110 protein-coding genes (2 of these 110 cut by a window edge) are annotated in these 115,343 nt (G+C 42.2%); 61 read left to right on the forward strand and 49 right to left on the reverse strand.

Going from position 1 to position 115,343, the window contains the following annotated elements; genetic code table 11:
• Nucleotides 1-1,029: the 3' portion of a glutamate--cysteine ligase gene (locus AYR53_RS04185; protein ID WP_068225790.1), read on the forward strand. It extends 336 nt beyond the left edge of the window; 1,029 of the gene's 1,365 nt are visible here — the last part of the coding sequence; its start codon lies beyond the left edge, outside the window; the stop codon is at nucleotides 1,027-1,029.
• A gap of 139 nt (nucleotides 1,030-1,168) precedes the next feature.
• Here the strand turns inward: AYR53_RS04185 and AYR53_RS04190 are convergent, their stop codons facing one another.
• Nucleotides 1,169-1,945: a tyrosine-protein phosphatase gene (locus AYR53_RS04190; RefSeq protein WP_068279113.1), complete on the reverse strand. Its 777-nt coding sequence runs from the start codon at nucleotides 1,943-1,945 to the stop codon at nucleotides 1,169-1,171.
• Nucleotides 1,946-2,004: 59 nt separating this feature from the next.
• Nucleotides 2,005-3,279, reverse strand: coding sequence for an NADP-dependent isocitrate dehydrogenase (gene icd, locus AYR53_RS04195; protein ID WP_068225788.1), 1,275 nt, complete (start codon nucleotides 3,277-3,279; stop codon nucleotides 2,005-2,007).
• A gap of 113 nt (nucleotides 3,280-3,392) precedes the next feature.
• Between icd and AYR53_RS04200 the strand changes: the two genes are divergently transcribed.
• Nucleotides 3,393-4,310 carry an AEC family transporter gene (locus AYR53_RS04200; RefSeq protein ID WP_068225787.1) on the forward strand — a complete coding sequence of 306 codons (918 nt, stop codon included), beginning with the start codon at nucleotides 3,393-3,395 and terminating at the stop codon, nucleotides 4,308-4,310.
• Between the two features lie 186 nt (nucleotides 4,311-4,496).
• Complete coding sequence (locus AYR53_RS04205; RefSeq protein WP_068279064.1) at nucleotides 4,497-5,807, forward strand: IS1380 family transposase; 1,311 nt, start codon at nucleotides 4,497-4,499, stop codon at nucleotides 5,805-5,807.
• A gap of 278 nt (nucleotides 5,808-6,085) precedes the next feature.
• Here AYR53_RS04205 and AYR53_RS04210 read toward each other — a convergent pair whose 3' ends face one another.
• Nucleotides 6,086-6,739 carry an HAD hydrolase-like protein gene (locus AYR53_RS04210; RefSeq protein ID WP_068225786.1) on the reverse strand — a complete coding sequence of 218 codons (654 nt, stop codon included), beginning with the start codon at nucleotides 6,737-6,739 and terminating at the stop codon, nucleotides 6,086-6,088.
• A 290-nt stretch (nucleotides 6,740-7,029) separates the two neighbouring features.
• Between AYR53_RS04210 and AYR53_RS04215 the strand changes: the two genes are divergently transcribed.
• Entirely contained in the window at nucleotides 7,030-8,940 is a 1,911-nt protein-coding gene (locus tag AYR53_RS04215) for an ABC transporter ATP-binding protein/permease (RefSeq protein WP_068225785.1), read from the forward strand.
• Between the two features lie 216 nt (nucleotides 8,941-9,156).
• Here AYR53_RS04215 and AYR53_RS04220 read toward each other — a convergent pair whose 3' ends face one another.
• A complete protein-coding gene (locus AYR53_RS04220) occupies nucleotides 9,157-9,498 on the reverse strand; it encodes a winged helix-turn-helix transcriptional regulator (RefSeq protein WP_068225784.1) in 342 nt (113 codons plus the stop codon).
• A gap of 130 nt (nucleotides 9,499-9,628) precedes the next feature.
• Between AYR53_RS04220 and AYR53_RS04225 the strand changes: the two genes are divergently transcribed.
• The 10 genes from AYR53_RS04225 to AYR53_RS04270 all read left to right on the forward strand — a co-directional run bounded on the left by AYR53_RS04225 (nucleotide 9,629) and on the right by AYR53_RS04270 (nucleotide 17,958).
• On the forward strand, nucleotides 9,629-10,648 hold the full coding sequence (locus tag AYR53_RS04225; RefSeq protein WP_082918584.1) for a zinc-binding alcohol dehydrogenase family protein: 1,020 nt from the start codon (nucleotides 9,629-9,631) through the stop codon (nucleotides 10,646-10,648).
• Nucleotides 10,649-10,907: 259 nt separating this feature from the next.
• Nucleotides 10,908-11,624, forward strand: a complete 717-nt coding sequence (gene larD, locus AYR53_RS04230) for a D/L-lactic acid transporter LarD (RefSeq protein WP_068225782.1) — start codon at nucleotides 10,908-10,910, stop codon at nucleotides 11,622-11,624.
• Between the two features lie 41 nt (nucleotides 11,625-11,665).
• Complete coding sequence (locus tag AYR53_RS04235) at nucleotides 11,666-12,103, forward strand: GNAT family N-acetyltransferase (RefSeq protein ID WP_239691367.1); 438 nt, start codon at nucleotides 11,666-11,668, stop codon at nucleotides 12,101-12,103.
• Nucleotides 12,104-12,359: 256 nt separating this feature from the next.
• Nucleotides 12,360-13,100, forward strand: coding sequence for a 16S rRNA (guanine(527)-N(7))-methyltransferase RsmG (gene rsmG / locus AYR53_RS04240; protein ID WP_068279106.1), 741 nt, complete (start codon nucleotides 12,360-12,362; stop codon nucleotides 13,098-13,100).
• A 26-nt stretch (nucleotides 13,101-13,126) separates the two neighbouring features.
• Complete coding sequence (noc, locus tag AYR53_RS04245; RefSeq protein ID WP_068225780.1) at nucleotides 13,127-13,963, forward strand: nucleoid occlusion protein; 837 nt, start codon at nucleotides 13,127-13,129, stop codon at nucleotides 13,961-13,963.
• A gap of 22 nt (nucleotides 13,964-13,985) precedes the next feature.
• Nucleotides 13,986-14,753, forward strand: a complete 768-nt coding sequence (locus AYR53_RS04250; protein ID WP_068225779.1) for a ParA family protein — start codon at nucleotides 13,986-13,988, stop codon at nucleotides 14,751-14,753.
• Nucleotides 14,743-15,612 (forward strand): ParB/RepB/Spo0J family partition protein, encoded by an 870-nt coding sequence (locus AYR53_RS04255; RefSeq protein WP_068225778.1) that lies wholly within the window; start codon nucleotides 14,743-14,745, stop codon nucleotides 15,610-15,612. Before AYR53_RS04250 ends, AYR53_RS04255 begins: the two co-directional genes overlap by 11 nt.
• Nucleotides 15,613-15,637: 25 nt before the next feature.
• Nucleotides 15,638-15,835 (forward strand): DUF951 domain-containing protein, encoded by a 198-nt coding sequence (locus AYR53_RS04260; protein ID WP_068225777.1) that lies wholly within the window; start codon nucleotides 15,638-15,640, stop codon nucleotides 15,833-15,835.
• Nucleotides 15,836-15,960: 125 nt separating this feature from the next.
• On the forward strand, nucleotides 15,961-17,061 hold the full coding sequence (gene ychF / locus AYR53_RS04265) for a redox-regulated ATPase YchF (protein ID WP_068225776.1): 1,101 nt from the start codon (nucleotides 15,961-15,963) through the stop codon (nucleotides 17,059-17,061).
• 183 nt (nucleotides 17,062-17,244) lie between these two features.
• Complete coding sequence (locus AYR53_RS04270; protein ID WP_068225775.1) at nucleotides 17,245-17,958, forward strand: DUF1129 domain-containing protein; 714 nt, start codon at nucleotides 17,245-17,247, stop codon at nucleotides 17,956-17,958.
• A gap of 116 nt (nucleotides 17,959-18,074) precedes the next feature.
• On the opposite strand, the gene deoC is transcribed toward AYR53_RS04270, so the two are convergent.
• Nucleotides 18,075-18,797: a deoxyribose-phosphate aldolase gene (deoC, locus tag AYR53_RS04275; RefSeq protein ID WP_068279104.1), complete on the reverse strand. Its 723-nt coding sequence runs from the start codon at nucleotides 18,795-18,797 to the stop codon at nucleotides 18,075-18,077.
• Between the two features lie 464 nt (nucleotides 18,798-19,261).
• On the opposite strand from deoC, the gene AYR53_RS04280 reads away from it, so the two are divergent.
• The 8 genes from AYR53_RS04280 (at nucleotide 19,262) to AYR53_RS04315 (ending at nucleotide 28,073) form a co-directional block, all read left to right on the forward strand.
• Nucleotides 19,262-20,455: an MFS transporter gene (locus AYR53_RS04280; RefSeq protein ID WP_068225773.1), complete on the forward strand. Its 1,194-nt coding sequence runs from the start codon at nucleotides 19,262-19,264 to the stop codon at nucleotides 20,453-20,455.
• A gap of 348 nt (nucleotides 20,456-20,803) precedes the next feature.
• Nucleotides 20,804-21,997, forward strand: coding sequence for an ABC transporter substrate-binding protein (locus AYR53_RS04285; protein ID WP_068279098.1), 1,194 nt, complete (start codon nucleotides 20,804-20,806; stop codon nucleotides 21,995-21,997).
• Between the two features lie 105 nt (nucleotides 21,998-22,102).
• Nucleotides 22,103-22,594 carry a QueT transporter family protein gene (locus tag AYR53_RS04290; RefSeq protein ID WP_068225771.1) on the forward strand — a complete coding sequence of 164 codons (492 nt, stop codon included), beginning with the start codon at nucleotides 22,103-22,105 and terminating at the stop codon, nucleotides 22,592-22,594.
• A gap of 280 nt (nucleotides 22,595-22,874) precedes the next feature.
• Nucleotides 22,875-23,813 (forward strand): Dyp-type peroxidase, encoded by a 939-nt coding sequence (locus AYR53_RS04295; RefSeq protein WP_068225770.1) that lies wholly within the window; start codon nucleotides 22,875-22,877, stop codon nucleotides 23,811-23,813.
• Nucleotides 23,814-24,025: 212 nt separating this feature from the next.
• Nucleotides 24,026-25,141 (forward strand): A/G-specific adenine glycosylase, encoded by a 1,116-nt coding sequence (mutY, locus tag AYR53_RS04300; RefSeq protein ID WP_068279096.1) that lies wholly within the window; start codon nucleotides 24,026-24,028, stop codon nucleotides 25,139-25,141.
• A 135-nt stretch (nucleotides 25,142-25,276) separates the two neighbouring features.
• Entirely contained in the window at nucleotides 25,277-25,675 is a 399-nt protein-coding gene (locus AYR53_RS04305; RefSeq protein WP_068225768.1) for a pyridoxamine 5'-phosphate oxidase family protein, read from the forward strand.
• A 96-nt stretch (nucleotides 25,676-25,771) separates the two neighbouring features.
• Nucleotides 25,772-26,563, forward strand: a complete 792-nt coding sequence (locus AYR53_RS04310; protein WP_068225767.1) for an alpha/beta hydrolase family protein — start codon at nucleotides 25,772-25,774, stop codon at nucleotides 26,561-26,563.
• Nucleotides 26,564-27,191: 628 nt separating this feature from the next.
• Nucleotides 27,192-28,073 (forward strand): methylenetetrahydrofolate reductase, encoded by an 882-nt coding sequence (locus AYR53_RS04315; RefSeq protein WP_068225766.1) that lies wholly within the window; start codon nucleotides 27,192-27,194, stop codon nucleotides 28,071-28,073.
• Between the two features lie 345 nt (nucleotides 28,074-28,418).
• Here AYR53_RS04315 and AYR53_RS04320 read toward each other — a convergent pair whose 3' ends face one another.
• The gene (locus tag AYR53_RS04320) at nucleotides 28,419-28,802 is read right to left on the reverse strand and encodes a VOC family protein (RefSeq protein WP_068225765.1); all 384 of its coding nucleotides are present in this window, start codon (nucleotides 28,800-28,802) and stop codon (nucleotides 28,419-28,421) included.
• Nucleotides 28,803-28,941: 139 nt separating this feature from the next.
• Entirely contained in the window at nucleotides 28,942-29,793 is an 852-nt protein-coding gene (locus tag AYR53_RS04325; RefSeq protein ID WP_068225764.1) for an aldo/keto reductase, read from the reverse strand.
• Between the two features lie 160 nt (nucleotides 29,794-29,953).
• Here AYR53_RS04325 and AYR53_RS04330 point away from each other — a divergent pair, with 160 nt between their 5' ends.
• Nucleotides 29,954-30,208: a hypothetical protein gene (locus tag AYR53_RS04330; RefSeq protein ID WP_068225763.1), complete on the forward strand. Its 255-nt coding sequence runs from the start codon at nucleotides 29,954-29,956 to the stop codon at nucleotides 30,206-30,208.
• Between the two features lie 62 nt (nucleotides 30,209-30,270).
• On the opposite strand, the gene uhpT is transcribed toward AYR53_RS04330, so the two are convergent.
• The gene (gene uhpT / locus AYR53_RS04335) at nucleotides 30,271-31,656 is read right to left on the reverse strand and encodes a hexose-6-phosphate:phosphate antiporter (RefSeq protein WP_068225762.1); all 1,386 of its coding nucleotides are present in this window, start codon (nucleotides 31,654-31,656) and stop codon (nucleotides 30,271-30,273) included.
• Between the two features lie 556 nt (nucleotides 31,657-32,212).
• Here uhpT and AYR53_RS04340 point away from each other — a divergent pair.
• Nucleotides 32,213-32,734: a type 1 glutamine amidotransferase domain-containing protein gene (locus tag AYR53_RS04340; protein WP_068225761.1), complete on the forward strand. Its 522-nt coding sequence runs from the start codon at nucleotides 32,213-32,215 to the stop codon at nucleotides 32,732-32,734.
• A 140-nt stretch (nucleotides 32,735-32,874) separates the two neighbouring features.
• Here AYR53_RS04340 and AYR53_RS04345 read toward each other — a convergent pair whose 3' ends face one another.
• From AYR53_RS04345 to AYR53_RS04355, 3 genes are read right to left on the reverse strand one after another with little or no spacing between them, the layout of a single operon-like run.
• The gene (locus AYR53_RS04345) at nucleotides 32,875-33,921 is read right to left on the reverse strand and encodes an ABC transporter substrate-binding protein (RefSeq protein ID WP_068279094.1); all 1,047 of its coding nucleotides are present in this window, start codon (nucleotides 33,919-33,921) and stop codon (nucleotides 32,875-32,877) included.
• A gap of 16 nt (nucleotides 33,922-33,937) precedes the next feature.
• Entirely contained in the window at nucleotides 33,938-34,735 is a 798-nt protein-coding gene (locus tag AYR53_RS04350; protein ID WP_068279091.1) for an ABC transporter ATP-binding protein, read from the reverse strand.
• Nucleotides 34,732-35,709, reverse strand: a complete 978-nt coding sequence (locus AYR53_RS04355) for a FecCD family ABC transporter permease (RefSeq protein ID WP_271289938.1) — start codon at nucleotides 35,707-35,709, stop codon at nucleotides 34,732-34,734. Before AYR53_RS04355 ends, AYR53_RS04350 begins: the two co-directional genes overlap by 4 nt.
• A gap of 375 nt (nucleotides 35,710-36,084) precedes the next feature.
• Here AYR53_RS04355 and AYR53_RS04360 point away from each other — a divergent pair, with 375 nt between their 5' ends.
• The 4 genes from AYR53_RS04360 to AYR53_RS04375 all read left to right on the forward strand — a co-directional run bounded on the left by AYR53_RS04360 (nucleotide 36,085) and on the right by AYR53_RS04375 (nucleotide 39,522).
• Nucleotides 36,085-36,492 carry a molybdenum cofactor biosynthesis protein MoaE gene (locus AYR53_RS04360; RefSeq protein ID WP_068225757.1) on the forward strand — a complete coding sequence of 136 codons (408 nt, stop codon included), beginning with the start codon at nucleotides 36,085-36,087 and terminating at the stop codon, nucleotides 36,490-36,492.
• Nucleotides 36,492-36,731, forward strand: a complete 240-nt coding sequence (locus AYR53_RS04365) for a MoaD/ThiS family protein (RefSeq protein WP_068225756.1) — start codon at nucleotides 36,492-36,494, stop codon at nucleotides 36,729-36,731. Before AYR53_RS04360 ends, AYR53_RS04365 begins: the two co-directional genes overlap by 1 nt.
• Nucleotides 36,732-37,342: 611 nt before the next feature.
• The gene (gene moaA / locus AYR53_RS04370) at nucleotides 37,343-38,338 is read left to right on the forward strand and encodes a GTP 3',8-cyclase MoaA (RefSeq protein WP_068279089.1); all 996 of its coding nucleotides are present in this window, start codon (nucleotides 37,343-37,345) and stop codon (nucleotides 38,336-38,338) included.
• A 5-nt stretch (nucleotides 38,339-38,343) separates the two neighbouring features.
• On the forward strand, nucleotides 38,344-39,522 hold the full coding sequence (locus AYR53_RS04375) for a nitrate/nitrite transporter (protein ID WP_068279087.1): 1,179 nt from the start codon (nucleotides 38,344-38,346) through the stop codon (nucleotides 39,520-39,522).
• A 301-nt stretch (nucleotides 39,523-39,823) separates the two neighbouring features.
• On the opposite strand, the gene AYR53_RS04380 is transcribed toward AYR53_RS04375, so the two are convergent.
• Nucleotides 39,824-40,204 (reverse strand): PaaI family thioesterase, encoded by a 381-nt coding sequence (locus AYR53_RS04380; RefSeq protein ID WP_068279085.1) that lies wholly within the window; start codon nucleotides 40,202-40,204, stop codon nucleotides 39,824-39,826.
• A 42-nt stretch (nucleotides 40,205-40,246) separates the two neighbouring features.
• On the opposite strand from AYR53_RS04380, the gene menB reads away from it, so the two are divergent.
• The gene (gene menB / locus AYR53_RS04385) at nucleotides 40,247-41,068 is read left to right on the forward strand and encodes a 1,4-dihydroxy-2-naphthoyl-CoA synthase (protein ID WP_068279083.1); all 822 of its coding nucleotides are present in this window, start codon (nucleotides 40,247-40,249) and stop codon (nucleotides 41,066-41,068) included.
• Nucleotides 41,069-41,077: 9 nt separating this feature from the next.
• Nucleotides 41,078-42,520: an o-succinylbenzoate--CoA ligase gene (locus tag AYR53_RS04390; protein WP_068279082.1), complete on the forward strand. Its 1,443-nt coding sequence runs from the start codon at nucleotides 41,078-41,080 to the stop codon at nucleotides 42,518-42,520.
• A 58-nt stretch (nucleotides 42,521-42,578) separates the two neighbouring features.
• Here the strand turns inward: AYR53_RS04390 and AYR53_RS04395 are convergent, their stop codons facing one another.
• The 7 genes from AYR53_RS04395 to AYR53_RS04425 form a co-directional block, all read right to left on the reverse strand.
• The gene (locus tag AYR53_RS04395; protein ID WP_068279079.1) at nucleotides 42,579-43,556 is read right to left on the reverse strand and encodes a polyprenyl synthetase family protein; all 978 of its coding nucleotides are present in this window, start codon (nucleotides 43,554-43,556) and stop codon (nucleotides 42,579-42,581) included.
• Nucleotides 43,557-43,594: 38 nt separating this feature from the next.
• Nucleotides 43,595-44,575, reverse strand: coding sequence for a hypothetical protein (locus AYR53_RS04400; RefSeq protein ID WP_068279075.1), 981 nt, complete (start codon nucleotides 44,573-44,575; stop codon nucleotides 43,595-43,597).
• A 5-nt stretch (nucleotides 44,576-44,580) separates the two neighbouring features.
• Nucleotides 44,581-44,844 (reverse strand): hypothetical protein, encoded by a 264-nt coding sequence (locus AYR53_RS04405; protein WP_068279074.1) that lies wholly within the window; start codon nucleotides 44,842-44,844, stop codon nucleotides 44,581-44,583.
• Between the two features lie 107 nt (nucleotides 44,845-44,951).
• A complete protein-coding gene (locus AYR53_RS04410; protein WP_068279067.1) occupies nucleotides 44,952-45,713 on the reverse strand; it encodes a flavodoxin family protein in 762 nt (253 codons plus the stop codon).
• Between the two features lie 821 nt (nucleotides 45,714-46,534).
• Nucleotides 46,535-47,845: an IS1380 family transposase gene (locus AYR53_RS04415; protein WP_068279064.1), complete on the reverse strand. Its 1,311-nt coding sequence runs from the start codon at nucleotides 47,843-47,845 to the stop codon at nucleotides 46,535-46,537.
• A 166-nt stretch (nucleotides 47,846-48,011) separates the two neighbouring features.
• A complete protein-coding gene (locus AYR53_RS04420) occupies nucleotides 48,012-48,665 on the reverse strand; it encodes a response regulator (protein ID WP_068279061.1) in 654 nt (217 codons plus the stop codon).
• 214 nt (nucleotides 48,666-48,879) lie between these two features.
• Nucleotides 48,880-49,908, reverse strand: a complete 1,029-nt coding sequence (locus tag AYR53_RS04425) for a sensor histidine kinase (protein WP_068279058.1) — start codon at nucleotides 49,906-49,908, stop codon at nucleotides 48,880-48,882.
• Nucleotides 49,909-50,141: 233 nt separating this feature from the next.
• On the opposite strand from AYR53_RS04425, the gene AYR53_RS04430 reads away from it, so the two are divergent.
• Entirely contained in the window at nucleotides 50,142-51,413 is a 1,272-nt protein-coding gene (locus AYR53_RS04430; protein ID WP_068279055.1) for an ISL3 family transposase, read from the forward strand.
• On the opposite strand, the gene AYR53_RS04435 is transcribed toward AYR53_RS04430, so the two are convergent.
• The 8 genes from AYR53_RS04435 to AYR53_RS04470 all read right to left on the reverse strand — a co-directional run bounded on the left by AYR53_RS04435 (nucleotide 51,403) and on the right by AYR53_RS04470 (nucleotide 56,449).
• Nucleotides 51,403-51,900: a GAF domain-containing protein gene (locus tag AYR53_RS04435; RefSeq protein WP_239691366.1), complete on the reverse strand. Its 498-nt coding sequence runs from the start codon at nucleotides 51,898-51,900 to the stop codon at nucleotides 51,403-51,405. The genes AYR53_RS04430 and AYR53_RS04435 overlap by 11 nt on opposite strands.
• Nucleotides 51,901-51,971: 71 nt before the next feature.
• Nucleotides 51,972-52,232 carry a hypothetical protein gene (locus AYR53_RS04440; RefSeq protein WP_068279051.1) on the reverse strand — a complete coding sequence of 87 codons (261 nt, stop codon included), beginning with the start codon at nucleotides 52,230-52,232 and terminating at the stop codon, nucleotides 51,972-51,974.
• Between the two features lie 2 nt (nucleotides 52,233-52,234).
• Complete coding sequence (locus tag AYR53_RS04445; RefSeq protein ID WP_167574657.1) at nucleotides 52,235-52,813, reverse strand: molybdenum cofactor guanylyltransferase; 579 nt, start codon at nucleotides 52,811-52,813, stop codon at nucleotides 52,235-52,237.
• The gene (gene moaC, locus AYR53_RS04450; RefSeq protein ID WP_068279045.1) at nucleotides 52,782-53,264 is read right to left on the reverse strand and encodes a cyclic pyranopterin monophosphate synthase MoaC; all 483 of its coding nucleotides are present in this window, start codon (nucleotides 53,262-53,264) and stop codon (nucleotides 52,782-52,784) included. Before moaC ends, AYR53_RS04445 begins: the two co-directional genes overlap by 32 nt.
• Nucleotides 53,252-53,755: a molybdopterin-guanine dinucleotide biosynthesis protein B gene (gene mobB / locus AYR53_RS04455; protein ID WP_068279041.1), complete on the reverse strand. Its 504-nt coding sequence runs from the start codon at nucleotides 53,753-53,755 to the stop codon at nucleotides 53,252-53,254. The genes moaC and mobB overlap by 13 nt, the downstream gene beginning before the upstream one ends.
• Complete coding sequence (locus tag AYR53_RS04460) at nucleotides 53,734-54,957, reverse strand: molybdopterin molybdotransferase MoeA (RefSeq protein WP_068279038.1); 1,224 nt, start codon at nucleotides 54,955-54,957, stop codon at nucleotides 53,734-53,736. Before AYR53_RS04460 ends, mobB begins: the two co-directional genes overlap by 22 nt.
• Nucleotides 54,958-54,965: 8 nt before the next feature.
• Nucleotides 54,966-55,433: a MogA/MoaB family molybdenum cofactor biosynthesis protein gene (locus AYR53_RS04465; protein WP_068279030.1), complete on the reverse strand. Its 468-nt coding sequence runs from the start codon at nucleotides 55,431-55,433 to the stop codon at nucleotides 54,966-54,968.
• Entirely contained in the window at nucleotides 55,430-56,449 is a 1,020-nt protein-coding gene (locus AYR53_RS04470; protein ID WP_068279027.1) for a HesA/MoeB/ThiF family protein, read from the reverse strand. The genes AYR53_RS04465 and AYR53_RS04470 overlap by 4 nt, the downstream gene beginning before the upstream one ends.
• A gap of 623 nt (nucleotides 56,450-57,072) precedes the next feature.
• Here AYR53_RS04470 and AYR53_RS04475 point away from each other — a divergent pair.
• From AYR53_RS04475 to AYR53_RS04505, 7 genes are all read left to right on the forward strand, one after another.
• Nucleotides 57,073-60,741: a nitrate reductase subunit alpha gene (locus tag AYR53_RS04475; protein WP_068279021.1), complete on the forward strand. Its 3,669-nt coding sequence runs from the start codon at nucleotides 57,073-57,075 to the stop codon at nucleotides 60,739-60,741.
• A complete protein-coding gene (narH, locus tag AYR53_RS04480) occupies nucleotides 60,731-62,290 on the forward strand; it encodes a nitrate reductase subunit beta (RefSeq protein WP_068279012.1) in 1,560 nt (519 codons plus the stop codon). Before AYR53_RS04475 ends, narH begins: the two co-directional genes overlap by 11 nt.
• Entirely contained in the window at nucleotides 62,283-62,861 is a 579-nt protein-coding gene (narJ, locus tag AYR53_RS04485) for a nitrate reductase molybdenum cofactor assembly chaperone (RefSeq protein WP_068279009.1), read from the forward strand. Before narH ends, narJ begins: the two co-directional genes overlap by 8 nt.
• Nucleotides 62,861-63,550 (forward strand): respiratory nitrate reductase subunit gamma, encoded by a 690-nt coding sequence (narI, locus tag AYR53_RS04490; protein ID WP_068281242.1) that lies wholly within the window; start codon nucleotides 62,861-62,863, stop codon nucleotides 63,548-63,550. The genes narJ and narI overlap by 1 nt, the downstream gene beginning before the upstream one ends.
• Before the next feature lie 275 nt (nucleotides 63,551-63,825).
• A complete protein-coding gene (locus AYR53_RS04495) occupies nucleotides 63,826-64,344 on the forward strand; it encodes a GNAT family N-acetyltransferase (RefSeq protein WP_068279006.1) in 519 nt (172 codons plus the stop codon).
• 368 nt (nucleotides 64,345-64,712) lie between these two features.
• On the forward strand, nucleotides 64,713-67,169 hold the full coding sequence (locus tag AYR53_RS04500) for a heavy metal translocating P-type ATPase (protein WP_068279002.1): 2,457 nt from the start codon (nucleotides 64,713-64,715) through the stop codon (nucleotides 67,167-67,169).
• A gap of 576 nt (nucleotides 67,170-67,745) precedes the next feature.
• Nucleotides 67,746-67,946, forward strand: a complete 201-nt coding sequence (locus AYR53_RS04505) for a heavy-metal-associated domain-containing protein (protein WP_068279000.1) — start codon at nucleotides 67,746-67,748, stop codon at nucleotides 67,944-67,946.
• Nucleotides 67,947-68,212: 266 nt separating this feature from the next.
• Here AYR53_RS04505 and AYR53_RS04510 read toward each other — a convergent pair whose 3' ends face one another.
• Entirely contained in the window at nucleotides 68,213-69,019 is an 807-nt protein-coding gene (locus AYR53_RS04510) for an alpha/beta hydrolase (protein ID WP_068278998.1), read from the reverse strand.
• A gap of 332 nt (nucleotides 69,020-69,351) precedes the next feature.
• Between AYR53_RS04510 and AYR53_RS04515 the strand changes: the two genes are divergently transcribed.
• The 5 genes from AYR53_RS04515 to AYR53_RS04535 all read left to right on the forward strand — a co-directional run bounded on the left by AYR53_RS04515 (nucleotide 69,352) and on the right by AYR53_RS04535 (nucleotide 74,975).
• Entirely contained in the window at nucleotides 69,352-70,581 is a 1,230-nt protein-coding gene (locus AYR53_RS04515) for an acyltransferase (RefSeq protein WP_068278994.1), read from the forward strand.
• Nucleotides 70,502-72,034: an AMP-binding protein gene (locus tag AYR53_RS04520; RefSeq protein ID WP_068278991.1), complete on the forward strand. Its 1,533-nt coding sequence runs from the start codon at nucleotides 70,502-70,504 to the stop codon at nucleotides 72,032-72,034. Before AYR53_RS04515 ends, AYR53_RS04520 begins: the two co-directional genes overlap by 80 nt.
• Before the next feature lie 8 nt (nucleotides 72,035-72,042).
• The gene (locus tag AYR53_RS04525) at nucleotides 72,043-73,017 is read left to right on the forward strand and encodes an aliphatic sulfonate ABC transporter substrate-binding protein (protein WP_068278988.1); all 975 of its coding nucleotides are present in this window, start codon (nucleotides 72,043-72,045) and stop codon (nucleotides 73,015-73,017) included.
• Nucleotides 73,018-73,420: 403 nt separating this feature from the next.
• On the forward strand, nucleotides 73,421-74,230 hold the full coding sequence (locus tag AYR53_RS04530) for an ABC transporter permease subunit (RefSeq protein WP_416361151.1): 810 nt from the start codon (nucleotides 73,421-73,423) through the stop codon (nucleotides 74,228-74,230).
• Between the two features lie 10 nt (nucleotides 74,231-74,240).
• Complete coding sequence (locus AYR53_RS04535; protein WP_068281241.1) at nucleotides 74,241-74,975, forward strand: ABC transporter ATP-binding protein; 735 nt, start codon at nucleotides 74,241-74,243, stop codon at nucleotides 74,973-74,975.
• A gap of 418 nt (nucleotides 74,976-75,393) precedes the next feature.
• Here the strand turns inward: AYR53_RS04535 and AYR53_RS04540 are convergent, their stop codons facing one another.
• Nucleotides 75,394-76,584 carry an NAD(P)/FAD-dependent oxidoreductase gene (locus AYR53_RS04540; protein ID WP_068278983.1) on the reverse strand — a complete coding sequence of 397 codons (1,191 nt, stop codon included), beginning with the start codon at nucleotides 76,582-76,584 and terminating at the stop codon, nucleotides 75,394-75,396.
• Between the two features lie 229 nt (nucleotides 76,585-76,813).
• On the opposite strand from AYR53_RS04540, the gene AYR53_RS04545 reads away from it, so the two are divergent.
• From AYR53_RS04545 to menC, 4 genes are all read left to right on the forward strand, one after another.
• Nucleotides 76,814-78,133, forward strand: a complete 1,320-nt coding sequence (locus AYR53_RS04545) for an isochorismate synthase (RefSeq protein WP_068278980.1) — start codon at nucleotides 76,814-76,816, stop codon at nucleotides 78,131-78,133.
• Between the two features lie 446 nt (nucleotides 78,134-78,579).
• The gene (menD, locus tag AYR53_RS04550; protein WP_068477243.1) at nucleotides 78,580-80,313 is read left to right on the forward strand and encodes a 2-succinyl-5-enolpyruvyl-6-hydroxy-3-cyclohexene-1-carboxylic-acid synthase; all 1,734 of its coding nucleotides are present in this window, start codon (nucleotides 78,580-78,582) and stop codon (nucleotides 80,311-80,313) included.
• Entirely contained in the window at nucleotides 80,310-81,119 is an 810-nt protein-coding gene (gene menH, locus AYR53_RS04555; protein ID WP_068278977.1) for a 2-succinyl-6-hydroxy-2,4-cyclohexadiene-1-carboxylate synthase, read from the forward strand. Before menD ends, menH begins: the two co-directional genes overlap by 4 nt.
• A gap of 2 nt (nucleotides 81,120-81,121) precedes the next feature.
• Nucleotides 81,122-82,249, forward strand: coding sequence for an o-succinylbenzoate synthase (gene menC / locus AYR53_RS04560; protein ID WP_068278975.1), 1,128 nt, complete (start codon nucleotides 81,122-81,124; stop codon nucleotides 82,247-82,249).
• 543 nt (nucleotides 82,250-82,792) lie between these two features.
• On the opposite strand, the gene mazE is transcribed toward menC, so the two are convergent.
• The 3 genes from mazE to AYR53_RS04575 form a co-directional block, all read right to left on the reverse strand.
• Entirely contained in the window at nucleotides 82,793-82,957 is a 165-nt protein-coding gene (mazE, locus tag AYR53_RS04565; protein ID WP_068278973.1) for a type II toxin-antitoxin system PemI/MazE family antitoxin, read from the reverse strand.
• 185 nt (nucleotides 82,958-83,142) lie between these two features.
• The gene (locus AYR53_RS04570; protein WP_068278966.1) at nucleotides 83,143-83,541 is read right to left on the reverse strand and encodes a hypothetical protein; all 399 of its coding nucleotides are present in this window, start codon (nucleotides 83,539-83,541) and stop codon (nucleotides 83,143-83,145) included.
• 15 nt (nucleotides 83,542-83,556) lie between these two features.
• Nucleotides 83,557-84,549 carry a hypothetical protein gene (locus AYR53_RS04575; RefSeq protein WP_068278963.1) on the reverse strand — a complete coding sequence of 331 codons (993 nt, stop codon included), beginning with the start codon at nucleotides 84,547-84,549 and terminating at the stop codon, nucleotides 83,557-83,559.
• Between the two features lie 805 nt (nucleotides 84,550-85,354).
• Between AYR53_RS04575 and AYR53_RS04580 the strand changes: the two genes are divergently transcribed.
• Together AYR53_RS04580 and AYR53_RS13780 are read left to right on the forward strand one after the other, a co-directional pair.
• Nucleotides 85,355-87,742, forward strand: a complete 2,388-nt coding sequence (locus AYR53_RS04580) for a phosphoketolase family protein (RefSeq protein WP_068278959.1) — start codon at nucleotides 85,355-85,357, stop codon at nucleotides 87,740-87,742.
• A gap of 459 nt (nucleotides 87,743-88,201) precedes the next feature.
• On the forward strand, nucleotides 88,202-88,375 hold the full coding sequence (locus AYR53_RS13780; protein WP_271289937.1) for a DUF6290 family protein: 174 nt from the start codon (nucleotides 88,202-88,204) through the stop codon (nucleotides 88,373-88,375).
• 451 nt (nucleotides 88,376-88,826) lie between these two features.
• Here the strand turns inward: AYR53_RS13780 and AYR53_RS04590 are convergent, their stop codons facing one another.
• From AYR53_RS04590 to AYR53_RS04605, 4 genes are all read right to left on the reverse strand, one after another.
• Nucleotides 88,827-90,335 (reverse strand): sodium:solute symporter family protein, encoded by a 1,509-nt coding sequence (locus AYR53_RS04590; protein WP_068278956.1) that lies wholly within the window; start codon nucleotides 90,333-90,335, stop codon nucleotides 88,827-88,829.
• Nucleotides 90,332-91,525, reverse strand: coding sequence for a cation:proton antiporter (locus AYR53_RS04595; protein WP_068278953.1), 1,194 nt, complete (start codon nucleotides 91,523-91,525; stop codon nucleotides 90,332-90,334). Before AYR53_RS04595 ends, AYR53_RS04590 begins: the two co-directional genes overlap by 4 nt.
• Nucleotides 91,522-92,277: a hypothetical protein gene (locus tag AYR53_RS04600; protein WP_068278949.1), complete on the reverse strand. Its 756-nt coding sequence runs from the start codon at nucleotides 92,275-92,277 to the stop codon at nucleotides 91,522-91,524. Before AYR53_RS04600 ends, AYR53_RS04595 begins: the two co-directional genes overlap by 4 nt.
• A 252-nt stretch (nucleotides 92,278-92,529) precedes the next feature.
• The gene (locus AYR53_RS04605) at nucleotides 92,530-93,390 is read right to left on the reverse strand and encodes an ROK family protein (protein WP_068278943.1); all 861 of its coding nucleotides are present in this window, start codon (nucleotides 93,388-93,390) and stop codon (nucleotides 92,530-92,532) included.
• Between the two features lie 258 nt (nucleotides 93,391-93,648).
• Here AYR53_RS04605 and AYR53_RS04610 point away from each other — a divergent pair, with 258 nt between their 5' ends.
• Nucleotides 93,649-94,518, forward strand: coding sequence for an N-acetylneuraminate lyase (locus AYR53_RS04610; RefSeq protein WP_068278941.1), 870 nt, complete (start codon nucleotides 93,649-93,651; stop codon nucleotides 94,516-94,518).
• Between the two features lie 138 nt (nucleotides 94,519-94,656).
• Complete coding sequence (locus tag AYR53_RS04615; RefSeq protein ID WP_068278939.1) at nucleotides 94,657-95,343, forward strand: N-acetylmannosamine-6-phosphate 2-epimerase; 687 nt, start codon at nucleotides 94,657-94,659, stop codon at nucleotides 95,341-95,343.
• A gap of 182 nt (nucleotides 95,344-95,525) precedes the next feature.
• Here AYR53_RS04615 and AYR53_RS04620 read toward each other — a convergent pair whose 3' ends face one another.
• Entirely contained in the window at nucleotides 95,526-96,287 is a 762-nt protein-coding gene (locus AYR53_RS04620; protein WP_068278935.1) for a DeoR/GlpR family DNA-binding transcription regulator, read from the reverse strand.
• Between the two features lie 284 nt (nucleotides 96,288-96,571).
• On the opposite strand from AYR53_RS04620, the gene AYR53_RS04625 reads away from it, so the two are divergent.
• From AYR53_RS04625 to rpe, 6 genes are read left to right on the forward strand one after another with little or no spacing between them, the layout of a single operon-like run.
• Nucleotides 96,572-97,663: an alcohol dehydrogenase catalytic domain-containing protein gene (locus AYR53_RS04625; protein WP_068278929.1), complete on the forward strand. Its 1,092-nt coding sequence runs from the start codon at nucleotides 96,572-96,574 to the stop codon at nucleotides 97,661-97,663.
• 37 nt (nucleotides 97,664-97,700) lie between these two features.
• Nucleotides 97,701-98,120 (forward strand): PTS sugar transporter subunit IIA, encoded by a 420-nt coding sequence (locus AYR53_RS04630; RefSeq protein ID WP_068278927.1) that lies wholly within the window; start codon nucleotides 97,701-97,703, stop codon nucleotides 98,118-98,120.
• Between the two features lie 23 nt (nucleotides 98,121-98,143).
• Nucleotides 98,144-98,620, forward strand: a complete 477-nt coding sequence (locus AYR53_RS04635; protein WP_068278925.1) for a PTS sugar transporter subunit IIB — start codon at nucleotides 98,144-98,146, stop codon at nucleotides 98,618-98,620.
• Nucleotides 98,621-98,640: 20 nt separating this feature from the next.
• Nucleotides 98,641-99,405 (forward strand): PTS mannose/fructose/sorbose/N-acetylgalactosamine transporter subunit IIC, encoded by a 765-nt coding sequence (locus AYR53_RS04640; protein WP_068278922.1) that lies wholly within the window; start codon nucleotides 98,641-98,643, stop codon nucleotides 99,403-99,405.
• The gene (locus tag AYR53_RS04645) at nucleotides 99,402-100,277 is read left to right on the forward strand and encodes a PTS system mannose/fructose/sorbose family transporter subunit IID (protein ID WP_068278920.1); all 876 of its coding nucleotides are present in this window, start codon (nucleotides 99,402-99,404) and stop codon (nucleotides 100,275-100,277) included. The genes AYR53_RS04640 and AYR53_RS04645 overlap by 4 nt, the downstream gene beginning before the upstream one ends.
• Before the next feature lie 23 nt (nucleotides 100,278-100,300).
• Nucleotides 100,301-100,951, forward strand: coding sequence for a ribulose-phosphate 3-epimerase (gene rpe, locus AYR53_RS04650; RefSeq protein WP_068278919.1), 651 nt, complete (start codon nucleotides 100,301-100,303; stop codon nucleotides 100,949-100,951).
• A gap of 137 nt (nucleotides 100,952-101,088) precedes the next feature.
• On the opposite strand, the gene AYR53_RS04655 is transcribed toward rpe, so the two are convergent.
• The 7 genes from AYR53_RS04655 to AYR53_RS04685 form a co-directional block, all read right to left on the reverse strand.
• Entirely contained in the window at nucleotides 101,089-101,331 is a 243-nt protein-coding gene (locus tag AYR53_RS04655) for a DUF2922 domain-containing protein (RefSeq protein ID WP_068278916.1), read from the reverse strand.
• A 133-nt stretch (nucleotides 101,332-101,464) separates the two neighbouring features.
• Nucleotides 101,465-101,680, reverse strand: coding sequence for a hypothetical protein (locus AYR53_RS04660; RefSeq protein ID WP_068278914.1), 216 nt, complete (start codon nucleotides 101,678-101,680; stop codon nucleotides 101,465-101,467).
• Between the two features lie 242 nt (nucleotides 101,681-101,922).
• Nucleotides 101,923-102,330 carry a hypothetical protein gene (locus tag AYR53_RS04665; protein WP_068278910.1) on the reverse strand — a complete coding sequence of 136 codons (408 nt, stop codon included), beginning with the start codon at nucleotides 102,328-102,330 and terminating at the stop codon, nucleotides 101,923-101,925.
• Nucleotides 102,320-102,517: a type II toxin-antitoxin system Phd/YefM family antitoxin gene (locus AYR53_RS04670; protein ID WP_068278909.1), complete on the reverse strand. Its 198-nt coding sequence runs from the start codon at nucleotides 102,515-102,517 to the stop codon at nucleotides 102,320-102,322. The genes AYR53_RS04665 and AYR53_RS04670 overlap by 11 nt, the downstream gene beginning before the upstream one ends.
• 66 nt (nucleotides 102,518-102,583) lie before the next feature.
• A complete protein-coding gene (locus AYR53_RS04675) occupies nucleotides 102,584-103,882 on the reverse strand; it encodes a DnaB-like helicase C-terminal domain-containing protein (protein WP_068278908.1) in 1,299 nt (432 codons plus the stop codon).
• Nucleotides 103,872-104,732, reverse strand: coding sequence for a conserved phage C-terminal domain-containing protein (locus AYR53_RS04680; protein WP_068278905.1), 861 nt, complete (start codon nucleotides 104,730-104,732; stop codon nucleotides 103,872-103,874). Before AYR53_RS04680 ends, AYR53_RS04675 begins: the two co-directional genes overlap by 11 nt.
• A gap of 337 nt (nucleotides 104,733-105,069) precedes the next feature.
• Nucleotides 105,070-105,897: a competence protein ComK gene (locus tag AYR53_RS04685; protein WP_068278903.1), complete on the reverse strand. Its 828-nt coding sequence runs from the start codon at nucleotides 105,895-105,897 to the stop codon at nucleotides 105,070-105,072.
• Nucleotides 105,898-106,349: 452 nt separating this feature from the next.
• On the opposite strand from AYR53_RS04685, the gene AYR53_RS04690 reads away from it, so the two are divergent.
• A complete protein-coding gene (locus AYR53_RS04690; RefSeq protein ID WP_068278900.1) occupies nucleotides 106,350-106,916 on the forward strand; it encodes an RNA polymerase sigma factor in 567 nt (188 codons plus the stop codon).
• 59 nt (nucleotides 106,917-106,975) lie between these two features.
• Here AYR53_RS04690 and AYR53_RS04695 read toward each other — a convergent pair whose 3' ends face one another.
• A complete protein-coding gene (locus tag AYR53_RS04695) occupies nucleotides 106,976-107,863 on the reverse strand; it encodes an aldose 1-epimerase family protein (protein WP_068278897.1) in 888 nt (295 codons plus the stop codon).
• An 873-nt stretch (nucleotides 107,864-108,736) separates the two neighbouring features.
• On the opposite strand from AYR53_RS04695, the gene AYR53_RS04700 reads away from it, so the two are divergent.
• Nucleotides 108,737-109,165 (forward strand): MarR family winged helix-turn-helix transcriptional regulator, encoded by a 429-nt coding sequence (locus AYR53_RS04700; protein ID WP_082920435.1) that lies wholly within the window; start codon nucleotides 108,737-108,739, stop codon nucleotides 109,163-109,165.
• 239 nt (nucleotides 109,166-109,404) lie between these two features.
• Here AYR53_RS04700 and AYR53_RS04705 read toward each other — a convergent pair whose 3' ends face one another.
• Nucleotides 109,405-110,625 (reverse strand): MFS transporter, encoded by a 1,221-nt coding sequence (locus tag AYR53_RS04705; RefSeq protein ID WP_068278891.1) that lies wholly within the window; start codon nucleotides 110,623-110,625, stop codon nucleotides 109,405-109,407.
• 194 nt (nucleotides 110,626-110,819) lie between these two features.
• Complete coding sequence (locus AYR53_RS04710) at nucleotides 110,820-111,338, reverse strand: transcription repressor NadR (RefSeq protein ID WP_068278885.1); 519 nt, start codon at nucleotides 111,336-111,338, stop codon at nucleotides 110,820-110,822.
• 130 nt (nucleotides 111,339-111,468) lie between these two features.
• On the opposite strand from AYR53_RS04710, the gene AYR53_RS04715 reads away from it, so the two are divergent.
• Nucleotides 111,469-111,825 carry a hypothetical protein gene (locus AYR53_RS04715; protein WP_068278877.1) on the forward strand — a complete coding sequence of 119 codons (357 nt, stop codon included), beginning with the start codon at nucleotides 111,469-111,471 and terminating at the stop codon, nucleotides 111,823-111,825.
• Nucleotides 111,826-112,357: 532 nt separating this feature from the next.
• On the forward strand, nucleotides 112,358-112,525 hold the full coding sequence (locus AYR53_RS13510) for a hypothetical protein (RefSeq protein WP_156520039.1): 168 nt from the start codon (nucleotides 112,358-112,360) through the stop codon (nucleotides 112,523-112,525).
• 638 nt (nucleotides 112,526-113,163) lie between these two features.
• On the opposite strand, the gene AYR53_RS04720 is transcribed toward AYR53_RS13510, so the two are convergent.
• Both AYR53_RS04720 and AYR53_RS04725 read right to left on the reverse strand, forming a co-directional pair.
• A complete protein-coding gene (locus AYR53_RS04720) occupies nucleotides 113,164-113,913 on the reverse strand; it encodes a DUF4811 domain-containing protein (protein ID WP_068225747.1) in 750 nt (249 codons plus the stop codon).
• A 1-nt stretch (nucleotide 113,914) separates the two neighbouring features.
• A protein-coding gene (locus tag AYR53_RS04725; RefSeq protein ID WP_068225746.1) for an MDR family MFS transporter crosses the window boundary here: on the reverse strand, nucleotides 113,915-115,343 show its 3' portion. 11 nt of this gene lie beyond the right edge of the window; only the last 1,429 of its 1,440 coding nucleotides appear in the window; the start codon falls outside the window, past its right edge; it ends in the stop codon at nucleotides 113,915-113,917.

Genomic DNA, 115,343 nt, shown 5'->3' on the forward strand with positions numbered 1-115,343 from the left:
ACAAATATTTCAATAGCGGCCACTGAACCTAAAAAGAAAAAATATTTAGAAGCAGTGGCCAAACGTTACGGCTTTACCAATGGACTACCGAGTGGGGTGCACATCAATCTAAGCATTGATCAACGCATTTTTGATATCGTTTATCCAGAAGTTGCGGATCGATTTAAAAATCGAACGGAAGTTGTTAACGCAATATACGTAAAGGTAGCACAACAATTTATGCGTTATCGGTGGTTACTCATTTACTTATTTGGGGCTAGTCCAATTGCTGAGGCTAATTATTTTAGTGCGGATAAGGCTCAGCCGGAACATCCCGTTCGCAGTTTACGTAGCAGTCATTACGGCTTTTATTATGAGTTTGTTGGTGATTATACATCAGTTGCTAAGTACGTTCAGGTAATTACGGACGCTGTCGCTTCGGATCGCTTACTATCTGAAAGCGAATATCATGGTAGCGTTAGGCTAAAAGGGACTGGCAAATTGGCCGATGTGCCTAAAAAGGGCGTTGATTACTTAGAATTGCGAATGTTAGATTTGGATCCAACCACTTCTGTGGGTATCCGAACGGAAACGGTGCGCTTTATTCGTATTTTAATGAGTTACTTCATGATGTCACCAGGAATTGCTACTGGTCAAGTAAATAAAGTTATGAAAAAATCGGCCGAAATGCTTGAAACGGTTGCTTTGGAAATACCAAACGAACCAACAGTTTATCAAGCGCAGGCCCAAGAATTTTTAGATCAATTACAATTGTTTGGTGATCAAGTTCAGTGGGGTCCTGAATACCAGGAAGTTATGGATGTAATGCGGGATCGTTTAGATAACCCGGAGCATACGCCGGCGGCTAACTTAGTTGGGCAAATGCATAACGGCTCTTTGACGGAGTATGCATTAAAAATGGCTCAGCGTTATCAAAAACGAGCGTTACGCAATATTGAGCCATTTAACGGCTTTAAGCAAAAACCAACTTTGGACGAAAGTGAACTACGTCGTGATTTGTTTAAAGGTAATTGGGAACCGCGAAATTAAGGTTAGGTAAATGCGCGGAATCTGATCGTTCTTCCAAATACTCCCTAGTTTAAAGCTAAATAGACAGTAACCATGTGTAAAGTGGTTACTGTCTATTTAGATGCTGTCAATTTTAGGGTAAGTACACTCCCTAAAAATGCTAGTCAGTTAAATAAAGGCGCCGCAAATCTTTAATGTCCTGCCTAGAGAATTTCAATTCATTTTGCAAGTAGTGTTCAGTGTCTCCCGAAAGGGCCTTAATCGTAGCAAAAACTGCATCAAAGTTAGCGTCTTCTACGGTTAATACTTGGTTCATTCGGTTGGTCATATCTTCACTGGCGTTTTTGGCGACAATTTGGTCGATGCTATTGACATTGTCAGTACTAAAAATCATGTTGGTCAGCAAATAATCGCGCTTAATGATTTCCGGCTTAACTTGTAAAGCGGCCAAAACAAGCATGGCACCGGCACCAGTACGATCTTTACCGGCTGCACAGTGGAAGACCACGCTCTTTTTATCGGTTGGTGTGGCCAGCATCGCCGCAAATAATTTACGCCAGGCCAGCTGAGCGTGGGGGTCAACGATCATTTGCTGATAAGTTTGGGAAAAAAAGCCAAAGGACGAATCTGCTAACTCAACATTTAATCCTTGCAAGCTGTTTTGATCGGTAAAAGGGTAAACTGGTGCTGCTTCATAGTTGGTTGTGTCCGGTAAACGATCAGGAAACATGTCAATTTCGCCAGCCGAACGTAAATCAATATCATAGTGTAGACCGTACTGTTTGAGGAAAGCAAGATCCTTAGCTGTAAGGTCCCTTAAACTACCTGATCGTAAAATCTTCTGCCATTTGACCTGGCACCGGTTGATTGTTTCATAACCACCAAGCTCGCGAAAATTAACGCCACCGTCTAACTGTAAAACACGCTGTTGCTGCATAGCTACACTTCCTTTGCTTTTAATTCATTATAGCCGCTTTTAGAGCAAAGGGCATGTAACTAGCAGTTGATTAAGTGAACTAAATACGCACCAAATTCTTGCGTGCCTAAAGTTGTTGCAGTGGTGAGGTTCTGGGCAAAATCGCTAGTAACGTGTTTAGTTTGAATTGCGGTTGCGATTGCTTGCCGAATTGTAGTCGCAACATCCGTCCAACCAAGGTAGTCAAAGAGCATTGCCCCGGATAATAGCAAGGAACTAGGGTTTAACTTATTTTGCCCGGCAAACTCAGGGGCCGTTCCGTGAGTTGCCTCAAAAACGGCGGTGCCAGTATCGTAGTTAATGTTACCGCCCGGGGCAATACCGATTCCACCAACTTGAGCGGCCAGTGCGTCCGATAAATAATCACCATTTAAATTTAACGTTGCAATGACACTATAATCTTCCGGGTGTAATAAAATTTGTTGTAAAAAGTTATCGGGTAATTTGTCGTTGATAATCACCTTGCCTGTCTTTTTTGCTGTTTTAAGAGCTTCATTTGCTGCTTCTTTTCCCGAAATTTTAGCCAACTTATCGTACTGTTTTTGGGTAAAAACTTGTTCTGGAAAGGCGGACTCGATAGCGGCGTAACCCCAATTTTTAAAGCCACCTTCCGTGTATTTCATAATGTTGCCCTTATGAACTAGCGTCACGGTGGGCAGCTTGTGTGCTAAGGCGTAGTTGACCGCCGCAATAACTAAACGTGCCGTTCCTTCCTGTGATACTGGTTTGATGCCAAATGCCGAGGTTGTTGGAAAGCGAACTTTCGCCAACTCATCATGTGCAGCGAGAAAGGCCTTTAGCTCTTGTGCTGCAGTGGAGTCCGCCTTGAATTCAATACCGGCGTAGATGTCTTCGGTGTTTTCCCGAAAAACTGTCATCGCCACTTTTTCAGGGGTCTTAACCGGTGATGGTGTTCCTGAAAAATAATGAATTGGTCGGACACAGGCAAATAAATCTAAGGTGTGACGAATTTGAACGTTAAGTGAACGAAAGCCTTTACCGATTGGGGTTGTCAGTGGGCCTTTAATGCTGACCAACCCTTTTTTCATTGTGGCCAGTGTTTCTTTTGGTAGGTAATTACCCGTTTTTTGGTAGGCCTTGCCACCCGCAAGGACTTCTTGCCAAACGATCTTTTTTGTTGTGCCGTAATTTTTTCTGACGGCCGTATCAAACACTGGTTGTGCTGCGTGCCAGATTTCGGGACCAATACCGTCTCCTTGAATGAAAGGAATAATTGGATCTTTCGGAACTACTAATTCTTTTGTTGTGGCGTTAAAGGTTAGCCAAGTTGCCATAATAAATCCCCCTAAAATGAGAAAATGATTTTAAAATTAGCTTGTTTTTAATCATATTTTAATGTAACATCTTTTTACATAAGAAACAAGTTTAATTATTAAGGGGTGGTTAAATGTTTCAAACACTTATTTTGGCACTAATACCCATTATTTTTACGTTAGGTTTAGGTTATTTTGCTGCGTGGCGTGGCACTTTTGATGAGCAAGCTAGTAGTATTTTTGTTACGCTGATTATGTCCTACGCGTTACCGCTAAGTGTTTTTTCAGGAATTTGGGGGACACCACGCCAACTTATTATCAAAGATAGATCCGTTGTGCTCTGGTTGTTGTTGGCAATGGTAATTTGTTATCTCATTTTGTTCTTGGGCTATTATTTTATTGGTCATCAATCACGTTCGCTGGCTGCATTACGAGCAATGGCAGTGGCCGATCCCTCAGTTCCCTTTGTTGGTTCGGCGGTCTTACCGTTACTATTTGGCAGTAATTTGAGTGCCATCGATATTGGTATTTGTAGTTTAATTATTAATCTCTTGGCGCTACCGGTGACGATTTACTTATTAGAAAGTGATCAACTTGCAGAGTCACATGAGCAAGGCCTTCTTCGTACATTTAAGAAGCCATTAGTGTGGGCCTCGTTGCTTGGCTTTATTTTGGTTCTGGCTGGTTCAACAATGCCAGCTAGTCTAGCAAACAACTTCACGCTGTTAGGTAAGGCCGCGGGCGGGGTTGCTATCTTTGCGGCCGGAATCGTTTTACAAACTAGAAAAATTCACTTGACCCTACCTGTGATCGGCAATGTTTTTTTGAAAAATATTTTATTTCCACTGATTGTCTGGGGCGTTCTAATCTTATTACAGGTTCCCGTTCAGGCTCGACGACTAGTGGTAGTGACGCTGGCAATCCCAATGGCAACCATGCCAACCGTTTTGGCCATTCAATACCAAGTTGCTGCATCAGAAATGGCCTCAACACAGTTTTTAAGCACGGTTGTTTCCTTTGTGACGATGGGATTTTTCATGATTGCAGTTTAAAAATAAAAAAATACGACCTAACCTGAATTATTCACCATAAGTTCTCCAAGTACAGTGTCACCCCGGTATCATGGGCGGTACTGTGTTTTTTATTTTTCACCTTTTTAGTGCAGAAAAAGAACCTCCGATTTGGTATAGTTGATTCACCACAAGTCAGCTATCCACCCAAAGAAAGAGGTCCTTCTCATGGCAACTTTACCGGGAAAACGAGTTAATTTCAATCCTAAATTACATATTTCGCACACTGGTGGTGAACTTTCCACTGATGCTGGGCTAGTGTTGGTCAAAGAATTAATGGCGCAACTCAATTTCACGACCTTAGCGTATCAATTAGTCCATTTTGATGACCAGCGCCATTACGCTCGTTACAGCAACGTTAGTCTACTAGAACAGGTCGTGCTGCAGTTGATCGCCGGTTACCCGGCCGATCTAGCTGCCACCAGTTTGCGCAATGACCCCACATTTAAATTACTATTGGCACAACCGCAATTGGCCTCACAACCGTCATTATCCCGTTTTTGGCAACGCTGTGACGAGCAGACCATCACCTCATTACAAACGTTGAATCAAGCATTGCTTGACCAAGCGTGGACTGGCGCCAAGCAACAACAGCTGATCCTCGATATTGACTCGACTCACGCCGATACTCATGGTCATCAGGAAAAAACGGCCTTTAATGCGCATTACGGTACCACGGGTTACCATCCGCTGGTCGCTTTTGACGGGCAAACGGGCCACTGTTTAAAGGCTCAATTGCGCCCAGGTAATGTTTATACCAGTACGGATATTGCCCCCTTTATCACACCACTACTACAGCACTATCATCAAGTCAAACCGAACGCTGATATCTTGGTCCGCGGGGATAGTGGCTTTGCGACTCCAGAATTATACGAAACTTGTGAAGCCAACGACACTTTTTACTTGATCCGCCTGAAAGCCAATCGGCGGCTGAACCAACTGGCTGAACGTTTTGTTCAGATCAGTGATGAGCAGAATTGGACTGAGACCGAGGTCCATTATTATCGCGCGTCTTATCAAGCCCGATCATGGTCTAAGCCGCGCCAGATCTATATTAAATCAACTCGACCAGCTGGTGAATTGTTATTTCAACATGAATACCTCGTGTCCAATTTAACGAGTTTTGTCGCCGAAGATGCATTTCACGCCTATCACCAACGGGGTCAAATGGAAAACTATATCAAGGAAGCCAAGGCTGGCTTTTACCTGGATAAAATGACTAGCTCGCAATTTATACCAAATTATGCCCGCATGATGCTCAGTGTCCTCGCTTATAATTTAGTCAGCTTGATGCGCCAATTGTTGCCTGTACAACATCAGCGATTACAGGTTACAACCTTGCGCTTATGGCTGTTTAAAGTAGCGGGTAAGCTGGTGACCAGCGGCCGGCAACTTTATCTAAAATTAAGCCGCCACCACGTCTATCAGGATTTGTTTTATCAACTGTTAGCTCGAATCCAAGCGCTACAGTGGGGCTAAACTGGTGCAAAAAATCAAAAAAAGTCGGTTCGGCCAAGGGGCAAGTATGCTCAAAATTGAGGATCAAAAATTTATCCAGCCCCATAATTTGGTAGCCTTTAGCAAAAACAGTACATCTTGGTTTGACTACGCCATAGCAGCACGAGAATTGGTCCAAAATTGTGCGGTATGCCGATATTAAACCTCGTATGAATAATTCGGGCCTAAGCTTAACGCTATAAAAATTCCACTTCTTTTGAAATCAGATTTATAGCGTTGATTTTGTCGTATTTTTATATTTAAGCCAATTTTTTTAGCAATTCATCTAGATGATTGATTACTTGGATTGATGAGCGATTTTTAGGCATTTCCTGTGAATTACGATTAAGCCAAATCGTTTGCCAATTTTCTGGTAGAGTTGGTAAATAGTTACCCGTTATATGAATATGATCGGCTGCACCAACACCTAATTGTTGCAGTTGCCTCGTTACCTGATCGAAGAACGCTGCCTGAGGTTGGTAACAGTGCAGATTTTCAGCTAACCAGAATTGATCAAAGGAAACCTTAAAGTTTGCCAAATTATGCTCTAGAATTGGGCGCGGTAAATTGGATAAAAGTCCTAACTGGTAACCATTTTCTTTAAGTTGCGTTAAGGTCTTAGAAACCTCGCGGAAACTTGGTAAATTATGGTAAACTTTCATTAAATCAGTGACGTGTGTCGTTAAGTTGTTAACCTCAAATACGGTTTCGCAGGCTTTCAAGGCCTGGCGAACTATTTCTGAATAGGGGATAAACGTTGTCCGCATTAATAATTGATATTCATTTTGAAGATAGACTTTTTCTAATTCCTTGGAACTTTTACCACTTAAAACAGCGAGATCACCAATTGCTGCGTAAAAGGGGTCCGTATTAATGAGTACATCCTGGTCGGTAAAGGTAATTATTTTTGCCATATTCGGTTAAACTCCTTTTTTTGTAAGCAAGAGTGCGTTAAAAAATGCCTGTATTCAAACATTATAACGTAGTCGGTGCTAATCATTGGTTATTGCCGCATGGAATTGGGTACTTTTTCCGCCACGCTTCAAACTAATTCTAGCGCGTGGGTTAGAGGTCGTAAAGTTGGGCCATCAGTTGGGCAATTTAATCCGACCAACGACTGATGTTCTAGCGCCGACCAACGCATAGAATGAAAAAGCTTTGTAAATAAGCGAATTACATAAAAAATGAAAAAGGAGGCCGTATTGTGAGCTTTTTAGAATTAAAGGATGTCCACAAGGCCTATCAATTAGCGGATAAAACTAAGTTTCCAGTTTTAAAGGGAATCAATTTAAGTTTTGAACGCGGAGAATTTGTTTCAATTCTTGGTGAATCTGGGGGTGGGAAGACCACCCTAATGAATATTATTGGTGGTTTAGACCACCAATACACCGGGGATGTTTTGGTTAATGGAAAGTCAACTAGAACCATGTCGGAGAAAGAGTTGGATAATTACCGCCGCCAAACAATCGGTTTTGTTTTCCAAAACTTTAATTTGATCAGTCATTTATCAATTTTAGATAACGTGATGGTCAGCCTGGAAATGACCAAGTTAACGCACAAAGAGCAAGTGCAAACGGCGACTGATCTGTTAAAACGAGTCGGTTTAGGTGAGCACATCAAAAAATACCCTAATCAATTATCAGGGGGTCAAAAACAGCGAGTGGCGATTGCCCGTGCTTTAGCCAGTGATCCGGATATCATTATTGCTGATGAGCCAACGGGGGCACTTGATTCAGGCAATTCACACGAAATCATGGATTTGCTAAATGGAATTGCCACGGACGGCAAGCTCGTTATTTGTGTGACGCACTCGCAAGAAGTTGCCAATTACGGAACGCGAATTGTTCACATGGTTGATGGATTAATCGACCAGGATCAACATTTAAAGGACGCGTTTCCTGTAAAGGGGACTAAAGCAAGCACGGCCACGCACCATTTGAGCTTTCGGGCTAACTTCAATATGGCGATGAAGCATATGCGCTATAATTTAAAACGTAATGTTTTGATTGTGTTTGGTGGTGCCATCGGAATTCTGAGTGTGCTGTTAATGCTATCGTTGGGACGTGGTGTTCAAGGCTACATGAACCACGAAATCTCCGGGCAAATTAATCCCCAAAGTATCCAGGTAACGCAAAAGACTAAGTCAACGGACCCTAATTCGGTTAAGATGACGCAAACTGATTACGCAAAAATGACAAAGATGGCCAATGTTTCTTCAGTTGAACGTGGTTTCTTTGCCCAGGGTGCTCAAGTTCAGTATGCTGGTAAAACTGATTCAATTTCGCTTTTCCAAACTTATAATAAAACGATCTTGGATAAGAGTTTGTCAATTGGCCACCAACCAACTGGATTAAATGAAGTAACAATTACTAAAGATCTGGCCAAAAAGTACGATAAGGCCGACTATAAAAAAATGGTGGGTAAGAAGATTACTTTCTTTGTTAATACCTACGATGCACAAAAGAAGCCAATTGTTTTATCCCGCCAAGTAACTGTTAGCGGAATTACAACTGGCCAAAGTGGTGCGACAATTAGTTACAATACATTGCAAGCTATGTTTAAAGAAAAGAATTTAACGCTAAAGCCTAATTTCTTAACGGTTAACGTTAAGGGATTGACTAACGTTAAGCCGGTTCAGGATAAAATTAAAGCGGATAAATATCAGATTACCGGTGCTGGGGCCATTTTAGATTCAGTTAATACGTACGTTAAGCTGGCCTTCTACGTGTTAGCCGGAATTGCTGGTATCTCGCTGTTGGTATCTGCGATTATGATCATTGTGGTCCTTTACATCAGTGTTTCTGAGCGGACCAAGGAAATTGGCATTTTGCGGGCATTAGGTGTTCGCAAGACCGATATCCGGACCCTTTTCTTCGCGGAGTCGTTTTTGATTGGGTTGTTTTCAAGTATTATTGGGGTGATCGTGGTGTGGTTGGCACAACTTGGTATCAACCACGCAACGGAAAGCTTCATCCACTATAATATTATTCAGTTAACACCTGGTTACATTGCTTTTGGGATCATTGTTAGTGTTGTGATCAGTATCTTAGCGGCAATCGCACCGGCCGGCAACGCAGCAAAATTAGACCCAGTTGAGGCCTTATCCCACGATTAAATTAGTACCAATATAATCATTTGAAACTAGAAACAGTAAGAGGCTAGGATAAAAGTCCTAGCCTCTTACTGTTTCTAAATGCTGCTATAGTACGTGTGCCAACAGTCCGGGTTCACGTACCTAACTACAGCTAATCCAATAATCATGGTACGGTTGTTGGATTGGCTTATGCTACGCAGTAAATCTAGAATCGCCTTTTGGCCCACCCCTGCCTATTTATTTTGCGCCGCTGTGATTATAATGATTTCCCCAAGTGGCCATTGCTTCAATCACTGGTTGTAGCGTTGCACCTAAAGGAGTCAAACGATAGTAAATATTTTTGCTAGGTGTTTCTTGAATAACTATTCGATTGATTAGCCTATCTTTCTGTAATTCTTTTAGTTGTAACGCCAACATTCGCCGCCCAATACTGGGAATAGCCCTTAATAACTCACCAAAATGAGTTGCGTCTTGATAAATTAGATGATAAAGAATAACCCCTTTCCATTTACCGGCAATAAACTGTAAGGTTGAAGCAACTGGACACCCAGGAGCGCAATCGTAAATTTGTTGTTTCATAGTTAGCTTTAAAACTCCTTTTACGGGTACAATTAGAGTAGTATCAAAAATTACCCTTATTGTATTCCTTATTTTTTGTTAGTACAATTGAGCCATAAATAATGAAGAGAGGTTGAATTTAATGACAAAAATGAAAGCAGTTGGTTATTACAAAGGTTTACCGATTACTGATTCCGCCAGTTTTCAAGACGTATTGGTTGAAAAACCGCAACCGCAGGCTAATGATTTATTGGTTAAAGTGCTTGCTGTCTCGGTTAATCCTGTGGATACTAAAATTCGGCAGAGCACGCCAGAACAGACCCAGGTTAAGATTATTGGTTATGATGCTGTCGCCGAAGTCGTGGCAGTTGGTACTGCCGTAGAGGATTATCAGGTTGGTCAGCGCGTTTACTATGCTGGAACAACTCAGCGACCTGGTAGTGATGCTGAATTTCAGTTAATTGATGCCCGTTTAGTGGCGTTAGCACCGGAGAAGTTAACTGTTAGTCAGGCCGCAGCGTTACCTTTAACAGCCCTGACGGCCTACGAGTTACTTTTTGAAAAAATGGGCCTAATCCCGGCTAAGAACGCAAATAATGGTAAAAGCCTATTGGTTATTAATGGTGCTGGTGGGGTTGGTTCATTGGCAATTCAATTGGCAAAGTGGGCTGGTCTAACCGTCATCGCAACCGCCAGCCCTAAAAACCATGCTTGGTTAAAGGAGTTAGGGGCTGACTATGCAGTTGATTACCATCAAGATCTACAGCAACAAATCACTGCTTTAGGTTTTGATCTACTCGATAATATTGTTATTTTACATTCTACGGCACGTTATTTTGATTTGGCCGCCGATTTAGTGGGACCTTTTGGCCACGTAGGTTCAATTGTCGGGACAACTGAAAAGCTTGATTTGGCTAGGCTAAAGAATAAAGCGGCCAGTTTTGATTGGGAGTATATGTTTGCCAAATCTGACTATAATTATCAATTGGCCTCACAAGGCGCCATCTTGAAACAGATCTCAAAATTGTTAGATCAAGGCGTGTTGCGGACAACACTAACTCAAACAATCACTACGGGTATCAACGCAACTACCATGAAAAAGGCGCACGCAATCGTTGAAGCAAATGCAATGGTAGGAAAATTAGTTGTTACAGGACCATTTAACGGTTAACTTAAAAAAGATTGGATGTTTTTCTAAAAGGCACGTGAAGCCGAACTTTTGGTGCACGTTCAGAGTAACGCTCGAGAACAGCAGGAGGCCAGGATTTTTGTCCTGACCTCCTCTTTTTGATTAATATAATAGATTAATTATCGAAAACTTTTCAATCCATAAAATTTTCATGCAAATTCAGTAGTGCCCCGTGGTATACTAATTACTTGTGTGCAACATTCAAGTGCATAAACTTACATATACCTGAGGAGGAGAAGTTGTGGTTCATCAGTTGTTAGCAGAGTTCATGGGTACGGCACTCATGATTATTTTTGGTGTCGGCGTTCATTGTAGTGAAGTTTTGAAGGGAACCAAGTATCGTGGTTCAGGACATATTTTTGCGATTACTACTTGGGGATTTGGTATTACAATTTCATTATTTATTTTCGGAAATGTTTGTATTAATCCGGCAATGGTATTAGCACAATGTCTATTGGGTAACCTCAAGTGGTCGCTATTTTTACCGTATTCAATCGCCGAGGTCCTCGGTGGTGTTGTCGGTGCGGTAATTGTTTGGATTATGTATGCTGATCACTTTAAGGCCTCAGAAGATGAAATTTCACCAATTACGATTCGTAATTTATTTGCAACGGCGCCTGCTGTCCGCAATCTACCCCGTAACTTCTTCGTGGAATTTTTTGATACATTTTTATTTATTTCTGGTATTTTGGCCATTTCACAAATTAAAACGCCGGGAATTGTACCGATTGGTGTTGGTTTGCTGGTTTGGGCGATTGGTATGGGCTTAGGCGGACCAACAGGATTCGCCATGAATCTGGCTCGTGACATGGGTCCCCGAATTGCCCACGCAATACTACCAATTAAAAATAAGGCGGATAGCGATTGGCAGTACGGTATTTTAGTTCCAGGGATTGCGCCTTTTGTTGGAGCTGCCTGTGCTGCGTTATTTATGCACGGATTTTTCCATATTGTTTAATAACCGGATAATTTTAAAGTGAAACTGGTGTGGTGACGATAGTGAGTAGAATTGAAGTACGAGTGGCGACAAAAAGGGATTTGCCAGTGATGGCACAAATCTATTTGGAAGATCGCCAACGTTATTTTAGTTGGGTACTTAATCCACAATTAACGGATTTAGTGGCAGAAACGAAACGTGAACGATTAATTGTTGCGCTAATTGATGATCAAGTGGTTGGTTTTGCGGCCTTATATGAGCTCATCAGTTTTGTGCATCTTTTATTTGTGGCGCCGCAATCTCAACAGCAAGGCGTTGGATTAGTTTTAATTAAAGCACTCAGACGGATGGCACGTGAACCGCTGACACTTAAATGTGTCCAGCGTAATAGTTCTGCATTAGCTTTTTACCAGCAAATTGGTTTTGTGATCACTAAGGATAATCAATATGCGACACCACCGAACTTCACCTTAAAACTAGTTCATCCTGATTGGAATTAGCCAGTAATATTTAAACACTTTTTTGTTAAACGCTTATCAAATTAAAAAATAATTGAATATTTTGAAACGTGAATGATCGGCTATCTTGCTGTGTGGTATAACTTTAAATCGTACATTAAAGATAGACGATTAGCTCACGTTTTTTTGTGGAAAGGATTTGCCGGAATTCCTTGCGTCCGTAGTAATTTTACGTTACAGTAGACAGAGTACGTGAAACATTAAATGTTTCACGAAGCTTAGGAAAAGGTGGATGTAAATGACTCCAACAGCATTTAAAGCTGCATTGGCTGAACACGATATTCAGCTGAGTGACCAACAAATGGCTCAGTTTGCAACTTATTTTAAATTATTGGTTGCAACTAACGAAAAGATGAATTTAACTAGTATTACCGATGAAGCAGGGGTTTATTTAAAACATTTCTATGACTCACTAACACCAAGTTTTTACGTAGAATCATTGCGCCACGAAGCATTAACAATCTGTGATGTTGGTGCCGGTGCTGGCTTTCCATCGTTACCCTTGAAAATTGCTTTTCCACAATTGAAGATCACAATTGTAGATTCACTGAATAAACGAATTAAATTTTTAAATGAGCTTGCTGCCGCGCTTAATTTAAGTGACGTTGCTTTTTATCATGATCGGGCAGAGCTTTTTGGTAGCAAGCGTAGTGAGCACCGCGAAAGCTTTGACTTGGTCACTGCACGGGCAGTAGCTAGGTTAAACGTTTTAAGCGAGCTCTGTTTACCGCTTGTTAAAAAGGGGGGCCAATTTATCGCCTTGAAAGGCCAGTTACCTGCTGCCGAATTAACCGAGGCCAAATACGCAATTCATTTGTTAGGTGGTAATCTAGCAACTAACGAGGCCTTTGAGCTACCTGATAATGGTGGCGCGCGGCAGTTATTGACTATTGTTAAGCGCCGCCAAACACCTAAGCGCTATCCAAGGCGGGCAGGTGTCCCCAATAAGGAGCCGCTAGTTGAGAAACCACTGAATTAAATCACAAAAATGAAGGAGTATTAATCATGGCGCTTTCGTCATTTTTTGGCAATAATCACCATAAAACTGAAGTTACCAATAAAGTTGTCTTAATTCCAACTGCACAAATTGTCCCTAATCGATTTCAACCACGTCAAGTTTTCAACGCCGCTAAAATTTCTGAATTGGCGGACACAATTCGGCAACATGGATTACTACAACCGATTGTTTTACGTAAATACCATCAAGATCACTATGAAATTGTCGCCGGTGAACGTCGTTTTCGGGCAATTGCTGAATTAGGCTGGGAAAAAGTGTCGGCAATTGTTACGCCCCTTGACGATCAAGAGACTGCATCAATGGCCCTGATTGAAAATTTACAACGGGAAGAATTAACGGTTATTGAAGAGGCGCGGGCTTACCAAAAGCTAATGACGTTGAATGAACTCACCCAGGAAGCGCTGGCAAGGCGAATCGGTAAGAGTCAATCGTTTGTCGCAAATAAATTACGTTTGTTAAAATTGGCACAGCCAGTTCAAGATGCGTTGCTGGCCCAAGAAATAACTGAACGGCACGGTCGTAGTTTGTTATCCTTGAATACAAGGTTTCAAATAAAAATGCTAGCTAAAATTAAAACTGAACACTTAACCGTTAAACAAACAGATGAACTAATCAAAACCGTTTTACAGACGGCAAAATTACCTAAACAAACTGGTAGTACAAAACAAGCAAAGAAGCCGCTGACTAAGCGGCAAACTAAGTCTGCGATTGCGGCAATTAGGCGGTCCCTACAGTATTATCAGGACGCTGGGATGGCCGTTAAGGAAAATGAAGAGAATTTGGCGGATGTGTACCGAATTACAATTGAGTTGCCAAAAAAATAGTTGAAAGAGGTGAGGACCACTCATGACACAAATTATTGCCGTAGCGAACCAAAAAGGTGGTGTTGGTAAAACAACTACCACAATTAATTTGGGCGCTTGCTTGGCAGATTTGGGACAGAAAGTTTTACTAATTGACGCTGATGCTCAAGGAAACGCCACAAGTGGGGTTGGAATTGAGAAGGGTACAATTGATAAAGATATCTATGATGTCTTAATTGATGAGTATCCGCTGGCGAAAGTCATTCAACCAACGCAACGTGAAAATTTAGATATTGTGCCCGCAACGATTCAGTTGGCCGGGGCAGAAATTGAATTAACAACGCGAATGGCCCGGGAATCACGTTTGAAAACAAGTCTCAAGGCGATTGAAGGACAGTATGATTTCATTTTGATTGATTGTCCACCGTCGCTAGGTAATTTAACGATTAATGCTTTTACGGCCAGTCATTCGATTTTAATCCCTGTACAAAGTGAGTATTATGCACTGGAAGGGCTAAGCCAGCTTTTAAATACGATTCACCTAGTTCAAAAACATTTCAATCCCCAACTCAAAATTGAAGGTGTCTTGTTAACCATGTATGATGCGCGAACTAATTTAGGTGCTGAAGTGGTGGCGGAAGTTCGCAAATATTTCCCGGAAAATGTTTACCAAACCATTATTCCGCGTAATGTTCGGCTATCGGAGGCACCCAGTCACGGGTTACCAATCATTGATTACGATCCCCGATCAAAGGGTGCAGAAGTCTACCAAAAATTGGCAAAGGAAGTGCTAACAGCCAATGGCAAATAAACAACATAAAAGTTTGGGCCGGGGAATGGACGCACTATTCGCGGACATCGATAATTTTGACGAAAAAAAAGCAACCGAAACGGTCGTTGAAATAGCGTTGCCGGATATTCGTCCCAATCCTTATCAGCCTAGGAAAATGTTTGATCAAACTGCGTTAAATGAACTCGCAGATTCAATTAAGAAGAATGGTGTTTTTCAACCAATTATTGTGCGCCAAAGTATTAACGGGTACGAAATTATTGCTGGTGAACGGCGTTTCCGTGCTTCAAAATTAGCCAATAAAACGATGATTCCGGCGATTGTGCGTGAAGCCGACGAAACACTTATGCTGGAAGTTGCCGTTTTAGAAAATTTACAGCGGGAAGACTTAACACCAATCGAAGAAGCCGAAGCCTACGCAACTTTGATGAAAAAGTTAAAGCTGACGCAAGCCCAAGTTTCCGCTCGTTTGGGTAAAAGTCGACCGTATATTGCCAATTATTTACGTTTGCAAACTTTGCCGACGGAAGTGAAGTTGTTACTTCAAGACCAGAAGCTGTCAATGGGGCAGGCCCGGACACTACTTGGCCTGCATGATAAGCATAAAATGGTAGCACTGGCCAAACGCACAGTAAAAGAAAGTTTGACTGTCCGCCAATTAGAGAAAATCGTAAACGAACTCAATGCCGAAAAGCCAGCAACAAAGGTAGCATTAGAGAAATCACCTTATCTGCGGGCTAGCGAAACACGCCTGCAGGATAAGTTTGGAACTAAAGTTAATATTGCAGCTCACGGTGAAAAAGGTAAAATTGAGATTGGTTATCTATCGACCGACGACCTTAATCGAATCTTAGAAATATTGGGTGTTATCGACGATTAAATGTAACCATTGAGGAGGCCGTTTAATGTTTGATTTAAATGACATTGTGGAAATGAAAAAGCCCCATGCGTGTGGAACAAACCGTTGGAAGATTATTCGGATGGGCGCCGATATTAAGATTCAATGTACAGGCTGTCAACACATTGTGCTCATGTCGCGCCGTGATTTTACCAAAAAAATGAAAAAAGTTTTGGAAAAAGCACCTAAAGATGAAAAAGATTAGCAAATGTTTTGTTTTATGCGAAAATGCAGTACAATCCTGATTTTTAGGCGGCTACGGTGAGCCTTTCTGCGTGGCTGGGAATATTATTTTAAATTAGAAAACTTAAAGAAGAGAGTGACATAAAAATGGCTTTAACAGCAGGTATCGTTGGGCTACCCAACGTTGGTAAGTCAACATTATTTAACGCAATTACAAAGGCCGGTGCCGAAATGGCGAATTATCCATTTGCAACAATCGACCCTAACGTTGGAATGGTGGAAGTTCCTGACAAGCGTCTGGATCGAATTCAGGAAATTATTCCGGCTAAAAAAGTTGTTCCAACTACTTTTGAATTTACAGATATCGCCGGAATCGTTAAGGGTGCTAGTAAAGGTGAAGGCCTTGGAAATAAATTCTTAGAGAATATTCGCCGTGTAGATGCGATCGTGCACGTTGTTCGGGCATTTGACGATGATAATATTACCTCAGTTACTGGAACTGTTGATCCGCTGGATGATATTGATACAATTAACTTGGAACTTGGTTTGGCCGATTTAGATAGTGTTAATAAACGATTGGTCAAAGTTGAACGTGATGCTAAGTCACGTGACAAGGACATACTTGCTGAGCTGGCTGTTCTGCAAAAAATTAAACCAGTACTTGAAAACGGCGATTCGGTTCGTTCAATTGAGTTTGATGAAGATGAACAAAGGATCGTCAAGGGGTTATTTTTATTAACTGCTAAGCCGGTTTTATACGTTGCTAATATCGCCGAAGATGATATGGCGGCGCCAGAAGAATCAAAGTACGTTAAGCAAATTGAAGATTACGCAAAAAAAGAAGGCGCCAAAACAATTGGTGTTTCAGCGAAAACCGAAGAGGAAATTGCAGAATTAGATGACGCTGACAAAGCAGATTTTCTTGAAGCGGAAGGGGTCGCGGAGTCTGGGCTAGATCGTTTAATCCGTGCTTCTTATCATTTATTAGGCCTAGGGACCTTCTTTACTGCTGGTGGCAAGGAAACCCGGGCTTGGACGTTTAAGCGTGGTATCAAGGCACCACAAGCAGCAGGTATTATTCATTCTGACTTTGAACGTGGCTTTATTCGTGCCGAAACCTTCTCATTTAGTGATTTGGATGAATTAGGTAGTATGGCGGCAGTTCGTGAGGCCGGCAAATTACGGCTTGAGGGAAAAGATTACGTTGTTCAAGATGGCGATATTATTGAATTCCGCTTTAACGTCTAACGGAAAAGCGGTATAAAGCACGGTTACACTAAATTAGCATGGAAAATACTAATAAAGGTATTTTCCAAACGCGACCTAAATAGAAAAAGACCAGTTTTGGCACGTCCAAGCTAATTTAAAAAATGCCTTTATAAAATAAATTTCTACAGCTGAAATAATCATCAAAAATAGGAGCGTGACAACGTGAGCGAAGAAGATGAATCAAAACGTAATGAAGGTGTACAAAAACACGATAAGCCGGCACCAAAAACGCCAACTGAAATGGTTGATCGTTTAACCAAACGGAATGCGGAATACATGTTTCGTTTGAAAAAGGCGTTAACGGAGACCAAGTTAACTGCGGAACAACAGACGCAAGCCTACAGTGAAATGTTACCCCAACTAATTGAAGGCCAAAAGAAGGGGCAAACGGCGCGCCAACAATTTGGTACGGTTACTGAACGTGTCCAAGCGATAGTTGATGGTCCCAAAAAGGGCCGCGAAGCCAATACTAATCGTTGGTTAGTGATGTTGGATAACACACTGATGATTTTCATGATTTTTACGTTAATGTATGGGATCACCGGAATGCTTTCAAAACAGCCGCAAAAAGAAGCAGCGATGGGTATCTTATCTCTAGTAATTGTTTCGCTTGCGGCTGGCTTTGGTTCCGAAGAATTAATGCGATTAATCGGACCACGCGATAAAAAGAAAAAGCGCATGGCTTGGTGGAAACTGTTATTAATGGGTGTTGGTGGCTTTATTGTTTTGATGTTGGTTTATATAGTAACATCAATGATTCCAGGTCCACTTAATGCCGTCTTACCAGGTGTTGTTTACTTAGTACTTGGTGCCTTAACCTTTGTGGTACGTTTGTACTTGAAGCGTCGGTTTAATATTCAAGGGACAATGTTTTAATACTTTTTAAATAAAAGATAGAAAATGCAAAAGGTGGCAGGACAAAATTCAATTTTGTCCTACCACCTTTTTATTGACCTCAAATATTTTTATTGATAACTGAACGTTACTGCTCTTTAGTTATCCCGTGGGACTTGAATGGTAGTTAGGTGATCTAACGTCATTCGTTGTTTAAGTGCATCGATAATTTTTATGCCGGAGCTAGTACCAATTCGTTCAGCACCTGCCGCCAACATAGCCAAAAAATCATCGGAGTTGCGAATGCCACCGGCGGCCTTGACCTTGACGTGTTCGCCAACAGTCTGTTTCATTAACCGAACGTCGGCCAAATTAGCGCCGCTTGGGCCGAATCCAGTTGCCGTTTTAATAAAATCGGGTTGAACATCACGGGCAATCTCAGCCATTTTTTGAATTTCGGCCTTAGTTAGGTAAGAATTTTCAAAAATCACTTTACACAAAATATTTTTTGAGTGACAGGCAGTGACAATTGTCTGCATTTCTTTTTCAAGGTAGGCGTAATTTTTGTTTCTTAATTCAGTAATGTTAATGACGTAGTCAATCTCGTCAGCACCGTTTTCAATAGCATCTTTAGTTTCAAAAAGTTTTGCGGCGATCGTTGTTTGGCCAAAGGGAAAACTAATTGCGGCACCGGTATGGATATCAGTACCTTGTAATAAATTAGCACAAAATTTAGTTTGAACTTGGTTGATTGCCACCATTTTGAAATGGTACTGGCGGGCTTCAGCGCAAAGCTTTCCCATATCACTAGGTGTTGCGTCAGCGTGTAGATTGGTGTGGTCAATGAATCGGGCGAATTGATCAAGTGTATATTCTGACATAATAAACCTCCAATTTAGTGTATATGAAAACCATAACCTTTCTAAGCAAGCGCTGTCAAATTAATATTAGGTGGCGGCCGAGCATGTTTGAAAAGGCCATTATCGCAAGTATAGTTAGGCCAAATATTAGTAAAAGTCATTTCCGAACACGACCTAAGTTAGTTTTTAAAAGAGTCACTTGTGATGTAGGCGGTATTCAAAATTAAATGTGTTTGCTATACTTAAACGACTAATAAAGAAATACCATAACAGCAAGAAAATATTTGTTTGGGACACTTTAACGCTGCAAAATTCAACTAAATCAGGCTTTAAGCGCGTTATCTAGCGCGCTTAAAAAAAGGAGGACACTTAGATGGCTACTATCTTATTTTTTGTAAAGATTCGAAAAAATGAATCAGTAAACGTTTACTAGAATGGTCGATTAGACAATGTTTTGATCGGCCATTAATAAAGGAGATCAAAATATGAAAGACAACTGGCAACACCGAGCATACCTATTTCTATTTAGCCAAAACATATCATTATTTGGTTCAATGGTGACTGGATTCGCAATTACTTGGTATATTTCGCTTAAAACTAATTCAGGTATCTGGCTTTCACTAGCAACAGTCTGTACACTTTTACCACAAATCATTGTGGCTCTGATAGGTGGAAGCCTAGCGGATCGCCATTCACGTAAGTGGTTAATTATTTTCTCTGACGGTGGGATTGCGTTGGCAACATTGGTTTTACTAATCCTGTTTAGTTTAGGCCAGCAAGCAATGTGGCTATTATTAGTTTTTGCAGCCATTCGCTCGATTGGCCAAGGATTACAGCAGCCTGCGGTCAGTTCGGCTTACCCGCAACTGGTGCCCAAAAGTAACCTCACGCAAATTAATGGTTTGAACCAAACCTTGATGTCACTATCGAACATACTGGCGCCGGTTATTGGGGGCCTAATTCTTGCAAATTTTAATCTAAAGTTTGCGTTTTTAATCGATATTGTTACAGCCATGGTCGAAATCGTTTGCTTATTAAGTCTTAAATTTCCACAGTTTATCCAAGTGGAAAATGAGCGGCCAACTATTCGTCAAACGCTGTTCGGTGGTCTGCGTTACGTTCAGCAGACAACCGTTTTAAAACATTTGTTATTTATTTATACAAGTACCTTTTTATTTATGGTGCCGGTCATGGTTTTAAGTTTACTGCTAATTCAACGGCGGTATGGTGCCACCGTTACTAATCTAACGTGGCAGGAAGTTATTTGGGCAAGTGGCTCGATTATTGGTGGATTGGTCATCACCAAACAAAAGAAATTTAAAAATAATCAACAAGTGTTAACTATCTCGGTCGCTCTTTTTGGCGTAATCATGGCAGCCATGGGAATTGTGCCAAACTTTATTGGTTATCTATTTTTGGCCTTTGGTTGTGGATTAATGATGCCTTATATGATGACCGCGCAAACAGTGATTATTCAAAATACAACGACGGAACAATGGATGGGGCGTATCTTTGCAGTTTTTCAGGTCGCCAGTAATCTGATGATTTTGGTTGGGACGCTCCTGTTTGGCCCACTTGCTGATTATTTACCAGTCCAATGGCTATTTATTCTCTGTGGTAGTTTGATGCTATTGTGTGCTTTGATTTATCGGCAAGTTACTAAGGTTGTTAAGCCGTAGATTAAAAAGCGATTAAAAATAATTGTTGACAGCTCATTGATATTACATTATTCTATTATCATTATCTTAATTTGAAGGGAGGTCATCATAGTGAATCAATTAAATAATCAATTAGTTCAGGTGGCCTCCGTAAATCAAAATACAGCCCTCCTACTCAAAAGCAAGGACCTAACAAAGTAATCTAACTTGTTTAGATGAAAAATGTTAAGCCCTTATTCTGCTTTTTAGTAATGAGGGCCCACGACTGTTTACCTCATTCCTAATCGAATGAGGTTTTTTTATTAGAAAAATGAGGGGGATAGCGATTATCGACTAGGTATAACAAACAACTAAAAAGGGAGATTGATTATGATGAAAAAAGGGACAAAACGAATTATGGGGATTATGGCGGCCATTTTATTAAGTGGTACTTTGGCGGGTTGTGGCAATGCAAGTTCCAGCAATAAAGGCAATGAGGCCGGCAAGACAATCAAAATTGGGGTCAATATGGAGTTGTCTGGGTCGGCCGCTGCCTACGGTAATGCGCAAAAACAAGGGATTCAGTTAGCCGTTGATCAGATTAACCAAAAGGGTGGTATTAAAGTTGACGGTAAAAAGAAAAAGGTTCAATTAGTAGTTCGTGATAATAAAACAAATAGTTCGGAAGCAACTTCAGTCGCGGCAAAGTTAGTTAATAATGATAAGGTGGTTGCTGTTGTTGGGCCCGCGACAACTAACGCTGGTACCGCCGCAATTCCAAATATGACCAAGGCAGCCGTGCCACAAGTTAGTCCTTCCGCAACCGATCCAAATTATACCTTAGACAAAGATGGTAAGGTGCAACCGTATGTATTCCGGGCTTGTTATCAAAATAATTTCCAAGGTAAAACGGGTGCCAGTTTCACCGAAAATAATTTACACGCTAAGCGGGCCGTTATACTGGCTGATAAATCTAGTGATTACGGCACAGGTTTAACTGAGGCTTTTAAGAAAAATTATAAAGGCAAAGTTGTGATGACGCAGTATTTCCAGGAAGGTGATAAGGATTTTAATGCGGCCTTGACTCAATTAAAATCAAAGAAATTTGATGCTATTTACGTTCCAGGTTACTATTCTGAGATTGGCCTGATTATTAAACAAGCGCGGCAGATGGGAATTAAACAGCCAATCGTTGGAACTGATGGGATGGCCGATCCTAAATTAGCCCAGATCGCTGGTAACAAGAATGCAAATAATGTTTACTACACAACACCATTCTCCGCCAAAACGGCTACCGATGATACTCAAGTTCAGAACTTTATGCTGGCCTTCAAAAATAAATTTCACACAACGGCCCCAACTTTTTCGGCTTTAAGCTATGATTCGGTTTATATGATCAAACAGGCCATTGAAAAAGAAAATTCAACTAACTCAGTCAAAATTGCAACTGGTTTGGCCCATTTGAAAAACTTTAATGGCGTGACTGGTAAAACAACAATTGATAAGGAGCATAATCCGCAAAAGCCGATTGCCGTTGAACAATTAACTGACGGAAAAGTGACTAAGGCCTACGCAATTAAGTAGGTTTAACTGCTTGGCCAAGATTTATTAAGTGGCACCGGTATGTTAAACTTAATGTGGTGGTTCGAAAAATGCCCACCTAAAAAAACTAGAATCGAGGTTAGATTCATGGAAAAAACACAGATAAAGACGGCGACCTTAACGAAGGCTGGCTTAATTGCTGGACTGTACGTTGCAATTTCACTTGTAATTGCGCCTTATAGTTTTGGTGCCGTTCAGTTTCGTTTTGCAGAAATGTTCAATCATTTGGCCGTTTTTAATAAACGCTATATTTGGGCTTTGACGCTAGGCTGTTTAATTACTAATTTCTTTTCTCCGCTAGGTGTTATTGACGTTGTTTGTGGAACGTTGGGCACCTTAGTGATGACAACGATTAGTTATTTTGTCAGCCGTTACGTTAAATCTGTTGCGCTAAAACTGACGATTAGTACTGTAGTTTGCACGTTAGCAATGTGGAGCGTTGCCTTGGAATTACACGTTATTAATCACCTACCATTTTGGCCAACTTATTTGACGGTGGCTATTGGAGAATTGGTTTCAATGGTCGTTGGTGGTTTCTTGATTTATGCCGTTTCACGCCAAATTGATTTAACTAAATAAGATTTTAAACGGACAGATCAAAAATATTGGTTCTTGTAGATTAACTTAATTTATTGGTTAATTAAGTTGAATGCAGGCTGGTATTTTTGACCTGTTTTTTTGTGTCATTACAGGTGCCAATAAATAAGTTTCCTGATCTATTTTTAAGACTGCTAAAAAAATACGGGAAAGCTTTTATTGGGCCTCCTTTTCTGGTATATTAAGTTTATACGTAAATTAGAATGAATCTAATAAACTAGTGAGTATCATTAGTCTTAATTTTAGTAAGGAGAGGAACAAAATGCCAATTGATATTAATAATGCACAGGATGTCTATAAGGATGCCGGTGACAACATTAATTTTACAACATTATTATTAAAGCGTACGAACCAAGGCGCTGAACTGGAGGCAGTTCAAGAGCTGGCAGAACGAATTCCGGCCGTGATTCGTAGCATGAATGTGCGTTACCCGAAGGCCTATTTAAAGGTTACTTTTGGAATTGGCTCTAGTGCTTGGGATTACCTCTTTCCTGCAGCGGCTAAGCCCAAAGAGTTGGTTGATTTTGAGCAAATTGAAGGTCCTAAGTATACTGCTGTTGCCACACCGGGCGATCTTTTTTTCCACGTTCGTGCACATGAAATGGCGGTTGTTTATGAAGTGATGGACCAATTGATGCAATTTATCCGGCCGGTAACAACAGTGGCCGATGAAACGCACGGTTTTCGCTATTTTGAGGGTCGGGCCGTCATCGGTTTTATTGACGGAAGTGAAAATCCAGATCCAGGTGAAGCGGCTGAGTATGCATTAGTCGGTGATGAGGACCCAGAATTTATTGATGGTTCTTACGCCTTTGCCCAAAAATACATTCATAATATGAAGGCTTGGAATAAAACCACTACTGAGGATCAAGAAAAGACAATTGGGCGGAAAAAATATTCTGATTTAGAATTATCTGATGAAGAGAAAGCAAAGAACGCCCACAATGTTGTTTCGCAGGATAACGATGGTGGGGTAGAACATAAGATTGTTCGCATGAACGTTCCTTTTTCTAACCCCGGTAAGGAAGTTACGGGAACTTATTTTATTGGCTACGGTCATTACACAGTAACGCGGCGGATGTTAGAGAGCATGTTTACTAACAGCGACCGACTACTTGATTTCAGTACACCAATTACTGGCGCGGTATATTTTGTTCCTTCAAAATCCATTTTAGATAAGATTAGCGCTGGGGAACTTTAAGCTTGATTGAAACATACTGTTCACTTACATGGTTCGCAAAAGTAAAAAAGGCCACTTGATAGGAGGGCCTTTTTTGCTGCCCAAAATATACTTGTGGCTAAATGTGGCATACTAGATCGTAGTTTAAAATAATGTTACTAATAGCTTTCTAACCAATATCGAGAATTTAAACGGTTACTTTCCAGATAGAAAAATTTAAAGGAGCAAATAGCATGGAGAAGTGGTCACCACAAAAAATTAAATTGTTTCAGGAAAAATTATTAGATTGGTATGATCAAGAAGGTCGTGATTTACCTTGGCGTAAGGATCATGATCCCTATCATGTATGGGTTTCAGAAATCATGTTACAGCAAACGCAAGTTAAGACGGTGATTCCCTATTATCAACGATTCATGACGCTATTTCCAACGGTTAGTGCGCTGGCAGCGGCACCGGAGGATCAATTATTAAAGGCCTGGGAGGGGTTAGGCTATTACTCCCGGGTGCGAAATATGCAAAAGGCAGCTCAACAAATTATGGCCGATTATGGAGGACAGTGGCCGAATACTGCAGCTGAATTGCAAAAATTAAGTGGTATCGGGCCATATACGGCTGGCGCAATTGCTAGTATTGCCTTTGATGAAAAGGTTCCTGCAATTGACGGTAATGCATTTCGCGTTTTTTCACGATTATTTGAAGTTGATGTGGATATTACGAAACCACAAGCCCAGCCGGTTTTTTATTCACTTATTGAAGAAGTTATGCCGGCAGAACGGCCCGGAGACTTCAACCAAGCCATTATGGATCTAGGCTCAAGTTATATGACGGCCAAGAATCCAGATAGTGAGCACTCACCCGTGAAGGAATTTAATCAAGCTTATTTAGACGGTAAAGAATTGGCTTACCCAGTTCGGACAAAAAAGCCCCGCCCAGTGCCAGTTAATTACGTTGCGTTAGTTATTAAAACGCCGCAGGGCTATTTGTTAGAGCAACGTTCAAGTAAAGGAATGTTAGCCAACTTATGGACCTTCCCACTGGTGAAGTGGCAGGATTTAAGTGACGACGAGGATCTAAAAACGGTGGCACTTCCCCAGCTAGCGACAGATTATTTGGTTAGTACCAGCAATTTACGCTTGAAGTTCCGTTTATTACCGGCAAAAATAGTTACGCATACTTTTACCCACCAGAAATGGTCACTAACTTTATTATTTGCAGAAACAACCACCAAACAGGACCTAAGTTTCTTCCCCGGTCGTTTAATTAAGGCCAGCGATTTTGCCAGCGTAACTTGGCCCAAGGTACAACAAAAGCTATGGGATGAGTACCAGAAAAGTTTGTCCGTTGATTAAATGAAGTTGTTAAGTACAAATAATTGTGCTTTAGGTTGACCACCGCTATAATGATTTTATTTCCAAAAACTTTGGCATAATCTACCAAATAGATAACAATAAGTAATACTAAAGAATCTAGGAGGATCATTTAAAATGGCAAAATTAACTCAGGCGATGAAGGACATGCTAACCAATAATTTGGCTTATATTGCAACAGTAGATGATGATGGAAATCCGGATATTGGACCGAAAATGTCATTACGAGTGCTTGATGATTCGCATTTAATCTATAATGAAATGACGGCCAAGCAAACGATGCGCAACATTGCGACTAATGGTAAGGCAATTGTTGCTGCGGCGAGCCTAGATAATATGAAAGGTTTTCGTTTTGCCGGAACTGCCAAACTATATACGACTGGCCCGTACTTTGATAATGCTATGGAATGGGCGAAAGTAGGGCATCCAGCCCCTAAGTCTGCCGGAGTCATCACCATCGACAGAATTTATACATTGGATGCCGGACCATTAGCAGGCGAATTAGTTCAAGAATAATAAAGTGCGCGACTGGTTAAGATTATTGGCCGGTCGTGCTTTTTTTATGCCTTTTAGGACTTAAAGCAGGTACTGTTCCAAGATGGAGGGGTAAAAATGGCTAAAATAATACAGAGCACGGATGTTATTTACCAAGATAAATTAGGACTTACTTTGGATGTTTATCGAAATCAGGAGCAACAAAATGGTGGTGCTCTAATCGATTTACATGGTGGTGGCTGGTTTCGTGGTGATAAGGCTAAGGATCGTGACTTGGCCATGCAGTTGGCGCAACTGGGTTACCTAGTTGTGGTTCCTAACTATCGCTTAACGCCGCTTGCCTATTTTCCCGAACCAATTGCAGATGTAGCTGCCGTGGTGGAATGGCTTCGACAAAGTAAGGAGATTTTTGATCGGCAACGCATTGGTGCAATTGGATCTTCAGCGGGTGGTAATCTGGCCATCGAGTTAGCAATTCGTTATGGTATTCCCGCCGTTTCATGGTCAGGCATTATTGAAATCGATGACTGGCTAGAGAACCATAAGGACGTTGTTGCAGCTGCCGATACAAAACAAGATTTTGTGAAAACTGCCAGTGCAAAGATTAATCAAAGTGGCGCTAATGATTCGTTTTATAAATGGTTTGTTTTAAATTATTTAAAAAATAATGTTAAACAGGCCGGTGCAGCATCGCTAGTTCACCGTTTAAGTGTGACTACTGGCCCGTTATTTTTGGCAAATTCACTGAATGAGTTTGTGCCAACCGCTGGTGTTCTAAATCTACAACGCCGGTTAGTTGAATTAGGGGTGCCAACAATGACCAAATTATTGGCCGGTAGCGAACATGCTAAAGGCTATTTAGAACGGGTAATGCCCGCAACACAGGCATTTTTGGCTGAGTTTGTTTAGTCGGCGAGTGGTTAAAGGTTTATAAGGTAGGCAAAAATTTTTCTAGCGGCCGCTAGTAGTGGCAAGTTAGGCAACCGTTTCTTTTCCAAACACGACTTAAATTCAGGATTATTTTAATCAATATTTAACAATGAATTTAGTCTTGAAACACTAATTAAATACCGCTTTGAGCATGTCGAAACGTAGGTAGTCTTTAAAAACAGACTTGACAGATTAAAAAATAGCTACTATAGTTTTATTAAACTTTAATTTAAATATCATAATGTACTGACGAGAAGAGTAGCAATTGACCGAATTAAAAGAGACCTTCTGCTTGCTGCAAGGAAGGAATTGGGTGGTTGTGAAAATGAACTTTGAGTATGTAATTAGGTTCACGCTTAATTACCGTCTGGCCAACGATAAGTGGTCACTACTTTCGCGAATAGTGGGGTAGTTGAGGCGCTTTTTGCGTAAAAATAGGTGGTACCACGATTAATAATCGTCCTTGGATTCTTTGGAATCCAAGGACTTTTTTGTTGGTCTTGATCATATTTCAAAATATTTCTGTTAGTAATTCTGATCGATTTAATAAAAAATGAGCGCCTTTTAGGCACACTTTAATTTGTAAATTAATAAAGGAGATTTTTTCATGTCATTAACTGATTTGTTCCAAAAGAAAACGGTTTTCTCGTTCGAGGTTTTTCCACCCAAGGCAACAACACCGGCGGAAAAATTACAGGCAACCTTACATAACCTTCAAGCGATTCACCCCGATTTTATTTCGGTTACCTTGGGTGCGGGCGGCACTGGTCGCTATGGGGCAACGGTGGATATTGCCGATATGATTCAAAATCAATTAGGTATTACGGCTGTTTCGCATATTCCTGGTCTTTATTTGAGCGAGGATGATGTGCTAAATTTACTGCAAAAACTTGCCGAACGGAATGTTCACAACGTATTGGCTTTACGCGGTGATCGAGTTCCCGGCCGCGAACCACTAGGCGTATTTAAGCACGCGGATCAGTTAACCACCTTTATTAAACAAAATAGTGATTTCGACGTCATGGGTGCATGTTACCCTTATACGCATAAGGATGCGACGTCGGGCGTTGCTGACATTCAACATTTGGCCAATAAAGTAGCAGCCGGCGCAGACCATTTAATTTCGCAGATTTTCTTTGACAATAATCAATTTTATAATTTCCGTGAAAAGGCCGAACTGGCCGGAATTAATGTGCCGATTGAAGCTGGTATTATGCCAGTCACTAATAAACGGCAGATTGAAAATATCACCTCTGTTGCGGGTGTTCCTTTACCAGAAAAGTTCACCTGCATGATGGAACGTTACGCAGACAATAAAGAGGCGTTACGGGATGCTGGAATTGCCTACGCAATCGATCAGATCGTTGATTTAGTTGCTCAGGGGGTTGATGGTGTTCATCTATACACGATGAATAACAGTTACGTTGCGCAACGAATTTGGGACGCAACGGCCTCACTATTTCAGGCTTCGGCAACAACGACAAAGTAGCACTTTAACTTTACCCCCGGTATTGGACCGAAATTCAATACCGGGGGTTTTACTATGACCAAATATATTACGCAATTCAAGCTTTATGTTATTAAGGCCTAGCTGGCTTCTTCACTGGGCAGCAAATTGAATGCCGGCAAGTTCTAGTTGTTCTAAATAATGACTTAGGCCTGCCAATGGTCGACCTGAATAAAGGACAATTTTTGCTTTCTAGGTAATAGCAGTTTGGATCGCATGAATTGTAGTCGTTGTCAGCTCATTTTGTGAATTCAGTAAAATTCTACCAACTCCGATTGCAATCATTTTTATTGGCAGATGCGTTTTCTCCTTTTATCCTTGGTAGGATTAAACGGTTAATTCAATTTGATTGCCTTCAGGATCACAGACGACGCTTTCGTAATAGTTATCGCCAGTGACACGTGGCCCGCTCAAATGTTGATAGCCGGCTTCGGTAATTTTGGCTGATAATGTGTCAACGGCTTGTCTAGAACCTAAAGCAAAGGCCAAATGCTGATAACCCAGCGGATATCCAGTTAAGCGACTTGAATTGAGATCAGCCCGGGTGCAGACTTCTAAACGCGCACCATCTGAAAAAGTTAAAAACTGTGAAGTAAACGTTGTTCGCGGATTGTGATATTTTGCCGATGCCACAGCACCGAAGTATTTTTCGTAAAAAGAAACGGTTTGTTCAAGTTTTGATACAAATAATCCAACATGTTCAATTTTCATTATTTTCACCTCAAATAATTACTTTTGTAATAGCAGATTGTAAGAACCTAGAAGTTGGTGAAAAAGGTAATCCAAAAACGATTTTTAGGGATGAAAAAGAGGTCTAACGGTAATCTTTCACGCCTTTAGACCTCTTTGCTTATTCCTTTGCCGTTTTTTCTAACCATTCGGTATCGTCAGGGCTGCGGCTACCACGTTGATTTTTATCAATTGCAGCGATTTTGGCCATTTCTTCATCGGATAGGCTAAAATCAAAAATGTCGCGATTTTGTTGGATTCGATTTTCATGGATTGATTTTGGAATGACAATTTCACCACGTTGTACGTGCCAACGTAAAATGATTTGTGCCGTTGACTTGGCATGCTTTTTAGCCAATTCAGTTAAGGTAGGGTCATTAAGAACGTTGCCCTTTCCTTGACCTAACGGGCCCCAAGCCTCGTGGGCAATATTATGTTTTGCCATGAAGTCGTGTAGTTCTTTTTGCTGGAAGTAAGGGTGCGTTTCAATTTGGTTAACAACTGGAACAACCTCAGTGTGAGCCATTAGGTCTTCTAGATGGTGAATCTGGAAGTTAGAGACCCCAATTGCCCGAATTTTACCGGCGTGATACAGTTCTTCCATAGCTTTCCAACTCTCAATGTAGTTAGGACTTGGCCAGTGAATTAAATACATGTCCAGATAATCAACGCCTAATCGTTTCAAAGAAGCATTGAAGGCAGCCTTTGTTTCTTCATAGCCGTGATCGCTGTTCCATAGTTTAGAAGTAATGAACAAATCTTTGCGGTCAAGCTTGCTTTCTTTGATCGCCTCACCAACGGTCGTTTCATTTTCGTAAATCATTGCCGTATCAATGTGGCGGTAATCGGCGGCAAGCGCCCATTTAATCGATTGTTTGAGTTCGTTAGCGTCTTTGACTAAGAACACACCAAGACCGAGCTGGGGAATCTTAACACCGTTATTTAAAGTTACGTTAGGAATCTGATTATTCAAGTTGTGCCACTCCCTTTGTTAGTATTTGCTGGCTCATTTGCGTAAATTTGTTTGGAAAAAATAGAATCTAAGCGCCTTTCTAAACACTCTTTAGTTTAGCAGACTGGCCTTAAGCTTCAAACCTTTTCGTTTTATGGTAAGCTAATATTTGGGGGTTCAAATGGATAAAGAAAAAGATATGGCGCTAATCAATGCGGTTGTTGAAGCAGTATTAGCACCAGAATTTACTAAAATTCGGCGCTGGCTTGCCCAGCACCCTGAACCAGTGGGTGATCATTTAAAGTGGCAAGTATGGGTTGGCCACCGGCGGCAAGCAATTGGGCGTTATGAGGATAAAGTAACGAATACCACCGCAATTGCAATTCAGTCGGTTAATCAATTAGAAAAACAGCGCTCAATAAAAAAAGACAAGTAACTTCTGTTTTTCAGAAATTACTCGTCTTTTTTATTATGAAATTAAGTTATTTCGCTGATCCTTTAGTCAGCTAATTGTTGGCGAATGCGGCGTTCTTCACCAACCGCGACAACTGCTAGGACGATGATACTGAGAACTAATGCAATGTAAAAGACAATAAAGGTATCATCCCAGCCGTGTAATAATTGGCCAAAGAGGTGTAAACCATTTGCTTTTGGATCGGCGATGGCCGCAAAACCAACTTGGGCCATTAAGTCACCAAAGATATAAGCAAAGGTACCAGTTAGGCCATCCGAAACGTTTAGCGCGCTTTTTGGCACAAAACTGATGACGGAAACACCGATCAATAATTGCGGACCGTAAATCAACATACCTAAGAAGAATAATGATGTGTTGATTAATAACGGTGTATTGCCATAACGGTAGCCGAGAACGACAAAGGCCGTTAAGAAAAGGCAGATAATTGAGACGATTGCGCGGCGACCTTTTAATAGATCAGAAACAAGGCCCCAAACAACACTGCCAATGATGCCGCCTAGTTGGAAAAGCAATAACGTGTTGGCGCCTTGGGCAACAGTAAAATGCAGCTGTTGAACGGTGTATAAAGGTGCCCAGTTAACAATCCCAATACGAACAACGTAGACGAAGACGTTAGCAATACAGAGTAGCCAAACCCAAGGACTTTTCATGACGAAAGTCTTAAAGATTGTCCACTTGCTCATTTTGGCAGCGGTGGTGTCAGCTACGGCAACTTTTTCATCAAAAATAACTTCACTTGGATCCCAACCTAATTCTTGGGGATCGTCGGCGCCGTAAAAAAGCCCCCAAAAGCCAATAATTAAACCAATAATAGCGGGAAAAATAAACATACCACCAACGTTACCACCAAATAAATGATTGGCACCCCAAAGTGCAATAATTCCGGCAACGGCACCACCAAATTCGTGGGAAATATTCCAAATTCCAATGTAGCGGCCACGAGTTTTAATGGTCGTCCAGCGGGAAATAGTTGACAGCGAAGCCGATCCACCTGGAGATTGGAATAGGCCATTAAGTGACCAAAGGACCAAAATTAATCCAACTGGTGCTTGGTTCATCAGTAATAAAACACCAATGATCATAGTCATAAGGGCAGCAAGAATAAGTAAGAAGGACATAAACTTCTTGGTATTTTTACCGTCCACAACGTAGCCAAGTAAGGTTTTACCGATACCATAAGCCAGAGAAAAGCCGTACCCAATCCAGCCTAATTCAGTCGTGGTAATACCATTATTTTTAACTAATAATGGTTGCGCGGCGGATAGGTTATTGCGGATCAAATACATACAGAAATAAACAAAGAAAACGACCAGAAATGATTTTAAAAACTCACCAAACCAGCGTTTCCGTTCTTGCGCGACCGATAACCCAAGCTTTTGCGGTCGCTTTAAATCAAAGTAACGTAACATTTAGAACCCTCCAAAGTAACTAAACTTAGGCCAAATAACGGCCTACACTCTATTATAAGCACTGAAGTGTGCTTTTTTGCAAAAAAATTTATAGATCGTTAACTTTTTTATGTTGATTTAGGTGAAATAATTAGTGAAACTTGTGCTTTAAAAGTCAGGTCAAGAGCTCATATATTTAGGAAGGTTAAATGATGAATACAGAAAAAGTATTTTTGAAACAATACACACAAAAAACTGGATTAGGTCAGCGGCTGGGATAAAAATTCTGACCGCTGACTATTCCTTCCGTGCATTACGCTACTCTAGAATGTGCGCCAAAAGTCTGGGTTCACGTGCCTAACTACAGCCAATCCAATAACCATAGTGCGGTTATTAGATTAGCTTACGTTACGCAGTAAACCCAAAACCAACTTTTGGCCCACTCCTCAATCTTTTTGAACTGCGCGCATATTTCTTGAACCAACGCAAACTGACTTGTTACGCTGGAGTTAAGCCTGGAGAAATAGCAGGTGGGCTTTAAATTACGCAACCAATAAAGACAAGGGAGGCAACAATAATGGCAGTTAAGCACATTGCGGTATTAGTTACTAATGGGGTTGAAGATGTCGAACTCACTTCACCGCAGGAAGCACTGGTCAACGCTGGCTACGGCTTAATTTTAATTGGCGATCGTGCCGGTGAAATTATTCGTGGAAAAAAGGGCACGCCGTTTCGAATTACAGCTTCAATTGATAGCGTTAGTCCAAATGATTTTGTCGCTTTATTAATTCCCGGTGGTTTTTCACCGGATCAATTGCGTGGCGATGAACGTTTCGTTAATTTTGTTAAGGCGTTTCTCACTGCTAAACGGCCACTATTCGCAATTTGTCACGGGCCGCAATTATTTATTCAAACAGGTTTGGCCGCTTCGCTGACTTTGACAGCGTATAAAACCGTTCAGCCTGATCTGGCCTATGCTGGAGCAAAAGTTAAAGATCAGGCAGTTGTGATTGATGGGCCATTAATTACTAGTCGTAATCCAGCTGACTTGCCTGAATTTAATCAAGCAATCGTGGCGGCATTACCAAAATTAACCTAGAGCGTGTTTGGAAAAGTGCTCAAAAATTTGTTTTTTTTCAACACGGTCTAATAAATTCGGTAAATAAAAAGAAGCATCCTAGACTAATTACGGAGTGTTACTCCTAAATTAGCTAGGGTGCCTCTTTTTAACCGGTAAAATTATTTAGCTGGTTTTTCACCTGCTAAGATTCGGTTAGCATCTGCTTTAGATAAATCATAATTGTAATATTGTTGATAGAATTGCTGTGTCTTTTTAGTCATATTTAATTGCTTAAATTGGCTAGGGTTCAACTTCTTTGCGGCCCAAAGAACTTGCAAGGATTCTTCGGCACTATAGCGATCCCACGGGAAGGTGCCTTGCGGATTGCCGTAAACGCGACCAGCTTTAACGGCCTTTAAATCGGCAAAGCGAGAATCTTTGCGTAAGGCGGCTAAAGCTTCTTTAGAGCTTGTACTACCAACGATGATCACGTCAGGATTGGCCTTAACAATCTGTTCGGCGGTTACTTGAATCATGTTACCTTTAGTTTTAATGGCGTTTTGACCACCACTTAATTTGATCCATTCGTTAACAATAGTACCTGTACCATCAACCTTGAGTAAGTCAGTCGGATTTACAATATGTAAAACCTTTTGTTTTGTAGCGTTCTTCTTTTGGTGTTTTTTAACGTAGCTAATATTACTATCTAATTGTTTAACATAAGTGTTGGCCACTTTTGGTGCTGAGCCACCTAAAACCGTAGCCGTGGTCTTAACTGATTTCTTTAGGCCAGCGAAATTCTGATACATAACGTTTACGGATGGAATGCCAGCTTTAGTTGCTGCTTCGGCCTGCTTTGGGTCCGAGGTTAGCACAACATCAGGTTTGACTTTAAGAAGTTCTTCAGTTTGTAAATCATCACCACTAAATGGTGAAGTTACTTTGGAAATTTGTGGGTAAACTTTAACAAACCAAGGCATTTGTTTAATCGTATCAGTGGTGGCAACTAATTTATGTTGGCCGCCTAATAGTAAAACAACTTGATTATTGGCGTGCCAAAGATCGGCGACGCGGTTAATCTTTTTAGGAATTGTGACCTTTTTACCAGTGAGATCGGTAACTTGGCGTGTTGCGGCGGCCTGGCTGGCAGTAGTAGTCGTTCCGCTAAACAGCATGAAGGCCCCCAGTAAACTAGCGATTAGGCCAATTTTTTTAAATCGTAACATATAGTTAAATTCCCTTCTAATTTTCAATTTGTTGTTGATCAACGACACAGGTGCGCTGATTTGTTTCTGGAATAGTAACAACGCGCAGGGGTAATTGGTAAACGGCGCTTAAGGTTTCGTTCGTTAAAATTTCAGTGGTTGAGCCGGTTTGAAAATGGCCAGCTTTATCCAAAGTACTAACGACAGCGTTTAATAGCAGTGCTTGATTTGGATCGTGTGTGGTCAACAGGATCCCGTAACCTGTTGTGGCCAATTGTTGGATCAAATGTAGGACGCGAACTTGATTGGCAACATCTAAGGCAGAAGTTGGTTCGTCAAAAATAATCAACGCTGGCTCTTGCAGTAATGCTCGGGCAATACTGGCCAATTGTTGTTGACCACCACTCACGGCCGGGTAAGGTTGGTCGCCTAATTCGGCGATTCCTAATTTGGCTAGGGCGGCGTCTGCTTTAGCATAATCGGCAGCAGATGGTGTTGTCAGTAATTTAAGGTAGGGTGCCCGGCCAAGTAATACATAGTCCCGTAATGAGAAATTAACCATCGTTCGGTCAGTACTCATTTGGGGAACGTAGGCTATTTTTTTTGCTCGTTTTTGCGCCGCTATCTGGTGGAGATCAACATCATCTAGTAACACTTGGCCAGAAGTTGGTTGGTAAACGCCGGTTAAACAGTTTAGAAGGGTCGACTTACCAACGCCATTTGGCCCTAAAATGCAGTTAATTTGGCCACTTTTTAGATTCAGATTGAGCTCTTGAAATAAGGGCCGTTGCGAACGGTAGCCAAAAGCTAGGTGTTGTGCTGTCAAAGTTGTCATGATAAATTCACCCGTTTCTTCAATAACAACCAAACAAATAATGGCGTGCCAATAAAGCCAGTTAGGATGCCCAGCGGAATTTCGCCTGCACTAATGGTTCGTGCGATGGTATCCAAAATAAGTAAAAAGGCGGCGCCTAAAATTGCGGAAAGCGGCAGTGCCCGGGCGTTATTTTGCCCACCGACTAAGCGGGCCGCATGAGGGATGACAAGGCCAATCCAGCCAACGGTACCACTTAGGCAAACAGAGCCAGCCGTCAAAATAGTTGCACATAAAATAACGATTCCTTGTTCGATGCGCAGATTAACGCCTAAGGTAGTCGCTTCAGCAGCATTTAAAGTTAGGACGTTTAGCCGCCAACGAAACAGAAACAAAATGATACCAGCAATCAATAGTGATGGTGCTACCAGCAAGAGATTGTGCGGCGTAACCTTCTCTAAACTGCCAAGTTGCCAGTAAGTGATGTCCGGTAGTTGCTGTTCAGGATCGGCTAAGTATTTAAGCAGGCCAATAACGGCTTGCATGAAGCCACTGATAATAATTCCGGCAAGGACCAAAGTGATTGTCGTTTTTGAATTTAACAGTGATTGCAGTAGTAGTGCTAACAAAACGGCGGTTAAACCAACAAGGAAGGCCATCATTTGGATACCGGCAGTTCTAAAACCGAGTAAAATTGCAATGGCTGCACCAGCTGCCGCGCCGTTGGAAACACCCAGTAAATCAGGTGAAACAAGTGGATTCTTAAAAATACTTTGAAAAGCAGTTCCGGAAATTGCCAAGGCAGCACCAATTAACATTGCGGCGATAATTCGCGGTAAGCGCAAATTCAAAATAATATTTTGCGTTGTTACATCGACTGGTCGACCAAAGTGTAATAAATGCAAGAAAAAATGCCAAACCTCACCAATTGAAAGCGGATAGCGGCCCAAACAAAGCGCGCTCAAAACAGCTAACAGTAAGACAAATAGACTGATTACTAACAGACCACTATAAGGTAAGGCATGCTTTTTGGTGATAGGATTAACCTCCTTTGATCGATTTTACTGAATGTTGTGACTAAGTTTTGCGCCATTCTAGTCCGATCATATTGATATAAACGTACCTTGAAAAGTTGAATTCTTGCGTTGATTCACAGAATCTGCAGTACTTCTCAAAATATGTTTTAAACCAAGAACGATTTTAAACCGAATTAACTGGAGTAATGTCATTAACACTGGACCGTACTTAATTGTAGGTTCAGTATAGCATGATGCCGGATTCTCGATTATTAGGGAATTGACTAATTTCAATTTAATAACTTGTCTGACATACTTTAGACAATCAATGAAACCGGATAGGTGGTGGCAAATGTGCATTATATTGCAATCTCAAAAGAGCCGTTAGACGTTAATGCGCTTTATGAAAAAGTAAAAGATCCACAGTTTGGTGGAATCGTTGTTTTTTCTGGTACAGTTCGTCAGTGGACCGGGGATGTTGAAACCCAAGAGATTGAGTACACTGCCTACGAATCAATGGCAATCAAGGAGCTCACAAAGCTAGCAGTTAATATTGAACAAAAGGGCGCCAACGTTGTAATTGTTCATCGGATTGGCCGGCTAAAGTTAGCCGACGAGGCCGTTTTTGTTGGTGTAGCAGCGGCGCACCGTGCTGAAGCTTTCACGTGGTGCGAATCATTGATCGACGAATTAAAGCAGCACGTTCCAATTTGGAAGAAGGAGTTTGATACTGATCAAATTAGGTGGGGAGGTCCAGCATAATGGAAGTTAAACTATTCGCCATGCTCGCTGAACAATTGGGCGCCCAGGTCCACTTAAAGGTTAGTGAGCCAATTACGGCTGATAAAATCAAACAGGCGATGGTGGCCCAATTTCCCCAAACAATGGGCGTGATCAAGGATTCAATGGTCGCGGTTAACCAAACCTTCGTGACAACCGAACAATTTGCGGCACAACAGGTTAATGAAATTGCACTGATTCCACCAGTTAGTGGGGGCTAACTAGAGAGTGTTTGAAAAAGCGCTTAGATTCTGAGGATTAGCCTAAACAGACGAATTACCTTTGAAAAAGGTGATTTGGCTGTTGTAGCTAACCGCAGGAATCTGCTTTTTCAAACACGTTTAAACTAGAGTGCCTGAAAAGGCCCTTAGATTCTACTCCGCAATTGAGGATTATTACTAGCTTCGCGTACGTTGTCGATCGGACTAGGATAAACCGAAGTCCGAATCGCAGCCTAAACAGACGAATTACCTTTGAAAAAGGTGATTTGGCTGTTGTAGCTACTATTCCGCAATTGAGGATTATTAGCCCGGAACGCTAATAATCCTGATGCTCCATCCGTTGTCCATTCAACTACTACTTCGCAATTACGGTTAGTTATTTGCAAGAAGCACAAATAACTCATGATGCTACGAATGTTGTCTATTCTTGTGGCAAAGTACGTGCCGCAAGAACTAGCACGGCGAAAACCGCCAAGGAGCACAGTTACAAAGTCCATAACTGCTCGCGACTCAATTCGTCTCGGTCACCGCAGGAATCTGCTTTTTCAAACACGTTTACATCGAATCTGTTCCCAACGCTCACTAAAAACTTTAGAAAGTAGGCTTTTAATATGAAACAACTTTATGATCGTTACGATCGTTTACATAATTACATCCGGGTTTCAATTACGGATCGCTGTCCTTTGCGCTGTGTTTATTGCATGCCTAAAGAGGGGTTGCCATTTTTCCCATCGGATCGTGTTTTATCGCAAGACGAAATCGTTCAAATGGTTCAGAACTTTGCTGAAATGGGTGTTTCAAAAGTTCGTTTTACTGGTGGGGAACCACTTTTGCGGACGGACGTTGCCGAAATCATTAGCCGGGTGCACGATATTCCAGAAATTGACGATATCTCTGTGACCACCAATGGGCTATACTTAGCACGTAAGGCGGAAGCGCTTAAAGAGGCTGGTTTAGATCGGCTTAATATCAGTTTGGACACCTTTAAGGCGGATCGTTATAAGAAAATCACGCGTGGTGGTAACATTAAACAAGTTCTAAAAGGAATTGAAGTCGCCAGCAAGCTTGGTTTTATGATCAAACTGAACGTGGTAGTGATCAAGAACCAAAATGATGACGAGATTTTAGATTTTCTGAATTATACCCGCGACCACAACGTTAATATTCGCTTTATTGAATTTATGCCAATTGGAAATTCAAAAGAAGTTTGGAAAAAAGAATACGTTGGGTTAAAGAGTGTATTTGACGTTTGTCAGGAGAATGGCATTGAGTATCAGCCGATTACGCTGCGCGGCAATGGCCCTTCTGAAAACTTTAAGATTAAGGACGCTACGGGGAGCTTTGGTTTAATTCACCCGATTAGTAATAAATTTTGTGAAACATGTAATCGTCTGCGGATCACCCCGGATGGTTATGTAAAAGCTTGCTTGTACTGGGGGGAAGAAATTAATATTCGTAAAGCGATTCCGGATAAGCCGGAGTTCCAGCGGCTAATTCAACAAGCATTGGATAACAAGCCATTGAATCATGAAATGGCCTTAACTGATGCGGATAAGGTGATCAACAAAGCCCCTACTTGGCGTCATATGAGTCAAATTGGAGGATAATACTTATGCAAAAAGCAAGCAAATTTAATGCCGTAATGGCACTAACCATGGGGACTTTGGCCATGGTGGGTTGCTTTATGGCTTGGTCAAGTTTCGCACCATTAGCAGGGCAAATTGCTAAGACATTTTCATTATCGGTGTCGCAACGGACATTGCTGTTAGCAACACCAGTATTGCTGGGATCAATTATGCGAATTCCAGTTGGGATTTTAAGTGATCGTTATGGTGGTAAAAAAGTTTACATTATTTTAATGATTTTTGTTTTAATTCCGTTATTCTTAGTTCCACGAGTTCACTCATTTGGAATGCTATTATTTGTTGCACTATTACTGGGGATGAGCGGTACTTCATTTGCTGTAGGAATCTCGTACGTTTCAGTTTGGTTTCCACCGGAACGCCAAGGCTTAGTGCTAGGAATTGCTAGCTTGGGTAATATCGGTAATGCCGTAGCGGCTTTAACGTTGCCGCGAATTGCGGCTAGATGGAATTTTACGTCGGTTTACAATTTTCTGATCGGCGTTTTGGTTGTTTTAATTGTTCTTTTTGCAGTTTTATGTAAAGAAATGCCAGTTGATAAGAGTAAGACTTTAAAGGATTCTCTGTCAGTGGCTAAAGATGCGAATACCTGGTACTTATCCTTATTCTACGCGTTAACATTTGGGTTATTCATGTCTTTCAGTAATCTCACACCAACACTTTTAGGCGGCCTTTTCAAAATGAATGCCGTTGACGCTGGACTCTGGGCGGCCGTTTTTTCAGGCTTTTGTACGATCGTTCGCCCAGTCGGGGGTGTTTTATCCGATCATTTTCGACCGATGGCACTATTACAGTGGGTATTGATTGGAATTGCGATCTTTGCAGTTGAAATGGGCTTAACTTTAAGCACAATGATGCTGTTCTTGATTGGTTTAGTCTTAATTGGTTTAACGGCTGGACTTGGTAATGGGATTATTTTCAAAATGGTTCCTTACGTCTCCAAAGGTAACACAGGTGCTGTAACAGGCTTTGTTGGTGCCATTGGCGGCTTAGGCGGCTATTTTCCACCAATTCTACTAGGAACATTAAAACAGGCAACTGGTAGCTATACGTGGGGCTTTTGGTTATTAGCATTATTCGCCGTTGTCTGCTGGTACGTTTTATGGCAGAAATTTATTCGTGGCGGATCGTTTATTGTTAAAAGCTAGAAAAGAGTGGTTCAAGGAGTGCCGAAGTTTTGCGGGTTAGCTTAATAAATTGATTAGCTTAGTGGGCGAAAGATTTAGGTGGCTAAGCGCAAAAAGGCTACTTCTTGGGCCATATTTTATTTGGTTGAGGTTGCTTTTTTGAAACAGCATTCGGCTTTTATTCTGATCTAGGTTTGGTGTAGACTTAATTTTGCTGGCACGTTCCGGACTAAACACGGTTACACTAAATTAGTCAGGTAAATACTAGTAAAGGTATTTTCCAAACACGACTTAGACTAATGCTCGGAACCGGGGCGTTTTTTCAAACACGCGCTTGTTTTTGAAGCAGCAAGGTAACTGTAGCGCTGGCGGTTACAACTTGTTTGGTTGTTTCGGTTAGTTCAACTTGCCAGGCTTGCACTGTTTTACCAGCATGAATTGGTGTTGCAGTAGCTTCTAGGACGCCGGCCTGAACTGCACGCAAATGGTGGACTTCTAGATCCACGCCAACAGCAATTTTGTGCCACGCCCGGGCACTTTCGTTAGCACCCAGACTCGCAGCGGTTTCAGCAAGAACGGCGTTAATGCCACCGTGAACGAGGCCAAAAGGCTGTTTCAATTGGTCAGTCACCGGTAAACGCAAGACAACTTGTTCGGCGGTTTGTTTAACTGTTTCAATACCCAAAAATTCAATTAGATTCATAATGGTGTCCTCACAATCGATTAGAAATGGAGTGGATAATATATGACCACAGTAACATGGGAAAAGGTAAAAGACTACTCAGAAATCATTTTTGAACGGGCGGATAGTATTGCCAAGATAACGATGAACCGACCGAAGCGGATGAACGCTTTTACACCAGTGACGGTGGAGGAAATGATCGATGCTTTCACCACCTGCCGAGACGATTCATCAATTGGCGTGGTTATTTTAACTGGTGCCGGTGATAAGGCATTTTCTTCTGGTGGCGATCAGGGGGTTCGTGGCAACGGCGGCTACGTTGGTCCGGACAAAATTGCCCGGTTGAATGTACTTGATTTACAACGCTTAATTCGGATTATTCCTAAACCAGTAATTGCGATGGTTAAAGGTTGGTCCGTTGGCGGGGGTAACATTTTGCAGTTAGTTTGTGATTTGACCATTGCTGCCGATAATGCTCAATTCGGCCAAACTGGCCCTAAAGTGGGTAGTTTTGACGCCGGTTATGGTTCTGGCTATTTAGCGCGAGTAATTGGGCATAAACGGGCCAAGGAAGTTTGGTTCTTAAATCATTTTTACAGCGCCGAAGAGGCCTACCAGATGAATTGGATTAATAAAGTGGTACCACTGGCCGAAGTTGAATCCGTTACGCTAGATTGGTGTAACGAAATTTTGCAGAAATCACCAACAGCCTTGCGCTTTATCAAAGCAGCAATGAATGCTGATACTGATGGTTTGGCTGGCCTACAACAATTAGGTGGCGACGCAACAATGTTGTTTTATACGACTGATGAAGGCAAGGAAGGCCGCGATGCTTTCAATGAAAAACGCAAGCCTGATTTTAAGCAATTTCCAAAGTTTCCTTAGGCCGGGCAGATGGAGAATTGGTTAACTAAGCGTGTCTTGCTTTCACCAAAACAAACGGCGGTAGTATTTGAGGGGCAAGAACGAACTTTTCAGGAATTAGAGCAAGACGTCCAAAAGTGGGCAAAGCATTTAGCTGGTCTGGAACATTTACCGAAACGAGTTGCAGTTTTAACCGAGAATAATTTGACTGGCTACGAGATTATTTTGGCCTTACAGCAACTTGGCTGTACGCTGGTGTTGCTAAATAGTCGTTTGGCCAGCGACGAGTTACAGTTTCAGTTGGATGATGCGGAGATTCAGCTGTGTTTAGTTAGCGATGAGTTAGGGGCACAGTATCAATTAAAAGTCGAACAACAGCTCACTTTCACCGATTTGCGCCAAATAAAGGCGGCCAGGGCACAAATAATTAGTGACTTTGCTGAGGATCAAGTGACGACGATTATGTATACTTCAGGAACAACTGGTCGACCCAAGGGTGTTCAGCAAACGTTTAAAAATCATTTTTACTCTGCGGTTGGTTCAGCCTTAAATCTTGGTTTAGGAACTGATGATAACTGGTTATGTGCAGTGCCTATTTTTCACATCAGTGGTTTTTCGATCATGATGCGCGGCTTGATTTACGGGATGACCGTTACGCTATTTGATCAATTTAACGCCGGAAAAGTTGCGCAGGCCTTGGTCCAGCAGCCAGTGACAACAATGTCAGTGGTGCCGTATATGTTGAAACAATTATTGGCGCTGCAACCTATGGTACCGTACAATTCACACTTTCGCTGTTTACTGCTTGGCGGTGGACCAATTGATCGAGAAACGCTAGAAGTGTGCCAACAACGACAAATTCCGGTGATTCAATCTTATGGCATGACCGAAACAGCTTCCCAGGTAGTCGCACTGAGTTTTAAAGATGCGCCACGCAAGATTGGCTCGGCTGGCAAGCCTTTATTCCCAGTTAGCGTTCGAATCCAGGGAGCAAGCCAGCCAGGCCAAGTTGGTGAAATATATTTGCAGTCGCCTACATTAACGCCCGGTTATTTAAAGCGGCCGGCTAAAAATAAGCAATTGTTGGCGGCTAGCTGGTTTAAAACGGGTGATCTAGGTTATCTAGATGCAGAAGGATTTCTGTTTGTTAAGGGTCGAGAAGGCGACATGATTAGCTCTGGTGGTGAAAATATTTTCCCTAACGAAGTTGAAGCGGCCTACGTTAATTTTCCAGAATTAAGCCAAATAGTGGTTGTTGGTGTGGCGGATGAAAAATGGGGCGCACGGCCAGTTGCCTTTGTGGCTGGAACTAGGCTGACAGCTACGGCGTTACGTGAATATGGGCGGGCACATTTGGCCCACTATAAAGTACCAGTGGCATTTTACCAAGTGGAAGATTTTCCGCGAACGGCAAGCGGTAAAATTCAGCGGCGGCGACTACTAAACGCACGTTATCAGCAAAACAAGTTATAAAAATAGCGCCAGCTAAGCTGAAAAATTAATTTTGGCTTAGCTGGCGCTATTTTGTTGGTTACTGTTCACGTTGTAATAATCGGCGCGTTAATGTTTCCAGCGCCTGGCGGGCAGGCGTTTCCGGTAACATTTTAATATCCAATAAGGCTTGGTCAGTTAATTCATTGGCCATGGTGCGTGCTTGAGCAACGCCATCACTCTTTGTGACCAAGGCTTGGATTGTTTGTAAATCGGTCTCGGTTAGCTGGATACCTCGTTTTAAGTAAGGGCGTAATTTTTCTGGTTGCGCCTCAAGGGCAAACAATAATGGTAATGTGTAAATTCCTTGTTGAATGTCTTGAAGGATTGGTTTACGAATATCTTGTTGTTCACCAGTGTAATCCAAAACGTCATCTAAAATTTGGAAGGCCAAGCCAATCGAACGGCCAATTTGTTCTGCCGATTCCACAATAATCATGTCTGCGTGGGCCAATTTAGCACCTTGGGCACAGGCTAAAGCAAAGAGCTTTGCCGTTTTGCCTTCAATCTCTTTTAAGTATTGATCCACCGTTTCCTTTAAGTGATAGTTCAGATCGTATTGATCTAACTCGCCGTCTAAAATACCGTGCATGGCGTGGGTATTAACCGCGATGTCATTAAAAGTTTCCGCTGATTTTAAGACTTGGTCAAAATATAGTGTGAATAATAGATCACCGGCGTAGATCGCGTTTCGATTACCAACGCGCGTATGAACCGTCTGCGTTCCCCGGCGTTCAGGTGCCTGATCAATGACATCGTCGTGAATCAGGGTTGCCAAATGTAATAATTCAATTGCGGCGGCACCAGCTTGTAGTCTTTCCTCATTTTGGTCAGGCCCAAATTCACTGAACAAGTAAAATAGTCCAGCGCGGATTAGCTTACCACCATGACGCAACAAAGACTGTACCCGCTCATTCACTGCTGGTTGTTTGATTCGTGCAGCTTCAATCAAGTAAGGTGTCAAAGCTGTTAATTTAGTTTGAATGGTGGGAAAATCATCCCAGATTTGAAGCGCCATAGGGAAATACCTCTGTTTTCTTAATATCTAGTTACTTATTATACGTTAAATTTAGCAATTTCAGCAGTTAAATGCTCAGAAATTGGCATAAAAATGTCAGTAAAGTACTTATTAAAGTCAACTTTTGCCTTTGGATTTTGCGTTTGCTTATTGGCTTTTTGCATAGCATCGTTACGCATCATTGAAATTAAGCTATCTTTAATGTGATACAAGTGCTTTTCAAGTTTACCATTACTTTTACTATATTTGATTAAATAGTAATAAAAAACTTCATAAAAAGTATTGTCTAGGTCCCAAAAGAAAGTATTACGCAAAACACGATCATTCATTGCTTGCGCAAATAGTTGGTCAGCAACAATCTCATTTTGCGCAAATGAAGCGGCAGAACTTGCGATTGCCTTGATTTCTTGGTTGTCGGACATGTAACGGGAAAATTGTTCGACGTCACTGTCAGGCAATTCGAAACCGACTGTTTTCTTACGTTCGGCAAGTGAAAGCTTCTGGATCTGTTCCGCAAATTTGGGCTGAATCTTTTGACTATCGATAATTAAATCATTTTCGACATCGTCTAATAATTTCTGATTGGCCTCCAAAAAAAGGTTAACCTGGTCCCAAATTTTAGGGAAAGCTTGGTTAAAGTTTTTAAATAGGTCATCAGTTGTGGTGACAATTTCACGTTGAACCTTTGCGTTTTCGGTGTGTGGTTCAAATTGTACGACTAAAGGCAGTGCCAGAGTTTCATCACTAGCAATTGTGCCTTCTTCTTTGCGCTTTTTAGCGGTGTAGTCTCGTAATTCCTGTAAATCTAATAAGCCGAGCGGCGCGATGGTTAACTCGGAATTGGTTGTCATAATTTGTAGCGCAAAAGGTGACCCTGCATCCTGATTTTTAATGAAGGCTTTTAAGGCAGTCATTAATTTGGATTGGTTTTGCAACGTATTTTCAGGATCGGCATAAAAGCCAGAAGTGTAAATTGGTACATTTTCATATTTTGCGTTTAATTTATCTTGAATATCCATAATTATCAGTCCTTTTGTGGCAGATGTTCAGCTAAAAAAGTTTCGCCAGTTTCAGTTAGTTCGGCGTTATGTAAATCAACGCTGGCAACTGGTTTGTCAGTGCCGTCTTCAATTATGGCATTACGCAAAAATTTTTCAGCGACCGCATCCTGAGCCGTTTGGTAAAGCATTGACGCCGGATTGATACTGCGAGCGCTGCGAAAACGGTGCCGCTTAACGTCATTTAAGATGCCAGTAAGTTCTTCGGTTCGGCTAACATTGTGTGCCATGCTGCGTCCTCCTTAATTTGGGTTCACGTTTTAGAGTAAGGCTCTGGAATAAGTAAGCAGTTAAGATATTTATTCCCACTTCCTATTTAGGGGTCAACTGTAACGGCTTAACGTCTTCTGTGGCGGAGAAAAGTGAAGAAGTGTAGTAATGAGGCTAATAAAATAAAGAAAATTAGCACAAATGAAACGTAGGTTGCCCAGAACTTGCCAGTGGCGAAAACGCCAAAAATTAGTTGTTGTAGTCCCATTGTAACCAGTGCCATTGCGGCAATCATGCAGAACAATTCTAGATATCGTTTCAAAGTGTTATCATCCTTTTTCTTTTTAGCGGTTATTTTTGCACCCCAACGTTGACATAACGCCAATTTTTGAGGATCGGCCTCTTCTTGGCCCCAAGTGCCAGTGCCAACAATTTCGGTAACTTTGATTAAACCAGCGCCAGTAAGGGCACGATCAATTGTTTTGAAAGTGTCATCCGTAATTCCGGTGAAGAAATTTTCAAAACTGGAAATAAAACAAGTCGTAATCGACAAATAATGTTTATCTTTAAACTGAGCGGGTAAGGTGTCCGCTTTTTTAGTCATGCGTACCATTCGCGGTCGCATACAATCAAAGAAGTTTTTCATGATCCCGGATAACGCGCCCCAATAGGTTGGTGCGGCGATAATCCAAAAATCACTTTCCTGCAACTTTGTTTCTAATTTATCTAAAACAGGATTTTCCTGGCCCATATCAGGTTTGATATCATAGTCGGCAAGGTACAACAGCTCATAACTGTCTGCGTCGGGGATCCCCTTAGCCGTTGCGGCCAAATACTGCGCCGTGATACCATCCTTTTTATGAGAACCTAGAATACCTAAAACTTTCACAATTGATCACTCCAACTTTATGTAACAATCTTCACCTAATAGCATAACGATTATTGAGCCGCACGACTATTAGGGTTTTACCCAAAAGAGTGTTTGGAAAAGTGGGTAGATTCTGAGGATTAGCCTAAACAGACGAATCACCTTTGAAAAAGGTGATTTGGCTGTTGTAGCTACTATTACGCAATTGAGGATTATTAGCACAAAACGCTAATAATCTTGATGCTTCATACGTTGTCCATTCAACTAAGGCGAAAACCGTCAAGTTGAAACATGGCAACCGCAGGAATCTGCTTTTCCAAACACGTTTCCATCAAACTAGGCCGGAAATACCAAATTTCAAACACTGCCTAGTTTGCCAGATTATTTGCGCAGTGAATGATCTGACAAACGTAGCTACTATTCCGCAATTGAGGATTATTAGCACAGCTCGCTAATAATCTTGATGCTTCATACGTTGTCCATTCAACTAAGGCGAAAACCGCCAAGTTGAAACATGGCAACCGCAGGAATCTAGTCCTTTTAGCGCGTTTAGAATAGAAAACTTTTCACTAGGCTATTTCGCCTAGATAATCAAAAAAAGTCTGGAACAACTACCCAGACTTAATATTGTCATTTTAAACCCGAATTATTCATACGAGGTTTAATATCGGCATACCGCACAATTTTGGACCAATTCTCGTGCTGCTATGGCGTAGTCAAACCAAGATGTACTGTTTTTGCTAAAGGCTACCAAATTATGGGGCTGGATAAATTTTTGATCCTCAATTTTGAGCATACTTGCCCCTTGGCCGAACCGACTTTTTTTGATTTTTTGCACCAGTTTAGCCCCACTGTAGCGCTTGGATTCGAGCTAACAGTTGATAAAACAAATCCTGATAGACGTGGTGGCGGCTTAATTTTAGATAAAGTTGCCGGCCGCTGGTCACCAGCTTACCCGCTACTTTAAACAGCCATAAGCGCAAGGTTGTAACCTGTAATCGCTGATGTTGTACAGGCAACAATTGGCGCATCAAGCTGACTAAATTATAAGCGAGGACACTGAGCATCATGCGGGCATAATTTGGTATAAATTGCGAGCTAGTCATTTTATCCAGGTAAAAGCCAGCCTTGGCTTCCTTGATATAGTTTTCCATTTGACCCCGTTGGTGATAGGCGTGAAATGCATCTTCGGCGACAAAACTCGTTAAATTGGACACGAGGTATTCATGTTGAAATAACAATTCACCAGCTGGTCGAGTTGATTTAATATAGATCTGGCGCGGCTTAGACCATGATCGGGCTTGATAAGACGCGCGATAATAATGGACCTCGGTCTCAGTCCAATTCTGCTCATCACTGATCTGAACAAAACGTTCAGCCAGTTGGTTCAGCCGCCGATTGGCTTTCAGGCGGATCAAGTAAAAAGTGTCGTTGGCTTCACAAGTTTCGTATAATTCTGGAGTCGCAAAGCCACTATCCCCGCGGACCAAGATATCAGCGTTCGGTTTGACTTGATGATAGTGCTGTAGTAGTGGTGTGATAAAGGGGGCAATATCCGTACTGGTATAAACATTACCTGGGCGCAATTGAGCCTTTAAACAGTGGCCCGTTTGCCCGTCAAAAGCGACCAGCGGATGGTAACCCGTGGTACCGTAATGCGCATTAAAGGCCGTTTTTTCCTGATGACCATGAGTATCGGCGTGAGTCGAGTCAATATCGAGGATCAGCTGTTGTTGCTTGGCGCCAGTCCACGCTTGGTCAAGCAATGCTTGATTCAACGTTTGTAATGAGGTGATGGTCTGCTCGTCACAGCGTTGCCAAAAACGGGATAATGACGGTTGTGAGGCCAATTGCGGTTGTGCCAATAGTAATTTAAATGTGGGGTCATTGCGCAAACTGGTGGCAGCTAGATCGGCCGGGTAACCGGCGATCAACTGCAGCACGACCTGTTCTAGTAGACTAACGTTGCTGTAACGAGCGTAATGGCGCTGGTCATCAAAATGGACTAATTGATACGCTAAGGTCGTGAAATTGAGTTGCGCCATTAATTCTTTGACCAACACTAGCCCAGCATCAGTGGAAAGTTCACCACCAGTGTGCGAAATATGTAATTTAGGATTGAAATTAACTCGTTTTCCCGGTAAAGTTGCCATGAGAAGGACCTCTTTCTTTGGGTGGATAGCTGACTTGTGGTGAATCAACTATACCAAATCGGAGGTTCTTTTTCTGCACTAAAAAGGTGAAAAATAAAAAACACAGTACCGCCCATGATACCGGGGTGACACTGTACTTGGAGAACTTATGGTGAATAATTCAGGTTTAAAAATCAATCAGTCCGTGGTGCAAAGCGTAATGGACCAATTCTACCCGGTTCTTAAAGCCTAATTTACGGTTGATGCTGGCTTTGTGGGCCTCAACGGTTTTGGTTGAGATAAATAATTTTTTTGCGATTTCTTTATTTGAATAGCCAAGCGCAATTAAGGGAAGAACTTCCTTTTCGCGACTAGAGAGATCTGCGTATCCTTTCATTTTGACATTAACTTTTTGTGAATTAATTTCGGCCAAGTCCGTTTTGGTCAAAATAATGTTTTGATCAACGTAGGTTTGGTGATTAGCCACAGATTTAAGCGCGCTTAATAACTCATCATCGGACGAGCTTTTTAGAACGTACGAATTAGCGCCGTTTTGCATCGCCTTATCAATGTATTCCTGTTCTTCGTGCATTGATAAAATGACAATCCCCATCTTGGGGTAACGTTCACGGATTCGTTGAGTTGTAATTAGCCCACTTTCACCAGGCGGCATGTTTAAATCAAGAACAATAATATCAACGTCAGCGCGCTCAATTTGAAGAAAGGCCTCATTGCCGTTTGCTGCCTGGGCAACAACTTGAAAATTGGTTTGCTGATTAATAAGAAATGACAGACCACTGCGAACAATTGCGTGGTCATCGGCGATTAATACCTTATGCAAGTGCGTGGCCTCCATAGTAACAAATTAAAAATGAGCCAAATCTAAGTTTTGGTTAGGTTGATCCAGTGGTCAACTGGAAAGGCATCCGCTAGGCCATGTTTGGAAATTACTTCTGGCAGTGTTTTCCTGACCTAGCAAGTGTATACGTATTTAAAAAACGGTTTCCAGTACCTAATTACTTAAAACCGATTTGGCACACAATTATACTGTAAGATTAGGCGATGGGAAATTCAGCTTTGACAGTTGTACCTTCACCAATTTTAGAGTTGATCTGAAAAACACCATTTAGAGCTTTGACACGTTCATTCATATTCATTAAGCCGAGTGAATGCCCATTAAAACTAAGGTGTTTTTGAACATCAAACCCTGATCCATCATCAATTATTTCTAAGCTAATTCGGTGGTCGTGAGCGACTAGCATGAGGTTGATTTCATTAGCCGAAGCGTGTTTGATGGCGTTGGTCATGGATTCTTGTGCAATGCGGTAGAGGACCGTTTGGACATCTTCCACCAAATTAAGCTGATCGGCGTTATGTGAAACTACCATAATAGCAATTCCGGTGTTTTCTTCTAAACGCTTTGCTAGGGCCTTTAACGCGGATTCTAAGCCAAAGCTGTCAAGGACGGAGGGCCGAATATCTAAGGCCATTCCTTTAACTTCTTGCAGCGTTTCGTATAACTGCTTTTCAATCAACTTGGTTTGGTGATTAAAGGCGGCATCGTTGGTGTGACTAGTTGCGGGATCTAAATGACGGACCCCCATAATGGCAGAGTAGACGCCCTGAGCAATACTATCGTGCAAGTCCTGCGACAGACGCTTTCGTTCTTCCTCATGGGCACGATTGACGTACTGGACTAACTTTCGTTGTTGGGCCAATTGATCCATTCGTTGCATTAAGGCCTCACTTTTTAGCGTTAATGAGTAGACTTTTTTGGCGTGATCTAGCTCAGAATAAACCACAAAGAAGGAGAAAGATTGGCCGTCCTTTGACTTTAAGGTAAGCGGAACCAAAGTTTTAGCCATTCCTTTGACAACACAGTTGAAACAGTCATCAGTTTTTGTTCGTTGTTGTTTGACGACGGCTTGCATAAGTTCAGTAATGTAAGTGGTGCTCAAATCATAATCAGCCTGTAGTGTCTGAGCTGCTTGGTTAGAAACTAGTAGTTGATCGTCTTGAAAAATGAAAATAGCATCGGCCGTCTCGCTGAAGTTTTTCTCAACCCAATTGGCAGATTCTAACAAGTTTTTCACCTCCAAGGTAAAAATAAAATAGCGAAAAAAAACGTGACAAGGTAAGCCTCATCACGTGAATAGTTAAAAATTATGGTTCTACAATATCTGTTGTTGGTAATAGATTTTCATCTATTACTGATGACAGATTTTTTATTTATGGCTAGAATAAAAAAGCGGACATTTCCTGTCCGTTCATCCAAGTCAACCACCACGAAGATTTTTCAGAAAGAAGGAAATGCCCTATGTGTCATGATACTACAAAATTATTATTAGGAATAGCTGACGAGAACCTAAAAATTACTGACGGTGAAACTGGAGAAGACGGGGTTATTCGCTTAACTGGCCACTTGGATTACACGCCGAAGGCTTGTCCCAAGTGCGGGATTATCAATGATCAAAAGATTATTAACTACGGCTGGCGCAATACCACTATCAGATTCTCGAAGGTTCTGAGCAACACCGTCATCTTAGCCTTAAAGCGCCGCTATTTCCACTGTAAAGAATGTCACGGCAACTTTCTTGCACAAACATTGGCAGTTCCGAAACACTGTACAATTTCAAACACCAGCCGCAAAGAATGCCTAGAGAAGCTCGGTGAACCGGTCTCTTTGAAGCACATTGCCAATGAAGTATCGGCATCAGATTCATTTGTGGGCCGCCAGTTAATGCGCGCTGAACGAGACTTTCAAACCAATTGGCACTATTTACCAGAGATCATCTTAATGGATGAGGTGAAGAGTACCAAGAGCGCTACTGGTGCCATGAGCTTTGAGTTCATGAATGGCGAAACCCATGAATTAATCGACTTACTCCCTTATCGAACCATCAATAAACTAGAGAAGTATTTTTACCGCTTCGATCAAGCTGCCCGAGAAAACGTCAAAATTATTGTGACTGATATGAATTATACCTACCCCAAGCTTGTGCAGACCGTGTTCCCCAATGCCATGGTGGTCATGGACAAGTTTCATATTATCAACGCCCTAAATCGGGCGTTTAACAAAACCAGAATCAAGGTGATGAAGAAGTTTACCCCGTCTTCTCGCGAATTTCACGCCCTTAAGCGCTACTGGAAGCTGTTGTTAGTACCAACTGAACAGCTTAACTTTGAACAATTCAAAAAGTGGACTAATTTTCCTTACTGGATGGCTGCCACCGATGTTGTCCATCAGCTGTTATCGTTGGATTCAGAACTAGAACAAACTTATCAAGTCTTAAACAGCGTCCGGTCAGCTGTCCAACATCAAGATTGGCATAACTACAATGCGGCATTTTGGAATAACAAAACGTATTCTGAAGAAATGAAGAACACGATTAAAACACTTGAAAGCCATCATGATGAGATTCGTAACACCTTTACCACACACTATTCAAATGGTCCTTTGGAAGGTTCTAATAATAAAATCAAGGCGATCAAACGAGCCAGTTTTGGCTATCGCAGCTTCTGGAGGTTTAGAACTCGAGTACTATACGTTTTCAAAATCAAAACAAAAAGAGCCCTAATCACGAAGTGATTAGAACTCGAAATATGGATTCACCAACAACAGTTGACGAAGAGCCAAAATTATTGGAATGCGCTAAGTATTCCTGCAACACGTGACTGGAGTGAGCAGTGACACGTTGGTGATTACGATAACCAGCAAGCAAAACACCGCTGACTAACTGATCGCTATCCAAAATTGGAATTGCGACGGCATTGGTCAGGTGTTCGACCATTGTGATTGGGCAGGAAATATAATCGGCATATTGATGGTGTTCAAGATCATTTTCAATAAACGGCTCGCCAGTTCGAACAACCAAGCCAGCAATGCCGATACCACTTCGTAAAACGATTCGGCGAAAACGTTCGTTAGTGTTACCAGCGGCAAAGCGCCAACGAATTTTTCGTAGGCCCGTTACTTCTTGCAACGCTATGCCGACGAAATCGAAATCTTCTTGGTGGTAGATAGTCTGAACAAGATTATTGAAGACGCTCTCTTTTGCGATCTCTTCATCACCCATATCATTGTCACTCCTTCCTGAGTATAGCATATTTGAGTTCTTTTTTCGGGACATTTCTATTTTTCGACCGGCTAGTCCGCAGAAAAATAACTGTCTTTAGCTGGTTTTACTTCGGGATCAATAAATTGGTGGTAATGATCGTAATCCCGCCGAATTGGTTGAATTTGCTGTTCTAATTTTTCAATGGCCTCGTCTTGTTCCAAAGTTCGGAGGTCGGCGCGTTGATCCGCAATATCATTTTCCAGTAAGGTTCGCCGAATTCGCAAATCCATTAAGGTGATTTGGAGTAATTTTTGAAAATCAGCGTCGCTCATATCTTCTTTAGTTAACATAGTTATCGCTCCCAAGTATTTAAATTTGTAAAGGCCTGACTAGTTGAAAAGATTAGTGGTCGACAGCGTTGTTTGATGAATACTTGCAAGCGCCGTTGATCTTGGGCCAAGGCTGCTGCCACTTCCTGATGACTAGTTTTAAAGTGGGCCAACGTATAGTGATTGTGTTCGGCCGTTTGGACAAAGCTATCATTTACCGCCAGTAGCCGCTGTAAAATCTGAGGTGTCAACCAGGGGTAGTCGGTGGGCAGAAGTATGTAATTTTGTTCACCGGAGATCTGCTTCGTGGCCGCAAACAAGCCACCTAAAGGACCAGCGGCTAAGTAGGGTTGCTGATCCGGGATGATTTCAACCGTGGCCGGTAATAACTGCCGGATTGCGGTACTGTTGGTTGAGTTTGCGGCAACAATGATTTGACTAACAAATGGTTGCAGTAAATTGGTGGTGACTTGAATATTGGGCCGGCCAATTTCAGGAACGGTAAACAGAGCCTTGTCTTGACCAAAACGTTGTGATTTACCACCGGCCAAAATAAGGCCGATTGTTTTTTTAGGCCTCGTCATTAAATTCAAAGTGGCCACTTTTACCACCATCTTTTTCAACAAGGTGAATGTTAGAAATTATCATACCGCGATCAATTGCCTTACACATATCGTAAATGGTCAATAGGGCAATCTGACAAGCAGTTAGGGCTTCAATTTCAACGCCAGTAACGTGTTTCGTTTTAACGGTAGTAACTGCTGTGATGGTAGTTTTGTCGTCGTCACTAAAATGAATATCGACGCCGGTTAAAGGAATTAAGTGGCACATGGGAATTAAGTCGCTGGTTTTTTTAGCGGCCATAATTCCCGCAACTTGGGCGACAGCCAAAACGTCGCCTTTTTTCATAGTACCAGCGTGAATGCGTTCTAAAGTTGCCGGCTGCATTATGATTTGGCCAGTTGCTTTGGCAATGCGAAAGGTGACGTCTTTTTGCGTGACGTCCACCATTTTAGCACGATTTTGGTCGTTGAAGTGGGTTAATTCGGCCATGTTTGTCCTCCTTGTAAAAAATGATTAAACCAAGCTTCGCGCTTAGTTGTTGTTGAAAAATCAATACAGTCTGAAAATTCAGGCTGGGTGAGACTGGCAAAGGCCAAAACGTGGCTTAATTGCGTAAAATCACGTGCTTTTTCGCCTGGTCGTACCAGTACTAATTTTGGATAATTAGCTTCTTTAAAACCTTCAAGCAAACAGAATTGATCGGCTTGGCGGTACTGCGCCACTAGGTCGGCCGCCTTTGGTTGTTCGGTTATTTTCTGATGGAGCATGATGCCTTGAGCGGTTGCCAAAATGGTGGTTGCCGCGCCGGCCTGACTAAACTTAGCGGTATCCGTCTGTGGTTGATCCACGCTGGCGTTGTGGGCATCATGCTTTAACACAATAACTGATTGATCATATTGTTTTAACACGGCCAAAAAGCTTTGAATCGTTGTTGTTTTGCCACTTTTTTTAAAGCCGACTACTTGAAGGGGAGCAACCATGTTTCCACCTCGGCGTTTAACGCGATTGGTTCGTGACTGTGGGGGATTTTGAATAAACAAGTGGTTGATTGTAAATTGCCCAGATCGCCGGAACGATCGCTGCCGTTAAGTTGAACGTAGTAGCGACCATCCGCTGCCAAGCGGTAAGTTCCCCGTAATACCTTGTCGTAGCCGTTTGTTTTGTGATACGGCTTTTCCAAAATGGCGGTGACTTTTTGTGACTTAGAGGCTTGGTCAACGTACCGGCGTAAAACTGGTTCAGTAAATAAATAAAAGCCAGTAAAGCAAGCGCCAGGATTACCTGATAAGGCCATGACCAAAGTATTTTGGTCAACAAAAGCAGTTGTGACACTACCTGGTCGTAATTTTAATTTATTGAATAAAAGTTCGTCCGAATTGCGAGCGGCCTCGGCCAAGTAGTCGAAGTCGCCAACAGAAACGCCGCCATCAGTAATGACAACATCGTTGCTGGCACGCAATCTTTTCAGATTGGATTTTAGTAATTCATAGTCATCCTGTAGCTGAATTTCTTCGGTTAAAATGGCGCCACTTTCTTTGACTAAATTAGCGATCATTGGACCGTTACTATTAAAAATCTTACCAGGTTGTGGTTGCTCACATTGATGGAGTAATTCAGTTCCCGTTGTGATTAGTGCCACGCGCGGTTGGCGGTAAACTAACACTTTAGACTGGCCAAAGGCACTTAATAGACTTAAACCACCAGGATTTAATTCCGTGCCAGCAGCGATTAAAAGATCACCTTGTTTAAATTCGGAGCCGGCTGGGGTGATATTGTCATTTTTGCCAGTCACCATAATTTTGACCTGCTCTGGCTGATCTGGTACGGCGCGGGTTTGTTCAAGCATAATCACTTTGCCAGCGTTGTCTGGAACAAAGGCGCCAGTCATGATGCGTGCCGTTTCATTTTCGCCAAGATCACCATCGAAAGTTGCGCCGGCTTGAATTTCGCCGCGAACTTTGAAAATCTTTGGGTAGTCCTGATCGTCTTCACTGCGAATTGCGTAGCCATCGTAGCCAGAACGACGAAAATTTGGGTAATCATAAGTTGCGTGAACATCCTCCGCTAAAATACGGTGATTAGCCTGGTCAATCGAAATTTCCTCAGTTCGGCGGTAAACGGGAAGTGCCGCTAATTTGGCCTGTGCTTCTTCAAGTGTAATTGGATTTCTACGATCTAACATTTAATAACCTACTTTCGTCTTTCAAATAATAAATGACTAAATTCCGGTAAAATTAATTGATTCAGCGCCGTTTTGCAAGCGTTAGTTGAACCAGGTAAAACAAAACAAAGTTGCTCCCGGGTGTTAAAACCAGCCATTGCCCGGGAAGCTAGCGCGTGTGAGCCGATTTCGTCGTAGCTTAGACTACGAAAGGCCTCGCCGAAACCTGGAATTGGAACGGGCAGTAAAGGCTCAAGGGCCGGAAAAGTAACATCGCGCTTAGCAATGCCCGTTCCCCCGTTTGTAATTAATAAATCAATTTTTAGCTGTTCTAATTGTAAAAAGGCACTTTGAATTTCAACAACGTCGTCCTTCACAACTAAACGTTTGGCCACTTTAACTTCTTGTTCGGCCAAAGCCTGGCTGATGTACTGACCACTTTTATCGCTGGCCAGACTTCGGGTATCACTGATTGTTAAAATTGCGGCGGTTGTCATAATTGAATTGCTCCTTTGAATAAATGCCACAGATCGCGGTAAACGAGTTCTGCCGCGTTTTTGTTGGCTAAATCATATAAGTGTAGCTTGCCCGTTTTAAAGTAACTAACAGTTGCACCGTGCCACTGAAAATTGATGAAGGCCTTAGCAGCCTGAAAAGTGACGTGCTCCTTTTTTAATAAGTTACTGATTGCGGCCAGTGGTACCGTCGTCGGCAAATAAACGGAATAGGCCTGACTACCACACATAGTTCGCAGTAATGTGCGATCGGTTACTGGAACCGCCACTTTTTCCTGGCTACAAATTGGACAAGTAGACTGTTTTTTGATTTGAAATTGGTGCTGACTTGCTGGCCAACAGCTGATCGTCATTAACTGATTATTGGCAACGTGGCCCTCAACAATGTAGCGCAGGGCCAGGGCAATTTGTTGCGCTGAAACTAATGGAATTAGCGGGGTTGCAACGCCTAAAACATCGCAATCACGCTCTTTTAACTGGGCCAAATTGGGAAAGGCACAGTTGAGGCAAGGACCATGACTGGGGTCAATGAACATTAAATTGCCGGAAACACCAGCGCAGCCAGCGAAGATGTAAGGAAAGTGTTGGTTTAGCGCCAATCGATTAAGTGTGTCGCGCACGCTAAAGTTGTCGGTACAATCTAAAGCCAAGGTTAGCTTGTCCATTTGGGCCAGCAATTCCGGTCGAAGTCCAACTGGAAAAGTGGTGACGGCCACTTCATGGTTAATTTGCCGAAGCACACGGGCGGCTGCCTCAACCTTGAAATTGGCTTGAGCGGCGTCAATTTCAGTAAAAAGCGTTTGTCGTTGGAGGTTGGTTTCACTAACAGTGTCCGGGTCAACCAAGTAAAGTTGTTTAACGCCAGCGCGAACTAGCTGTTCGGCTGCATAGCTGCCTAAAGCGCCGCACCCAACGATTAAAATGGTACTGGCACTAATTTTAGCTTGCCCAGCCGCGCCAATTTGTTTGACGCGCGCTTGCCGATCGTAACGATCCATTAGTGGATGTCCTCCTTTCAATTTAGAAGAGTGCCGCAAAAGGCGTCTAGGCTCCGAGCATTAGCCTAGAGAGTGTTTGGAAAAGCGTTTAGATTCTGAGGATTACTAACGATGTCGATCGGACTAGGATAAACCGAAGTCCGAGTCGCAGCCTAGATTGACGAATCATCTGTGAAACAGATGATTTGGCGATCGTAGCTAAGCGCAGGAAGCTGCCTTTTGCGGCACGTTTAAACAAATTAGCGTTAACACGTCTTAGACCAAAGGCTACCTTTACGGTTAATTAGCCTCTAACGGTCCCAGACGTAAAAAGTCTTCTTAATAATCAACTACAGCTAAGTTAATTCTGCTTTAACGGCTATTAGAAAATAGGTTAGCTCCATCAATAAAATGAAATCTCTTACATTCCAACTAAAATTAGCACAAAAAAGGACTAAAATTCCCTGTTTTTGCGAAAGATCGGGCAATTCCCTAATCGAAGTATAGCATCACACATGATATTGTGAACATTAGGGAAAAGTCTTACTTTTACGAATGAATTTTATCGGAAAAGCAGTCCTTTTTCGAACTAAAAACATGTCTACATAATTAAAAACTAAGATTTGGAAAGGACGTGAGGGATTGTGAAATCTCGTTTTTTCAAGCGGGTCGAAAAATTTAACGGTAATTTTACGCAACTAGAAGAAAACAACCGCCGTTGGGAGAAACTCTACAAGCAGCGTTGGTCCCATGACAAAGTTGTGCGAACAACACACGGGGTTAACTGTACTGGCTCGTGTAGTTGGAACGTTTACGTTAAGCAAGGCATCATTACTTGGGAGCACCAATCGACGGATTACCCGTCGTGTGGTCCGAATATGCCAGAGTTTGAACCACGTGGTTGTCCTCGTGGCGCCAGCTTTTCTTGGTATGAATACAGTCCAGTTCGGATTAAATATCCGTACGTTCGGGGTAAATTATGGGAGCTTTGGGACAAGGCTAATTCTGAGACCGGCGATCCAGTAGCCGCTTGGACAAGCATTGTTGAAGATCCTGAAAAAACTAAGTACTACAAGAGTGCCCGTGGTCATGGTGGTTTGGTTCGAGTTCACTGGGATGAAGCCTTGGAATTAATTTCGGCAATGTTGATTTATACGTTGAAGAAATATGGTCCAGACCGAATTGCTGGTTTTTCACCAATTCCTGCAATGTCAATGATTAGCTACGCGTCCGGTGCACGTTTCCTTTCCTTATTAGGTAGCGAAATGTTGAGCTTTTATGATTGGTACGCTGATTTGCCGCCGGCATCACCACAGGTTTGGGGCGAACAAACTGATGTCCCTGAATCTAGTGATTGGTATAACAGTCAGTACATCGTGATGTGGGGCTCAAATGTACCGTTAACGCGGACACCAGATGCTCATTTCATGACCGAGGCTCGTTACCACGGTGCTAAAATTGTTTCCGTCAGCCCAGATTACGCTGAAAACGTTAAGTTTGCGGATAACTGGTTAGCACCACATCCTGGAACTGACGCTGCGTTAGCGCAAGGTATGACCCACGTTATTTTAAATGACTACTATAATAAGCGCGATGAACCGCAATTTACTAATTACGTTAAACAATATACAGATCTACCATTCCTCGTCTTTCTTGATCCTAGTGCGGCCGATGCCAGTCACTATACGTCTGGCCGTTTTGTCCGCATTAGTGATTTAAGCGATCAGCCAATTGTCAATGGCGATTGGAAGACCGTTGTTTGGGACAAGAATACCAATCAGCCAGTCGTACCAAACGGCACAATTGGACAACGCTGGGAAGATAACCGTAAGTGGAATCTGACGTTGAAAGACGCTGCTGGCAATCCAGTTGAACCTGTATTAAGTGCAGGAACAGAAGGCGCCAACGTCGTGGTTGATTTTCCAGTCTTCAATCAAAGCGGTAACACCGTTTTAAACCGTCACTTACCAGTTCGTTCGGTTCAATTAAAAGATGGCAGTAGTAAATTAGTAACAACGGTTTTTGATTTGATGATGAGTCAGTACGGCGTTAAACGCCAGGCCGACGATGATTTGGCGGCCAAGGGTTACGATGACGCTGACAGTTTGTATACACCAGCTTGGCAAGAAAAGGTTACTGGTGTTAAAGCTAGTCTAGTGATTCAAATCGCCCGTGAATTTGCGCAAAATGCCTTAGATACTGGCGGTAAAACAATGGTTATTATGGGCGCCGGCATTAATCACTGGTTTAACAGCGATATGACTTACCGAGCAATCATTAATATGCTAATGCTTTGCGGCTGTGAAGGTGTCTCTGGCGGCGGCTGGGCCCATTATGTTGGTCAGGAAAAATTACGACCTCAGGAAGGTTGGAGTACGATTGCCTTTGCTAATGACTGGCAAAAAGGTGGCGCGCGCCAGCAAAATGGGACGTCTTTCTTCTACTTTGCTAGTGATCAGTGGAAGTACGATGAATTAGATAATCGCGCGCTGAAATCACCAGTTAAACACACTAAACACGGCTACGATCACCCAGCTGATTATAACCAGTTGGCGATTCGTTTAGGCTGGTTACCTGGCTACCCGCAATTTGATCGTAACTCACTTGATTTTGCGAAGGATTACGGCACAACTGATATTGGTGAAATTAGTAAAAAAGTGGTTAGCGAATTAAAACAAGGCAGTTTGAACTTTGCAGCTGAAGATCCAGATGCTAACGAAAACCAGCCCAAAGGAATGTTCGTTTGGCGGTCCAACTTGTTTGCTTCTTCCGGTAAGGGCCAAGAGTATTTCATGAAACATTTACTTGGTGCCGAAAATGGCTTGTTAGCTAAATCAAACGATAACTTTAAACCAACCGAAATGAAGTGGAACGATAAAACAATTGAAGGCAAGCTTGATTTGTTAGTTTCAATGGATTTCCGGATGGTTACGACGCCACTTTATTCCGACGTTGTTCTGCCAGCAGCAACTTGGTATGAAAAAGAAGATTTGTCATCAACTGATATGCACCCATTTATTCACCCATTCAATGCCGCAGTTAATCCACTTTGGGAATCAAAGAGTGATTGGCAGACGTTTGCTGATTTAGCGAAGAAATTCTCTGAAATGGCGAAAAAATACATGCCTGATCCAGTTTATGATTTGAAGACGCAACCGCTAGGCCATGATTCCAAGGCCGAGATTGCCCAACCATTTGGTGAAATCAAAGATTGGAAGAAAGGCGAGATTGAGGCAATTCCTGGGCAAACGATGCCAAGTCTATCCTTAATCAAACGTGATTACAGCCAAGTTTACGACAAATACGTTGCCTTAGGCCCGAATGCTAACGGCAACGAAGGCGGCCTTGGTTATTCCTACAATGTTGAGGATCAATACAAAGAATTGTGCGATCGGAATTCCGTTTTTGATGAAGGCTTAAACGCTGGTTGTCCAAAATTGGATCAAGATAAAAAAGTTGCTGAGGCAGTTTTGGTACTTTCCAGTGCCTCTAATGGTCACGTTGCCATGAAAGCTTGGAAGAGTGCTGAAGAAAAGACTGGCATGAAGTTAACTGATATCAGTGCTGGCCGGGCGGAAGATGAAATGACCTTTAAGGACATTACGATTCAACCCCGAGAGGCCATTCCGACGCCAGTCTTCAGTAGTTCAAAGCACGATGGCGATCGTTATTCACCATTTACCGTTAATATTGAGCGGTTAGTTCCGTTTAGAACGCTAACTGGTCGGCAACAATTTTACCTAGACCACGAAGTTTTCCAAGAATATGGTGAAGAATTGGCCGCTTACAAGCCAACTTTGCCGCCAATGGTTATGGGTCCAAAGGATACTAAAATTGAGCCCGATGATAATGAGTTGACGCTGCGTTACATGACACCGCATGGTAAGTGGAATATTCATACCACCTACTACGATAATCTGGAAATGCTGACCCTGTTCCGTGGTGGGCCTAACGTTTGGATTAGTACGGTGGATGCAGACAAGACGGGGATTAAAGATAATGATTGGCTAGAGTTGTACAACCGAAATGGTGTTGTTACCGCCCGGGCCGTTGTCAGTCACCGGATGCCTGAAGGTTCCATGTACATGTACCACGCACAGGATATGGAAATTCAGGAACCATTATCGACAATTACTGGTAACCGTGGTGGTAGTCATAATGCACCAACGCAAATTCACATTAAGCCAACGCAAATGGTTGGTGGCTACGCGCAGTTAAGTTACGGCTTTAACTACTACGGACCAATTGGGAACCAGCGTGATTTATACGTCAAAGTAAGAAAGCTTAAGAAGGTGAAATGGAATGAAGATTAAAGCGCAAATCGGCATGGTTCTGAACCTGGATAAGTGTATCGGTTGTCATACTTGTTCCGTTACATGTAAAAATACTTGGACAAACCGTCCTGGGGCAGAGTACATGTGGTTTAATAACGTTGAAACTAAACCTGGCGTTGGTTATCCCAAACGCTGGGAAGATGAAAGCCATTATCATGGTGGCTGGGAATTAAATAGCAAAGGCAAATTACAGCTAAAAGCAGGGAATAAGCTTAACAAGATTGCTTTAGGTAAGATCTTTTACCAACCAGATATGCCTGAATTAGATGACTACTATGAACCTTGGACCTACGATTACCAAACACTTTTTGGTCCAGAAAAGAAACATCAGCCCGTTGCCCGGGCAAAATCACAAATTACCGGTGACTACATGGACCTTAAAGGCGGTCCTAACTGGGATGATGATTTAGCTGGATCAACCAATACGTTTGATCAAGATCCTAACATGCAAAAAATTGAAACTGACATTAAGGCTAATTTTGAGCAGGCCTTTATGATGTACCTCCCACGTTTATGTGAGCATTGTTTAAACGCACCTTGTGTGGCTTCTTGCCCTTCAGGTGCCATGTATAAACGTGATGAAGATGGGATTGTTTTAGTTGACCAGGAACGCTGTCGTGGTTGGCGTTTCTGTATGACTGGCTGTCCTTACAAGAAGGTTTACTTTAACTGGCGGACAAATAAGGCCGAAAAATGTACCTTCTGTTATCCGCGGATTGAAGAAGGCATGCCAACTGTTTGTGCCGAAACTTGTGTCGGCCGAATTCGCTACATTGGTGCTATTTTATATGACGCTGATCGGGTGGCTGAAGCCGCTGAAGAACCTGATGACACTAAATTATACGAATCACAATTAAGTTTATTCTTAGATCCAAATGATCCTGAAGTCATCAAACAGGCACGCAAAGACGGTGTTAACGATGAAATGATCAAGGCTGCGCAAAATTCACCGATTTACCGGATGGCCGTCAAAGAAAAGATTGCCTTCCCGTTACACCCTGAATACCGCACAATGCCAATGGTTTGGTACATTCCACCGTTGTCACCAATTATGAATTACTTTGAAGGCCGCGATTCGATCAATGATCCTGAAATGATTTTCCCAGGAATTGACGAAATGCGGATTCCCGTTGATTATTTAGCTAGCTTATTGTCCGGCGGTAATAAGGAAGTTATCAAGGCTGCGTTGTACAAATTAGCAATGATGCGTTTGTATATGCGGGCGCGGACAAGTGGTAAGGACTTTGACGTCAGCAAGTTAGGCCGCGTTAATTTGAACGAGCGGACAGCAACGTCACTTTACCGCTTATTGGCCATTGCGAAATACGAAGATCGCTTCGTTATTCCGCAAAACCACAAGGAACAAGTGGAAGATGGCTACGCAGAACAAGGCGAATTAGGCTACGACGAATGCCAAGGCTGTTCCTTAGCACCACAACATAGCAGTATGTTCAAGAAGGCGGAAGCAGGAAAATCGACTGCCGAAATTTACTCAGAAACATTCTATGGGGGGATCTGGCGTGATTAATATTCAACGAGTTGACGAATTACGGCCGGGTTTTGTTTATTTTTCACATTTGCTAGATTACCCGGATGATGAAGTCATGTTACCGACATTTTTGAGTGATTTTCAGCGGGATTATCCCGAAACTGAAAACAAGGTGGCTTTTGTTAAATGGATTGAAAAAATGCAGTCGAAGTCGTTATTTAATCTGCAAAAAGAATACTCGAATTTATTTGAGCTAAATAAACGGTTTACGCTTTATCTGAGTTATTATCGTTACCAGGATTCCCGTGAGCGCGGCCAGTTACTGGCTAAGCTTAAAATGTTGTACGAGATGTTTGGGGTGTCCGTTGATGGCGATGAATTGGCCGATTACTTTCCATTGATGCTGGAGTTTTTATCCTACGGTGAGTGGGATCAGGATGAACGCCAGCAGGATATTGGCCTAGTTTTCCAGGTTATTGAGGATGGCACTTATAACATTATCCAAAATGAAGTTGAGTACGCCGACGAGGATTACCTTGAGTTGGTTCGACTTTTGCGTCAGGAATTTAAATCATGCATTGTTCCGCAACAGGAGGTGGCTCGCTCATGATGGCGCACCCGTTTCAGTTCCTTTTATGGACTTTTTACCCGTACCTCATGCTAGGCTCGTTTTTCTTCGGTACCATTATTCGGTTTGCCTTTTTCCACCCAACGGTTACGGCAAAGTCTAGCGAAATTTTAGAAAAAAAGACTTTAATGATTGGTAGTATTTTATTTCACGTTGGGATTATTGGTGTGTTCTTTGGCCACATTGCTGGGATTTTCATTCCTAAGGCTTGGACCGATGCGTTAGGGATTAGCAATGAAATGTACCATATGTTTGCGTTGGGCGCTGGTGGCGTCTTTGGTATTATGGCAACCGTGGGCGTTTACGTTCTGTGTTTCCGCCGCTACCATAATCACCGGGTTTTTCACGCCAGCTCAATTGGTGACCTTGTGATCATCACTGCTTTGACGATTGAAATCACGTTGGGGATGTCGTCCTCATTTATTGCCGGTCCAATGAATCCGTCGTTTAATTACCGGACTTCATTAGCAATTTGGGTACGTCAATTATTCATGTTCCACCCCGATTTTCGATTAATGTTGAACGTGCCATTGCTCTATAAATGCCACGTTGTCTTCGGTCTCATGATTTTCGGCGCCTTCCCGTATACACGCCTAGTCCACGCTTTAGCGTTGCCATGGCAGTATATTTTCCGCCGTTTCATCGTTTACCGAAAAAAACCACAAATCTAAAAGAAGCGAAAAAAAGAAGCGAAAAAAAGAGCGAAAGATTCTGAGGATTAGCCTAAGAAGGCGAGTTTGACTGCGAAGCAGGCAAATCGACTTCTGTAGCTAACCGCAGGAATCTGCTCTTTTTTTCGTGATCAAGAAAACATATTTAGTCGATATTTAAGGTCGGTTGGTCCTTTTCGCAAAACAGAATCACTGCACCGCACAAAATTCAGTTTGACTTGCGTAATTATTCGTATAAAGTAAAGCGTATCAATGATAAAAAGGAAGTTGTCAGTATGATTAAATTGGTCCAACCAAGTGAGCTTCAGCAAGTTATTACGTTTTACGAAAATCTTATTGATGGCATGCAAAACGCCAAATTTCCCACAGATTGGAAGAAGGGCATCTACCCTAGCGCTACTTATCTTAGCGATGCCCTGCGGCGGCAAGAATTGTTTGTTGATTGGCAAGATGATGTGATTGTTAGCGCGATGGTGCTTAATAGTGCCGCTAATGCTGGCTATGAGCAGGCAAATTGGTCGCTGGATGTTGCCGACTCTGAGGTATTGTTGATTCACACTTTAGGTGTGGCACCACAACAACAGGGTCACGGTATCGCCCAGCAAATGGTCAAATTCGCAGTGGATTATGCCCGGCAACAGCATAAACAAACCATTCATTTGGATGCGATTGGGACTAATTTACCAGCGCAAAAGTTGTATTCAGCTTGCGGGTTCACCTGTGTTGGGACCTTTAAGCTTTTTTATGAAGATACTGGTGTGACTGATTTTTTACTGTATGAATTGAATTTGTAGGAATTGAGTTGGTGTCGGTCTGATTAACTTGGCCGAAACTGGCTCTTTTTTTATGGATTGTGGGGGAAGCCGGTGGTTGCTTTTGTAGATGCCTTTTTGGGCACTCTTAGTTTAAACGTGTTTGAAAAAGCAGATTATTGCGTATAGCTACGCTAGTCGAACGATCCGCTGCGCGTCTCTTTTCGCCTAGCTAGGCTATACTCCATAATCTAGACGCTTTTTCAAACACTCTCTAGTTAGGGAATTCCCCATAAATTGAATTAGGGGGTTCACAGTTTGGGGTAAACGTGATAAGTTTACATTAGTAAATGTTTACAGACGTAAACTAATAAATCACGCAGGTGGTTAATATAAAGGGGGCGCCCAGAATGACTGAGGGGCACTTTTCAATTGAGGGAATGGTTTGTGCAAGCTGTGTTCAGGCAGTAACCGACGCAACGCAGGCAGTTCCTGGGGTCAAACAGGCAATTGTAAATTTGGCAACCGAGAAAATGAAGGTTGCTTTTGAACCAAAGAGTGTTGACGTTACGGCGGTGGAACAGGCCGTCAAGGAAGCAGGCTACGAGGCTCGTTTACAGGCGGCCGCGCAAACTTACAATATCGAAGGCATGGTTTGTGCCAGTTGCGTTGCTGCTGTCGAGCAGGCTGCTGCCGCAACGGCTGGCGTTTTAAAGGCTAGTGTTAATTTGGCAACTGAAAAATTGCACATCAATGTCGATACGCAGCAACTGCCAACTGGTGGGATTGAACAGGCTGTTGCAGCGGCAGGGTATCAGGCCAAGCTAATTGATCAGGAAGAAGATCGTGCCAAGGTTGAGGCTGATCAAAGGCAGCGTAAGCAAGAGCAATTGCAGCAGATGTGGCGGCGATTTGTTGCTTCGGCGTGTCTGACAATTCCGTTGCTGTATTTAGCAATGGGTGGCATGTTAGGTGCGCCACTACCACGGTGGTTGCAGCAGCCACTTGCCAGCGCCTTAGTGGAATTGGTTTTGACGGTGCCAGTTATGTGGCTGAACCGCGATTATTACCGCATCGGTTTTAGTACCTGGTTTAAACGGCACCCGAACATGGATACCTTGGTTGCAGTTGGAACTAGTGCCGCTTTTATTTATAGTTTTGTCCAAACGATTCAATTGATCGTGATTCAACACCCGGCAGAATTTTATTATGAGGCTGTGGCCACCGTTTTAACCTTGATTACTTTAGGCAAATACTTTGAAACTCGCGCCAAAACAAAAACGGCGCATTCGCTAACGGCGTTACTAAATTTGGCGCCAAAAACGGCCGTAATTTTACAACAGGGACAACAGGTAACCGTTAACGCCAGTGACGTTAAAACTGGTGACACCTTGATTGTTAAGCCCGGCGCCAGTATTCCAGTGGACGGTAAAATTTTAAGCGGACAAAGTAGTGTCGATGAGTCAATGTTGACTGGCGAAAGTCAACCCGTTAGCAAACAACCTGGTGATCAGGTTATTGGTGCTAGTTTAAATCAAACTGGTGAATTGACCTACAAGGCGACTAAAGTTGGTGCAGAAACTGTCTTAGCGCAAATTGTTAAGTTGGTTGAAACCGCGCAAGAAAGTAAGGCGCCCATCGCTAAATTGGCCGACGTTATTTCCGGAATTTTTGTGCCCGTTATTATGGCTTTAGCAACGTTGGCTGCTGCTGGCTGGTTTTTTACCGGGCACTCACTGGCCTTTAGCCTGACTATTTTCGTCGCGGTCCTTGTAATTGCTTGCCCTTGTGCGTTAGGTTTAGCAACGCCAACTGCCATTATGGTCGGCACTGGCAAGGGTGCGGAAAACGGTATTTTGATCAAAGATGGCGCCGCTTTAGAGGCTATGGCCGGATTGGATACACTCGTTTTAGACAAAACAGGCACAATTACTAAGGGGCGGCCGGCTGTAACGGCAATCCAAACCTTTAATGGCTATTCCCGGGAAACTGCCTTGCAATTGGCTGCCAGCTTGGAACAATATTCGGAACATCCTTTGGGTAAAGCAGTTTTAAGGGCCGCTGATCAATTGACGTTAAATCCAGTTACGGCATTTAAAGCAGTACCTGGTTACGGGATCCAAGGCCAAATCGCTGGCACGGACGTTTATTTGGGCAATCAGGCTTGGTTGGCCAAACAACAGCTTGAGGTGGCGACTTCAGTTGCACAGTTTACCGCGGCCGGCCAAACACCGCTTTATTTGGCCAAGGACAATCAGTTGGTTGCAATTTTAGCAGTAGCTGACCCAGTTAAGGCCACTAGTGCCGCCGCAATTGCCGCTTTACGGAAACATGGCCGCCAAGTTGTGATGTTGACCGGGGACAATGAACAAACAGCTCAAGCAGTCGCTAAGCAAGTTGGGGTGAGCCAAGTCATTAGCCAGGTTTTACCAGCAGATAAGGCCCAGGTAGTTGCCAAATTACAGCAGCAGGGCAAAAAGGTTGGCATGGTCGGTGACGGCATTAATGACGCCCCCGCGTTGGCTCAGGCTGAAGTTGGTTTTGCCATGGGTAGCGGCACCGATGTCGCAGTTGATTCCGCCGACGTCGTGCTTTTAAACAGCGATTTGGCAACCGTTGTGACTGCACTAAATTTATCCCAGCGAACCGTACGCAACATTAAAGAAAATCTATTTTGGGCCTTTGCCTACAATTTGATTGGCGTACCAATTGCCATGGGCCTGTTGTACCTCTTCGGCGGACCACTGCTTAACCCAATGATTGCCGGAGCGGCAATGAGTTTTAGTTCCGTTTCTGTGTTATTGAATGCATTGCGGTTGAAACGATTTAAAGCACCAAGATTGGAAGAAAGACGGAGTGTGGTATAAGGCGGTCAGCTTCTGAGCATTGGCCTAGGGAGTGTTTGAAAAAGCGCCCAGGTTCTGAGCATTAGTCTAGATTGACGAATAATTCACGTAGTGGATTATTTGGCGATCGTAACTAAGCGCAGGAACCTGCTTTTTCAAACACGTTTACACCAGATTAGTCGAGAAAATACTAATAAAAGTATTTTTCAAACACTCTCTAGATCACCGAATGATTCGCATAGCGGATCGTTTGGTGATCGTAGCCAAGCGGAAGAAGTTGCCTTATGGAACACGTTTTGACTTGTATGACAGTACTCATAGAAATTTTATTTGGAATTATTCTGTAGCTGAATTTGCTTAAACGTGCCTAAAAAGGCAGATTCCCGCGCCTGCCATGTTTCAACTTGGCGATTTTCGCCTTAGTTGAATGGACAACGTATGAAGCATCAAAATTATTAGCGTACTTAGCTAATAATTCTCAATCGCGGAATAGTGGCTACGATCACCAAATTATCTGTTTCACAGATAATTCGGTGATCTAGGCCAAGCACAGGAATCTAATCGCCTTTTTAGGCACTCTCGAAAGGATGATAAATTATGACCCAAGTTGTTAAAATTGAAGGTATGAAGTGTGATGGGTGTGTAAAAGCTGTTACGGAGGCTTTTAAAAATGTTGCTGGCGTCAAATCTGTGCAAGTTGATTTAGCTAAGAAACAAGCAACGGTTGAAGGTAATGTTGATTCGGCAGCTTTAGCGGCTAGTCTGAAGGAAACCAGTTACCGGGTTGTTGAAGCCTAAATAAGAAGTGTGAAATCTGAAGCAGACGGTTTAAATTAAAAATATTTCTAGTCAAAAAAGAAGCTAGGGCAAAATTAATTTTTTGCTCTGGCTTCTTTTTTATACGCAATTTTTCTGAATGTTAATTAAATAACAAACTTTTCTTATCGTTTTCTTAATTACTATCTGTTCAAAACTTGCTAAATCAACAATCTTCACTGAGCACTCATTCAATATTAGATTAATGTTCATAAACTCTTCGTAATTTAACTTTAGTGTTATCACTATCAGCTAGGCCAAATGAAATCAATCGTCGTTTGTTGAACGGACTGATTGAAACGAGGTAACTGACTATGTTCGGTATTTTTACCGTAGAAAATTTTCTGGCGGTATTCCTTAACTTGTTTGCTCAAAGCATAACGTAATGAAAGGGCGGAAACTAATGAAACGACACCATCGGAATTGGTACCATCCAAGCGATTACCAGCAATTGCAAGTACGCGCGTTTGTTTCGGAAATTGGGTTCGATGGTTCAATATTTCCTGATATTCAGGGTGAATAATTGCCGGGCGGCCACTTGCTAGAAAATGATTTTCATTAACGTGATCATCCCGCCAAAGAGCACCGTCAAAGGAGCCCGCAATGACAACCAAGCGTTTTAGTTTCAAAGCGGGTTGGTGTTCGTTGGCGATAACCAAGGCAAGGCTGCCACGTGAGTGACCAACGGCATTGTAATTTTTTAGATGATATTTTTCCTTCAAAATGGTTAACAAACGATTTAGCCACTGGGCATCCAGATTCCAATTTGCCTGATTGTTTTGGAAAATAACTTGAATGATTGGGTGCTTAACGGATTTTGACCAGCGACCGATGAATTGGATTCTTTGCGGTGTTATTTCAGCAATTAAAACACGCTGGCCTTTTCGTTCTAACTCGGCTCGATCAATTAACGGCCCTAATGAATTCAGGCCGCCGTGGTAGCCATGAACAAACAGGGTCGGCGTTGCGTAGCTGGATTTCACTGCTGCGTGGCTAGTAGTGGCCGGCAGCAAAAGAAGTATGACTAATAGAAGAAACCAACGTAAATGGCGCATGATTAGACCTTCCTTGAAACTTATTTCATTGTAGTAGGTGTTTGCAAAAATGCTAAGATCCGCTTTTCCAAACACGTTTACGCTAGATTATCAGTTTGAAAAAAATTTGCAACTAAAACAGATTAATTTAAGACGAATCTTAAAGAGTGTAGCTAGGCGTGAAAAGTCCTTTAGCACAGGTTTTAAATAGATGAAGATTAAAAATAGATATTAACACTGAGGAGGTGCCATGTTTCGAGTACGCGAACTTCGCGTTAGGAGAATGGACATCATCCGAAAATAGGATTTTGTGCACGGCACAAAATAGACACTAACACTGAGGAGGTGGGGTAATGGCAACTAAGCGGCGGTATCTTTACGAAGTTGATTTTATGCGCGTCTTTTTTATTTTCGGGGTATTAACGGTTCATACCTTTTCATTGTATGTTCTGCAATTAAGTGGTTCGGCGGCCGACATTACCAATGCTGTTCACGCAAGCCTTCATTTTACCCGAATGGGCTTCATGTTTATGACCGGGATGGTTTTATTCATTACACACTACAATCGGCCGTTGCAGCCCGTTAAATTTTGGCTAAAACGTTATATTGCAGTTGGAATTCCGTATTTATTTTGGAATGCCTTATACGTTAGCCAGCTCGTCAAGAGTCATTTCATCAGGCAAGAGCAGATTCACAGTCTGGCCGAATTTGGTTCAGCGTACTGGGATGCTTTGATTCACGGTAATGTGAGCTTTATGTATTACGTGTTAGTCACTTTCCAGCTGTACTTGGTATTTCCACTACTACGCTGGTTTTTACGCCGCTTTTCAACGCAACATTTGAAAATTCTTATTGGTGGTGTGGTATTTCAGCTAATCATGTTGGTGGGCATTAAGTACGGGCTGCCCCACGTTGACACTAGTCGCTGGCCGTTTTTATTACGTAATTACGGCAGTTTTGTTTTAACTTACCAGATTTACTTTCTAGCTGGTGGGCTCCTAGCCATTCATTATGACAAGATCGGCCAATTAATTGATCAGCACGCGCGCCTGATTTGGCGAACCTTGATTGGCGCGGTGCTGCTTAGTCCAATTTATTATTTATACAACACACGGATTCTTGGGCTAAGCGCCAGTGCCGCCAAATCAGTTCACCAACCACTGATGATGGTTTATGCCTTTATTGTAATTATGGCCGTGTTATTACTTGGCCGGCGTTACGCAAACTTCCGCGCCCGAACACCAAATGCTTGGCAAGTTCGCTTTATTAGCCTAGGTGCTAAATTGAGTTTTGGCATTTATTTAAGCCAAACCTTAGCTCTATGGTTGGCCGAAGCTCTGCTGCCAAATCTTGCCAAACAGCCGGGGTGGTTAATTATTGCCCTTCCAATCACCAGCATCGGTGTTTTTGCCACAGCCTTTGTTATTGCTTACTGTTTTTACCGCACGCCAGTCCTTTGTCACCTCATCGGCCGGCCATCAATTAAGAAAGGGGCACGAAATCATGTCACAACTTACCGAACAAATCAATCAAACCTTAAAGAACCATTACAACCAGAAATTAATCAAGGAGGTCGTCACTAACGAATGGTTCACTGGCCGTCAAATCGCCGCTGACCGTGATCAGTTAGTCGCTCGTTTGCGGGAACAAGGAATTGTCGCTGGCGATCTGGTGCTGGTTAGCCTACCAAATTCCGTTGGCTACGTCACAGTCCTACTGGCGCTACTAGATTTAGGCGCGATCAGCTACACGATTGATCCGGCAATGCCCCGCCAAGAATTGACGACAGTTTTGGCAAAAGAACATTACGCGGCCGCATTTTTCAGCCCACAGCACGTTGCTATGTTGGCCGAGCTGCAAAGTGAAGGCCTCGAATTTCAGGAAAACAGTTACTCACTGTTAACGGCACCGGCGCTAACAGGTTACTTAGTTAAACAACAAGATTTTGTTCACGGTGAAAAATTAAAACAGTACCGCCAAAAACAAACCCAGACGTTAGGCGTGCTACTTTACACCTCTGGGACAACCGGCGCTCCTAAAGCCGTTGTCTTAAATCACGAACAATTACTTGCGGCGGCTGAAGATGTTGCTAAATCACAAGAATTGACAATGGCCGATCGGACCTTGTTAGTTTTGCCGTTATTCCACATTAATGCCCAAGTTATTTCCCTTTTGGCGACGCTGATTTCTGGAGGAACAATTGTGATGGTGCGCAAATTCAGCGCCTCACATTTCTGGCCGTTGTTGGCACAAGAAGGCATTACTTGGGTATCGGCGGCACCAGCAGTTATCGCTATTTTACTTAAACGCCAACAGACACCAATTTTAGCGTTACCACATTTACGTTTCATTCGTTCAGCTTCAGCGCCACTAGCGGCCGATTTACAAAGTGAATTTCAAACTGCTTTTCAAGTGCCGGTTATCCAAGGCTACGGCATGACGGAAGCCGCCAGTCAAATTACCGTCAACCCACTGCGCCACACCAAACTTGGTTCGGTCGGTAAAGCAACGGAAACGCAAGTTCGAATTACCGATTCAAACGGCACTGCGGTTGCACCACTTGGCGTTGGCGAAGTTCTTTTGAAGGGCAAGCATGTCATTCACCATTACGTTGACCGCCAGCACGACACTGATTTTGAAAATGGTTGGTTTAAAACGGGTGACCTGGGCTACTTGGATCAAGATGGCTACTTATTCTTGGTTGGTCGGAAGAAAGAGATGATCAATCGCAGTGGGGACAAGATTAACCCCAATGAAGTTGAATCAGTTCTGCTTCAGTTACCGCAAATCGATCAGGCGGCTGTCATCGGGTTACCCGACGCAATTTACGGTGAGAAAGTAGTCGCTGCAGTTGTTTTAAGCCAGCCGGTAGGAATCGAACCGGCAGAACTGGCCCAACGAATCATTGCCTACACTAAGGAACAATTATCCCGTTTTAAATGTCCCAGTGAAATTATATTTTTGGCTCAGCTACCTTTAGGCCCAACTGGTAAGGTCAAACGGCGGCAACTAAAGCAAAGTTTATTGAAGGTCTAGGTGAGTAAATGCGCAAACGAAAAAAACTAATTTTATTTCTAGCTTTTATCCTGATCTGGGCCGTTGTCGCGATTTTTGGTTACTCTAAAACCCAGGCCAATCAGTCAGCGTCAAGCAATCTGACAACGATTCGCGTTGGTTATCAAAAGGGTGATATTTTTGATATTGCCCGAACCCAGGGCGATTTGGCCACGGACATGAAGAAGAAAGGCTACAAAATTGTTTGGAAACAATTTCAGAGTGGTAGTGCCTTACTTCAGGCTTTGTCCGCCGGCGAGTTGGATTATGGCCGAACTGGGGATACGCCGCCAGTAACGGCCCAGGCCTCGGGAACCAAACTGGTCTACATTGGCGCCGCCTATTCTAAGGCCGCCGGTAGTGGAATCTTGGTGCCAAAAGGTTCATCAATTACTAGTTTAGCCCAACTTAAGGGCAAAAAAGTTGCGTATTCCAAAGGCTCAAGCTCACATTATTTACTCCTGAAAGCTTTGAAAAAGGCCGGCTTAAAAGCAAGTGATATTGATTGGGTGGACCTCGATCCAGCCGCGGCAAATATTGCTTTTTCGAAAGGAAAGGTTGATGCGTGGGCTATCTGGGATCCATACACGGCCGCCGCGCAAGTTCAACAAAACGCAACGCTATTGACCAACGCCAAAGGATTGACAACTGACCGCGACTTCATTTTGGGCACTCAGGCATTTGCCACCGGCCACCGCAATGTTTCTAAATTGCTCTTAAAAGAGATGCAAAAGAGCATGAAGTGGGCAAACGGACATCACACTGAGTTAATTAACGAAATGAGTAAATCATTATCCCTACCAAAATCGGCAATTAAAAAGATGGTAGAACGCCGGAACTACGGTATCCAGGCAATCAATAATCAAATCATTAAAGAACAACAAGATATCGCCGATTTGTTCTACCAGGAGGGTCTGATTAGTAAGAAGGTTGAAGTTAAAAAGATAGTGCTGAGTAAAGAATAGAGGGAGTGCGATAAAAGGCGTTCATATTCTGAGGATTAGCCTAGATTGACGAATAATTTATGAAATAAATTGTTTGGCGATCGTAGCTAACCGCAGGAATATGCCTTTTAACGCACGTTCTAGAAAAGAGGAGTGCGATAAAAGGCGCTCAGGCTCCGAGCATTACTGGCGATGTCGATCGGACTAGGATGAACCAAAGTCCGAATCGCAGCCTAGCTTGCCGAATGATTCGCGCAGCGGATCATTTGGTGAGCGTAGCTAAGCACAGGGGGCTGCCTTTTAGCGCACGTTCCAGAAAAGAAGGAGTGTTCGGAAAGGCGCCCAGGCCCCGAGCACTAACCAAGAAGATACTACTAAAAGTATTCCCAGGCCCTAGCGTCAAATAACCCCCAAAAGCAAGGAGATGATGAGTATGCAAACATTAACAGCAACGGAACACGCACCAGTTAAAAAAGTACACTTCACCGGTCGAAAATTATTACCGTGGTTAGTGCCAGGCCTACTAATTATCGGTTGGCAGGTTGCCAGCATGTTAAACGTTTTACCGGCAACGATTCTGCCTTCACCGGTGGATGTTTTGAAGCAAGGTGTGAAACTTTGGCAAACAGGTGACTTGCAGACTAACTTAAGTATTAGCCTGTACCGGGCCAGTATTGGATTTCTGATTGGCGGTAGCCTTGGTTTTGGTTTGGCGTTACTCACAGCTTTATCGAAAACTGCCCGGGCACTTTTGGATTCTTCAATTCAAATGTTGCGGAATATTCCCCATTTATCGTTAATTCCGTTAATTATTATCTGGTTTGGCATTGGTGAGACAGCTAAAATTTCGTTGGTCGCAATTGGTGTGCTATTTCCAATCTACATCAATACTTACCAAGGATTAACCACTGGCGATAAATCACTGCTAGAGATGGGCCGTTCTTATGGTTTATCGAAAACGAAGCTGTTTACCCGAATTATTTTCCCCGGGGCACTACCGAGCATCTTAAACGGGGTACGGTATGCGCTGGGTGTGATGTGGACGACGTTGATTGTTGCCGAAACAATTGCTTCAAGTTCGGGGATTGGCTACATGTCAACGAACGCGCAGGATTTTCTCGATATGAAAACAATTTTGCTCTGTATAGCGATTTACGCGCTACTTGGCAAATTGTCCGATTTGATGGCCAAATGGTTGGAAAATATCTTACTTGATTGGCAACAGAAGGGATAGTGAGTTAATGTTGCAAAAAAATTTAATTGAAGTGCGCCACATTCAAAAAGTTTACAATGAGCGCCTCGTCTTGAATAACATTGATTTCACCATTGCGGCCGGTGATTTTGTTGCTCTGGTCGGGATGAGTGGTGGGGGTAAAAGTACCTTGCTGCGCTTGTTGGCAGGCCTAGAAGCGCCAACTAGTGGTGAAATTTTGCAAAACGACGTTGCCGTAACTGGCCTTAATACGAAGTGCCGCGTGATGTTTCAGGAGGATCGTTTGCTGCCGTGGTTCAACGTTTTAAAGAACGTTACGCTAGGTGATAAACAACCTGAACAAATTGCCAAAGCCACTGAATTATTGGATTTGGTTGAGCTGGCTGATTTTTCGGCGGCCTACCCACAAAGCCTTTCTGGTGGTCAAAAGCAACGAGTGGCCTTAGCCCGTGCATTAATGGCCGATCCAGAACTACTTCTTTTAGACGAGCCACTGGGGGCCCTAGATGCACTAACCCGCCAGAAAATGCAGAAATTAATTCTAAAAATTTGGCAGAAACGGCAAGTGACAATTGTTTTAGTTACCCACGATGTCACCGAAGCAGTCAGAATGGCCACCAAAGTACTGGTCATTAAAGATCAAAAAATTGCTTGGCAGACGGCGATTGATCTCACTTATCCAAGAAAAAATCTGGTTGAAGTTGATCAGGCCGCTCAGCAGATAACCCAAGTGATTTTGGACGAGCATCAGGAAAAAGAAGCTTAGATAAAAAATTAAAACTGAAACTCACACAAAAGGAGCAACTAATTGATGATTAGCTGCTCCTTTTGATGTTTGGAGATTTACTATATATAAGATTAGGTAGTTTTGTTTTTGATGGCGCCTTTAGCTAGTTTGGTTTAAACGTGTTTGAAAAAGCAGATTATTGCGTATAGCTACGCCGGTCGAACGATCCGCTGCGCGTCTCTTTTCGACCGGCTGCCATGTTTCTTGCGGTGACCGAGATGAACTGAGTCGAGGAAACACAGTTGTGGACTTTATAACTGTGCTCCTTGGCCTTTCGCCACAAGAATGGTCAACGTCCGTAGCATCAAAGAATATTAGCGTTCTTTGCTAATATTCCTCCTCTATCGCGGAGCAGTAGGCTATACTCCATAATCTAAGCGCTTTTTCAAACACTCTTCTAAATTCGCAAGAAGTTAAAGCGTCCGTGTTTCATTACTGTTGAAACTGTGCCTTCTTCAAGTAATGAACGATCGTAAATAAGAACCTTCATCACTGAAGCTGGGTAGCCGCGTAATTCAATGTTGCCAAAGACTGCCGCTGCTCCGGTTCGTTTGCCAAGGCCAAGGACACTGCCAAGATCTTTAAATTCGAAGTCTAAGCGTTGATTACCAGTTAAATCAGCAGCAATGTTTTTGGCCGCCGCAGTACCCATTTCCATGGCTAGCTGGCCAGTGTTGGCAAAAGGCCATGATTTACCAGGTTGCATAACGGTTGCGACATCTCCGACCATGAAGATATTCTTATCTTCCTTGATGCTAACATCGCTTTGAACGACCATCCGGTTACGACGGTTTTCAAAACCAGAATCACTGATAACTTGGCTGCCGCTCAAACCAGTGGTTAATACAATTGTATTAGCCATGAAGACTTTATCGCCGCTAATCACACGGTCGGCCTTAACTTCATCAATTGACATTCCAAGGTGTAAGTTGGCGCCTTTTTTCTTCAAGGTTGCTTTAATGTAGCCGGTTAACTTATCACTGTACATGGGCAAAATTTTATCTTTAGCTTCAATACAATCAATTTTCATTTGATCAAGTGGTAGGTTGTATTTTTTTGCAAGTACAGGTAAATGCTCGGCTAATTCGCCAAGAAATTCAAATGCTGACCACCAAGCACCACAAACAACAACGTGAAGATCGTTAGGGTCTTTGCTAGTATTGTAATTGGCCATTGTTTTTTCAATATGGTCTTTAAGTGCCACAGCAGTATCAACACTGACGATTGGCATCCCGAATTCCTTAGCACCTTTAATGCCGTAATCCTCGGATTTAATACCGAGGGCCACGATTAAGTAGTCAAAATGTAGATCAGCATGATCTTCTAACTCAACAGTGTGAGCTTCACGATTGATCTTGGTCACTGTTGCTTTAATGAATTGGACACCCTTGGGAAGAGAAGCTGGTAAAGGCAGCATAATTTGCTCCACCTTTGCTGTGCCGGCAGCAACACCAGCGAGGGATGTTGTTTCGTAATGATAATCGTTTTGATTGACAACAGTAATTGTTGCGTCTAAATTTTGTTTAGCAAGAACCTTAGCAGCACGAATACCCGCAATACCTGCTCCTAAAATTAAAATTTCAGTCATATAGGCCACCTCCAAAAATAATTTTGAATAATAAGTGAAAACGCTTTACCCCTTTAGGCTACCACAAACATTAAAGGGTTAAAAGAAAGCGAATTACTGAACTAGTGTTTCAACTTAAATATTAGCGGATTTATTTAATTTTTTATTGGAAATCCTAGATATTACGCGTTTTAGATTAATATGCTGTAAACTATAAAAAGATGAAAATAAATGAGAGGAAGCGTAGATAGTGAGTTTGCAAACAAGGGTGATTGCCTTAAATGAATCGCCCCAATTGGCCCAGTTAATTGCTCTAGGCCAGCAAAGTGATCCTTACTTTGCTTACGAAACACCTGAACAAGATTTTTGTTTATTTGGTTTTTCAAGTTGCCAAACTTGGTGGCCAATTGCATTTGGTAATGAGGTTGGCCGACTTCAGGATTGGACAACAAAATTAAAGCAACAATTTCAAACGGACATAACCGGTTACGACCGGGGTCTGGGTCCGCAGTTGTTAGGTGGGTTACCCTTTGCGGCAACAGCCAAACAACAATCGCGCTGGGGCATTTTTAGGCACGGCTATTTTTTCTTGCCCCGTTTTTTAATAACTAAGCGCGATAAAAAGTGGTGGTTAACTGTGACCGCGCCACTGGCTGAGGATTTGGCCAAATTGGCTGAAGATTTTTTGCACCGTTTACAAACAATTGAACCCTTAGTAACGGCCGAAAATCAGGTACTTAATGAAACGGCGTTATACGCGGAGCAATGGCAGCAAGGCGTGCGGGACACGGTTGCTCGTATTCAGCGATCTGACTTGGACAAGGTCGTTTTAGCCCGACCGTTAGTGATTGAAATGGCACAATCCATTCAGGCGGCTGGCTTGTGGCAACAATTACGCCAAAGGCAACCGGCAACTTACCACATTTGTCTCCAAGCTCAGGGGCAAGCGTTTGTGAGCGCCACGCCCGAACGTTTGCTGAAATTCGAACCAAACCAGTTTGCGACTGCGGCCGTAGCGGGAACTGTCCGCCGGGGGAAAAACGCAGCTGAGGACGAGCAGTTAGGCCAGGCGTTGTTGGCTGACCCGAAGAATCGTGGGGAGCAAGCTTTTGTGGTGGCAACAATTAGCCAAAACCTCGAACAACTAGGCCTGCAGGTCAGTCATCCGGCACAGCCGCAATTATTGCGCAATCCTAACGTCCAACATTTATTTACGCCAATTACGGCACGTGGTTTGGACAAAGTAACACCATTGACGGTACTAGCGGCACTGCACCCAACGCCGGCCTTAGGTGGTGTGCCGCGAAGGGCCGCCTTAGCGCAAATTGCCCACGTTGAGCCAGAAGCCCGGGGACTATTTGGCGCGCCAATTGGCTACCTGGGGTTAAACGAGTTAGGCGAGTTTGCGGTGGGCATTCGTTCAGTATTACTCCAAGGCCAGCAAGCAACACTATTTGCCGGCGCAGGAATCGTGGCGGCCTCGCAAGCCGAAAATGAATTTAAAGAAACAGCCCTGAAATTTGAACCAATTAGAGAGTGTTTGAAAAAGCGGTTAGATTCTGAGGATTAGCCTAAGTAGGCGCTTTGGCCGTGCAACGGCCGAAGTGACTGCTGTAGCTAACCGCAGGAATCTGCTTTTTCAAACACGTTTCCAAGAAATGAGTCAGGGAAGGCCAAGTAAAGGCACTATACAATCATGGCCTAAACAGACGAATTATCTGTGCAACGGCCGAAGTGACTGCTGTAGCTACTATTCCGCAATTGAGGATTATTAGCCAAGTACGCTAATAATCTTGATGCTTCATACGTTGTCCATTCAACTAAGGCGAAATACGCCAAGTTGAAACATGGCAACCGCAGGAATCTGCTTTTTCAAACACGTTTCCACGAAATCAGTCAGGCAAGTACTAAATAGCTGTATTTTTCAAACAAAGCTAAGATAAATTTAATTTAATCGTAGAATCCACCCCAAAAGTAATTGTACTTTCTGCATTTTATACATATAGGAGAAAAATAATGGCAAACGAAATTTTAACAACTTACGTCACCAAATTATTACAGGCGCTGGTTAGCCAGGGGGTCACGGCCGCCGTGATTGCGCCTGGCTCCCGGTCAACGCCGGTAGCTTTGTTATTAGCAAAGTGGGCGCCAAAATGGCAGTTGAAACTTTATGTGGACGTTGATGAGCGCTCGGCCGGCTTTTTTGCGTTAGGAATTGCCAAGTCTAGCCACAAGCCAGTTTTGTTGGTGTGCACATCAGGAACGGCGGCGGCCAATTTTTACCCAGCTGTTTGCGAGGCCAATTTGGCGGCCGTTCCCTTAATTGTACTGACGACTGATCGGCCGCCTGAATTAACCAACGTGGGCGCACCACAAGCACTGGATCAGGATCATTTTTACGGGCAGCAAGTGCGTGATTTTGTTCAATTACCGCTGCCAACTGCCCAAGAGGATGCGTTGCGCTACTTAACTTTTGTGGCCCAGCGAGCTGTGCTGACGGCAATGCAGGCGCCGGCCGGGCCAGTGCAACTTAATTTGCCGTTGCGCAAGCCGTTACTACCAGATATGATGCCGGAAAATTTAAACGCAATACCAGTTTTGCAGCCAAAGGAAAGCCAGCGCACCTTAGCACCGGCAGCCTTAGTAACATTGAAACAAAAGTGGGCCCAACAACGCGGGCTTATTTTGGCGGGACCAATGGAAAATACCGATGCCCGTCAAGCCTTGGTTGATTTTGCCGCTAGCGTTCACTGGCCAATTTTGGCCGATCCATTGAGTGGGTTGCGGGGATTTGAAACTGAAGCAACAATTGTTGAAAGCTATGATTTGTTGTTAAAAGCACAGCCCAAACTGGCGACTTCATTACAACCTGATTTAATTTTACGCTGTGGTGGCACCTTTGTTGCGGCTAGTTTGGCGGATTGGTTGAAGCAGGTTACTGTGCCAATCTATTATTTAGATGAAACGCAACGGCTAGCGGATTACACCAAAACGGCGACGGTTCAATTGGCAGTGACACCAAGACCATTTTTTGAACAACTCACGGGCCACGTTATTGCTGGGCCGAAATCATTTGCAACGGCTTGGCAAGGAGTTAACCAACAAATTAAGCGAATCTTACAGGCAACTTGGCGGCGTAAGCAAGACCAATTAGATGAACCGCAAGTTGCTGCACTTCTAGCTACTGCGTTACCAGCAACCGCCCAGTTATTTAGCAGCAATTCAATGCCAATTCGTGATTTGGATAGTTTTTATTGGCCAACGAAGGCAAGTGGGCAACTTTATTGCAATCGCGGAGCAAACGGCATTGACGGTGTTACTTCAACTGCCTTAGGGGTGGCCAGTCAAACGGCGATGCCACATTATTTGTTAACCGGGGATTTGGCCTTTTTTCACGATATGAACGGGCTGATGTTAACCCGGCGCTATCCATTACAATTGACCGTCATTGTGATTAATAATAATGGTGGTGGAATTTTTTCGTTTTTACCCCAGGCTAATGCGGCCGATTACTTCGAAACTTTGTTTGGAACGCCCCAGGACTTAGAACTTGAACAAGTGGCCAAGCTTTACCACGGCGCTTACCAATTAGTGACCCAGGCCGAGCAATTAACGACCTTACTGCAGCGGCCGCAAGTTGGGTTGCAAATTATTGAAGTACGAACGGAGCGCGAGGCCAATGTGGCGCAGCATCAGGCATTGGTAGGCCTAGCTAAAGGAGCACTCGCAGAAATGGGTGGCAAGCAATGACAATGTTGAATGGACTTAATTATTTTGTGGCGCAACAGGGCAGTGGTGCGCCGGTTTGGCTGCTTTTACATGGCTTTATGGGGAGTCACACCGACTTTGCAAAAATTGCGCCAAAATTGGCGGGCACAGTTCTCATGCCCGATTTGTTAGGCCACGGCGCAACCACCAGTCATGCCGCAGCTGAGCGGTACCAAATTGAACGGCAGGTTGCTGACCTGGCAAGTTTGCTGGCAAAACGGCAAGTTAAACAGGTGAATTTATTAGGTTACTCCATGGGCGGTCGTTTAGCACTGGCCTTTGCACTCAGCCACCCCGAATTAGTCCACTGCCTAATCCTTGAAAGCAGTTCGCCGGGCTTGGCGACGGAAACTGAACGACAAAAGCGGCGCCAGCACGATCAAATTTTGGTGGAAAGACTCCAAAAAAATGGTCTCGCGCAATTCGTAACGGAGTGGACGGCCTTGCCACTATTTGCCAGCCAACGCAAACTACCAGCGGCGACGCAACAATTTATTCGGCAGCAACGCCTGCAACAAAATCCGGCAGGGTTAGCCCTAAGCCTGCAGCAAATGGGAACTGGTAGCCAACCGAATTATTGGCCGGCGTTGGCGAATTTTGAGTTACCCGTTCATTTAATTGTTGGGGCGGCCGACGCGAAATTTCAGGCAACAACAGAAAAAATGCTGGCTAGGTTGCCTAACGCCAGTCGAACGGTCATTTCCAATGCTGGGCACAACGTCCATTTGGAGCAATCAGCTGCTTATTTGGCCACCGTTAACCAATTTGTGCAGAGGGAGGGTAGTTAACTTTGCAAATTAAAAAAATTCGTTTGTTACCAGTTACGTTACCGTTAATTAGTTCGTTTAAAACCAGTGAGGACAACTTGAATACGCGGGAAGTGACGCTTGTTCAAGTCAGTACCACCACTGGCTTAAGCGGCCTTGGCGAACTAGAAGCCTTCGCCCACCCAACTTACACGGCAGAAACGCAAGCGACTGCCCGGCAAATGATTCAACAAGAAATTGTACCGTTACTGACTGATTTCCAGTTTGCGCTGCCAGAAGAATTGAGCCAACATTTGGCAGTCATTCAAGGTAACCAAATGGCCAAGGCGGCTGTTGAAACCGCCGTTTGGGACCTTTACGCCCAAAGCCAGCAGAAATCTTTGGCTGCGGTATTGGCCCAGCGTTTGCAAGTTAGGCCACGGCGACAAATTGCGGTTGGCGTCAGTATTGGGCAGCAGCCTTCAGTTGACCAATTACTGCAAAAAATCCAATTGTACTTAAACCAAGGCTACCAACGAATTAAATTGAAAATTACCGGTGTGGCCGAGATAGCCATGGTTGAGCACGTTCGGCAACAGTTTCCGAAATTAAATTTAATGGTGGATGCCAACTCGGCGTTTACTTTGACCGAATTACCAGCCTTAAGACGATTGGATAAATTGAATTTGGCTATGATTGAGCAACCACTGGCCACCGACGACTTTGTCCAGCACGCCCATTTACAAAAGCAGTTAACGACCAGCCTCTGTTTAGATGAAAATATTTTTGGTTTAGCTGATGTTGCGACGGCAGTTACGTTAAAAAGCGCCCGGGCGATTAATTTGAAATTGGCCCGGGTCGGTGGCTTAACTAACACCTTGGCGATTGTACAGTATTGCCAAAAACAACGGATAGAAGTTTGGTGCGGCGGGATGCTGGAGACCGGGGTCGGCCGTGCCGCTAATTTGGCCCTGGACAGTTTGCCTTTGTTCACTTTTCCAGGGGATATTTCGGCTAGTGATCGTTATTTTAGCGAAGATGTCATTCAGAAACCATTTGAATTGGCGCAGGGCGGGCGACTTACCGTGCCGGATCAGGCTGGACTTGGTGTTAATTTGACCGCGAAATATTTGGGGAAGATGGCGGAGCAGACTTGGATTGGGGTTAATTAGAAAAAGAGTGTTCGAAAAAGCGGTTAGATTATGGAGTATAGCCTAGGCGGGCGAAAAGAGACGCGCAGCGGATCGTTCGACCGGCGTAGCTATACGTAATAATCTGCTTTTTCAAACACGTTTCCACAAATTAGTTAGGGAAAGACAGGTAAAGGCACTTTCCAAACGCGGCCTAAACAGACGAATTATCGTGCAACGGCCGAAGTGACTGCTGTAGCTACTAGTCCACTTTAAACACACTGTTTGGTCCGTTTGCTACTTAAACCAATGTTAAACACTATTGACTTAAACATTTTCTGCAAGTAAAAAGACTAGCCTAAAACTAGTCTTTAAAGTAGCAGTCAATTAATTCACGTCGTCTGCATTTACAATATCGTTAATAATCATGCGGGTCTTTGCTAAGACTTGATTGATCTTTTCGACAAAATATTTACTAGAATTAAAATTAATTAAAACGAGATCGTCCTTTGGAGAAAATCGTTGCTATGACCATTCATTAGCTGTTTCTTCCATAGCGCTACTAATATCGGTTTGCTTGAGTTCCTAATTAAACCAATTGCCCACAAAAGGATTACGATGTTTTGGTTTAAATATGATTGATCCATCATTACGTTGTTTAACCTCAAATTCTGTGCCTTTTTTAACATTGAATTCTTTTGGAATTGTTAAAACAGTTAAATTACCAACCTTTCTGGCTTTAATTGTCATCGCAGTTCGTTCCTTCTGCGTATTTATAGTAGTCATTGAGTAATACTTAAAATATGCTTAAAAAGCACCCACTTGCGATTGTCATGTTTCAACTTGGCACTTTTCGCCACAGTTGAATGGACAATGTTTGGAGGGTAATATCTTTAGCTGCGGAGTAGAATCTAAACGCCTTTAAACGCTCTTTTCTAATGGCCCATCTCCCAATGGCCCACGCCGTTACCGGCCAGAGTTTCAAAGTAGGCCAGTAATTCAATTGAAGCGTGGCGATCCACGTGGGCCACGGCGTTGAAGCCTGTGCCGGTGGGAACCACGTTGGTCATGCTAGTGATTTCATTGCCGTTTTCGATGGTGACTTGGGCAAAAGTGACCGTCCAATTACTGCCCATGTTTTGCGCAAAAATGAAGAAGAGGTTGAAGCCCTCGCTGAGATAAGCCGGCATGGCCCAAGCTTCTTCGTTCATTGCTTCCGGAAGAACGTCATCGTGGAAAGCCAGTTGCTCCAAATTATGTTTAGTGACTGGATTTTCAAGAATAAAAATGACGTTTTCAAATTCATCACTACCAGGTTCTGCAGGTAAATCCATGTGTAAAGACCTCCATTAAAAGTTTTCTTCGTAAAATTTAAATTTGTTGTTGATTTCGGTGGTGGGTGCTTCCATGACGTGCTCAAAGCCGGCAGCATCAATTAAAAAATGTTTCCGGACTGCGGACTGCAGCTGAATTCGCAGCTTGGCGTTTTGCTGCAATTTTTCCGGTAATGGGGTTGTCTGAATTTCAAAACGCTCTAAGTAAGTGGGGACTAAAAGATTGAGAAAATCCTGATAAGTGTCGGCGAAAACTTGTGCGTAGGCCTTATCTGCGTATTTTAGCTCCACATTTTTAGATTTTTCATAATAATCAAAATCACTGAGATTCCGCTCATTTTTAACTAAGTGCTGGGCGTCGTATTCGTGAGTTAGATAAGCGTCCCAGTCACGAAAAGCGTAGGCGGTCATCCGTGCCACTAGGTGTTGGCCTTTTTTGGTCACGTTTTTTCGTTTCATTTCGTGGTCGGCCGTCAAAAAGTAGGGTTGCGCCAATTGACGAATAACCAGGTCGTAGAATGTGTCCGGAATAATCTCCCGGGCACTGTCGGCATCATATAACGGCCCAGTACCAGTGTGTGTTGGCAACTTTTGCAGATCGCGGCGGGTTGAATTAACCGCGAAAATTAAATCTTCAATATCAGTATCAATCGCCGTCGTCCGACTGATTACTTGCAAAACGTGCGTGTAAAGGCGAATTAAGTCGTTAACCTCAGTTTTTTGGTTAGCGTAAACAAACGTTTGTTGTTCATATTTTCGCGTTTCTCGTTCCATTTGTTCCTCTAAAGCGACCGCCATTCGCTCAATTTTAACGGGCAGTACTGGTTGATCAAAGGACTCCGCCGCAACGGTGTGAACGGCGCTGCGCAATTGGGGCCGCATTTCAACAAAATCTGGGAAATCAAAGACATTTTGAAATTCAGCTTTTGGTGGTGTTTGTTCTGCTGCTTTAGTTTTATCAGGTGATTCACCCACTAACGCTGAATGATCAATGTGAAAATGTGCCATGGTATACCTCCTAAAAATATCGAGTGTCTAAAAAGGCGTTCAGGCTAACTAATTATATGTGAAATACGCATAAAAGTTCTGAACCATTTACGAATAGTCTTACATATAATATACAAGTTTAATTGCCAGAAGAGTATGGGTGAAAGACCTAATTATTAAGAGTGCTTGAAAAGGCGGTTAGATTCTGAGGATTAGCCTAAGTAGGCGCTTTGGCCGTGTAACGGCCGAAGTGACTGCTGTAGCTAACCGCAGGAATCTGCCTTTTCAATCACGTTTCCACAAATTAGAGTGTCTCAAAAAGCGGTCAGGTTCCGAGCATTAGCCTAGCTCACTGAATTATTCGCGTAGCGGATGATTCGGTGAGCGTAGCTAAGCACAGGAATCTGCTTTTTTAGACACGTTTCCGTCAAATTAGTTAAGGAAAGACAAGTAAGGACATTTTCCAAACGCGGCCTAAACAGACGAATTATCCGTGCAACGGCCGAAGTGACTGCTGTAGCTAACCGCAGAAATCTGCCTTTTCAATCACGTTTTGACCAAATCAGATAAAAAACGATCCATAAAAAGCAATCCAAAGCACCTCAACCCAATAAAGCCGCAAAACTCAACTAAAATAAACATAATTCTTTGCATTTATTTGCAAATATAAATTAGTGCAAAACTTGATTTTTAGCTGTTCTAAGGCGGTTGGCACTAAATGCTGGCCTAAATAATCGAAAAAGTCGCTTGACTTGCCAATAGAAAACGGTATCATAGGGAGTGTAAAAAAGATATAAGCATATAAATGCAAAGGGGAATGCCAATTATGGATCAAACAGTAGAAAAGACAACAGACTATTCATCTAAAGACTATTTGGCAAAAGTTGACGCTTACTGGCGTGCCGCTGATTATTTATCAGTTGGCCAGTTATATTTAAAGGATAATCCGTTATTAAAACGTACGTTGAAGGCATCAGACGTTAAAGTTCATCCAATCGGCCATTGGGGCACCATCGCTGGCCAGAACTTTATTTATGCTCATTTAAACCGGGTCATTAATAAGTACAACTTAAATATGTTCTACATTGAAGGCCCCGGTCATGGTGGCCAAGTCATGGTTTCTAATTCCTACTTAGATGGTAGCTATACTGAAACTTATCCAAAAATCACGCAAGATGAATCTGGGATGCAAAAATTGTTCAAACAATTTTCATTCCCAGGTGGTGTTGCTTCTCACGCTGATCCTAAGACACCTGGCTCAATCCATGAAGGTGGCGAACTTGGCTACTCAATCTTACATGGTGCCGGTGCTATTCTCGACAACCCTGGTTTGATTTCAGCCGTTGTTGTTGGTGATGGTGAATCTGAAACTGGCCCATTAGCAACTTCTTGGCAAGTTAATAAGTTTATCAACCCAATCACTGACGGAACTGTTTTACCAATCTTGAACTTAAATGGTTTCAAGATTTCTAACCCAACCATTCTTTCACGTGAATCACACGAAGAATTAGAAGATTACTTTAAGGGCTTAGGCTGGGATCCTCATTTTGTTGAAGGTGACGATCCTGCCAAAATGCACCCATTAATGGCTAAAACTTTGGACGCCGTTGTTGAAGAAATCGCAGCTATTCGCAAGAACGCTAAAGACAACAACGATACAACTCGTCCAGCTTGGCCAATGATCGTTTTCCGTGCACCAAAAGGCTGGGGCGGACCTAAAGAATGGGACGGCGAACCAATTGAAGGCTCATTCCGTGCCCATCAGATTCCGATTCCGGTTGACCAATTACACATGGAACACGCTGACGATTTAGTTGCTTGGTTAAAATCATACAAGCCTGATGAATTATTTGATGAAAACGGCGACTTAAAGCCAGAAATCAAAGAAATTATCCCTAAGGGCCAGCACCGAATGGCGATGAACCCCGTAACTAACGGTGGTGCTTTAACCAAAGACCTTATTTTGCCAAACATTCAAGACTATGCGTTAGATAACACTGAACATGGTGGTGCAATGGCACAAGATATGACCGAACTTGGCAAATATATCCGCGACGTTGTCAAATTAAACGATAAGAATAAGAACTTCCGTGGCTTTGGCCCAGATGAAACCTTATCAAATCGTTTGAACTCAGTCTTTGAAGCTACTAAACGTCAATGGTTAGAACCAATCAACGAACCTAATGATGCTTTATTAGCACCAAATGGTCGAATCATCGACTCAATGCTTTCTGAACATATGGATGAAGGCTTGTTAGAAGCTTATACGTTAACTGGTCGGCATGGTTTCTTTGCCAGCTACGAATCCTTCTTACGAGTTGTCGATTCAATGTTGACGCAGCACTTCAAATGGTTGCGTAATGCCCACGAAGAAGCTGAATGGCGTCGTGATGTTCCTTCATTGAACATCATTGCTTCATCAACTGCCTTCCAGCAAGACCACAATGGTTATTCACATCAGGACCCTGGTGTCATTACTCATTTGGCTGAAAAGAAGACTAAGTACATCCGTGAGTATTTGCCAGCTGATGCTAATACCTTAATTGCGACTTTCGACAAAGTTTTGCAAAGCCGTCAGGTCATTAATTTGATCGTTGCCAGCAAGCACCCACGGCCACAATGGTTTACAATGGCTGAAGCTAAGCAATTGGTTAAAAACGGCTTGAGCATTATCGACTGGGCAAGCACTGATGACGGCGTTGAACCAGACGTTGTTTTCGCCGCTGCTGGCTCAGAACCAACCCTTGAAAGCTTAGCTGCAATTTCAATTCTCCATGATCGTTTACCAGACCTTAAAGTTCGCTTCGTTAACGTTGTTGATCTTTTACGTTTGAAGAAAGACGATCCACGTGGCCTTAGCGATAAAGAATTCGATATGTACTTCACCAAAGACAAACCAGTTATCTTTGCTTATCATGGCTACGATGACTTAATCAAAGATATCTTCTTCGATCGCCACAACCACAATCTTCATGTGCATGGCTACCGTGAAGAAGGGGACATCACAACGCCATTTGACATGCGTGTTCGTAATGGCCTTGATCGTTTTGACATTGCCAAAGAAGCTATTCTTGATGCACCAGCCTTCACTGAAAAAGGTGCTGAAGTTGTTCAAGAAATGGACGACGAAATTCAGAAACACAACGTATTTATCCGTGAAGAAGGTACTGATTTACCAGAAGTTGACGATTGGGAATGGAAACCTTTGAAATAAAAGACGAAGTACGATTTAAAAAGGCGTTTAGATTCTATTCCGCAATTGGGGGTTATTACTAGCTTCGCTGACGATGTCGATCGGACTAGGATGACCCAAAGTCTGAATCGCAGCTAAAATCACTAATAATCTTAATGCTTTGTACGTTGTCCATTCAACTACGGCGAAATTCGCCAAGTTGAAACATGGCAAGAGCAGGAATCTGCCTTTTTAAACATAACTACAATGAACAGATGCCGCCAAAACTGGAAACAGCTTTGGCGGTATTTTTGTGTTGTTTGGGATGATTAGCTACCCACCGAATCGGCAGGAATGAGCGCTGGATTGGCCCTACCTGGCCGCAAAACGTTTTGCTTTACTTTTACCAATCGGCGACAGCTAATCACTGACAAAGAGGTGTTCACAATGGTGGTAATTAAGCTTCAGGTCGGCAACGCCAAAAGACAATGACTGCAACAGCTGGCGACTTTTTACGATATTAGCCTTTCAAATTTGGTATTAACTTATTCAATTGACCAGCTTGAAGATGAATACGATGAACAATCGGCTGCTATTGCGCTTAAACACTGGCGGATGGATGGTAAGAGAACTGTTTCCATGAAAGACAGCTTAGCTGAATTGGCTGGACTTTAGTCGACTGAAAGGGCTAATTTACCACTATCTAAGCTTGGCAGCCTGCAGTGATTAGGCAGAGCTGTTGTGCGCTTTTAGGCCTCAGATAGAATTATATATAGACCACTAAAAAACAACCAGCTAACGGCGTAAACCGTAAGCTGGTTGTTTCATTTAATAAACTAAGTTAGCTGGTCTTCGTACAATCAACGTTGAAGATCGCGTGTGTTGGTAGATTATCGAGGTCACTTAACCGATGTAAGCAAACTGTGTAGCAACGGCTAGAGCTTTCAAATATTCGGATAGTTACCTCAGTGAATTCGCCTAGAGCGGTTAGGTAATGTTTGAGACCGACATAGCTAAAACTGCGCATTTTAAGGATTCTCCTTTATATGTTTGAAAGTGACTTCATAAGGCATTTTTTAAATTTAACTTATTCGAGTGTGTCTGAATAGATTCTAACATGGAAGGCTTATTTTTCACCAGTATATTCTTCGTTTTTCGTTGAAACAGTTAAACCAACAATATTTTTGTGTGATTTAGGTGTGCATAAGCTGACCACATAACTAATAACGAAAGATGAGATAAAGGAAACACAGCTAACGATAAATGGTGATGAAGCAGTAGTTTGGACAAAGTAGGTAATGATTGCACTTGAAATTAAACCAGTTAAGACGCCAGGTGTGTTTGCTTTTTCAGTAAAGATACCAACGGCGAAGATCCCGGCAATTGGAACACCGAAGATCCCGGTGATTGATAAGAATAAATTCCAAGTATGTGAAGTATTACCTAACATTAAGTAAATTGCTAATCCCAAGCTGAGTAAGCCAGCGAGGATAATGATGATTCGTGCTAACGTAACGTCACTAATCTTTTTAAATTTGTCGTTGAAGAAACGTTGTTTAAAATCAGTTACGGCACAAGATGAAATGGCGTTTAAACTAGAAGCAACTGTCGATTGAGCTGCTGCGAAGATTGCCGCAATAACTAATCCGGCAATACCAGAAGGCAATACATTAATGATAAAGTAAGGAACAATTGCTGAGGTATTGAAGTTCTTTGGTAAGGCAACCGTGTGCTTGTAATAACTGAATAAAACAGTACCCATGCCGTAGAAAATTGGAATTGTGATAAACGCTAAGAAACCATTTGTCCATAACGACTTAGCAGCTTCTTTAAGAGAACTTGTTGATTGATAACGTTGGACAACATCTTGGCTACCAGTGTATTGATATAAACCATTAAAGATTTGGCCAGCGAAGATCAAAGGTACAAAGCGCGAAAGGTTGCTGAAATGGAAATCGTAGCCAGAAATTAATTTATGGTTAGTAATAGCATCATGGGCAACAGTTCCCCAACCACCTGAAATGTAGTGAGCACCTAAGATACAAACCAGAACGGCACCGCTTAAAAGTAAGATACCTTGGATAACGTCACTCCAGATAACTCCTTCGATACCACCTAAGAAGGTATAAACGATACATAGACCACCAACCATCACAGCGATGAGGATTGGATTAATATTGGAAACTGACGTAATGGCGATGATTGGTAGGTAAATGACGATGGCGATTCGGCCAAGATGGTAAAGCATGAATAGGAGACTACCTAAAATCCGCATTACGGGGTGGAAACGTTCTTCAAGATATTCGTACGCACTGGTTACTTTTAACTTTCTAAAGAAGGGCACGTAGAACTTGATCAGGAACGGCACCATTAAGACAATGCTGAGATTACCAAATGCATACGACCAATCTTGCAAAAAGGCTTGCTCAGGCGTTGACATAAACGTAATTGCACTTAAAGTTGTGGCATAAATACTAAAACCAGCCGCCCAAGCAGGAACACTACCTTCTGCTTTAAAGAATGAGTCGGTATTTTTACTGGCCTTCCTTGTAAAATATGCACCAACGCCAAGCATTGCAAGTAAATAAACGATTAAAACGATCCAATTAAGAGTACCAAATCCAGTTTTACTCATTGTTTCACCTCATTAAGTTTCATAGAATTAGCTTTTTGTTTATCTGACTGCTGAATAAATATTTTTAGTACAAATGGGGCAATAATCGTTGTGACAACGGTTACAATTATCATTGCCGTATAGTGATTTTGATCAATTAAATGGCTGCTTAAGGCCACGTTAGCGACAACTAAGGCCATTTCACCACGGGAGATCATGCCGGCGCCGACAATGTTGGCAGCGGGCCAATCTAAGTGGAACAAGCGTGCACCCAGCGCGCCACCGATTTGTTTGCCAAGCACGGCGATGACGATCAAGGCGATAATGAAAGCCAAGTCACCTTGCATGCCGGCAAAGCTAATATTTAGGCCGATACTGACAAAGAATACCGGAATGAAAACGGCATAACCAATTGGTTCAATTTTCAATGCTAGCTTATCTTTAAATTTAGTTTCTGAAATTGCCAAACCGGCAAAGTAAGCACCAAGCACATCGCTCATGCCTAAGGCCACGGCAAGGGCCGCAAAGCCAAAACATAAAATCAGAGCGGCGGTTGTTTCGTTCTCACTAGCGGTTAGCTTACTGAAAAATTGCAGGAATCGAGGTACAAACCATTTGCCTAAAACAAACATTGCTGCGAAGAACAATAGTTTAGTGAATAACATTAAGGGCAATGATTGATTGCTGGCGGAGGCGCCACTACCAAAGAGGCCAACACAGACGCCTAACAAAATCACACACATAATGTCATCGGCTACGGCGGCACCTAGTATAATTGCACCTTCACGACTGTTTAAACGATGCATCTCTTTTAGAACTTGGACGGAGATGCTAACGGAAGTTGCACTAAGGACTAAGCCGATAAAAATTGCGGTAGTCCACTGAAAGTTGAAGACAAAGATACATAAGGCGGCGGCACTAGCAGTGGGGAAGATAACCCCCAAGGTTGCAACGGTGAGTGCTGGGCGCCAGTAACGCATCAATAGCCCGAGATCACCTTCCAAGCCGGCGATGAACATCAAGATGATCACGCCAAATTCGGAAAAATACTGAATAAAGGTGGTGGGTGCCAATAAATGCAAAACTGCCGGACCGGCCAAAACGCCAACTAGTAGTTCACCAATTACACTGGGAAATTTCAGTAGATTGGAGACGTGCGCACCTAATTTCGTTAGCAGTAAGATAATGACTAACTGCACCAGGTAAGTCATAGTGCAGCCTGGCGTTGTTGTAATTGCTGATTAACTAAGTCGATTTGCTCGGTTAGTTGATCAGTAGGGATGGCGTATTCCAAAAAGACGGGGATAGTCGACTGTAATTGCGCCAGCATCTTCTGCCAGTTTGCTGGGTTTGCAGTCAACACAACAGTATCTTTATTTTGAATTGCTTTAAGATGGAATACAGTGATTGCTGATTGCACTTTGGTAAATGCTGTCAGTGGTTCGGTGTCAACCCAGCACCAATTACCAGCATCAAACGTATAGCCAAGATCTGATTGAGCAGCCTTAAGCCAAGCTAAGCGTTGTTCCATGTTGATTAGGGTACCGTTTTCATTTGGTTGGTTTTCAATGGTTACTTGGACTGAGGTTGCGCTTAATTGCTGCTGCAACTCAGCTAAGGTTTCTGTTGAAATATTTTCGCAATCGCCAAGACTAAACTTCAGAGACTTAATGTGGTTCACTTGGGCCATCTTTAAATAGGTGGCGAGCTGTGCATTAATCGTTGAACCTTGAAAAAGTTCTTCTGGAACTGAATAGTAGAACTGCCAATTTTGTTGTTGGCATAATTGATCAATTTTATGTAACTCTGTCGTTTTAGTCTCTGACTTAAAAAATTCACCACGGACCTCAATAGCGTCAATTGCCGAAGCAGTCAATCGTTGTAATCGTTGTAAACAGGTTAACTGGGAAACCTCTGCTTGTAGATCATCTAAAAATACTGCTGTATTGATTGAAACTTTCATGGTTGTGCCACCTTTCTACTACAACTAGAGCGTGTTTGGAAAATACTTTTATTAGTATTTTCCTGACCAATCTTTTCCAAACACTCCCTAGGTTAATGCTCGGGATCGGAACACTTTTCCAAGCACTCTTCAGAAAACAAAAAGCCGCTAGCAATAACCCACGTAAAAATACGAGGTTATTACTAGCGGTTGAATTTTTGAGCTGATCATTACAACCAGTACCTTAGCATATTAAATTTATTTTGTAAACGCTTAATTATAAAAATCTGCTACTGCTCCGAACAATTGAGCACGATCAGCTAGCTGTGTGACGCGCAATTCAGTTTGACATAAATCTGGTGGCAATAGGGGCTTTAATGCCCGATTTAACAAGGCTAAAAGAAAGTCACCTTGCTGCGAAACAGCGCCGCCAATGAGGAGAATTTCGGGATCAAATAATAAGATAATATTTGCTAGGCCAGTTGCAACTTCGGCCGCCCAGTTATTAATTATCGTCGTAAATGGTGCCTCTTGCTGGCGTGCTTTATCGAAAGCAACGGGGACACTTGTTTTCAGATCAACTAATTGGTGTTCCAGGGTTAAGGTTGAAGCGCGTTGTTCGTAATTTGTTTTTGATTGTTGATCATAAAGTGTATAGCCAAGGGAGTTAGCCGTGGCGTGGGCGCCATTGAGTAATTGCCCGTGATCCAAATAAGCACCACCGATGTCTGTGCCTAAAGCGACACAGTAAACGGCGCTTTTTCCTTGAGCTGCACCGGCTAATTGTTCACCTAATAAGGCGGCATCAACATCGTTCACAACTATTACCGGTAGCCCACTTTGCTGGACTAATACTTTTTTTAGTTCAGTTCCTTGGTAACCTGGAATCGTGGGACCAGCATACTGAATCTGGCCTTCGTCACCGACAATACCGGCCGTACTGATTCCAATCCCATTTAAGGTATATTTTTTCTGGTAGTCGGCGGTAATTGACTGTAGTTGCTTGAGAATATGGCCATCGCGATTATGCTCGGTTGAACAACGATCGCCCGCACTGAAGTGAAGTTCCGCGTCAACTAAGCTGTACTTGATCGTCGTACCACCAATATCAAAAGCTAAATATAGTTTATTCATTAGATCATCTCATTTTCTTTTAGATGCGGTTTTGCTTGGATGAATCGCTTTCATAGTAGCATGTAATAATTATTTTCTCAAACTAAAAAAATAATAATTTGTATTTTACCAGGTATGACAATGCTAGTGAAGCGTTATGGTAATAATTATCGTAATGCACTATTGAAATAATTTTTATCCTGCGGTATTGTTCTTGGTGAGCGGTTGGATGATTTGAGATGTTCATTACAAAATTTAAGAAGAATGAGGCTATCCACTATGAAAAAATTATATTCTGCACTAATGACAGCGTTTAACGGAGACGACACAATTAACGAACAAGGTATCCGTGAAATGGTTCGTTACAACATTGATGTAAACAAAATCGACGGTTTGTACGTCGGTGGCAGCACTGGTGAAAGTTTCATGTTAAGTACTGAAGAACGTAAATTAGTTTATAAGATTGCTTATGAAGAAACTGCTGGTAAAGTCGATTTAATCGCGCAAGTTGGCTCCGTTAATTTAACCGAAGCAAAGGAATTAGCTAAATATGCCGCTGATCTTGGCTACAAGACAATTTCAGCAGTACCGCCATTCTACTATCACTTCACATTTGAGCAGATTAAAGACTATTACGATCAAATTCTTGCTGGCGTGGACGTACAATTGATTATCTACTCAATTCCAGCCCTATCTGGTGTTTCACTTTCATTGGATGAATTTGGTAAATTATTCGAAAATCCTAAGATCATTGGGGTTAAATATACTAATAACGACTTCCTACTATTACAACGTCTCCGTTCAGCCTTCCCGGATAAGAAAATTTACTTTGGTACTGATGAAATGTTAATCTCCGCATTACCACTTGGTATTGACGGTGCAATCGGCTCAACCTTCAACTTAAATGCTAAACGCGCTAAAGCTGAAATTGCTGCTTATGAAGCCGGCGACATGAAGAAAGTCTTCGAATTACAAGATGTCAGTAACAAATTAATCCTAGCCTTGATTGATAACGATATTTATCCAAGTCTTAAGTTAGTCTTTGAAGAAATGGGTGTTCACGCAGGTTACAGCAAAGCACCAATGAGCAAACCATCAGCAGAAATGAAGGCCGGCGCGAAAAAGATTTACGAAACATATTTCAAATAAAGGCTAGTGAAAAAACGTTGTGATTATGGTGTTCAACCAGTGTGGCTAAACACTATAATTTTTTAAAGCGTTTATTCTAAGCTGCAAGAAATACTGATTTTTTAGGGATAAATTCTAGTACGCAAAGGAGTCGTCATGATGGCAAATACATTTTTAGATTCAGTAAAAGGGAAACTAATCATTTCTTGTCAGGCGTTACCTGATGAACCATTGCATAGCTCGTTTATTATGGCGCGCATGGCTCGAGCTGCCAAGGAGGCCGGTGCAGCTGGTATTCGCGCAAACTCGGTCGTTGATATTCAAGCCATTCAAGATGAAGCTGGCTTACCAATGATTGGGATTGCCAAAACAAACTATCCAAATTCACCAGTTTATATTACGCCAACCATGAAAGAAATGCGGGCAGTTGCCGCGACTGGCGTCGAAGTTGTCGCTTGTCAGGCAACTGGTGAACCACGGCCAAACGGTGAAAAATTAGCCGATATCGTGGCGCAATTCAGACAAGAATTTCCCGATACGTTATTAATGGCGGATACAGATACGCTCGAAAACGCCCTAGTTGCGGATGAACTTGGCTTCGATATTATTGGCACAACGATGCGCGGTTACACACCTAGTTCAAAAGGGACTAACGTTGCCGATAACGACTTCGAATACCTGAAAGAACTATTAAAGCGGGTTAACCATCCAGTCGTTGCGGAAGGTAAGATTGATTCACCAGAAAAAATGAAGCGTTGCTTAGATCTTGGCTGCCAAGCAGTTGTCGTTGGTGGCGCAATTACCCGACCATTGGAAATTGCTAGCCGGTTTATTGCAGCACTTTAAATTAAAGCGTATTATAAAAAATACCGTAGTCTTTCTTGGGGGAACTTTAAGACTACGGTGTTTTTGTGTTCATTTTTTTCAATAGAAGTACTGATTAAAGCATTAAAGAAAACCAAAGCCATTTTTAAGCATAAAAATAGTTTAAAAGGTATGTTAAATCCTTTTAAACTATTTTGTGATTATTAATGTTCAATGTTAATGCCATGACCTTGAAATTCAGTAACAATTTCTGCAGGAATTTTATTATCAGTAATGATAACGTTAAGTTCAGAAAAGTCGGCTGTTTTATAAAGCGCTGTCAATTTGAACTTATCGCTATCTGCAACAGCTATTGTTTTCTGACAGTGCTTCATTACACGTTTAGAAACCTCAACTTCATCTAAATAATGATTTGTAATGCCAATATCAATATTAATACCACCACATCCAAAGAAACCAATGTCAGCATAGATGTCATTGATTGCTTGTAATGTCAATGGACCAGAGAGCGAGCTTTCCGATTGTCTTAAATTACCACCTAGCAAAATAATCTGGTTTGCAGGCTCACCAATCAAATTTGCAGCGATTGCCAAGGAATTAGTAATTAGGGTCAGATCACGAAGGCCACTTTGTTTAATTTCTTGAGAAATTGCAAAAGTGGTTGTTCCATAATCAAGAAATACAGAATTTCCAGGTTGAATAAATTGGATTGCTTTTTTTGCAACTGCAAGTTTATTTTGGCTATTTTGTTGCAAACGTTGGTCATACTTTGTTTCCTTATCCAGCGAGATTGTTGTGGCACCACCACGAACCGTTTTAATTAAGCCCTTACTTTCAAGTGTGTAAAGATCTTTTCTGATCGTTTCACGGGTAACATTAAGCTCAGAACTTAGTTGAGATATTTTTGCGAAGCTATATTCTTTTACCTTACTAAGGATGAGAGCTTGTCTTTGATAGGGATTCAATTGGATTCACCGCCTTTTTATAATGGAACATAATAACTATATTGGCAATTATAGCATTATTTTTGCAATTTAGTTGGCAATATTATGCATTTAAAATGTTTAAAATTTATTAATTATGAAATAAATGATGTAAGTACTGATAGAACAGGTAATTGGCCATACTTTTGCAATAAAACTCTTTTTGTGAAAAAAATAACTTAAATAGTGTACTTGCAAATTAAATGCAAAATGCTATACTTAATTTGTTGAAAACGATTACACAAAAATATATGGGGGCAATAAGAATGTCAGAAACAAAAGATGAAACAAAACAGATTACGTCAAAGACTTACCGCTTGGTTAAACCCGGCGATATTGAGGAGCAACAAATTCCCCGAACACTCAAAAAAGGTTGGGTTGATGTTCAACCAATAATGGCTAGTGTGTGCCACGCCGATGATCGTTATTTTGCAGGCCAACGCCGTCCAGAAGCATTAGCCAAGAAATTGCCAATGGCCTTATTACATGAAGGTATTGGTACCGTTAAAGAGAGCATGAGTGATGAATTTAAAGCTGGTCAACGTGTCGCCATTGCGCCTAACGTTCCTGGCTATGTATTAAGAGGAGAAAAGAAGACTGATACTTTACCAGATAATTACAGTGCAGATGCTGCCTTTATCAGCAGTGGTCATGATGGTATTGCCCAAAGCGACCTAGTTCATCCAGAAAGTTGCTTAGTTCCAATTCCAGAAAATATTCCTGATGAAATTGCAATTTTAGCCGAAGTTAGTACAGTTGGTTATCACGCATCTAGTCATGTTAAACATATTTTATCAAAGCCAAATGTCAAAGTTGCATTATTTGGCGATGGTCCCGTAGGCTATATGGCAGCAGCAGTACTTCACTTTGTTTGGGGTATCAGTAAAGAAAACTTAACTGTCTTTGGTGCCATGGAAGATCGTATTAGCAAGTTTGATTTTGCAACAAGAGAAATGGTTAATGACTACGACTTCGATAATGCAGAAGAACAATTTGATGTTATTTTTGAAGCTACTGGTGGCCATTTCAGTTCAAGTGCAATCAACGAAGGTATTAAAGTTATTAAGCGAACTGGTAGTTTTGTACTGATGGGCGTTACCGAAGAATTAGTTCCAATTGATACTCGTGACGTACTTGAGAAAGGCTTAACACTTTATGGTACTAGCCGTTCAACTCCTGATGATTTCAAAGTGGTTATTAAGACAATGAGCGAAAAACCAGAATATCGCGAAGCTTTGCAAAAATTGTTACCAGAAAAAGAAACCGTTATCAAAAATGCTGACGATTTAACAGCAGCATTCAATAAAATTGTTGCCGATAAAGCTTGGAAAAAGGCAGTTTTGAAGTTTGAATGGTAATTAAGGTAAATTAAACCAGAAGTGGAGGCGATTAGTAATGGTAGGTTTTGTTATAGCGACTCATGGTAAATTTGCTGAAGGATTAATGGATGCAGTTGATTTAATAATGGGTGAACAAGAGAATACGGAAATGATCGGATTACATCATGGTGATGATGTCAGTCAATTCGGTGATAACCTGGCAGACAAGGTCAAGAAAGTCAGTACAGGCGATGGTGTTATCGTATTTGCAGACCTGTTCGGTGCAAGCCCGTATAATCAAGCAGCACTGTGTTCACGAAAGATTGATGAGATTCCATATAAACTAATTACCGGTGTTAGCTTACCAATGCTAGTTCAGGCATTTAATGATCGCATGTTAGGTAAGAATATAGAAGAAATTAAAACTTCTTCTATGGATGCTGGTAAAAAAGGAATTGTTGAATTCTTTGATGAAATGCAAACACAAAATAAATAATTAGATATTAAGGAGATGCTACTATGTCAGAAATTGTACTAGCTCGAGTTGATGATCGCTTAATCCATGGTCAGGTTATGACGGCGTGGCTTCAATATACAGATGGCAATCATATTGTGATTGTTGATGACGCTACAGCTAAGGATGATTTCTTGAAGACGGTTATGAAAATGTCAGTTCCTCAAGGGGTTAAGCTAGATGTACTTACTGTTGAAGATGGCTCTGACTTCTTACAAAAAGATCAGGGTAGCGATAAGATTCTAGTCTTAGCTAAAACACCAGAAGTTTATTTGCAACTAGTTGAAGCTGGCGTACCTTTGAAAGAAGTAATCGTTGGTGGTATGGGTGCAAACAGTGACCGAACAAAGTTTTATAAAAATATTTCGGCAACTGATGGTGAACGTGAAACTTTCAAAAAGATTATTGATAAAGGTGTAAATGTAACAATCCAGATTGTACCTAGTGATAAGGCTACAGATGCAGCTGGTTTATTAAAGTAAGTTTATAAAGGAGAATGGCTATGACAATTCATTTGTGGCAGGCTTTCCTCATAGGGGTCGTATATTATCTCGGCCAAATGGGAACGCCTTGGGTATCGTTAGCGGGTACTCATACGATTATGCGGCCGTTAGTAAATGGTGCTCTAGTTGGTTTAATTCTAGGGGATCCTGTAAAAGGAACTATCTTTGGTGCAGCAATTCAGTTACCCTTCCTAGCTTGGATCGGTGCTGGTGGCGCTGTTCCAATGGATACTGCTTTAGCTGGTACATTAGGAACTGCCTTAGGGATGGCATCTAATGTTTCACCTTCAGTAGCTATTACATTGGCTGTACCGATTAGTTTAATTGGAACAATGATTTGGGTGCTTCATATGACTGTTGATATTACCTTTGTACATATGGCTGATACAGCAGCTGAAAAAGGTGACTTAAAACGAATTGATTTGCTTCATGTCTGGCCGCCGCAGATAACAATGTTCCTGTTCTCAGTTATCCCGGCTATGCTGGCAGCTTACTATGGCGCTGGCCCAGTTAAGACAGTTATTGGTGGCTTAAGTGGTACACCACTCCATGTTTTGACAGTTATTGGTGGGCTTCTCCCTGCTCTAGGTATTGCCATGAACTTACAGGCAATGACTGGTAAGGGTACATTAATATTCTTCTTGCTTGGATTTATGTTGGCCGTATACTCAGGCTTACCAATTCTTGCAATTGCAGTCTTTGCCGTTATTATTGCGTACATCTATACTACTTTGTATTTGAAGAAAGGAAGCGAGAACGCATGAGCGACAAAGAAGAAAAAGAAATCGAAAAAGAAGTATTGCCATCAGAAAATAAACCTGATGCCAAAAAGATTTCTAAAAAAGAAGTTGTTAAAGCGTTCTGGCGTTGGACCTTCTTCTCACATGCAAACTATAACTATGAACGGTTACAAGCAACAGGGGTTGTGTATGCCCTATCACCAATTTTGAAACATTTATATGGTAATGATGAAGATGCAATGAAAGAAGCACTTAAACGCCATATGCAGTTCTTTAATACTGAACCACATTTTGGTGGTGCAATCTTAGGTATGACAATTGCAATGGAAGAAGAAAAGTCTAATGGTGCACCAATTACAAATGACACCATTAACGGTTTAAAGACCGGGTTAATGGGACCGCTTGCAGGTATTGGTGATACCTTATGGCAAGGTACTTTAATTCCAATCTTACTTTCTTTCACGATTGGGTTTGCTTCTAAAGGTAACATTTTAATGGGACCTATACTGTTCGCTGTTTTACATTTAGGTATTATTTGGACAATTGGTTATCTTTCTTGGATGCAAGGTTATTCGTTAGGTAAGGAAGGTATTGCAAAAGTTCTACAAGGTTCATTGCTACCAACAGTTATGACCTTTGCGCAATGTATGGGCCCGATCGTTATTGGGGCGTTATCTGCGACATTCGTTAAGGTTTCTAGTCCTTTGAAGATTCAATTAGGTAAGTCTGTTCTAAAGGTTCAGTCAGGCATCTTAGACAAGTTAGTACTTGGTCTTTTACCATTGGGAATAACCTTATTGGCTTATTACCTACTGAAACGTAAGTTCAAGCCAACAACAGTTGTACTCATTTTAGTTGTGATTGGTGTTGTTGGTGGTGCTTTCTACATCATCTAATATATTTAGGAGAGTGAGAGAACATGGTTATTGCGCCGTCGATTTTAAGTGCAAATTTTGCTAATCTTGAAAAAGATATTCACGTTGTGGAAGCTGGAAAGGTTAGTTATCTTCACGTTGATGTGATGGATGGACATTTCGTACCAAATATTACTTTTGGTCCTAGTGTTGTTGCAGCTATTCGCAAAGTGACTAAACTAACGTTGGATTGTCATTTGATGATTGAAAATCCAGAGAATTTAATCCCTGAATTTGCAAAAGCAGGTGGTGATATCTTAACTATTCATGTTGAGAGTACACGTCATATCTTCCGTGCCTTACAATTGATTCATGATAATGGTGCTAAAGCTGGGATTGTTTTAAATCCTGGAACATCATTAGAAGCAATTAAACCAGTTCTATCATTAGTTGATCAAGTTCTGGTAATGACCGTGAATCCAGGCTTTGGTGGCCAGAAGTTTATTCCAGAAATGGTCAAAAAGGTCGCCGATTTAAAGCAAATTCGCGATGCTGGCGGTTATCAATTCGATATTGAAGTTGATGGTGGCATTAATGACAAGACAATCAAGCTATGCAGTGATGCTGGTGCGAATGTCTTCGTGGCTGGTTCATACGTCTATGGCGTTGATGATCCAGTGAAGCAGATTAAGACTTTAGAAAACGCAGTGAAATAAACATTACCAAATACATTATGGATGATGTATCTGGTAAAGTTAGTAAGAATTGTTTTTCAAAATCTAGATTTAAAAAGTGAACTACCACAAATAACCCCACTGCCAATAATTGGTAGTGGGGTTATTTGTGTTACACATTATGCGTCAGTTTTCGCTGGTTTTTCAGTCTTGAAAATAGGTGTCACCGTCCGCTCAGTGTAATTAGCACTAACTGGGTGAGCGTATGGGTTAGCGAAATCAACTTCGAACATTTTAAGTTCGCCAATTGTCTTCATTGCTGTCTTGACCGTTGTTTCGTCAAGATTTTGTGAGGCGTAGTTCATACGCAGATGTTTTTCATGACCGTTTTCGCTGGTAAATTCCATGTCTAGTTGTTTCATAGGTTGAGTTCCTCCTTAATAGTTAAATATTTACTTGGTAAAACGGTAATAATGATGTTTTTTAGGTCTGATTCGTCAATAACTTGCTCTTAAAGGCTGTGTCCTGCAGTATCGAGGCACCTTTTAAAAATCGCTAGTTTTCGTCTCCCAAAAAATCTTGCCGGCGGTAATTCACGATTACACCAGCATTGGCACGGTGGCCAGAGAGGCTCTCTACTACTTTGCCTAGGCCGATCAATTGTTCAGAAGTGACTTCTTCCTTGCAGTCGTGAAAAACACGAGTTGCTTCATTGGCAATGTCGGGGCCAGTTACTTTAATTTCAACGTTTGTTTTAATCCAATCATCCATTATTAGGTCCTCCAATTTTTGGTGTTGTGAATCAACAATGCATTAGTGAATTCAGCAACCCAGTTATTTTGTAAGTCAGTCGGTGGCCACCTGTTTTCTGCTTACTATAGACATAAAACCCTCAGCATCGTGAAATGTGCCAGGAAATTTGCAAATAATCGTATTTATTTTGATTTTTGCGCAAAAGTGTTTAGAATTAGCCTTTTACAAATTAAAAATCAACCTTAGAACTATGCACGAATTTACTGCACTTTACGGCTACCAAGCAAGTGTAAAATACCTGTCGCACTGGAGTGGTGCAAAGTTAAATAGTGCAGATACTGAAGAAATTCTACCGCATATTCTTTCCGATACAATAAGCTACCTAACTGATAAATCTCATCGTCTAAATAAAGTGTCTGGCCAAGGTAATCTTGCTTTGCGCAGGCCAACTTATTGCCGTGGGCTGACTCAGGCTTAATCGTCTCTGGATTTAGATCATTAGCAGCAACGAGTGCGGCTTGGCGGCTTAGCTTTTCAAGGCCAGTCATAGCCGTTCCTTTTGCTTGTTGTTCAGTTAGATGTTCTTTTGCGACTGTTAGGTGTTCTTCAGCAGTTTTAGCGTTAAAAATAATTAACGAATCCTGTGAAAAGTAGGGATCATTCTGCATAGTTAGTTGCCTCCATTTCTTCTGGTAAAAAAGATTCTAGTTGCGCTTGCCACTGACTGGCAGAAATCAGTAAAAGTGCGGCGCCAGTGCGATTATTGCGCACGAGTAAATAACTGCCAGCTTGATCAAGATCACGAACATAGCGATTTAAGTGAGCTTTGGCTTCAGTAACGTTTATTTCTTTCATGTTTTTCTCCTTAAGTGCTTAGATTTAAGTTATTGAATCAAATTTGAATGTGTTAGCGCGTATATTTTACGAACTAACCGCATGACTAGGGCGCTTTTCTGTATGATTAATCGGCGTAAATTTCATCTGTTGGGTATCGAATTTCAATGCTAACTCAGCCAATTTTCCAGAACGATTTTTACGGAAAAGTAGATTAATATTGCGAACTTTACTTTGTTCTTGAATCTGATCCTCTAAATAGAGAAAGGCAACAATGTTGGAATCTTGTTCGATACTGCCAGATTCGCGTAAATCGGCCAATTGTGGCTTACGATCAACACGTTTTTCCAATTCACGATTAAGTTGTGAGAATAAAATAATCGGAATATCTAGTTCATTGGTCAATAACTTTAGTTCGCGAGTGATGGCTTCAATTTCTAAACGCCGATCAGTTACGCGGGCCTTAGTTCGGGTCAAACTTACGATTTGCAAATAATCAACAATGGCAAAATATTTCACACCTTTGTCGGTGGCCTTCTTGGCGTTTTCCCGAATTACTTTAATAATCTGGGGTAAGACAAGAATTTTGTCGTGTAAATTGACGTGTTGCGCGGTGATCGCCGGTAAGACTTGGTTTACTTGTGCTTTTTGTGCGCTGGATAATGAATGTTTTGGATTTCTAAGTTGATTAACGGGAATACCGGTATGAAAGGCAATTGTCCGATTGAAATTATCTTCACCAGTCATCTCGAGTGAAAAATGATCAATCATGATTTCTGGATCGAGCGCTAAGGCACTTTGAATGAAACTTAAGCCAAACGCTGATTTACCAATTCCCGGCCGTGCGCCAATTGTCCACAAGACGCCACCACAGAGGCCATTGCCAAGAACGTTATCCAATTGCTGATAGGTTTTGATTCCGGCTGAACGTGAGTGATCCATGTAATAACGCAGATCGTCCGCATACTCACTTAATTTTTTAGTTGGCAAGTCAGGTAAATTTAAAACGCGGACTAATTGCGTAAGCTGGCTTAGTGCTTCGAGATTTTCGTTAGTTGGGTATTTTGCGTAACGATTTGCTAGTTCCTCCAGCTCACCTTGGTAGTACCACGCTTTTAGGCCTTGTAAAACGGACTTAAAGGTTTTAGTGGTGACGTTAGTATCGTGCAGTTTAACCCATTCGTCCTCCGCAAAATCCAGTGGATGAACTAAGAAAAAGCGGCGTTTGACGTCTACCCAGTCTTTAAAATCGCCATTATTTTCTAGGATAACGTTAACGAGGTGCTGGAATTTAATAATATGAAACCAGCGGGCCTCAATCTCGGTACTTTTACTGATTTCGGGATGATCCACCAGGTAGGCAACAGCATCTTGTTCAAATTCCATCAACGATCACCGCCATTTCTTCTTTGGTAATCGCAATATCTTCAACCTTCATATGGCGGAAAGTTTCGTTTAAATCACGATCACAGTCTAAATAAATTGCCTTTATTATTTCCGTTGCCGATACTGGTTCAACATGATGAACGACTGTCACAGGCTGTTCTGGTACGATATCGTTGACGTAATTAATGAATTTAGGGCCAAATAAAGTCTGAGGTCGCACAAATTTGCGCATTTCAATTTGATTGCCCCATTCGGTTGTTTTGGCTAAACTCACTTGTTTAAACTGTTCTGGCCGGTAACCAACTTGTAGCCAAGCAATAACGTAATCTTCATAGCGTTCGGCCTGCGGGAAGGACTTACCACTAATTTGGGCGAGCTCAGCGATGATTTTTTGGGCTTTTTCTCGTTCAACGGAGGTAGCCGGATGCTTGAGCTTTGGTGATTTTGGACCTTTGCTCGGTGCTGCTAATTGTTTTGCTTTGCTCGTCCTAGTTTCGGTGGATTCCTTCACATTCGCTGAAACAGCCCCGGGACAAAATTGTTCCCAATCAGCAATGTACAAGGCCTGATTTTCATTTTCGTAAAGTAGGCCCACTTTGATGAGTAATTGACTAAGTGACTTGATATTATGATCATTCACAATCCCACAGAATTGCTTCAACTCTGTGATCGTATACGGACGTTGGGCTGAAGCAGTGATTCGACCATGGTCGTCATTATGAGCTGCTTGATGCAATAAGAAATGCCAAAAACGAAAGGCTGCGTAATAAGTGTTAATTTGTTCTTGAGCAAGTTCTTGAAACCCAAGCTGTGAATAAAGATTTACTGGAATACTAATTGAACTAGACATGTTTACCACTTCTTTCTTAACCGGTTATATAAACATAAAACCCGTGAGAACCCAAAACGTGCCAAGAAAAAAACAATAATTATTCTTAACCAGGCACAAAGGCGATAAGGTCGGGGATAATTACTGCTTTTTTATTTTTAAATTTATTTTTTTGAAAGTTAACTAACGTCGGCGCCGATGTTATAAAACAACGGCGAAGCAGGCAGCGCCGTCGTCAAGAAACAACGGCGAGGTAGTATTTACCGACATTAAAACAACGGCGAAGCTTGCCCCGCCGTTGCTTTAAATAATGATGAAAGAGTTGTTACCAGTGAATCTTGGGTCGTTACCTAATCAGTTATACTGACTTAAAAAATTTCGCCATTAATTCCTTTGGCATAAAAATCGGGTAGCGGCGCTTAATTGCTTGAAAGATATGAAGAAATTCGACGTTATCACAACCAGTCGCTGTTTTAATCCAACGTAGTGAATAGGCAAGGCAGAAATGTCCAGCACAATATTTCAGTGACGGGTAAACAGCGTTGTCCAACGAGCGCATTTGCCGATGAAGGTAGGTGTCACCGGTCAAAATGACAATGCGTGAATAATTATTGAAATAACGGGAAAATTCTGTTTGCAAATAAGTGATAAAGTGGAATATTTTGGCCGTATTTTTTAATTGGCGTTCAAAGTATTTCGCTGAATAATCGATTTTTAGAATTGTTTGATCATTAAAGTAAAGCAATAATTTGTCATCGGTCACGGAAACAAAGTGGTCAAAGACCTCTAGTGCGATGAAGGCAGTATTATTGTCCGCGGTGGTTCCTAATGTGATGAAACTAGCATTGCCAACAATGCAGGGGACATACTGGTAGATTTCAATAATATTAGCGATGGATTTGACGACATGTTCCGGCCAAAATTTTTGTTGGCATTGATTTAATAATTTGGAAGTCGTTGCGCTAGTTAGATACGAGCGGCCCTGTTTGGTGATAATCAAACTATGGCAACGATGGCCGTCGACGTCATGGTTGAAAGTGATGGGCACGCAAGCTAAAGTATTATCGCAAATGCGCGCTTCTTCTGAATAACAAGCAATTTTAACTAACAATTTCAATTCACTAAGGTCTAATAAACGGTGGTTGTCAGGGATATAGCTTTCCCAATCATGCGTATTTTTTCCCATAGTAACAGTCCTTTGAAAACAGATTTTTAACATAAGTAATTTTTCCTATTTGACGTGCTTTCAAGCGCTGAATAGGACTTTTCTAATGTACCATACCAATGGCTGCGCTTTCAATCACCTGCAACTAAGAATTCAATGTGTAAAAAGCGTGAAAACTAACTTTACTTGCTTATTTTAGAATGAAAACGCGTAATTGCGCGTTTCTACTTTTTGAAAGTTCCGGAAATTCGTTAGTGGCAAATTGTGGTCAAAATTTTAAATTTGGTAGGATAAACCTGTTCCTTAGCGCTGAGGATCACAAATTTAGAGAGTGGTAAAAAGAGTGGTTAGTATTTTACTAATCGGGCTGGAAAAGGCAGATTGCGGTTCATCCTAATCTGAGCGACATTGTGCAAAACTAGCCAATTTTTGCGCCAACCGCTTTTTTACCACCCTCGTCTGGAGTGATTCCCATGAACGAGAAAGATAAACAACGATATAAAGCAGCCTTTAATTTACTACAAGATCACAATCGGTTAATCCACGGTGCACTCCGCCATTGTGGTGTACCGCAGAGTTGGCAAGATTATTCCGATTTATTTAACGAATGTCGGTTAACCTTTGTGGATACTTACTGTGAATTTGTTGAAAAATATCCCGCTAAAGATGAGACTGATTGTCTGAACTATATTTATACCGCGTTAATTTGGATGATCTACAAAGTTCTGCGGCGAAATCGGGTTGAAAGTTATTACATCACGCAAGATCAGTCGGTCCTTGTTGATGAATCGAAAAGTTTTGACTTACGCGTCACAATTACGTCCGCTGATGTTTTTGAAGAAGTTCATGTTGAGGATGTCTACCGCGATTTGTTTAGTCGCTGCGATAGTGCTGAAAAGCAGTTTATTGTCTTGCGTTGCTTGGAAGATCAGCCCATCAAAGTGATCACTGAAAGGTTGGGTTGTTCGAAGCGGCATGTTTACCGATTACGGGATCGGGTGGCCTTGAAGGTTCTGCGAGTAGTTGGTGGGAAAAAATAAAAATAATCTATGGTAAAAAAATAAATCATTTCTGATTTATTTATGAATATCACATTGGTCTATTTCAACTCAAGTTGGTAGGCCAATTTTTTAGTTTTACCAGCAGTTAATAACATATTAGCTTGCTTCTCGAAGAGCTCAGTAATGTCACCATATTTATCAGGTAGACCCGCAAATGGTTCAATACAAAGGAATGGTGCCCGTTTATTTTCAGGGCTCCATAATGCTAGGTAAGGGAAATCGCCAGTTGACAGGGAGACAGAGTGTGATGTCTTATTTGATTGCAACGTAACCTGCGATAATTCTTTCTTCTCTAAAATAATTAAGCCATCGTCTAGCAGTTTATGGTTTAACGGAATAACATTATTTTCTTTGGTTGCTGTAAATGGGATGATGTTGCCAGTTCTAAATGGCGCTGGACCAATTTCCCATTGTTTTAGTGAAATTGTGCTTGGATTTAATTGCAAAGAATAATCTTCAAAACTACCTTCGCCATTTAACGGAACATTGAATCCAGGGTGAACACCAAGTGCAAACGACATTGATTTAGTGTCCTGATTGATTACTTCAAAGTTAACTTGAAGCTGATTTTCTTTTAGTGCGTAGGAAATCTTGAGGCTAAAAACGAATGGATAGATTTTTTTTGTGTCTTCAGTAGCCGTAAATGTGAAAGTGGCCTCAGTTTCGCTTGCCTGCTCTGCTGTAAATGTTTGATCACGACCAAAACCATGTTGGGACATTGGAAATGTTTGTTGATCAATGCGATATTGGTCTTGGTTTGATTTGCCAATGAAAGGGAAGAGAATTGGTGCATGGCGTTTCCAGATGCCTTGGCCATTGTCTGACCAAATATAATTGAAATTAGCCTTTTTGTTGATGATTCGCTGAATCTCGGCACCTTTTTCACTGATTTCTACTTGTAGTTCATTATTTTCTAGCAATATCATGAATGAATCCCCCAATATTTTAATTTTTACTATGCACACGTAATTATAAGCTTTTGTAGTTTAAAGTGAGTAATAATTTATTATAAGCTAAAGTGATACTGACACTGAGTTATTCCGTTTTCGGTATTTTTGATAGTGGCTATAGTTGGCTTTATTTTTTTATCGTTTCATATTGTTCACCGTTGATATTTGATGCTTAACTGTTTGACATATTAGAAGATTATTGATTGATGTGCAACAAACTTTTTTGTGCGTGTCAGTAGAAATAATATAACTTTTCTGCTAATCATCAAGGGACTTTTTTGTCTAGATCAAGATTTATGAACATCGACCAGTAAGCCTGTAGAGCTTGGAATTCCAAACCTATCTTTAAACGGTTCTGCTAAACAATATAAATGATAGGTTTATTGATTTGATCTTAGCTGGTATTGGTAACTTTGCGTGTGAAAGTATAGTAGATATCGATGAAAATAAATGCAAAAAAAATAAATCATTTCTGATTTATTGTATAAACTTTATAATTATCGGAATATGCAATGAGTTCCAACAAACATGCGATTTTATATTTTTGAATTTATATTATTCTCAGATTTTTCTTTGAGTTTCTTGCAATCTGCCATTTTTAAATACAAATCTATTATACGCGCATTGGACTAAAAACTAATTAAAAGCGCTTATTGGATTTTCAGTTAAGACTAAAATCAACAACGGTCTAATCACGAATTAGCAGATATAACTGGACTTTTAAGCCAGTAGCTAGTTGTTAATACAAATATTGCTTAAGCAATATTAATTAATACTAAGTATTTGATTTACAATAAACACTTTATTATACTGTTGCTAAAGATAACGAACAGAAAGTAGGCAGTATTATTGAAGATTGATAAATCAAACAACTTGTCTGAACGCCTCCATTTGGTCGTTGCGCAGGAAACTGACTTTATTCACGCGCAGTTACGTGAATTAGGGTTAAATAATCAACAGGCACGCTTGCTAAAATATGTGAGCGAGCACCCGGGAACAATCCAAAAAGATGTGGCGGAATATCTTAACCGCCAAAATGCCACCGTCACTAATATGCTGAAATTAATGACCAAACGAGGCTACATTCTTCGTAAGATTCCAGCTGATAATGAAAGGCAAAAACAAATTTTTCTCGAGCCAAAGGGAAAGGAACTGCTTGGGTCCATTAACGCTACTTTTGCGGCGCTGGAAAAAGAAATTGAGTCTGCCGTTCCCAAAAAAGAGCAGGCCGCGTTTATTCGTAATTTAGAACGGATTACAAAGAAATTAGAACCATAATGTAGTGAATACAGGCGCCTAGCTTCTAGCTTTTTAAGCGCATCTAGGTAAATATTCCGGCTGAATAGTCATAAAATCCCAGTCAGCAACACGCTTTCAAATTGTGTTGTTGACTGGGATTTTTTTAATAAGAATGAAGCTAAAACGTCCGATTACCTACGATTAACAAAGAATTTGTTACGTCAACTAGTCGTTAATGTAGTCTAGTGCTCAGGATCAGAGCGCCTTTTTCAATAGTTTTATTTAGTATGCACAACCTTATCCAACTGCTGGCCCATCGTTTCTTTACCAAGAAAGATAATGGCAATAACGGCGATAATGATGGCGGCGCAGAAAATGCCAAAGATGTAGGTGAAGGAGACCCCTTTAGCAATCAAGCTACCAACCATGATTGGTCCCAAAATACCGCCAATTCGGCCAATACCAGCGGCAATACCAGTGCCGGTGCCGCGAATAACTAGCGGATATTGTTCTGGCGAATAGGCGTAAAGCGTGCCCCAAGCGCCTAAATTGAAAAATGACAGCAGCATGCCAAAGCTCAAAATAGCCGGTAAACCAGTGGCGTTACCGAAGCCAAGCGCGCTAACGGCTGTGCCCAATAAGAAGAACGACAAGATCTTTTTACGGCCCAAGCGTTCAACCAGCCAAGCGGCGACAAAGTAACCCGGCAACTGTGCCAAAGTCATGATTAGTGTGTAGCCGAAGCTGTTAATCAAGCTGTATCCCTTTAGGACTAGAACACTGGGAAGCCAGAGAAACATGCCGTAATAAGAAAAAACGACCATGAACCAAACGATCCAAAGCATCAAAGTTGAGCGAAAGTAAGCAGGTTTCCATAAATCAGCCAAGGCCGTTTTCGTCGATGGCCGTTGACCAAGCGTTTGCTGAACGTAGGCCTGTGATTCGTGGAGACCATAACGCAAGTAAAGTGCGTAGAATGCCGTTAACGCCGAACCCAATAGGGCAACACGCCAGCCCCAAGTTGGAATGACAAAGTAAGATATAAGTGCAGCCACTAGCCAACCGCCAGCCCAGAAGCTTTCTAGCAAGACAACGGTGCGGCCGCGGCGTTCAACAGGAACATTTTCTGAAACGAGAGTTGAAGCTACGGGCAATTCGCCACCAAGGCCCATACCAATGATGAAACGTAGAACAAGAAACATGACATAGCCGGTGGTGAGCGCCGATAAGCCAGTACCAATTGAGAAAAATAGCAAGGTAATGATTAAGATATCTTTGCGACCGTAACGATCGGCCAAGATTCCGAATAAAATGGCACCAACTGCCATACCGATGGAACTAACACTGCCAATCCAACCCATTTGAACTTCGCTTAAATGCCATTCAGGCTTAAGCGCCGCGATGATAAATGAAAGCATCCCAACATCCATCGCGTCAAACAACCAAGCTAGTCCCGCGACAACTAATAGTCGCCTAGTCTTCGGCTTTTCTTCCTGCATTGTATGTATCCTCCTAAGCGAGATAAGGTCTATTTTGCGCAGAACGCAAAATCCAAATCACCGGGGGTGTCCATTCTCGTAGCGCGAAATACGCGGACTCGAAGCATGGTCCTCCTAAGTTGAGATAAGGTCTATCACGAGGTGTCTTGACACCTAGCAATAGACCCAAGTAAACACTACTTAGGGGTGTCTTGTCAACTAGCTGGTTCGTATAAAATGCCGGCATCGTGCAAATTTTGTTTGATTTGGGTTAATTGGTTCTCATTTTCAAAGGTAATTGTGTGTAAGTGGATACCATCTGTGAGCTCAGCTAAGGGATGACCTTTGAATTTATTCAATTTACGGATGAATTGTTGAACATCACTGCGGGTGCGGATGGCTAATTCACCGCGTAATTGGCCGTAAAGGGGGTGCTCAACTAGCACATCGCTAATACTGCCGCCAGCTTGGACAATTAAGGTTAGTTCTTGTTCAATCTGTTCCGGGCGATGACGGCAAGCAATGATCGCTTGATGGCGATTGTCATGCTGATACTCGTAACCGCGTGGCGTGGCGACAATCTTTTCACCTTGGGCGCGCATTAGGGCAATATCGCCGACAATTGTTTGTCGGCTAACACCAAATTGTTTGGCAAAGTGGCCGGCACTGATTGGTTGGGTTCCAGCAATTAGAGCACCACGAATTTGTTCTTGACGCTTTTTTCCTGATAACATTTGGATCACCTCTGAATGATTGTATCATGTTTGTTCAGAGGAGAATTCCGAAAAAATTCAATATTTAACGACAACGAATGCTTGTGCTATATTTAAGTTGAAAACTAAATTAGTGAGGTGTGTTGTTAGGATGGCAACTAAGGAAGATAATGTACTTGATCAAATTAATGCACAGTTACGTAAGTTGGCGTTAGATTTACGTAAACTTGGCGGAAAGACTAGCCATATTAGTCAATTTCTAACCCAAAAACAAGCTATTCATGAAGTTCGCGATATTGTTCGTGAAGCGCAAAAAGTGGAACAAACTGTGCAGACAGAGCCGCTTACTGAGAAACAACTCGAAACGCTGCGTTATATTGAGACCGAGTTTGTTGACCTAGACGATACCTTGATCAACTTGTCTGATGATGCTGATAAACTCAAGAGCGTCATGGCTCAGCATAAAGCGTTGGACGCCGTTCAGAAAATACTGGCAAATTCCAAATAGATTTTTGCCAGTAGGAGCTATCAATGTTGAAAAATATTTTTAACACGTATTAAATTAGGCGAGTGAGCTGTGTTATAAAAACAACTCATTCTTTTTTTTACATTTCAATGTGCAAAAAAATCGGGTTGCCAAGTGAACAAAAAGGAGTGCCAGTTCCACTCACGGGCTGCGTGGTAGTGGAATGGACAACGTAAAGTCTGCGAAATAAAAATAAAAAGCACATAAAAAAGATCACTTGGTTGGGTTGCCAAGTGATCTAAAAGGAGTAAGGGTGAGCCATCAGTTTGGGAGGACTGGTGACTCTTTTTTCATTACTTTGGAGGAGTAAAATGAAAAATTTGGGTTGTTTGGGTAAATAGGGATTACTGATCTCTATGTAAATTACTATACCGGTGAATTATGAAGAAAGTGTGACTGATTTCATAACAAATTGATAAGATGCTATTTCGAATAGTTAAGCTTATTTATGGCACTGGTAAAACAGACTTGCTATGCTAATAACATAATCAAAAACGTAGGGAGTGTCAGCGGTATGCCAAATGATCAAAAAGTCTGGACCTGTGCTTTATGTGGTGCAACTGAGCAGAATAAACGAACTCAACAACCAAAAAAAGATGGTTGTGAAATCTCCTATTGTGAGGAACATCGCTGGCGTTGGGCGCGGAGTAGGACAAAAGTCGATTTTGGGTTTACTGCGTAAGGTAGGTTAATTCAATAACCGGACGATGGTTATTGAACGTGAACCCGGACTTTTGGCGCACGTTCTAGAGTAATGCTCTGGCTAGTTTAGTCGTGATTGGAAAATTAATTAGGAGCAGGCATAAAATCTCACCTTGAGAATTTTATGCCTGCTCCTAATTTTTGCTTGCCACTAGATTTCAGAAATAAATGTAATGTCGAAAAATTTAAAATTATTTTGTACACTGGCTAACCTTATAAATAAACGCAATAAAAAATGAAGGCAACAAAAAAGATCACTCAGTTGGGTTGCCAAGTGATCTAAAGGAGTAAGGGTGAGTCACTGGTTGGGAAGACCAGTGGCTCTTTTTCAATTACTTTGGAGGAGTAAAATGAAAAATTGGGTTGTTAGGTATATTTGGGTAAGAGATGTATCTCATCTCTATGAAGTTCAATATACAGGCCAAGTGTGAAGAAAATATGATGGCTTTGTAATCTCTTAATGAAGAGTGAAATTACGGAACCAACTTTGGGCCTTGATAGCCAAAATGAGCAAAACGGTCAACAGTCAAAAAAGACGTCTAACTTCAACATTGCAATGGTCAATAACGATTGCAATGTGCGACTAGACGCCTTTTTAATTGAAAATGGCCTCTAAATTTATTGGCTGGCCGTCTTTTTTGCCTGTTTAAGCAACGTTTGGGCGACTTGTTGTTCTTGTTGCTGAACCTTGGCCTCGACCTGTTTTTCGGCGGTTGCTTTGATTTGTTGCAACTGCTGTGTGGTCAAAGCAGGCTGTTTGGCTTTAGCCTGTTCAACGAGCAAGGCGATTTGCTGCCTGCTCTGCGTTTTAGCAGCCGCCTGTTTAGCCTTGGCCGCTTTTTCCAGCCAGGCTGCCTGTTTGCAGCTAATAGTTGTCCAATTATTAGGTAGAACGAATTTATTCTGCCGTGAAATCAGCTCATGGTGGGCGCCAGTTCCACTAAAACACCAGCGCCAGAAGCTATTTTGGTAGCGCCAATACTTTGTGGTAACCACCAACTTAGCCCGCTTGGTTGCCTGGTAACTAATTTCGTTCGTTGTTTTAATGCTGGCCTGTGTGTGCAGTGCCTTTTTCTGATTAGCTAGTCGGTAAAGATAAACTTTTTCCGTTTTACTCTGGCGAATTGGCTGGTAGATCAATAACGGCAATTGTTTTGTTGGGCTAATGGAAGCAATTTTGGTCGTTTGTTGTTGACTAACTTGGTGCATTCCCCAGTGAGCGTTGTCGTTGCCAATCATGAGGCTGGCTGACAAGACCAGCAAAATGAGCCCTAGTCCGCCGACTAGCCATTGCTGTGCCCGTGTTTTAAGCAAAAGAACACCAGTGACAAAACAAATAACGCCAATAAAAAGACTGATTAAAATCATATTATTTAGCCTCTTTTCGCGTATTTTTAACGAAGCAAGCAAAGATGAAGTCGATGACACCAAAAGCAGTTGCAACTAGAAATGCCGCGTGAAAACCGCTCATGGCCGCCTGATACGACTGATCCCGAAAGGCAAGCGGGGCTGTTTTCAACAAGGCATGTGCTGGATTATTTTGCGTCATAACGTTGGCCAGAACACTGCCTAAAATGGCGGTCCCAATCGACGTCATCACTTGGCGCATCGTGCTATTAACGGCAGTTCCGTGGCTTAATTGAATGCCTTTTAAATCAATTGAACTGGCGGCCGTTAACGGCATGGTCACTAGGGCGACGCCGATCATTAAGACTGTGTAGTCGCAAATAATGTAGCTATACGGTGTGTTGCGCGTTAATAAAACAAACGGAATCGTGCCTAGTGTGAGTAAAAAGGTCCCCACTAATGCCAAAAGCCGGCCGCCCATTTCGTCATAAATTCGGCCACTAATCAGGCTGACAATACCGTAAACAAGCGCGCCAGGGAGAATCATTAAACCAGAGTGCAGCGGGCTCATGCCGCGAACATTTTGCAAATACATTGGCAGAACAACCTGAATGCCGATCATTGCCGTGTTGGAAAGTGCAGTAATAATGGAAGCAACGGTAAATGATGGAATTTTCAGTAAACGAACGTTCAAAAAAGGTTCTTTTTGCGGCCATTCGCGCCAAGCAAACAGACCGATGAAAATTAAACCAATAATGATACTAGTGATAACAACGGTCGACAACCAACCGTGTTCACCAACCTCGGAGAAACCATAGAGTAGTGTGCCAAAGCCAATCGTCGAGAGTGCGATAGCCAGGGCATCAATTTTAGATTTTTTAACCGGGATAACGGGGTGAACGAAAATCAAGGTCATGATCACAACTAAAATAACCGGGGGAATCATGATGCCAAATAGATCACGCCAACTGTCATTGTCAAGAATCCAGCCGGAAACAGTTGGCCCAAGCGCTGGTGCTAGGCCAATGACGATTCCACCCAGGCCCATCATTGAGCCACGTTTGTCTGCCGGAAAAATAACCAGCAAGACGGTTTGAATGGTTGGAAAAGTAACGCCAACGCCAATTGCTTGCACTAGGCGGCCAATTAAGATGAAGGAAAAACTATTAGCAGTGAAGCTGATAATTAGACCGACGAGAAAAAAGGCGAGGGCCGTTAAGTAAATTAATTTAAGACTGAAATTATTGAGCAGCCATGCGCTGATTGGAATCATAATGCCCATAATTAGCAGTGGGCCAGTAGTTAGCCACTGAACGGTCGCGCTGGAGATTGAAAATTGATTCATAAGCGTTGGGTAGGCCGTTACTAACATATTCGTCGTTAAAGCAGTACAAAATGTACCTAGCAATAACGTTAACATGAGTAAAATTCGATTGTACTGCCGTCCGTTA

Source organism: Loigolactobacillus backii, assembly GCF_001663675.1.
Lineage (GTDB): Bacteria > Bacillota > Bacilli > Lactobacillales > Lactobacillaceae > Loigolactobacillus > Loigolactobacillus backii.

Excerpts from the sequence above, each read along its gene's own strand:
- AYR53_RS04530 (WP_416361151.1), top strand. The coding sequence starts at position 73,421 with ATGATGAGTATGCAAACATTAACAGCAACGGAACACGCACCAGTTAAA.
- AYR53_RS04525 (WP_068278988.1), top strand. The coding sequence starts at position 72,043 with ATGCGCAAACGAAAAAAACTAATTTTATTTCTAGCTTTTATCCTGATC.
- menH (WP_068278977.1), top strand. The coding sequence starts at position 80,310 with ATGACAATGTTGAATGGACTTAATTATTTTGTGGCGCAACAGGGCAGT.
- moaA (WP_068279089.1), top strand. The coding sequence starts at position 37,343 with ATGAAACAACTTTATGATCGTTACGATCGTTTACATAATTACATCCGG.
- AYR53_RS04675 (WP_068278908.1), bottom strand. The coding sequence starts at position 103,882 with ATGGAATTTGAACAAGATGCTGTTGCCTACCTGGTGGATCATCCCGAA.
- AYR53_RS04390 (WP_068279082.1), top strand. The coding sequence starts at position 41,078 with ATGGAGAATTGGTTAACTAAGCGTGTCTTGCTTTCACCAAAACAAACG.
- AYR53_RS04510 (WP_068278998.1), bottom strand. The coding sequence starts at position 69,019 with ATGCGCCATTTACGTTGGTTTCTTCTATTAGTCATACTTCTTTTGCTG.
- AYR53_RS04200 (WP_068225787.1), top strand. The coding sequence starts at position 3,393 with ATGTTTCAAACACTTATTTTGGCACTAATACCCATTATTTTTACGTTA.
- narI (WP_068281242.1), top strand. The coding sequence starts at position 62,861 with ATGGCGCACCCGTTTCAGTTCCTTTTATGGACTTTTTACCCGTACCTC.
- AYR53_RS04705 (WP_068278891.1), bottom strand. The coding sequence starts at position 110,625 with ATGCAGGAAGAAAAGCCGAAGACTAGGCGACTATTAGTTGTCGCGGGA.
- AYR53_RS04340 (WP_068225761.1), top strand. The coding sequence starts at position 32,213 with ATGGCAGTTAAGCACATTGCGGTATTAGTTACTAATGGGGTTGAAGAT.
- AYR53_RS04580 (WP_068278959.1), top strand. The coding sequence starts at position 85,355 with ATGGATCAAACAGTAGAAAAGACAACAGACTATTCATCTAAAGACTAT.
- AYR53_RS04400 (WP_068279075.1), bottom strand. The coding sequence starts at position 44,575 with ATGGATATTCAAGATAAATTAAACGCAAAATATGAAAATGTACCAATT.
- AYR53_RS04500 (WP_068279002.1), top strand. The coding sequence starts at position 64,713 with ATGACTGAGGGGCACTTTTCAATTGAGGGAATGGTTTGTGCAAGCTGT.
- AYR53_RS13510 (WP_156520039.1), top strand. The coding sequence starts at position 112,358 with ATGCCAAATGATCAAAAAGTCTGGACCTGTGCTTTATGTGGTGCAACT.
- menB (WP_068279083.1), top strand. The coding sequence starts at position 40,247 with ATGACCACAGTAACATGGGAAAAGGTAAAAGACTACTCAGAAATCATT.
- AYR53_RS04685 (WP_068278903.1), bottom strand. The coding sequence starts at position 105,897 with ATGGGAAAAAATACGCATGATTGGGAAAGCTATATCCCTGACAACCAC.
- AYR53_RS04465 (WP_068279030.1), bottom strand. The coding sequence starts at position 55,433 with ATGACAACCGCCGCAATTTTAACAATCAGTGATACCCGAAGTCTGGCC.
- AYR53_RS04205 (WP_068279064.1), top strand. The coding sequence starts at position 4,497 with ATGGCAACTTTACCGGGAAAACGAGTTAATTTCAATCCTAAATTACAT.
- narH (WP_068279012.1), top strand. The coding sequence starts at position 60,731 with ATGAAGATTAAAGCGCAAATCGGCATGGTTCTGAACCTGGATAAGTGT.
- AYR53_RS04520 (WP_068278991.1), top strand. The coding sequence starts at position 70,502 with ATGTCACAACTTACCGAACAAATCAATCAAACCTTAAAGAACCATTAC.
- AYR53_RS04655 (WP_068278916.1), bottom strand. The coding sequence starts at position 101,331 with ATGAAACAACTAGACATGGAATTTACCAGCGAAAACGGTCATGAAAAA.
- AYR53_RS04220 (WP_068225784.1), bottom strand. The coding sequence starts at position 9,498 with ATGAAACAACAAATTTACGATTGCGCTCCTGGGTGTCCAGTTGCTTCA.
- AYR53_RS04255 (WP_068225778.1), top strand. The coding sequence starts at position 14,743 with ATGGCAAATAAACAACATAAAAGTTTGGGCCGGGGAATGGACGCACTA.
- AYR53_RS04640 (WP_068278922.1), top strand. The coding sequence starts at position 98,641 with ATGACAATTCATTTGTGGCAGGCTTTCCTCATAGGGGTCGTATATTAT.
- AYR53_RS04280 (WP_068225773.1), top strand. The coding sequence starts at position 19,262 with ATGAAAGACAACTGGCAACACCGAGCATACCTATTTCTATTTAGCCAA.
- AYR53_RS04380 (WP_068279085.1), bottom strand. The coding sequence starts at position 40,204 with ATGAATCTAATTGAATTTTTGGGTATTGAAACAGTTAAACAAACCGCC.
- AYR53_RS04250 (WP_068225779.1), top strand. The coding sequence starts at position 13,986 with ATGACACAAATTATTGCCGTAGCGAACCAAAAAGGTGGTGTTGGTAAA.
- AYR53_RS04540 (WP_068278983.1), bottom strand. The coding sequence starts at position 76,584 with ATGACTGAAATTTTAATTTTAGGAGCAGGTATTGCGGGTATTCGTGCT.
- AYR53_RS04575 (WP_068278963.1), bottom strand. The coding sequence starts at position 84,549 with ATGGCACATTTTCACATTGATCATTCAGCGTTAGTGGGTGAATCACCT.
- AYR53_RS04590 (WP_068278956.1), bottom strand. The coding sequence starts at position 90,335 with ATGAGTAAAACTGGATTTGGTACTCTTAATTGGATCGTTTTAATCGTT.
- AYR53_RS04645 (WP_068278920.1), top strand. The coding sequence starts at position 99,402 with ATGAGCGACAAAGAAGAAAAAGAAATCGAAAAAGAAGTATTGCCATCA.
- AYR53_RS04330 (WP_068225763.1), top strand. The coding sequence starts at position 29,954 with ATGGATAAAGAAAAAGATATGGCGCTAATCAATGCGGTTGTTGAAGCA.
- AYR53_RS04495 (WP_068279006.1), top strand. The coding sequence starts at position 63,826 with ATGATTAAATTGGTCCAACCAAGTGAGCTTCAGCAAGTTATTACGTTT.
- AYR53_RS04635 (WP_068278925.1), top strand. The coding sequence starts at position 98,144 with ATGTCAGAAATTGTACTAGCTCGAGTTGATGATCGCTTAATCCATGGT.
- AYR53_RS04320 (WP_068225765.1), bottom strand. The coding sequence starts at position 28,802 with ATGAAAATTGAACATGTTGGATTATTTGTATCAAAACTTGAACAAACC.
- AYR53_RS04315 (WP_068225766.1), top strand. The coding sequence starts at position 27,192 with ATGTCATTAACTGATTTGTTCCAAAAGAAAACGGTTTTCTCGTTCGAG.
- AYR53_RS04375 (WP_068279087.1), top strand. The coding sequence starts at position 38,344 with ATGCAAAAAGCAAGCAAATTTAATGCCGTAATGGCACTAACCATGGGG.
- AYR53_RS04460 (WP_068279038.1), bottom strand. The coding sequence starts at position 54,957 with ATGTTAGATCGTAGAAATCCAATTACACTTGAAGAAGCACAGGCCAAA.
- AYR53_RS04720 (WP_068225747.1), bottom strand. The coding sequence starts at position 113,913 with ATGATTTTAATCAGTCTTTTTATTGGCGTTATTTGTTTTGTCACTGGT.
- AYR53_RS04405 (WP_068279074.1), bottom strand. The coding sequence starts at position 44,844 with ATGGCACACAATGTTAGCCGAACCGAAGAACTTACTGGCATCTTAAAT.
- AYR53_RS04295 (WP_068225770.1), top strand. The coding sequence starts at position 22,875 with ATGCCAATTGATATTAATAATGCACAGGATGTCTATAAGGATGCCGGT.
- AYR53_RS04670 (WP_068278909.1), bottom strand. The coding sequence starts at position 102,517 with ATGAAAGAAATAAACGTTACTGAAGCCAAAGCTCACTTAAATCGCTAT.
- AYR53_RS04285 (WP_068279098.1), top strand. The coding sequence starts at position 20,804 with ATGATGAAAAAAGGGACAAAACGAATTATGGGGATTATGGCGGCCATT.
- AYR53_RS04660 (WP_068278914.1), bottom strand. The coding sequence starts at position 101,680 with ATGGATGATTGGATTAAAACAAACGTTGAAATTAAAGTAACTGGCCCC.
- AYR53_RS04595 (WP_068278953.1), bottom strand. The coding sequence starts at position 91,525 with ATGACTTACCTGGTGCAGTTAGTCATTATCTTACTGCTAACGAAATTA.
- uhpT (WP_068225762.1), bottom strand. The coding sequence starts at position 31,656 with ATGTTACGTTACTTTGATTTAAAGCGACCGCAAAAGCTTGGGTTATCG.
- AYR53_RS04515 (WP_068278994.1), top strand. The coding sequence starts at position 69,352 with ATGGCAACTAAGCGGCGGTATCTTTACGAAGTTGATTTTATGCGCGTC.
- AYR53_RS04605 (WP_068278943.1), bottom strand. The coding sequence starts at position 93,390 with ATGAATAAACTATATTTAGCTTTTGATATTGGTGGTACGACGATCAAG.
- AYR53_RS04395 (WP_068279079.1), bottom strand. The coding sequence starts at position 43,556 with ATGGCGCTTCAAATCTGGGATGATTTTCCCACCATTCAAACTAAATTA.
- rpe (WP_068278919.1), top strand. The coding sequence starts at position 100,301 with ATGGTTATTGCGCCGTCGATTTTAAGTGCAAATTTTGCTAATCTTGAA.
- AYR53_RS04310 (WP_068225767.1), top strand. The coding sequence starts at position 25,772 with ATGGCTAAAATAATACAGAGCACGGATGTTATTTACCAAGATAAATTA.
- AYR53_RS04610 (WP_068278941.1), top strand. The coding sequence starts at position 93,649 with ATGAAAAAATTATATTCTGCACTAATGACAGCGTTTAACGGAGACGAC.
- AYR53_RS04290 (WP_068225771.1), top strand. The coding sequence starts at position 22,103 with ATGGAAAAAACACAGATAAAGACGGCGACCTTAACGAAGGCTGGCTTA.
- AYR53_RS04210 (WP_068225786.1), bottom strand. The coding sequence starts at position 6,739 with ATGGCAAAAATAATTACCTTTACCGACCAGGATGTACTCATTAATACG.
- AYR53_RS04190 (WP_068279113.1), bottom strand. The coding sequence starts at position 1,945 with ATGCAGCAACAGCGTGTTTTACAGTTAGACGGTGGCGTTAATTTTCGC.
- AYR53_RS04305 (WP_068225768.1), top strand. The coding sequence starts at position 25,277 with ATGGCAAAATTAACTCAGGCGATGAAGGACATGCTAACCAATAATTTG.
- AYR53_RS04225 (WP_082918584.1), top strand. The coding sequence starts at position 9,629 with ATGAAAGCAGTTGGTTATTACAAAGGTTTACCGATTACTGATTCCGCC.
- moaC (WP_068279045.1), bottom strand. The coding sequence starts at position 53,264 with ATGGCCGAATTAACCCACTTCAACGACCAAAATCGTGCTAAAATGGTG.
- AYR53_RS04350 (WP_068279091.1), bottom strand. The coding sequence starts at position 34,735 with ATGACAACTTTGACAGCACAACACCTAGCTTTTGGCTACCGTTCGCAA.
- AYR53_RS04505 (WP_068279000.1), top strand. The coding sequence starts at position 67,746 with ATGACCCAAGTTGTTAAAATTGAAGGTATGAAGTGTGATGGGTGTGTA.
- rsmG (WP_068279106.1), top strand. The coding sequence starts at position 12,360 with ATGACTCCAACAGCATTTAAAGCTGCATTGGCTGAACACGATATTCAG.
- AYR53_RS04260 (WP_068225777.1), top strand. The coding sequence starts at position 15,638 with ATGTTTGATTTAAATGACATTGTGGAAATGAAAAAGCCCCATGCGTGT.
- AYR53_RS04430 (WP_068279055.1), top strand. The coding sequence starts at position 50,142 with ATGTGTCATGATACTACAAAATTATTATTAGGAATAGCTGACGAGAAC.
- AYR53_RS04690 (WP_068278900.1), top strand. The coding sequence starts at position 106,350 with ATGAACGAGAAAGATAAACAACGATATAAAGCAGCCTTTAATTTACTA.
- AYR53_RS04680 (WP_068278905.1), bottom strand. The coding sequence starts at position 104,732 with ATGTCTAGTTCAATTAGTATTCCAGTAAATCTTTATTCACAGCTTGGG.
- AYR53_RS04625 (WP_068278929.1), top strand. The coding sequence starts at position 96,572 with ATGTCAGAAACAAAAGATGAAACAAAACAGATTACGTCAAAGACTTAC.
- mutY (WP_068279096.1), top strand. The coding sequence starts at position 24,026 with ATGGAGAAGTGGTCACCACAAAAAATTAAATTGTTTCAGGAAAAATTA.
- AYR53_RS04710 (WP_068278885.1), bottom strand. The coding sequence starts at position 111,338 with ATGTTATCAGGAAAAAAGCGTCAAGAACAAATTCGTGGTGCTCTAATT.
- AYR53_RS04715 (WP_068278877.1), top strand. The coding sequence starts at position 111,469 with ATGGCAACTAAGGAAGATAATGTACTTGATCAAATTAATGCACAGTTA.
- icd (WP_068225788.1), bottom strand. The coding sequence starts at position 3,279 with ATGGCAACTTGGCTAACCTTTAACGCCACAACAAAAGAATTAGTAGTT.
- mazE (WP_068278973.1), bottom strand. The coding sequence starts at position 82,957 with ATGACAATTAAAGCCAGAAAGGTTGGTAATTTAACTGTTTTAACAATT.
- menD (WP_068477243.1), top strand. The coding sequence starts at position 78,580 with ATGGCAAACGAAATTTTAACAACTTACGTCACCAAATTATTACAGGCG.
- AYR53_RS04630 (WP_068278927.1), top strand. The coding sequence starts at position 97,701 with ATGGTAGGTTTTGTTATAGCGACTCATGGTAAATTTGCTGAAGGATTA.
- AYR53_RS04365 (WP_068225756.1), top strand. The coding sequence starts at position 36,492 with ATGGAAGTTAAACTATTCGCCATGCTCGCTGAACAATTGGGCGCCCAG.
- AYR53_RS04615 (WP_068278939.1), top strand. The coding sequence starts at position 94,657 with ATGGCAAATACATTTTTAGATTCAGTAAAAGGGAAACTAATCATTTCT.
- AYR53_RS04600 (WP_068278949.1), bottom strand. The coding sequence starts at position 92,277 with ATGAAAGTTTCAATCAATACAGCAGTATTTTTAGATGATCTACAAGCA.
- AYR53_RS04415 (WP_068279064.1), bottom strand. The coding sequence starts at position 47,845 with ATGGCAACTTTACCGGGAAAACGAGTTAATTTCAATCCTAAATTACAT.
- AYR53_RS04695 (WP_068278897.1), bottom strand. The coding sequence starts at position 107,863 with ATGATATTGCTAGAAAATAATGAACTACAAGTAGAAATCAGTGAAAAA.
- AYR53_RS04345 (WP_068279094.1), bottom strand. The coding sequence starts at position 33,921 with ATGTTACGATTTAAAAAAATTGGCCTAATCGCTAGTTTACTGGGGGCC.
- AYR53_RS04470 (WP_068279027.1), bottom strand. The coding sequence starts at position 56,449 with ATGGATCGTTACGATCGGCAAGCGCGCGTCAAACAAATTGGCGCGGCT.
- deoC (WP_068279104.1), bottom strand. The coding sequence starts at position 18,797 with ATGTCAGAATATACACTTGATCAATTCGCCCGATTCATTGACCACACC.
- noc (WP_068225780.1), top strand. The coding sequence starts at position 13,127 with ATGGCGCTTTCGTCATTTTTTGGCAATAATCACCATAAAACTGAAGTT.
- AYR53_RS04570 (WP_068278966.1), bottom strand. The coding sequence starts at position 83,541 with ATGGATTTACCTGCAGAACCTGGTAGTGATGAATTTGAAAACGTCATT.
- ychF (WP_068225776.1), top strand. The coding sequence starts at position 15,961 with ATGGCTTTAACAGCAGGTATCGTTGGGCTACCCAACGTTGGTAAGTCA.
- AYR53_RS04440 (WP_068279051.1), bottom strand. The coding sequence starts at position 52,232 with ATGTTAACTAAAGAAGATATGAGCGACGCTGATTTTCAAAAATTACTC.
- AYR53_RS04435 (WP_239691366.1), bottom strand. The coding sequence starts at position 51,900 with ATGGGTGATGAAGAGATCGCAAAAGAGAGCGTCTTCAATAATCTTGTT.
- mobB (WP_068279041.1), bottom strand. The coding sequence starts at position 53,755 with ATGGTTGCTCCCCTTCAAGTAGTCGGCTTTAAAAAAAGTGGCAAAACA.
- AYR53_RS04665 (WP_068278910.1), bottom strand. The coding sequence starts at position 102,330 with ATGCAGAATGATCCCTACTTTTCACAGGATTCGTTAATTATTTTTAAC.